Annotated in this window: 96 protein-coding genes and 1 tRNA gene (2 of these 97 only partly in view); 50 read left to right on the plus strand and 47 right to left on the minus strand. The window is 51.5% G+C overall.

What is annotated here, in order from left to right:
- From ACJJI1_RS09765 to ACJJI1_RS09795, 7 genes are all read left to right on the plus strand, one after another.
- Positions 1–420, plus strand: the 3' end of a protein-coding gene (locus ACJJI1_RS09765) for an amino acid--tRNA ligase-related protein (RefSeq protein WP_413664195.1). The gene continues 612 nt to the left of window position 1, outside the view; only the last 420 of its 1,032 coding nucleotides appear in the window; its start codon lies beyond the left edge, outside the window; its stop codon occupies positions 418–420.
- Positions 417–1,307, plus strand: a complete 891-nt coding sequence (locus ACJJI1_RS09770) for a hypothetical protein (protein WP_413664196.1) — start codon at positions 417–419, stop codon at positions 1,305–1,307. The genes ACJJI1_RS09765 and ACJJI1_RS09770 overlap by 4 nt, the downstream gene beginning before the upstream one ends.
- An 83-nt stretch (positions 1,308–1,390) precedes the next feature.
- Positions 1,391–2,398 (plus strand): S66 family peptidase, encoded by a 1,008-nt coding sequence (locus ACJJI1_RS09775; protein WP_413664197.1) that lies wholly within the window; start codon positions 1,391–1,393, stop codon positions 2,396–2,398.
- 142 nt (positions 2,399–2,540) lie between these two features.
- Positions 2,541–2,855, plus strand: coding sequence for an HIT family protein (locus ACJJI1_RS09780; protein ID WP_444959214.1), 315 nt, complete (start codon positions 2,541–2,543; stop codon positions 2,853–2,855).
- A gap of 118 nt (positions 2,856–2,973) precedes the next feature.
- The gene (locus ACJJI1_RS09785) at positions 2,974–3,339 is read left to right on the plus strand and encodes an HIT family protein (protein ID WP_444934754.1); all 366 of its coding nucleotides are present in this window, start codon (positions 2,974–2,976) and stop codon (positions 3,337–3,339) included.
- A 175-nt stretch (positions 3,340–3,514) separates the two neighbouring features.
- Positions 3,515–5,296, plus strand: coding sequence for an acyl-CoA dehydrogenase C-terminal domain-containing protein (locus ACJJI1_RS09790; RefSeq protein WP_444959215.1), 1,782 nt, complete (start codon positions 3,515–3,517; stop codon positions 5,294–5,296).
- A 109-nt stretch (positions 5,297–5,405) separates the two neighbouring features.
- A complete protein-coding gene (locus tag ACJJI1_RS09795; protein WP_444959216.1) occupies positions 5,406–5,597 on the plus strand; it encodes a DUF3094 family protein in 192 nt (63 codons plus the stop codon).
- Here ACJJI1_RS09795 and ACJJI1_RS09800 read toward each other — a convergent pair.
- Positions 5,594–6,064 (minus strand): EVE domain-containing protein, encoded by a 471-nt coding sequence (locus tag ACJJI1_RS09800; protein ID WP_444959217.1) that lies wholly within the window; start codon positions 6,062–6,064, stop codon positions 5,594–5,596. The two genes, ACJJI1_RS09795 and ACJJI1_RS09800, sit on opposite strands and share 4 nt — an antisense overlap.
- A 121-nt stretch (positions 6,065–6,185) precedes the next feature.
- Here ACJJI1_RS09800 and ACJJI1_RS09805 point away from each other — a divergent pair, with 121 nt between their 5' ends.
- The 11 genes from ACJJI1_RS09805 to ACJJI1_RS09855 all read left to right on the plus strand — a co-directional run bounded on the left by ACJJI1_RS09805 (position 6,186) and on the right by ACJJI1_RS09855 (position 21,620).
- Positions 6,186–7,274, plus strand: coding sequence for a sensor histidine kinase (locus ACJJI1_RS09805; protein ID WP_444959218.1), 1,089 nt, complete (start codon positions 6,186–6,188; stop codon positions 7,272–7,274).
- Between the two features lie 4 nt (positions 7,275–7,278).
- Positions 7,279–8,094 carry a LytR/AlgR family response regulator transcription factor gene (locus tag ACJJI1_RS09810; RefSeq protein ID WP_444940147.1) on the plus strand — a complete coding sequence of 272 codons (816 nt, stop codon included), beginning with the start codon at positions 7,279–7,281 and terminating at the stop codon, positions 8,092–8,094.
- Between the two features lie 231 nt (positions 8,095–8,325).
- Positions 8,326–11,421 (plus strand): efflux RND transporter permease subunit, encoded by a 3,096-nt coding sequence (locus tag ACJJI1_RS09815; RefSeq protein ID WP_444959219.1) that lies wholly within the window; start codon positions 8,326–8,328, stop codon positions 11,419–11,421.
- Positions 11,418–12,536, plus strand: a complete 1,119-nt coding sequence (locus ACJJI1_RS09820; protein WP_444959220.1) for an efflux RND transporter periplasmic adaptor subunit — start codon at positions 11,418–11,420, stop codon at positions 12,534–12,536. Before ACJJI1_RS09815 ends, ACJJI1_RS09820 begins: the two co-directional genes overlap by 4 nt.
- A gap of 238 nt (positions 12,537–12,774) precedes the next feature.
- Positions 12,775–14,859 (plus strand): TonB-dependent siderophore receptor, encoded by a 2,085-nt coding sequence (locus ACJJI1_RS09825; protein WP_444959221.1) that lies wholly within the window; start codon positions 12,775–12,777, stop codon positions 14,857–14,859.
- Between the two features lie 77 nt (positions 14,860–14,936).
- Complete coding sequence (locus ACJJI1_RS09830) at positions 14,937–16,193, plus strand: PepSY-associated TM helix domain-containing protein (protein WP_444918882.1); 1,257 nt, start codon at positions 14,937–14,939, stop codon at positions 16,191–16,193.
- 116 nt (positions 16,194–16,309) lie between these two features.
- Positions 16,310–16,894 (plus strand): DUF6515 family protein, encoded by a 585-nt coding sequence (locus tag ACJJI1_RS09835; RefSeq protein ID WP_444959376.1) that lies wholly within the window; start codon positions 16,310–16,312, stop codon positions 16,892–16,894.
- A gap of 99 nt (positions 16,895–16,993) precedes the next feature.
- Complete coding sequence (locus tag ACJJI1_RS09840; protein ID WP_444959222.1) at positions 16,994–19,156, plus strand: mechanosensitive ion channel family protein; 2,163 nt, start codon at positions 16,994–16,996, stop codon at positions 19,154–19,156.
- 138 nt (positions 19,157–19,294) lie between these two features.
- On the plus strand, positions 19,295–20,698 hold the full coding sequence (locus tag ACJJI1_RS09845; RefSeq protein ID WP_444959223.1) for a rhomboid family intramembrane serine protease: 1,404 nt from the start codon (positions 19,295–19,297) through the stop codon (positions 20,696–20,698).
- A gap of 53 nt (positions 20,699–20,751) precedes the next feature.
- A complete protein-coding gene (locus tag ACJJI1_RS09850; protein ID WP_444959224.1) occupies positions 20,752–21,219 on the plus strand; it encodes a cupin domain-containing protein in 468 nt (155 codons plus the stop codon).
- Between the two features lie 35 nt (positions 21,220–21,254).
- A complete protein-coding gene (locus tag ACJJI1_RS09855) occupies positions 21,255–21,620 on the plus strand; it encodes a thiol-disulfide oxidoreductase DCC family protein (RefSeq protein WP_444892668.1) in 366 nt (121 codons plus the stop codon).
- Between the two features lie 57 nt (positions 21,621–21,677).
- On the opposite strand, the gene ACJJI1_RS09860 is transcribed toward ACJJI1_RS09855, so the two are convergent.
- Positions 21,678–23,096: a hypothetical protein gene (locus tag ACJJI1_RS09860; protein WP_444918885.1), complete on the minus strand. Its 1,419-nt coding sequence runs from the start codon at positions 23,094–23,096 to the stop codon at positions 21,678–21,680.
- Between the two features lie 165 nt (positions 23,097–23,261).
- Between ACJJI1_RS09860 and pepB the strand changes: the two genes are divergently transcribed.
- From pepB to ACJJI1_RS09875, 3 genes are all read left to right on the plus strand, one after another.
- Positions 23,262–24,551, plus strand: coding sequence for an aminopeptidase PepB (gene pepB / locus ACJJI1_RS09865; RefSeq protein ID WP_444912019.1), 1,290 nt, complete (start codon positions 23,262–23,264; stop codon positions 24,549–24,551).
- Between the two features lie 232 nt (positions 24,552–24,783).
- A complete protein-coding gene (locus tag ACJJI1_RS09870; protein WP_444959225.1) occupies positions 24,784–25,938 on the plus strand; it encodes a DUF3667 domain-containing protein in 1,155 nt (384 codons plus the stop codon).
- A gap of 672 nt (positions 25,939–26,610) precedes the next feature.
- A complete protein-coding gene (locus ACJJI1_RS09875) occupies positions 26,611–27,345 on the plus strand; it encodes a CARDB domain-containing protein (protein WP_444959226.1) in 735 nt (244 codons plus the stop codon).
- 51 nt (positions 27,346–27,396) lie between these two features.
- Here ACJJI1_RS09875 and ACJJI1_RS09880 read toward each other — a convergent pair whose 3' ends face one another.
- Both ACJJI1_RS09880 and ACJJI1_RS09885 read right to left on the minus strand, forming a co-directional pair.
- Entirely contained in the window at positions 27,397–27,672 is a 276-nt protein-coding gene (locus tag ACJJI1_RS09880) for a hypothetical protein (protein ID WP_444959227.1), read from the minus strand.
- Positions 27,673–27,800: 128 nt separating this feature from the next.
- Positions 27,801–28,889, minus strand: a complete 1,089-nt coding sequence (locus ACJJI1_RS09885; protein WP_444959228.1) for a hypothetical protein — start codon at positions 28,887–28,889, stop codon at positions 27,801–27,803.
- A 510-nt stretch (positions 28,890–29,399) separates the two neighbouring features.
- Between ACJJI1_RS09885 and ACJJI1_RS09890 the strand changes: the two genes are divergently transcribed.
- Positions 29,400–30,344: a GlxA family transcriptional regulator gene (locus ACJJI1_RS09890; protein ID WP_444959229.1), complete on the plus strand. Its 945-nt coding sequence runs from the start codon at positions 29,400–29,402 to the stop codon at positions 30,342–30,344.
- A gap of 80 nt (positions 30,345–30,424) precedes the next feature.
- On the plus strand, positions 30,425–31,606 hold the full coding sequence (locus ACJJI1_RS09895; RefSeq protein ID WP_444959230.1) for a hypothetical protein: 1,182 nt from the start codon (positions 30,425–30,427) through the stop codon (positions 31,604–31,606).
- A 66-nt stretch (positions 31,607–31,672) separates the two neighbouring features.
- On the opposite strand, the gene ACJJI1_RS09900 is transcribed toward ACJJI1_RS09895, so the two are convergent.
- Entirely contained in the window at positions 31,673–32,686 is a 1,014-nt protein-coding gene (locus tag ACJJI1_RS09900; protein ID WP_444959231.1) for a zinc-dependent alcohol dehydrogenase family protein, read from the minus strand.
- A gap of 259 nt (positions 32,687–32,945) precedes the next feature.
- Between ACJJI1_RS09900 and ACJJI1_RS09905 the strand changes: the two genes are divergently transcribed.
- A complete protein-coding gene (locus tag ACJJI1_RS09905; protein WP_444959232.1) occupies positions 32,946–34,112 on the plus strand; it encodes a DUF4268 domain-containing protein in 1,167 nt (388 codons plus the stop codon).
- Between the two features lie 370 nt (positions 34,113–34,482).
- Here the strand turns inward: ACJJI1_RS09905 and ACJJI1_RS09910 are convergent.
- The 6 genes from ACJJI1_RS09910 to rpsU form a co-directional block, all read right to left on the minus strand.
- Positions 34,483–34,559, minus strand: a tRNA-Ile gene (locus tag ACJJI1_RS09910).
- A 284-nt stretch (positions 34,560–34,843) separates the two neighbouring features.
- On the minus strand, positions 34,844–35,263 hold the full coding sequence (locus ACJJI1_RS09915; protein ID WP_444959233.1) for a diacylglycerol kinase: 420 nt from the start codon (positions 35,261–35,263) through the stop codon (positions 34,844–34,846).
- 89 nt (positions 35,264–35,352) lie between these two features.
- Positions 35,353–37,218, minus strand: a complete 1,866-nt coding sequence (rpoD, locus tag ACJJI1_RS09920; protein ID WP_444959234.1) for an RNA polymerase sigma factor RpoD — start codon at positions 37,216–37,218, stop codon at positions 35,353–35,355.
- A 196-nt stretch (positions 37,219–37,414) separates the two neighbouring features.
- Complete coding sequence (dnaG, locus tag ACJJI1_RS09925; RefSeq protein WP_444959235.1) at positions 37,415–39,379, minus strand: DNA primase; 1,965 nt, start codon at positions 39,377–39,379, stop codon at positions 37,415–37,417.
- A gap of 15 nt (positions 39,380–39,394) precedes the next feature.
- The gene (locus ACJJI1_RS09930; RefSeq protein ID WP_108731584.1) at positions 39,395–39,841 is read right to left on the minus strand and encodes a GatB/YqeY domain-containing protein; all 447 of its coding nucleotides are present in this window, start codon (positions 39,839–39,841) and stop codon (positions 39,395–39,397) included.
- A 197-nt stretch (positions 39,842–40,038) separates the two neighbouring features.
- On the minus strand, positions 40,039–40,254 hold the full coding sequence (rpsU, locus tag ACJJI1_RS09935; RefSeq protein WP_020411530.1) for a 30S ribosomal protein S21: 216 nt from the start codon (positions 40,252–40,254) through the stop codon (positions 40,039–40,041).
- A 173-nt stretch (positions 40,255–40,427) separates the two neighbouring features.
- On the opposite strand from rpsU, the gene tsaD reads away from it, so the two are divergent.
- The 3 genes from tsaD to folK are packed head-to-tail and all read left to right on the plus strand — an operon-like array spanning position 40,428 to position 42,390.
- Positions 40,428–41,462 (plus strand): tRNA (adenosine(37)-N6)-threonylcarbamoyltransferase complex transferase subunit TsaD, encoded by a 1,035-nt coding sequence (tsaD, locus tag ACJJI1_RS09940; RefSeq protein ID WP_444959236.1) that lies wholly within the window; start codon positions 40,428–40,430, stop codon positions 41,460–41,462.
- Positions 41,463–41,506: 44 nt separating this feature from the next.
- Positions 41,507–41,896, plus strand: a complete 390-nt coding sequence (gene folB / locus ACJJI1_RS09945; protein ID WP_282934467.1) for a dihydroneopterin aldolase — start codon at positions 41,507–41,509, stop codon at positions 41,894–41,896.
- A 2-nt stretch (positions 41,897–41,898) separates the two neighbouring features.
- The gene (folK, locus tag ACJJI1_RS09950; RefSeq protein ID WP_444959237.1) at positions 41,899–42,390 is read left to right on the plus strand and encodes a 2-amino-4-hydroxy-6-hydroxymethyldihydropteridine diphosphokinase; all 492 of its coding nucleotides are present in this window, start codon (positions 41,899–41,901) and stop codon (positions 42,388–42,390) included.
- Between the two features lie 69 nt (positions 42,391–42,459).
- On the opposite strand, the gene ACJJI1_RS09955 is transcribed toward folK, so the two are convergent.
- Positions 42,460–43,572: an NADH:flavin oxidoreductase gene (locus ACJJI1_RS09955; protein WP_444959238.1), complete on the minus strand. Its 1,113-nt coding sequence runs from the start codon at positions 43,570–43,572 to the stop codon at positions 42,460–42,462.
- A gap of 148 nt (positions 43,573–43,720) precedes the next feature.
- On the opposite strand from ACJJI1_RS09955, the gene ACJJI1_RS09960 reads away from it, so the two are divergent.
- Positions 43,721–44,182, plus strand: coding sequence for a winged helix-turn-helix transcriptional regulator (locus tag ACJJI1_RS09960; protein WP_444912036.1), 462 nt, complete (start codon positions 43,721–43,723; stop codon positions 44,180–44,182).
- 20 nt (positions 44,183–44,202) lie between these two features.
- Here the strand turns inward: ACJJI1_RS09960 and ACJJI1_RS09965 are convergent, their stop codons facing one another.
- The 5 genes from ACJJI1_RS09965 to ACJJI1_RS09985 form a co-directional block, all read right to left on the minus strand.
- Positions 44,203–45,261: a type 1 glutamine amidotransferase domain-containing protein gene (locus ACJJI1_RS09965; RefSeq protein ID WP_444959239.1), complete on the minus strand. Its 1,059-nt coding sequence runs from the start codon at positions 45,259–45,261 to the stop codon at positions 44,203–44,205.
- A 202-nt stretch (positions 45,262–45,463) separates the two neighbouring features.
- Positions 45,464–46,711, minus strand: coding sequence for a sensor histidine kinase (locus ACJJI1_RS09970; protein ID WP_444959240.1), 1,248 nt, complete (start codon positions 46,709–46,711; stop codon positions 45,464–45,466).
- The gene (locus ACJJI1_RS09975) at positions 46,695–47,390 is read right to left on the minus strand and encodes a response regulator transcription factor (RefSeq protein ID WP_282934461.1); all 696 of its coding nucleotides are present in this window, start codon (positions 47,388–47,390) and stop codon (positions 46,695–46,697) included. The genes ACJJI1_RS09970 and ACJJI1_RS09975 overlap by 17 nt, the downstream gene beginning before the upstream one ends.
- A gap of 103 nt (positions 47,391–47,493) precedes the next feature.
- The gene (locus ACJJI1_RS09980) at positions 47,494–48,231 is read right to left on the minus strand and encodes a pteridine reductase (protein WP_444959241.1); all 738 of its coding nucleotides are present in this window, start codon (positions 48,229–48,231) and stop codon (positions 47,494–47,496) included.
- Positions 48,215–49,435 (minus strand): multifunctional CCA addition/repair protein, encoded by a 1,221-nt coding sequence (locus ACJJI1_RS09985; RefSeq protein WP_444959242.1) that lies wholly within the window; start codon positions 49,433–49,435, stop codon positions 48,215–48,217. Before ACJJI1_RS09985 ends, ACJJI1_RS09980 begins: the two co-directional genes overlap by 17 nt.
- A gap of 532 nt (positions 49,436–49,967) precedes the next feature.
- On the opposite strand from ACJJI1_RS09985, the gene ACJJI1_RS09990 reads away from it, so the two are divergent.
- Positions 49,968–50,540: a helix-turn-helix domain-containing protein gene (locus ACJJI1_RS09990; protein ID WP_413664235.1), complete on the plus strand. Its 573-nt coding sequence runs from the start codon at positions 49,968–49,970 to the stop codon at positions 50,538–50,540.
- A 76-nt stretch (positions 50,541–50,616) separates the two neighbouring features.
- Here ACJJI1_RS09990 and ACJJI1_RS09995 read toward each other — a convergent pair whose 3' ends face one another.
- The 3 genes from ACJJI1_RS09995 to ACJJI1_RS10005 all read right to left on the minus strand — a co-directional run bounded on the left by ACJJI1_RS09995 (position 50,617) and on the right by ACJJI1_RS10005 (position 55,644).
- Complete coding sequence (locus tag ACJJI1_RS09995) at positions 50,617–52,206, minus strand: SpoVR family protein (protein WP_444912041.1); 1,590 nt, start codon at positions 52,204–52,206, stop codon at positions 50,617–50,619.
- Complete coding sequence (locus ACJJI1_RS10000) at positions 52,206–53,483, minus strand: YeaH/YhbH family protein (RefSeq protein WP_444959243.1); 1,278 nt, start codon at positions 53,481–53,483, stop codon at positions 52,206–52,208. The genes ACJJI1_RS09995 and ACJJI1_RS10000 overlap by 1 nt, the downstream gene beginning before the upstream one ends.
- 238 nt (positions 53,484–53,721) lie before the next feature.
- Positions 53,722–55,644 (minus strand): PrkA family serine protein kinase, encoded by a 1,923-nt coding sequence (locus ACJJI1_RS10005; RefSeq protein WP_413664238.1) that lies wholly within the window; start codon positions 55,642–55,644, stop codon positions 53,722–53,724.
- Between the two features lie 339 nt (positions 55,645–55,983).
- Here ACJJI1_RS10005 and galE point away from each other — a divergent pair, with 339 nt between their 5' ends.
- Together galE and ACJJI1_RS10015 are read left to right on the plus strand one after the other, a co-directional pair.
- Positions 55,984–57,012 carry a UDP-glucose 4-epimerase GalE gene (gene galE / locus ACJJI1_RS10010; protein ID WP_444959244.1) on the plus strand — a complete coding sequence of 343 codons (1,029 nt, stop codon included), beginning with the start codon at positions 55,984–55,986 and terminating at the stop codon, positions 57,010–57,012.
- A 350-nt stretch (positions 57,013–57,362) separates the two neighbouring features.
- Positions 57,363–58,688, plus strand: coding sequence for a M1 aminopeptidase family protein (locus ACJJI1_RS10015; RefSeq protein ID WP_444959245.1), 1,326 nt, complete (start codon positions 57,363–57,365; stop codon positions 58,686–58,688).
- A gap of 114 nt (positions 58,689–58,802) precedes the next feature.
- Here ACJJI1_RS10015 and ACJJI1_RS10020 read toward each other — a convergent pair whose 3' ends face one another.
- From ACJJI1_RS10020 to ACJJI1_RS10040, 5 genes are all read right to left on the minus strand, one after another.
- On the minus strand, positions 58,803–59,615 hold the full coding sequence (locus ACJJI1_RS10020; protein WP_444959246.1) for a symmetrical bis(5'-nucleosyl)-tetraphosphatase: 813 nt from the start codon (positions 59,613–59,615) through the stop codon (positions 58,803–58,805).
- 27 nt (positions 59,616–59,642) lie between these two features.
- Positions 59,643–60,443: a 16S rRNA (adenine(1518)-N(6)/adenine(1519)-N(6))-dimethyltransferase RsmA gene (gene rsmA, locus ACJJI1_RS10025; RefSeq protein WP_444914861.1), complete on the minus strand. Its 801-nt coding sequence runs from the start codon at positions 60,441–60,443 to the stop codon at positions 59,643–59,645.
- 149 nt (positions 60,444–60,592) lie between these two features.
- Complete coding sequence (gene pdxA / locus ACJJI1_RS10030) at positions 60,593–61,576, minus strand: 4-hydroxythreonine-4-phosphate dehydrogenase PdxA (RefSeq protein WP_444959247.1); 984 nt, start codon at positions 61,574–61,576, stop codon at positions 60,593–60,595.
- A 76-nt stretch (positions 61,577–61,652) separates the two neighbouring features.
- The gene (locus tag ACJJI1_RS10035; RefSeq protein WP_444959377.1) at positions 61,653–62,993 is read right to left on the minus strand and encodes a peptidylprolyl isomerase; all 1,341 of its coding nucleotides are present in this window, start codon (positions 62,991–62,993) and stop codon (positions 61,653–61,655) included.
- The gene (locus tag ACJJI1_RS10040) at positions 62,993–65,584 is read right to left on the minus strand and encodes an LPS-assembly protein LptD (protein WP_444959248.1); all 2,592 of its coding nucleotides are present in this window, start codon (positions 65,582–65,584) and stop codon (positions 62,993–62,995) included. The genes ACJJI1_RS10035 and ACJJI1_RS10040 overlap by 1 nt, the downstream gene beginning before the upstream one ends.
- A gap of 296 nt (positions 65,585–65,880) precedes the next feature.
- On the opposite strand from ACJJI1_RS10040, the gene ACJJI1_RS10045 reads away from it, so the two are divergent.
- The 8 genes from ACJJI1_RS10045 to trpC all read left to right on the plus strand — a co-directional run bounded on the left by ACJJI1_RS10045 (position 65,881) and on the right by trpC (position 73,473).
- Positions 65,881–66,963 carry an aminoglycoside phosphotransferase family protein gene (locus ACJJI1_RS10045; protein WP_444959249.1) on the plus strand — a complete coding sequence of 361 codons (1,083 nt, stop codon included), beginning with the start codon at positions 65,881–65,883 and terminating at the stop codon, positions 66,961–66,963.
- A 29-nt stretch (positions 66,964–66,992) separates the two neighbouring features.
- A complete protein-coding gene (locus ACJJI1_RS10050) occupies positions 66,993–67,700 on the plus strand; it encodes a nucleotidyltransferase family protein (RefSeq protein ID WP_444959250.1) in 708 nt (235 codons plus the stop codon).
- A gap of 19 nt (positions 67,701–67,719) precedes the next feature.
- Positions 67,720–68,382: a ribulose-phosphate 3-epimerase gene (gene rpe / locus ACJJI1_RS10055; protein ID WP_444959251.1), complete on the plus strand. Its 663-nt coding sequence runs from the start codon at positions 67,720–67,722 to the stop codon at positions 68,380–68,382.
- A gap of 231 nt (positions 68,383–68,613) precedes the next feature.
- A complete protein-coding gene (trpE, locus tag ACJJI1_RS10060; protein ID WP_444959252.1) occupies positions 68,614–70,134 on the plus strand; it encodes an anthranilate synthase component I in 1,521 nt (506 codons plus the stop codon).
- Positions 70,121–70,984: an ion transporter gene (locus tag ACJJI1_RS10065; RefSeq protein ID WP_444895314.1), complete on the plus strand. Its 864-nt coding sequence runs from the start codon at positions 70,121–70,123 to the stop codon at positions 70,982–70,984. The genes trpE and ACJJI1_RS10065 overlap by 14 nt, the downstream gene beginning before the upstream one ends.
- A complete protein-coding gene (locus ACJJI1_RS10070; protein WP_444912048.1) occupies positions 70,981–71,559 on the plus strand; it encodes an anthranilate synthase component II in 579 nt (192 codons plus the stop codon). The genes ACJJI1_RS10065 and ACJJI1_RS10070 overlap by 4 nt, the downstream gene beginning before the upstream one ends.
- Before the next feature lie 73 nt (positions 71,560–71,632).
- The gene (gene trpD / locus ACJJI1_RS10075; RefSeq protein ID WP_444959253.1) at positions 71,633–72,682 is read left to right on the plus strand and encodes an anthranilate phosphoribosyltransferase; all 1,050 of its coding nucleotides are present in this window, start codon (positions 71,633–71,635) and stop codon (positions 72,680–72,682) included.
- Complete coding sequence (gene trpC / locus ACJJI1_RS10080; RefSeq protein WP_444959378.1) at positions 72,676–73,473, plus strand: indole-3-glycerol phosphate synthase TrpC; 798 nt, start codon at positions 72,676–72,678, stop codon at positions 73,471–73,473. The genes trpD and trpC overlap by 7 nt, the downstream gene beginning before the upstream one ends.
- A 78-nt stretch (positions 73,474–73,551) precedes the next feature.
- On the opposite strand, the gene crp is transcribed toward trpC, so the two are convergent.
- Positions 73,552–74,202 carry a cAMP-activated global transcriptional regulator CRP gene (crp, locus tag ACJJI1_RS10085; protein WP_051089460.1) on the minus strand — a complete coding sequence of 217 codons (651 nt, stop codon included), beginning with the start codon at positions 74,200–74,202 and terminating at the stop codon, positions 73,552–73,554.
- Between the two features lie 301 nt (positions 74,203–74,503).
- Here crp and ACJJI1_RS10090 point away from each other — a divergent pair, with 301 nt between their 5' ends.
- Positions 74,504–74,911 (plus strand): OsmC family protein, encoded by a 408-nt coding sequence (locus ACJJI1_RS10090; RefSeq protein WP_282934442.1) that lies wholly within the window; start codon positions 74,504–74,506, stop codon positions 74,909–74,911.
- An 84-nt stretch (positions 74,912–74,995) separates the two neighbouring features.
- Here the strand turns inward: ACJJI1_RS10090 and coq7 are convergent, their stop codons facing one another.
- The 11 genes from coq7 to ACJJI1_RS10145 form a co-directional block, all read right to left on the minus strand.
- Positions 74,996–75,640, minus strand: a complete 645-nt coding sequence (gene coq7 / locus ACJJI1_RS10095) for a 2-polyprenyl-3-methyl-6-methoxy-1,4-benzoquinone monooxygenase (RefSeq protein ID WP_444959254.1) — start codon at positions 75,638–75,640, stop codon at positions 74,996–74,998.
- 56 nt (positions 75,641–75,696) lie between these two features.
- Positions 75,697–77,001 (minus strand): phosphoribosylamine--glycine ligase, encoded by a 1,305-nt coding sequence (gene purD, locus ACJJI1_RS10100; RefSeq protein WP_444959255.1) that lies wholly within the window; start codon positions 76,999–77,001, stop codon positions 75,697–75,699.
- 191 nt (positions 77,002–77,192) lie between these two features.
- Entirely contained in the window at positions 77,193–78,764 is a 1,572-nt protein-coding gene (gene purH / locus ACJJI1_RS10105; RefSeq protein ID WP_444959256.1) for a bifunctional phosphoribosylaminoimidazolecarboxamide formyltransferase/IMP cyclohydrolase, read from the minus strand.
- Between the two features lie 143 nt (positions 78,765–78,907).
- The gene (gene fis / locus ACJJI1_RS10110; RefSeq protein WP_020411495.1) at positions 78,908–79,216 is read right to left on the minus strand and encodes a DNA-binding transcriptional regulator Fis; all 309 of its coding nucleotides are present in this window, start codon (positions 79,214–79,216) and stop codon (positions 78,908–78,910) included.
- Complete coding sequence (dusB, locus tag ACJJI1_RS10115) at positions 79,213–80,151, minus strand: tRNA dihydrouridine synthase DusB (protein ID WP_444959379.1); 939 nt, start codon at positions 80,149–80,151, stop codon at positions 79,213–79,215. The genes fis and dusB overlap by 4 nt, the downstream gene beginning before the upstream one ends.
- 259 nt (positions 80,152–80,410) lie before the next feature.
- Positions 80,411–81,646 (minus strand): DUF3426 domain-containing protein, encoded by a 1,236-nt coding sequence (locus ACJJI1_RS10120; protein ID WP_444959257.1) that lies wholly within the window; start codon positions 81,644–81,646, stop codon positions 80,411–80,413.
- A gap of 75 nt (positions 81,647–81,721) precedes the next feature.
- Positions 81,722–82,603, minus strand: a complete 882-nt coding sequence (gene prmA / locus ACJJI1_RS10125) for a 50S ribosomal protein L11 methyltransferase (RefSeq protein WP_444959258.1) — start codon at positions 82,601–82,603, stop codon at positions 81,722–81,724.
- A 150-nt stretch (positions 82,604–82,753) separates the two neighbouring features.
- Positions 82,754–84,094 carry an acetyl-CoA carboxylase biotin carboxylase subunit gene (accC, locus tag ACJJI1_RS10130; protein WP_413664257.1) on the minus strand — a complete coding sequence of 447 codons (1,341 nt, stop codon included), beginning with the start codon at positions 84,092–84,094 and terminating at the stop codon, positions 82,754–82,756.
- 15 nt (positions 84,095–84,109) lie between these two features.
- Entirely contained in the window at positions 84,110–84,580 is a 471-nt protein-coding gene (gene accB, locus ACJJI1_RS10135) for an acetyl-CoA carboxylase biotin carboxyl carrier protein (protein WP_444959259.1), read from the minus strand.
- 22 nt (positions 84,581–84,602) lie between these two features.
- Entirely contained in the window at positions 84,603–85,058 is a 456-nt protein-coding gene (aroQ, locus tag ACJJI1_RS10140; RefSeq protein ID WP_444959260.1) for a type II 3-dehydroquinate dehydratase, read from the minus strand.
- Positions 85,059–85,317: 259 nt separating this feature from the next.
- Entirely contained in the window at positions 85,318–87,111 is a 1,794-nt protein-coding gene (locus ACJJI1_RS10145; protein ID WP_444959261.1) for a protein-disulfide reductase DsbD family protein, read from the minus strand.
- Positions 87,112–87,240: 129 nt separating this feature from the next.
- Here ACJJI1_RS10145 and ACJJI1_RS10150 point away from each other — a divergent pair, with 129 nt between their 5' ends.
- The 4 genes from ACJJI1_RS10150 to ACJJI1_RS10165 all read left to right on the plus strand — a co-directional run bounded on the left by ACJJI1_RS10150 (position 87,241) and on the right by ACJJI1_RS10165 (position 91,005).
- The gene (locus ACJJI1_RS10150; protein ID WP_413664260.1) at positions 87,241–87,969 is read left to right on the plus strand and encodes an N-acetylglucosaminyltransferase; all 729 of its coding nucleotides are present in this window, start codon (positions 87,241–87,243) and stop codon (positions 87,967–87,969) included.
- Complete coding sequence (locus ACJJI1_RS10155; protein ID WP_444959262.1) at positions 87,966–88,427, plus strand: copper chaperone PCu(A)C; 462 nt, start codon at positions 87,966–87,968, stop codon at positions 88,425–88,427. The genes ACJJI1_RS10150 and ACJJI1_RS10155 overlap by 4 nt, the downstream gene beginning before the upstream one ends.
- A gap of 35 nt (positions 88,428–88,462) precedes the next feature.
- Positions 88,463–89,032 (plus strand): YajG family lipoprotein, encoded by a 570-nt coding sequence (locus ACJJI1_RS10160; RefSeq protein WP_444914843.1) that lies wholly within the window; start codon positions 88,463–88,465, stop codon positions 89,030–89,032.
- A 179-nt stretch (positions 89,033–89,211) separates the two neighbouring features.
- Entirely contained in the window at positions 89,212–91,005 is a 1,794-nt protein-coding gene (locus tag ACJJI1_RS10165) for a putative bifunctional diguanylate cyclase/phosphodiesterase (protein ID WP_444959263.1), read from the plus strand.
- 51 nt (positions 91,006–91,056) lie between these two features.
- Here ACJJI1_RS10165 and ACJJI1_RS10170 read toward each other — a convergent pair whose 3' ends face one another.
- Positions 91,057–92,055, minus strand: a complete 999-nt coding sequence (locus ACJJI1_RS10170; RefSeq protein WP_413664263.1) for an adenosine kinase — start codon at positions 92,053–92,055, stop codon at positions 91,057–91,059.
- A 385-nt stretch (positions 92,056–92,440) separates the two neighbouring features.
- Here ACJJI1_RS10170 and mrcB point away from each other — a divergent pair, with 385 nt between their 5' ends.
- On the plus strand, positions 92,441–95,023 hold the full coding sequence (mrcB, locus tag ACJJI1_RS10175; protein ID WP_444895300.1) for a penicillin-binding protein 1B: 2,583 nt from the start codon (positions 92,441–92,443) through the stop codon (positions 95,021–95,023).
- A gap of 43 nt (positions 95,024–95,066) precedes the next feature.
- Here mrcB and hemB read toward each other — a convergent pair whose 3' ends face one another.
- From hemB to ACJJI1_RS10210, 7 genes are all read right to left on the minus strand, one after another.
- Entirely contained in the window at positions 95,067–96,077 is a 1,011-nt protein-coding gene (gene hemB / locus ACJJI1_RS10180) for a porphobilinogen synthase (protein WP_444892703.1), read from the minus strand.
- A 112-nt stretch (positions 96,078–96,189) separates the two neighbouring features.
- Positions 96,190–96,816, minus strand: coding sequence for a GntR family transcriptional regulator (locus ACJJI1_RS10185; RefSeq protein WP_444959264.1), 627 nt, complete (start codon positions 96,814–96,816; stop codon positions 96,190–96,192).
- A gap of 9 nt (positions 96,817–96,825) precedes the next feature.
- Positions 96,826–97,998: a benzoate/H(+) symporter BenE family transporter gene (locus ACJJI1_RS10190; RefSeq protein WP_444959265.1), complete on the minus strand. Its 1,173-nt coding sequence runs from the start codon at positions 97,996–97,998 to the stop codon at positions 96,826–96,828.
- 159 nt (positions 97,999–98,157) lie between these two features.
- Entirely contained in the window at positions 98,158–99,441 is a 1,284-nt protein-coding gene (gene hemL / locus ACJJI1_RS10195; protein WP_444959266.1) for a glutamate-1-semialdehyde 2,1-aminomutase, read from the minus strand.
- Between the two features lie 180 nt (positions 99,442–99,621).
- The gene (thiD, locus tag ACJJI1_RS10200; protein ID WP_413664269.1) at positions 99,622–100,407 is read right to left on the minus strand and encodes a bifunctional hydroxymethylpyrimidine kinase/phosphomethylpyrimidine kinase; all 786 of its coding nucleotides are present in this window, start codon (positions 100,405–100,407) and stop codon (positions 99,622–99,624) included.
- Positions 100,408–100,489: 82 nt separating this feature from the next.
- Positions 100,490–100,912 carry a protoporphyrinogen oxidase HemJ gene (gene hemJ / locus ACJJI1_RS10205; protein ID WP_444906494.1) on the minus strand — a complete coding sequence of 141 codons (423 nt, stop codon included), beginning with the start codon at positions 100,910–100,912 and terminating at the stop codon, positions 100,490–100,492.
- Positions 100,913–100,945: 33 nt separating this feature from the next.
- Positions 100,946–102,772, minus strand: coding sequence for a chloride channel protein (locus ACJJI1_RS10210; protein ID WP_444912059.1), 1,827 nt, complete (start codon positions 102,770–102,772; stop codon positions 100,946–100,948).
- A 95-nt stretch (positions 102,773–102,867) separates the two neighbouring features.
- On the opposite strand from ACJJI1_RS10210, the gene argC reads away from it, so the two are divergent.
- From argC to erpA, 4 genes are all read left to right on the plus strand, one after another.
- Positions 102,868–103,914, plus strand: a complete 1,047-nt coding sequence (gene argC / locus ACJJI1_RS10215) for an N-acetyl-gamma-glutamyl-phosphate reductase (protein WP_444959380.1) — start codon at positions 102,868–102,870, stop codon at positions 103,912–103,914.
- A gap of 53 nt (positions 103,915–103,967) precedes the next feature.
- Complete coding sequence (locus tag ACJJI1_RS10220) at positions 103,968–104,711, plus strand: DUF6776 family protein (RefSeq protein ID WP_413664271.1); 744 nt, start codon at positions 103,968–103,970, stop codon at positions 104,709–104,711.
- 33 nt (positions 104,712–104,744) lie between these two features.
- A complete protein-coding gene (locus ACJJI1_RS10225; RefSeq protein ID WP_282934417.1) occupies positions 104,745–105,188 on the plus strand; it encodes a bactofilin family protein in 444 nt (147 codons plus the stop codon).
- 162 nt (positions 105,189–105,350) lie between these two features.
- On the plus strand, positions 105,351–105,704 hold the full coding sequence (gene erpA, locus ACJJI1_RS10230; protein ID WP_108731633.1) for an iron-sulfur cluster insertion protein ErpA: 354 nt from the start codon (positions 105,351–105,353) through the stop codon (positions 105,702–105,704).
- Positions 105,705–105,727: 23 nt separating this feature from the next.
- Here erpA and ACJJI1_RS10235 read toward each other — a convergent pair whose 3' ends face one another.
- On the minus strand, positions 105,728–106,837 hold the full coding sequence (locus tag ACJJI1_RS10235) for an anhydro-N-acetylmuramic acid kinase (RefSeq protein WP_444892707.1): 1,110 nt from the start codon (positions 106,835–106,837) through the stop codon (positions 105,728–105,730).
- 15 nt (positions 106,838–106,852) lie between these two features.
- Positions 106,853–108,232 (minus strand): OapA family protein, encoded by a 1,380-nt coding sequence (locus ACJJI1_RS10240; RefSeq protein ID WP_444892708.1) that lies wholly within the window; start codon positions 108,230–108,232, stop codon positions 106,853–106,855.
- Between the two features lie 276 nt (positions 108,233–108,508).
- Here ACJJI1_RS10240 and tyrS point away from each other — a divergent pair, with 276 nt between their 5' ends.
- Positions 108,509–108,738: the start of a tyrosine--tRNA ligase gene (gene tyrS / locus ACJJI1_RS10245; RefSeq protein ID WP_444912061.1), read on the plus strand. It continues 1,075 nt past the right edge of the window; the window shows 230 of its 1,305 coding nt (coding positions 1–230); its start codon is at positions 108,509–108,511; its stop codon lies beyond the right edge, outside the window.

The raw sequence follows: 108,738 nt of genomic DNA on the forward strand, positions 1-108,738 counted from the left end.
TTTATCGATAAAACTGATTACGGGCGAAATCTTACTAGAGCGGGAGAACGAGAGCTTATCAGAACTATTGGCCCCTTTGTTTGGGTTACCAAGTGGGATCATGGGGTTGTTCCCTTTTATCAAGCCATGGATAAAAATGGCTATAGCGCATTAAATAGTGATCTCTTATTTGGGTGTGGCGAAGTGGTCGGTTGTGGCGAAAGACATGTTGACGATTTGGCTGTTCTCACAGCTATGAAGGTGCATGGGGTAAATCCAGAATCCTATAAGTGGTATACGAATATGAAGCGGGTTTATCCATTGAGAACTGCTGGGTTTGGCATGGGTGTTGAACGATTTTTAATGTGGGTGCTCCAACACGATGACATTCGGGATCTCCAGATATTGCCTCGCAGAAACGGATTTGAATTGTCACCATGAGCTCTTCCGATAGGGACCCTTCAAGTTACAATATTTCTAAGCAGGTAAGAATAAGCTCATTGGGATTACCTGAAGATAAATTGCCTCAGCACTTACGCCCCATATTTTCATTTATCAACTCATGGGCAAATGGACAAGATGCACCAGTGACTATAACTATTGGTGGAAGCATCGCATCTGGCGAAGCCGATGCTTTTAGTGATTTGGATGTCACGGCAGTCTATATGTCGACTAATCCACTCAATAGGGCCAGAGCTGAATTTGAGCAGATGTTCACACAGCATTTTAATATTTGCGTGACATTCTCTGCTGTGCATGCGGGAATTCCAAGTTTACTTGTTTTCTACACTCGAAAAGATGACTGGATTGTAAAGTTAGATATAAGCTTTTTGTATTGTGCAGATCCACCTTGCTGTATCCCAGAACCATTCATCGTCTTGCGTAAAGATATTCCTATCAGCCAAAACACCATGTCTGGTGCGAAATCAATGTCAGTGCAGGAGATTATCCCGCGCTACTGTGGCTGGCTTTGGTATACATTTGCAAAAATTAAAAGAGGTGAAAATTTGGCGGCTTGTGACTCTCTCGCCTTTACACGTAAACATGCCATTATTCCACTTATTCAACAGGCTACAGGTGTTAAATTACAAGGGGATCGGCGATTAGAGCAGCGATTGCCGACCGACTGGGTAGAACAACTTCATAACACTCACCCTCGTACTTTGAAGTCTGAGGATCTTTATTTGAGTCAAGCTAGCCTTCATCAAATTTTCCTGCGAGCGGTTAATGAAATAGGAAAGTCTGATTTGTTACTAGAGGGGCAAAAATATAATCAGCTTATTGATGTGTTACGACGGCAGGGGCTAACCATTGACTGGCCTGAATAATGATGCAGTGTCGGTAAACTTTGGACGCTCTGGGCATAAGCCCAGAGAAACAATGTTTGAAATGAAAAGTTCACGCTATCAACATGAATAACAGGTTTTATCCTAAGCTAATACCGGGAAAGGCGATAGCAATATATTCACCCTCTTCAAATGTAGCAAGTAAATATCCTGACCGATTAATTCGGAGCGTTAAAGCCTTGGAGCGAACCTTGAATACAAAGGTTGTACTGCCGGAGCAGGTGTGCTTTTCAAGAGGGTTTACGGCAGGGACTGCATTGGAGCGGGCTCAGGCGCTTGAGAGTTTATTACTCGATCACTCGATTGCGGGAATCATGTGCTCAATTGGAGGATTTAACTCAGCTGAAATATTAGAACACTTGAATCGAGATATTGTTTGCCGACACCCCAAAGTGTTAATTGGCAACAGCGATGCGACAGCCTTGATTTTAGGTATTTATAGTTTGAGTGGATGGACTACTTATTTTGGCCCCACACTGTTACCTCAGTTTGGCGAATACCCACAGCCTTTTGCTTTTACGGACGAGAACCTTTTTTCTGCCATCGGTAATAATGAGACCTTGACAGAGCTAAGAGATCCTGCTGCATGGACTCGTGAATTTACGGACTGGGGTGAAAGTCCGCAACGTCGTCGTTTGATGGAAAAAGACAGTCACCGAATAGTTTATCGAGAAGGGCTGGGTGAGGGGATATTGTTTGGAGGGAATATAGAGACGCTAAATATGCTTGTGGGTACGCCATATCTTAATATCCCCTCAGATATTATTTTTTTCTGGGAGGCCCATGCTGAAGAAGCGCGACTAGAGAGGGTTCGTCGTGCCCTTACCCATTTGCGTCAATCAGGGATACTCTCTCACGTTAGAGGTATGCTTATTGGACGCTCGCCATATTGCACTGATATAGCCGGCGTCACGCTAAAAGATACGGTTCTTGAGGCTTGTGCGGATTTCGACTTTCCAATAGTGGCGAATCTAAGCTTTGGGCACACAGATCCCATGTTGACTTTGCCAATCGGTGTTTTGGCTAATGTTTGTGTAATGAAAGGTAGTGAGGCCCGTATCACAATTGTCTAACTTACTTTTATCAAAACAGGGATGCCCATGCGGTTATTGCTTGAGTACCCCGGGGGAGAGGTCGCAATTTATTGTCTGCCAAAATGATGTTGCGACCGCACTAATACCGATACGGCCGAGAATTAGGGGGAATGTGGTGGTGGTGCCTCACGTCTATCATACGGATTTTTCCACATTCAATCAGAGTGAGTTCCGCGATCTATTTAAGTGTGTCAGGGAGTCTACTTTTGCAGTAGAAAACCTCTATGATCCGGATGGCACCAATGTCTGGTGTGATTGGGGGGAAATTACGGGGCGATCCTATCTTCACTTAGTTTGGGAGATTGTCCCCAGGAGTGACAGGAAAGCGGGTAGAAAATATCGCTATACGGATATTTTTTCGTGTCCGCAATGGAGTTCGCCGGAGAGGGCGAAGGAAGCTGCACGTCTACGCGGTGCTCTCAATTGCTCGAAATAGCCCCTATTATAAAACGATCATAACTTGTATTGAGTTTGCTGTGCCTTATACGTTTCGAGTTCGAAGGCCGTGCCCGCTATGTACACTGATTCATTCGAATGTTCCGCTGGTAAAGGAGATGAAGCACGCTTGCCTGGCGGTAAATCCGAGGCAGCGCAGTAAAGGCGCATTGTTAGTAATCCCTTCTTTGCACACGAATCATTTTACCGCTTGTGACTCGGTAGTTTTATCAGATGTCAGCAATTTGATCCTAACGGGTGTTGATATTCTGCGAGAGGCATTTCAGCCAGATGGTATTCATACATTCTGCAATTCCGGAGTGTCCGCAGGCCAGTCTGAAGATCACATGCATGTGCAAATCATCCCGCGATATGCAGATGAGCCCTATTCATTTGTACCCAGTGATGAGATTCCACTATTAGCTGAGGATAAGTTAGCCGAACTCGTCAGCGTTCTACTGCGAAGGAGCGCCAATGTAGACTAGCAGCAGTTTTTTCAGCCGGCTCTAGTGAGCGGTACAGCACCCATTCAACAGATTGTTCCCACTCTTTAGAACTGAGTGCTTGTCAGGTTCCTCAAAGCCCGAGACTGTTGACATTAGGGCGCTTCGGCCCTAGATTCAAACGAGCGTTTGAAACACTTGAATGAGGACCGGGAGCATGGCCGACTATAAGGCGCCACTAAGGGAGATGAACTTCCTACTTCACGAGGTATTTGCTGCGGAAAAACTCTGGGCGGAATTGCCCGGGTTGGCTGGAGCGGTAGATCGTGAGACCGCAGATGCGATTCTCGAAGAGATGGCCAAGCTGGCTGCCAACACCCTGGATCCGATCAATCGCACTGGCGACGAAGAGGGTTGCCAGTGGAATGACGGTGTGGTGACCACGCCGAAAGGCTTTAAAGAAGCCTATGCCACCTTCTGTGAAGGTGGTTGGGGTGGACTGCTGGGCAACCCGGAATACGGCGGCATGGGTATGCCGAAAATGCTGGGCGCTCAGGTTGAGGAGATGATCAATGCTTCAAATATCTCTTTTGCACTCTACCCGGTTCTGACTAACGGCGCCTGCCTGGCAATTGATGCCCACGCCAGTGGTGCGCTGAAAGAAAAATACCTGCCCAAGATGTATGAGGGAACCTGGGCTGGTGCCATGGGCCTTACCGAGCCTCACGCCGGTACAGACCTGGGTATTATCCGCACCAAGGCCGAGCCCCGTGGCGATGGCAGCTTTAGCATCAGCGGCAGCAAGATCTTTATCACCGGCGGTGACCAGGATCTGTCCGAAAATATTATCCACCTGGTATTAGCAAAATTGCCGGACGCACCCAAGGGGCCGAGAGGCATTTCGCTGTTCTTGGTGCCCAAATACAAGGTGAACGAAGACAACAGCATCGGCGAACACAACGATGTGAACTGTGGCTCAATCGAGCACAAAATGGGTATCAAGGCCTCCGCTACCTGTGCGATGAACTTCGACGGCGCGCAGGGCTGGCTGGTCGGCGAGGAGAACAAAGGACTCGCGGCCATGTTTACCATGATGAACTACGAGCGTCTGGGTGTCGGTATCCAGGGCCTCGGCGCCTCAGATCGCTCCTATCAAAATGCTGTTGAATACGCTCGCGACCGTATCCAAAGCCGTTCTCCAGCGGGCGCCAAGCAGCCGGAGAAAGCCGCAGACCCCATCATTGTGCACCCGGATGTGCGCCGTATGCTGCTCACCCAAAAAGCCTTGGTGAACGGCGGCCGCGCTCTGTCCACTTACGTGGCCAAGTGGTTGGATATTTCCAAGTTCGGCGAGGGTGAAGAGAAAAAGAACGCGGAGAATATGGTTGCCTTGCTGACCCCGGTAGCCAAAGCCTTTACTACCGATATGGGATTGGATTGCACCATCCTCGGTCAGCAGGTCTTCGGTGGCCACGGTTATATCCGCGAATGGGGCCAGGAACAGTTGGTGCGCGATGTGCGTATTACCCAGATCTATGAAGGAACCAATGGTATCCAGGCTCTGGATCTGGTGGGCCGCAAGACTGTAGCCACTGGCGGTGCTCTGTTCGAATTGTTTGCTGCAGATGTACAGGGCTTTATCGATGCCCAGATTGATCGCGAGGAAATGGCGGAGTTTATCCAGCCGCTCATCGCTGAGATGCAACGCCTGCGTGAAGCAACAGAGAATATGGTTGCCGCCACTCAGCAAGACCCCCACGCACCGGGTGCTGCCTCTGTAGAGTACCTGCACCTGTTCGGCTACGTCGCTTACGCCTTTATGTGGGCGAAAATTGTGTCTGCGGCGCTGCCGAAAGCGGAAGCGGATAGCTTCTACAACGGCCAGATAAAGACAGCGCGCTTCTACTTTGCTCGCCTGTTGCCACGCACCCAGGCATTGGCCGGCAGTGTCAATGCAGGTAGCGCTAGCTTGATGGACTTGGAGGAAGAGCTGTTCTAACCGCTCCCTGCGAAAGTGTTAAAAAGCCCCGCTATGCGGGGCTTTTTTGTGGAGCTGTAGAAAGCTTTCTCCTAAACTCAGGGCACAAAAATAACGAGCGAAAGTGCCCATGTTAGATCCCTCCGATAAGAAACTCTCCGACGAAGACCAAGCAAAGGTCGATAAATACCTGCAGTCCGGCATCAACAGTGTCGAGCGCAAGCCTTTCCGTCCCTGGGTATTGTTACTCGGCTTGTTAGCGTTATTGACGCTGCTATCGTTGCTGAGCCTGTACATCGCCCAGACAAAAGGTATCGTCTAGCGCGGCGTGGAGCTTCCCAAGTGCTGGAGTAGCTGCCATTCGTCACCGGTAACTGGCTGGATAGACAGGCGCCCCTGTTTTACCAGCACCATCTCTGCTAACTGGGGGATGTCCTTGATTTCTGCGAGGGGCACCGGCCGCTGGAACTCACTTCGCCAGCGAATATCGACGCAGTACCAGCGCGGTTTATCCTCGCTGGCCTTGGGGTCAAAGTACTTGCTTTCCGGGTCGAACTGGGCCGGATCGGGGTAGGCAGAGCGAACCACTTCAGCGGTGCCCACAACTGCCGGCACCTTACAGGCACTGTGATAAAACAGCACGCCATCTCCTTCCTTCACCTTATCGCGCAAAAAATTGCGTGCCTGGTAATTGCGGATACCATCCCAGCGACCGCAACCGCTGGATTCGGCAGCGAGGTCCTGAAGGCTGTATTCATCGGGCTCAGATTTAAATAACCAGTACGTCATGCGGCAGTTTGTCTCTTTGCTGCGCCGGGTGGTGTTTCGCCGGCTTTCGGCGCCATTTAGTATGAAGCTGCCGATTAGTGTCAAATCGGCGCATAGATTTTTACCCAATAAGTGGGAGATTATGGGAAGCAAAACACTTCAGTGGCTTTCACAGAAGCTGGCCAGTCGTCGTTCACAATACTGGGCCCTGCAGCTCTCTGGTTGGGGGGGCTATACGCTGTTGACCTTTGTAGGTAGTTTTTTTTGGGTGAATGACCACTGGATTCACTCTGGCTACATCATAGTTGCCACTACAGCGGGGGTTGTTCTCAGCGAGAGCATGCGCTTGGGTTTTCACCGCCTGTGGAGTAAGCCTCCAGCGCTGCGATTAATAGGTTCTTTATTGCTGGTAGTGATGGCGGCGGTGATTTGGGCGGCAATAAAATTTAGCGGCTCTCTGTGGCTGTATGGTCACGATGGTGATGAGCACCCGGCACTTCTGGCCATCTATTGGTTCACCTATTCATTTCTGATTCTGATGACCTGGGCGGCGCTCTATTACGGCATCAAGTATTACCGCTCCTCTCAGGCGCAGCAGGAGAAGGCGTTGCGGGCGGAATCAATGGCGCATCAGGCTCAATTAAAAATGCTGCGTTACCAGTTGAATCCTCACTTCCTGTTTAACACACTCAACGCAATCTCCACCTTGATCCTCGATAATGACGGGCGCACGGCCAACAATATGGTGACACGCCTGTCTCAATTCCTGCGCCATTCCCTGGATAATGACCCCATGCAGAAGGTCACTCTGGCGAAGGAAGTTGAGGCGCTGATGTTGTACCTGGACATTGAAAAGGTGCGCTTCGCCGATCGCTTGGGGGTGAATCTGGATTTACAGGGGGAGTCCCCCCAGGCCCTGGTGCCGAGCCTGTTGTTGCAACCGTTGGTTGAAAACGCGATCAAATACGGGATTGCACAGCTGGAGTGGGGCGGTGAGATTGGCATCAAGTCGCGGGTTTTCGCCGGCGAACTGTTACTGGAGGTCAGTGATAACGGCCCCGGTATGTCGGAAGAGGAGCTGCGCCTGATTGGCAAAGGCTACGGAGTGGGTATTCGCAATACCTGTGAGCGCCTTAAGGCCCTTTATGGCGATGACCAGAGAGTGCGTTTCCGCAACCGTCCGGAAGGGGGCTTGTCGGTAAATATTCGTATTCCCTTTGAACAGGAATAAAGAAATGAGTGGAGTAGAGATCCTGAGGGCGATCGTTGTCGATGATGAACCCCTGGCTCGTCGCGGCTTGCGACTGCGCCTGGAGCGGATGGCTGATATCGAGGTGGTTGCAGAGAGCGGCAATGGTCGCGATGCATTGGAGAAAATACTGGAGCTGAGGCCCGATGTAGCATTTGTGGATATCCAGATGCCCGGCGTAAACGGTTTGCAACTGGTCCAGTTGATTCCGTTGGACTCTCTGCCTCATGTGGTATTTGTCACGGCCTACGACCAGTATGCGGTAGAGGCTTTTGAAATCAATGCGGTGGACTACGTATTAAAACCCATCGAAGAAGAGCGCTTGGAGTTGGCTCTTACCCGAGTCAGGGAACAGAGAGCCAACGCTGATATCGCTAACCAACGAGAGCAATTACTCGAAGCTGTTGCCGATTTGACCAAGGAATCCCCTGAGGTGTTGGAGCAGAAGCTGGTTAGCGGGCAATTTGCCGGTAGTGCCTATCCGGACAAAATTGCAGTGAAAGATGCGGGCAAAATAACTTTGGTGCCCTCCAGTGAAATCGACTGGATCGATGCTGCCGGTGATTATATGTGTGTGCACGCTCGGGGTGAGACCCATGTGATGCGTATCACCATGAAAGAACTGGAGCAGCAGTTGGACCCGAAACTTTTCCAGCGCATACATCGGTCAACAATCGTCAATTTAAGTCGGGTAAGGGAAATACGTGCCCATATTAATGGCGAATACCATCTGGTATTAGATAGCGGCGAGTGTTTAAAAATGAGCCGCAGCTATAAAAATAAAGTCCAGCACTTCCTCTGATCCATAAATTTTTTATGGCTCTCAGGTGAGGCAGCAAAGCAGGTGGGTTTTCCACTGTAACGCTGCCTCTTAAGGCATGGATTTCATTTTGTGAATTTTTATTTTCTTTCCGGTGAATAAACGGGCTCTTCATGGCCTGATCGAATTTTCCTGGCAACTAGTCGCAACTGCCTTGTAAGGAATTCATATTCCGCTAGCCTTCAGTCCCAATAAAAAACTGGGGCTGAAGTAATGGCATTAACACGCGCCGCTTTAAAAAATCCCGCTGCTGCGGGGGTCGCAGTGGTTATGGCTGTTCTGCTTGGAGCTTTCCTCGCCAGCCAGCTGCCGGTTCAACTTTTCCCCGATATCGACAATCCTCGTATCGCTATCCAGGCGGGCTGGAGAGCGGCCGCACCGAAAGAGGTGGAGGCGGAAATTGTCGAGCCGATCGAATCCGTATTACAGGGCCTCACCGGTCTGGAAATGATGCAAGTCAACGCCGGTCGCGGTGGCGCCTGGGCAAATCTGGAATTTGCCATGGGCACCGATATGAACAAGGTGCTGATTGATGTTATCAGTCGTATGAGCAGCCTGCCGCCATTGCCCCGGGATGCGGAGCCACCGCGAGTAATGCTGGGTGGCTGGGGTGGCGATGCCACAGCACTGACCTATTTCTTTCTGCAAAAATTACCTGATAACCAGAATAACCTGGATGACTACGCTGGCCTGATCGAAGATGTACTGCGCCCGGAGTTGGAGTCGGTGCCCGGGGTTGCCAGTGTCCAGGCCCAGTCTGGGAGTGCGGCACAGGAAGAGTTACAGATTATTTTTGATCCCTGGAAAGCAGCTGAACTGGGAGTAGAGCTGCCTACAGTGAGTCGGCAGCTGGCGTCGGCCAGGGATGTCTCCGGCGGATTTACCGACGTGGGGCGTCGTCGCTATACCCTGCGCTTTGTCGGCGAGTATGAACCGAAAGACTTATCCGAATTAGTGTTGGAATGGCGCATTGGGCAGCCGGTGCGCCTGGGCGATATTGCTGAGGTCAAGGTGGGGCCTTCTGAATCCCGCGGTGTCACCACGCAGAATGGCAACCCGGCAGTTTCTCTCCGTATTAACCGTACCAACAATGCCAATATGCTGGCTACTTTGGAGCGGGTTAAGCAAAAAGTCGCTGAGCTGAATGAAACTAAATTGAAAGCTGAGCAGCTTGTGCTGGTGCAATCATTTGATGCATCGGTATTTGTTTATCGGGCTTTAAACTTGCTCGGCGGTAATATGATTTTGGGTATCGTATTAGCTGTCGGAGTGCTCTGGTGGTTTATGCGACGCATGCGTGCGACCTTGATCGTTGCCGCAGCGATTCCAATTTCATTACTTTCGACCTTTGTGGTGCTGTCGGCCGCAGGCCGCAGCGTGAATGTAATTTCTCTGGCGGGACTGGCCTTTGCTACCGGTATGGTGCTCGATGCTGCGATAGTAGTGTTGGAAAATATTGTGCGCCTGAGAGAAAAAGGTCGGGGGGCAGAGGAGGCTGCGGAGCAGGGTGCAGGCCAGGTATGGGGTGCACTGTTGGCCAGTACTGCGACAACCGTTGCGATATTCCTTCCTGTATTTTTTCTTAACAGTGTCGAAGGGCAGGTCTTCGGTGACCTGGCCCTGACTATTGCTGTGGCTGTGGTGTTTTCCCTGTTGGTTGCGGTGGCTGTGGTTCCCCTGGCTGCGCGTCTGTGGCTACCCTCTATCTCTACTGAAGACCGTCTCTCCCGAGTGTGGGAAAAAATAACTGCGCGGGTAATGGCTTTGACGAGTACCAGGACCCGCCGTTGGCAGGTGATCGGGGGGCTTTTATTAATGCCCATGGTTGCGACTTATTTATTCTTACCAAACCTGGATTATTTACCGCCGGTAAAAAGAGATGCAGTTGATGTGTGGATGAACTTCCCCGCATCCACTAATACCAAAACTTTAGAAACAGAAATCGTCAACGAGTTGGATAAGCGCATGGCACCCTACATGAGTGGTGAGCGCGAACCAGCCCTGAAGAACTACTATGTGATCACCTGGCCCAATGGCGGCACTATGGGAGTGCGGGTTAAGGATATGGATCAAGCCAAGGAGATGGAGAGAATCCTGCGGGAAGAAATCCTGGTGGATATTCCTGATTTCCAGGGATTCGCTGCGCGGGGTAATCTGTTTGGCCAATTCGGTGGTGACCGCAACATTGCTTTACATCTGCAATCCCGTGATGCCGAAGCATTGATGCGTGCGGCTGCCCTTGGGGTTGAGGTTGTTGAAGAGGTGATGCCGGGAACGCCGGTGCAGACCAACCCAGGCTTATCTTTATCAGAACCTGAATTGACAGTGCGCCCCAATGATCGCGCAATGCTGGAGCAGGGTTGGAATCGCCAGGATATGGGCGGACTGGTTCGAACGCTGGGCAATGGTCTCTATGTCGGCGAGTATTTTGACGGTGAAAAGCGCCTGGATATTATTTTTAAAGCGCAGCCCTGGAGTACTCCCGAACAACTGCAAAATACGCCGTTGGTAACGCCCCGTGGAGAAGTAGTGCCGCTCAGTCAGTTGGCCAGTGTGGAGCGGACTGTGGGGCCGGGCAGTTTGCGCCGGGTTGATGGTCGGCGCACTATTACACTGAATATAGTACCGCCGGAAGATGTGTCCCTAGAAGAGGTGCGCGCACAGCTGGAAACGGATGTATTGCCGAAGATTCGCGAAGCTCTGCCCGCTGACGGGAGTATTTTGGTGGGAGGAAATGCCAGTGACCTGGATAAGGCGTTGGCTTCGCTTTCCAAGAATTTCCTGTTAGCGCTGCTAATTTTATTCCTGCTGATGAGTGCACTGTTCCGCTCCTTGCGGGATGCCTCTCTGGTACTGCTCACCGTGCCCCTGGCGACAGTGGGCGGCGTGTTGGCGCTACAAATTTTAAACTTGATCGATTTCCAACCACTGGATCTGCTCACCATGATTGGCTTTGTGATATTGCTAGGCCTGGTGGTGAATAATGCTATTTTGCTGGTACACCAGACGCGAGCGGCAGAAATGGCGGGTAGCACTCGGGTGGACGCGGTAGAGCAGGCTTTACGCCTGCGTTTGCGCCCTATTTTTATGAGTACCCTGACCAGCGTGTTTGGCATGTTGCCACTGTTGGTTGCTCCCGGTGAGGGCAGTGTTATTTACCGCGGCCTGGCCGCAGTGATTGTGGGCGGCATGGCAGTGAGCACGCTCTTTACCCTGGTTTTATTGCCGGCATTACTGCAAACCGGCAGCCTGCCGCTACCCAAATTTACGGCTATGCGCGAAAGGTTTGCCCTGAGGAGTTCACAATGAAGAAATTGCTCGCAGGTATCGTTTTATCTCTGGGCGCTAATAGCGTTTGGGCGCAGGGCGATCCAATTGCGGTATTGGTGGATCGGGCCCAAGTTCGGGAAATTGCTCCGAGCCAGTGGTCTGCAGGTGAGGTGGTGAGCCGACGAGATATCCTGGTTTCTTCTGAACTGGATGGTGTGTTGGAATTTGTCGCTGAACCCGGCAGCTTTATTAAAAAGGGTGAGCGCCTGGCCGAGCTGGATAGTACTCATTGGCGATTACAGCTGCGCAACAGTGACAGCCGCATTGCACAATTGCGCGCACGGTTGACCTATATGGATGCTCAGTTAAATCGACTGAGTAAGTTGGCGGAAACCAATAGTACCTCCCGAGCCGCATTGGAAGAGCAGCAGGCTGAGCGCGAGGCAATGGCTCAGGACCTGATTGCGGCTCAAATTGAGCGCGACCGACGGGCCTATGAATTATCTAAAACAGCCATTGATGCACCCTTTGATACTTTAGTGGTGAGCCGCGAATTACAGGCGGGAGAATATGTGCGCACCGGTTCGGAATTACTGCGAGCCCTGGATATGTCACAGATGGAAGTGGAGGCGGATATTCCCCTGACGGCTCTGCCGCTGATTCGCATTGGTGACACAGTGGCGCTGCGCAGTGATTCTGTCTCTCGGCCGGGAGAGGCTCGGGTGGATGATCAATTATTTAGCGGCCGGGTACGTCAATTTGTGCCTGTGGCCAGCGATCGCTCCCGGCGAGTTAAGCTGATGGTAACTTTGCCACAGAGTGCGCCGGAGCAGTGGGACTGGATTGTCGGTATGCCGGTACAGGTCTCTGTGCCCATTGCGCAGGCGCAGGCCACCATGTCTGTGCCAAGGGATGCCTTGGTTTTAAGAAATGGCGATACCTTCGTATATCGAGTGGGCGAGGAGGATAAGGCTGAGCGATTATCTGTGCGTATCGGCAGTGGCGATGGTGAATGGGTGTCGGTAAGCGGTGATCTCACCAAGGGCGATCGTGTGATAGTGCGTGGTGCTGAGCGCTTGCAGCCTGGACAGGAAGTTAAAGTGCTGTCGGAAGTGGTGCGAGATAAAGAGCCATTACAGGCGGGCAGTGGCTAATTCCTGATTTTCCCTGAAGGCCTTCTGATCAAATACAGGGTGACTCGCTGCTTGTGATCGCCCTGGCCCTCCTAATCTTCCGCCAAGCAATGATGTCCTCTCCCCATCTAAACTATTTGTGGGTACACCAATTAAATAATAATCATTCGCATTGACTGGCAAGTATTTCTTCAAATATCATCCGCTCCGATTATGGTGCCCCTGCACCGTTCGCTGATTTGGAATGAGGTTTTAGCCGATGAAAAGTAACGGCTTAATGAAGAAAAAAGCGCTGTCAGCCTGGATTGCTGCCGCCGTGCTCGCCCCGCTGGGAAGTTCTGCTTGGTCTGCTGAAACCATGGAAGAAGTCAGTGTCTACGGAGAGCAGGAGGAGACCAGTACCGCCTCTCGCCTAAGTCTATCTGTTTACGATACTCCGCAAACGGTAACAACTATATCCCAAGCTCAAATCCAGGACTTTGCCCTACAGGATATTAATGAGCTGCTGAAATATACTCCTGGGGTAACCGTAGAGAACGTAGAGACGGATCGTACTTATTACACTGCTCGCGGCTTTGATATTGTGAACTTCCAATACGATGGTATCGGTGTTCCCTTTTCCTCTGGTTTATCCCATGGGCATCAAGATACAGCGATATTTGATCAGGTTGAAGTGGTGAAGGGCGCAGCAGCTCTGACCACAGGTCTGGCTAACCCCTCAGCGACGGTTAACTTTATCCGCAAGCGCCCAACAGAAGAGTTCAAGGCGGGTGTAGACCTGGTTGCCGGTGAAGAGGGACGTTTGCGCACCCAGGGAGATATCTCAGGTTCTATCAGCGATAACGTCCGAGGACGGTTGGTGGTTGCAGAGGATCAGGCCGATTCTTATCTTGACCGCTACGAAACTGACGGCAGTGTCTACTACGGTATTGTGGAAGCAGATTTGACTGATTCCACCACCCTGACCTTAGGCCACAGCCAAAATCGCAGTGAAGCCGATGGCAGTATGTCCGGTGCCCTGCCACTTTTCTATACCAATGGCAGCGCTACCGATTACGATGTTTCCACAAGTACGGCACCAGACTGGGCTTTCCGCAATGTAGACAGAACCCAGACTTTTGTTGAACTGAAGCAGGATCTTTCCGCAAACTGGTCCGTCACTGCATTACTGACCCAGAATGAAATCGATATGGATGTCGAGGAGATGTATGTCTACGGTACTCCAGACAGAGAGACCGAACTGGGTTTATATGGATATGCATTTGGCTACAAGTTGGATGAAAAGCAGAAGATTGCGGATGTATTCCTGTCAGGAACCTACAATTTGTTCGGCCGCGATCACGAATTGGTGGTGGGTGCCAACTATGCAGATATCGAACTAACCGGCCAGTCTTTCTACAGCTACTCCGACGGTTATCCGGTTCTTGGCAGTGACTGGGCTAATGGCACAACGGCGCGGCCTGACTTTGTTGATTTTGATCCTTATGAAGATGGCCACGAAGACGATCAAGAACACAAGTCCCTGTACTTTGCCACTCGTTTGAATATTACCGACAGCCTGTCTTTATTGGCCGGCGCACGCAAAATGGAAGTGGAACAATCCGGCTACAATTATGGTGTTGATGCTGACACTTCGGCGGATGAAACTGTTCCCTATGTAGGGGCCACTTTTGATTTGAACGATAGTTTCTCATTCTACGGTAGCTATACTGAAGTCTTTACCCCGCAGTCTTGGGTTAACCCTGAATTTAAACCACTGGGGGCCGCAGAGGGAGACAGTTCCGAGGTGGGGTTTAAGTACTCCCTTGCGGGTGGACAAGCAACGGCTAGTGTTGGGCTATTTGAATCCAACCTGAATAATCTCGGTGAATACCTAGATAAGGTTGATGGAAAGAATGTTTACGAGAGTGGTGATTTCACTACAAAGGGCGTTGAGCTGGAGCTAATCGGTTCAATTACCGAGAATTTCAATATCAGCTTTGGCTTTACCCACTTAAGTGAAGTAGTCAATAAAGACGGTGAGGAAGATCGCACTTATATTCCGCGCAACACCCTGAAGGTGGCCGTGGCTTACGATTTACCTCAAGTTCAAGGCTTGAAGTTCGGCGGCGGTATCAATTGGCAGGATGATATTTACACTGAGCCTGCCGAGGGTGTTCGTGTAGAGCAGGATAGCTATGCGTTGCTCAGCGCCTTTGCCAAGTACGATATTTCTGATGCTTTAACGGTTGGCCTCAATATTGATAACCTGACCAACGAGAAATATATCAACAGCCTCTATTGGACCCAGGGCTATTACGGCGCTCCGCGTCAGGCACAGTTGAGTGTGAGCTGGCGCTACTAAGGCGCCTAGTTAACTCCGTTGCAGTTTAACCCGGTACTTGTGCCGGGTTTTCTGTTTTTTAGTTTTAGGTAAATGTTATGCGTCAAACCCTGGTTCTTTTACATCGTTACCTGGGGCTTGCTACTGCGGTCTTCCTGATAGTCACCGGGCTAACCGGCGCTATTATCTCCTGGGATCACGAACTGGATGAGTGGCTCAATCCCCACTTATATAAAACTACTTCCAGCGGCGAACCCTTAGCCTCTATCGAGTTGGCAGAACGGCTTGAAGAGTCCTTGCCGCAAGTCCAAATATCCTATTTTGAATTAGTACAGGAGCCTGGGCATACCCAGTATTTCTGGGTAGAGCCTCGAATTGACCCCGCTACCGGTCAATTCTTTGCGGTGGATTACAACCAGGTATTTGTCGATCCGACCAGTGGGGAAATTGTTGGTAAGCGCGAATGGGGACGTGTCTGGCCGATAACAACTGAAACACTGATGTCGTTTTTGTACAAGCTGCATTACAGTTTTCATATTCCTGAATTTTGGGGCACTGACCACTGGGGAATTTGGCTGCTGGGCGTTATTGCACTGGTATGGACAGTCGATTGCTTTGTGGGGCTAGCGGTGACTTTACCTCGCCGCAAGAAATCCACTCGAAAGCCATCTCGGACTTGGTGGCAGCGCTGGAAGCCCGCATGGATGATTAAGGCCGGCGCTGGGCGTGCCAGGCTCACATTTGATTTACATCGTGCGTTCAGTCTGTGGACCTGGGCGCTGCTGCTGACAATTGCATTTACGGCCTTCTCACTGAATCTCTATCGAGAAGTGTTTTTTCCCCTGATGTCGCTGGTATCAGATGTGACTCCGTCGCCCTTGGAAGAGCGCACACCTAACGATCACAGCAATCCAATTACCCCGGCGTTGTCTTTTCGGGGTATAGCCGCGATTGGAGAAAACCAAGCTGCGCAGATTGGCTGGCAGCAACCGTTGAATTCCCTGTGGTATGCCCGGGAGTGGGGGATATATCGAGCTGAATTTTTTGATGCCAGCGCAGGGCATGGTGCCGGGGGGGTTGGTCACAAGGCTCTATTTTTTGATGGCCACAGCGGCGAATATCTCGGAGACTTTATCCCCTGGGAAGGGACGGCAGCAGACTTATTTGTACAGGCGCAATTCCCAGTGCATTCCGGTAGGATCCTCGGTCTCCCTGGTCGCATACTGATTTCAATTATGGGGGTGGTGATTGCGATGTTGAGTGTGACTGGAGTTTTAATCTGGTTACGTAAACGTCGTGTGGCAGTCAGTAGTCGGGTGGATAGCAGGTCTCCCTTGCAGAGTACAGCTGTATAATTCTATTGGTTAGACTAGTGGTAATTGGAGCAATTTAATGGCGCTCTAGTTACCGCTTGGGATAGCCTTGGAGATGACTTGTTCGCACCATACCCTTAGCGGATTGCAATTTGCTGATGATATTAGCCATGCGATCCCTGCTTACCCTATTTCTTGTATTCTTCTGTTCTGTTTCGGAGTCTCAGGTTCGATCGGACCACCTGCCTCCCGGAGCTGAGCCTATCGAAGTGAATAACCAGACAGTTTTTTATAAAAATGGTTATTTCTACCGCAAAGGCCCCGACGCCTATACCCGGATTGAGCCGCCTCTGGGAGCTCGGGTCTCCCGAGTACCTTTTGGAACCCCCATTAACTTGGGTAACAAGCATTATATGCTTGCGGGTAATGGTACCTTTTTCTTATTAGACCCCAGGGACAATCAATATGTGGTGGTCACGCCCCCTCCCAATTGGCAGCATGTTAATCGCAATCCCCTAGCTCCGAAAAAGAAAATATATCCCCGAGCGTATCCGCCCCGCCATTTGCGGCACCGCTCAGAGGGTAAACGAGTCGATCGTAAGGATTGGGATATTTACTGTGAAGCCCGGGCGGCAAATTTGCTGCGCAGTACGGGTGAGCCTGGTAAAACAACCAGGCGGGCTATGCGTGAATATCGCAAGGTATACAGAAAATGTTTGCGTCAAAGTCGGCGCTTCAGGTAAATGCATGGGGCAGGGAAGTCCCTGGGCTACACTGAACAATATGGCCCAGTAGGCCCCTATTTTATTAGTGCCGGATTTTTTCACGGATAGAAGTATTTTATGCCGGGTGCCAGCCTTTTTATCCCTCGTTGTAGTGCCGGCAAAGAATTTTCTTTTCTTCACCTCGCCCTTTCATTTCTCCTTTTCTTTAGTGTCGCCTGTCTCTCTGTTTCCAGTGTCGCCCAGCTTCCCGGTAGTAAACCCAAGGAGTTTAAGCCGGAGGTTCCAGATTTTGCTGACCCCTCTGCAGATTGGTGGACTGGATGGACCAGTGCTTCTCCCGAAGAGCGACGAGAATGGCTTAGCTTGGTCACAAAGAGCTGGGAGGAGTGGGAAAAGGATTTGCCGGAGGATGAGGCCTTACAGGAAGGCGCAGAAAAGATTAGCCAAAGTTTACAAGGGATCGCAATTACCTGGAAAAAACGAGAGGAGTACCTGAAAGTCCCTTTAATGCCGGATGTGGATTTTCCAGAAAACCCAACGGTATTGAACTGGGCCAAGGCTGATTCTGCCATCAGCCGTGGCCGACGTAGGTTGAAAGGCGTAGAACTGGAGGCTCGCCAACTTAAATCAACCCAGTCCCAGTCTCTATCTTTACTGCGTAAACAAGTGATTGTGCTGCGGGATTCCAGTGGACGAGAGGAGGATGAGGCGGCGCAGGCCCTACTTTTAGCTCAAATAAATCACCTAAATATTATTGAGCAGCTGAGTACCGTTAATACTTTCCTGGGAACCTGGCGGGAAAAGATTAACAGCGCAGAAATTAAATTGCGGAGACTTCTGGATACCCTCGTCTACTCCAGTAAAGATGCAGAGGAAATAGATAAGGATATTGCCGCGAACGAAAAGAAAATCGAACGTATTTCTGCGACCCGCACCAGTATTCAAAGCACTACAGAACCCTCCACTGACCCCACCATCAATATGCAGAAAGACCTCACCCTGATGCAGCTTGAAGTGGACTTGTTGGAGGAGCAGTTGGAAAAACGCAAAAAGGAATTGCTGCAATCCATCAATGAGGTCCTGAATGAAGAGGGCGAAGAGCGCCCCCTGATTATCAGTCGGGATTTATTGGAAAATGCCAACTCTGTGATTGAAAGTGCGTCGCGGGAGCTGGCGGTGCGCCAGCGCCAGGTGGTGGCCTGGCGCGAAGATGAAGAGAACGAAGACCTGAGTCGCTGGTGGTCTTACTTTGAGCGTATTGGCAGTGGCCTGGCCCGCGCCAATGACCTCGAGCAGGATATTCAGCGCTATGAAAAGGCCCAGCTGGAGGTTTACAAGGAGCGCCAGGGTTGGTGGGCAACAGTGCGCGAACGAGTCGCACTGGGCGCAAGACAAGCTTATAACCGCTGGCGTAAGTTGGCGGATTATCAGCTATTTACTGTTGCCCAGAACCCGATAACCCTGCGGTTGATCGCCAAGATGATTGTGGTCTTGGTGGGGGCCTGGCTATTGTCTGGACTCACCCAGGCCTTCCTGCGCCGGCTTGTGCGCAGGGAGCATGCCAGTGAATCCTCCATGTACAATCTTGGGCGGGTGTTGCATTACATCTTTATTTCCGCGGCCCTGATTGTGGTGCTCAGCATGTTGGGCCTGGATACCTCCAAGTTGGCCCTGGTCGCTGGAGCCCTGTCGGTAGGTATTGGCTTTGGGCTTCAGGCGATCTTCTCGAATTTTATCTCCGGTTTGATTTTGCTGTTTGAGCGCCCTCTCAAAGTGGGTGATCTGGTGGAGCTGGAGTCGGGCGTTTTTGGCCGCATCCGCGATATCAGCGTGCGCTCAACCCGTATTACCACGCGGGACAATGTGGATATCTTGGTGCCCAACACTGAGTTTGTTGCGGGCCGGGTTATTAACCACACACTGGATGATCCTGTGCGCCGTATTCATGTACCCTTTGGTGTGTCTTATGCCTCGGACCCAGATTTGGTGCGGGAAGCTGCCCTGGAAGCTGCTGCTCGAGTCAATATCACCCATACCGACTGGAAGCGAAAAACCGAGGTGTGGCTGATGGGGTTCGGAGATAATGCCCTTGACTTCAAGTTGGTGGTGTGGGTCAACAGCAATATGGTGACTTCCCTGGGAGACTCCTATGCCCTGTACAACTTGGAGTTGTTGCGGGAATTTCGCGATAAGGGTATTGAGGTACCTTTCCCTCAGAGAGATCTGCATCTGCGCAGTTGGGATGTTCCGGCGATCATTGGCCGTACTGCCAGGAAGTAACTGGGGTCCGGCTGGCATGACACCTCCGGGATTTCATAGTATTTTCAGCCCACTGGCCTTTGTGTCGGTGCAAGTTCATTTACCGGTGTTACTGCGTTTTCTCACAGGGCGCTGATGAAATCACAATAAGGGAAGCCCGTGCTGATCATCCCCATCCAAAACAAACCCGACTGGCGCCGGCCGCCATTAATGTGTTTTGCGTTGATTGCCCTTAACTTGCTGATGTTTGTTTTCTATCAAGGGGGGGATGAAGCACGCTGGCAGGAAGCTGAAGATTACTATTTTGAGAGTGACTTACCGGACCTCGAAGAGCAACGCTTTCTTGTGTATGTCAATGAAATGCACCCAGAGTGGAGAGCGCAGATGGGTGTGGAAGGGGAAGAGTTTTTTTACCGGGAATCCCTCGGTAACCCTGAATTCCACCACTGGCTGTTGCCGAAGCTCGAAGCAGAGGGTGAAACCGAGTGGTTACGACAGAGGCAGGAGTTTGCCCAACTGCGGGATAAGGTTAGTAGCAATGCACTGGGACTGATACCGGCAGATCCGAGTATTGCTGGGGCCTTTGGCCATATGTTTTTACACGGAAGCTGGGATCACCTTATTGGCAATATGGTGTTTTTGCTGTTGTTTGGCTTGTCTGTTGAACTAGCCCTGGGAGGGTTGTGGTTTATAGGGCTCTACCTGGTGGGAGGATTGGCGGCAGCAGGTCTGCATGTGCTGGTGGAATCCGGCAGCCATGTACCGATGGTGGGTGCCTCCGGTGCGGTCTCGGCAATTATGGGCATGTTCGTCGCGGTTTACGGTGTGCGCCGGTTGCGTTTCTTTTACACCATTGGTTTTATGTTTGGCGAATTCAGTGCACCGGCGCTGCTGGTGTTACCACTGTGGTTGGGTAAAGAGATTTTCGGTTACTTGTATGGAGATGCCAGCATTGCCTACTGGGCCCATACTGGTGGTTTACTTGCGGGTTTTGCCCTGACTTTGGCGGTGTTGTATTGGCGCCCGATGGTGGAACCTATGCCGGAGGAAGAGGAGGCCCCGTGTCCCCAAAGGGTAGCCCTGGCGCGGATTGATCGTTTTTTGGAAGAGGGAAAAATCCTGGAAGCCACTGAAGCGGCAGCCTCAGCGGTGCGGCAATATCCACAGGCTTTAACACTGATTGAGCGCTATATAGAACTGACTTCAGTGGCGCCAGAGAGTGAAGGTTACCACCGGGCCAATCTCGCGTTATTTGCCCAGGCAGGAAATCTGGAGATCGATGGCCATACCCTGGCAAGTGGCTATCGCCGCTACTTGGCGGCAACAAAAAGTCCAAAGGCGCTCACCGGAAAGGCAAACTTATTGATGGCACGGCGTGCAGCGGAGGAAAAGGACTGGCCGTGGCTAGAGGAATTACTGCGCCACTTGAAACAGCAGCGAGTGAATCACCCCTTGATTCCCAAGCTGGGAATGGTGCTGGTCAATTACTATCGTCGCCTGGGTGAGGAAGGCCGCGCGCGCGAGGTGAAAGAGATGACCCAAGATATGGCTGCCTCAGGTTGAAGAACATAATTCGGTATGTCTTATAAATAATTAAGTAATGTATTGGGGGCAGAGTGAGTCGCTATATTTTGACTAGGACCGAAATTGCAGGGATGGAGGGGGAGCGCAAGATACATTTCCTCAATGCCAATGCGGTGCGTAAAAACAAGTCCCTGGGTGATCTTACCGGCATATCCGGCTTTGGTTTCCATATGATCGAAATCGAGCCAGGTTATGAATCCACAGAATTCCATTGTCACTATTTTGAAGACGAATGTGTTTATATCCTGGAGGGTAGGGCCGAGGTGCGTATTGGTGACGATCACCACCAGGTTTCTGCAGGGGATTTTATTGGCTACCCCGCTGGCGGCCCAGCTCATGTGATGCGCAATGTGGGAGAAGCGACCTTGCGCTGCATAGTTGTAGGCCAGCGATTGCAACATGATGTTGCCGACTACCCAGAAAAAAATCAGCGGATCTACCGAAATAGTGGATTACCTTGGGAATTGGTGAACCGCGATGATATTGATCACCCGAAGTAGTTTTCGCCGGTAGAAAAAGAATGGATTTTTAGCATATGCCTGAAAAGATTCGGGTCTTTTATAATTCCGCTTGTCCAGTTTGTAACGCAGGAATTTCAGCACAAAAGAAAAAGTCCGTCACCTGCCAAGTGGATTGGGAGGATGTTCATATTGATGAAGATAAAGCCAAGGAACTGAATACAGATTTAGAGTTCGTCCGTGAGCGACTGCATGTATTGGATGCGGATGGAAATCTGAAAGTGGGCTACGAAGCTTTTATTACAATTTGGGAGAACTCTCCCAAGGAGCAATGGAAGGCTAGGGTGTCGAAGCTAGCCGGCCTTAGGTGGTTTTTGAATAAAGGTTACAACGTTTTTGCGCGAGGTTTGTATCTATGGAATCGGGCGCTAAAGCATTGGTAGCGAATATCGGGCTAGGTTTAGGGAAGCCACCATAGATGGCTACCCATATTTTGCTATTTAGTGAATTTCGGCAGTGCTGTTAAGTACTTTCCACAGGGTATCGATTTCAGAACGCAAAGCACTCTCTGGAAATTTCTGTCGGACAAAGTGCAGTAGTTTTTTTGCCAAGTCCTCTCTACCCAATCCATCCATATACACTTGTGCCAATAACAGATAGGCAGCATCGAGTTGTGGATAGGCCTCTTTATGTAAATTATTGAGTAGCTGTGCTGCCAATTGGTACTTATGCTGTTGGTATAGCACCTTGGCTAGTGCATGGCGTATCTCGGGCTTAGCCACAGGCGGGCTGGGCTCTGTGGCCATATACAGTTCAGCTGCCTTATGTGGGCGATTTATCTGTACAAATTTTTCTAATAGATGTGGCCCCAGCTCCTGAAGGGCTTTTTTATCGTCGGTAGCAAGTAAAAGGCGGTAGTAGCGCTCATTAAGAGTTTCGTCGTTAGGGAAGCGGCGCAACCCTTCAACCAAAGCCTGGCGAGCGCCCTTGAAGTCCCCTTCGCGTAAAAATATTTGCGCTTCAGCCCGAGCGCGCTTACACAGGAATTCATTTTCCTCTAAGTAATTTTCATCATCTTCTTGTATTGAGGCTATTCCCAGTTTTTGCTGTCGAGTTAAGCAGATATATCCCATCACAGCACTTGAGACGATGGAAAAGTAAGAGACAATGGCTGCCGTGGTCGGGAAAATTGCCCAGGCCGGCAGTTTATCGCTGACCACGGCCATTAGTATATTGGGTGCGAAAGAAATGATATTGGTAATAATTAACAGCAACCAATAGGGCCAGCCAATGATTAAGGTAAATTCCAATAATTTGAGTGGGTTGATTGCGGACCTCAAACTATGGGTAAGCGCTAAGGCAATCATTGCAGCCGGCGCTAAAAATGACAGGGCGGCTGCATAAATCATTATGACATTGAGGCTTCCAGTAAATTGTACAAGTTTGTAGCCAACAAAACCGGCGATCAATGTCATTCCAATGACTTTCAGAAATAACATTGCACCATTGCCATCAAGTGCATCTGCCAGTGGAGGGGCTTCCAGTTGGCCTCCTGCGAGTCTTTCGATGACCAAGAGATTGTAGCGGGATACAACAGCTACAATGGCCACCAAAGCGACAAGGGTCAGAAGACCCATTGACGTTATTACCATACTGCCCGCTGCTGCAACAGCCATGATTGTTAGAGGGCCAGGCTTAAAAGCATAGAGAAAGTAAAATAGCCCCATTTGCCAAAAAGGCTTGGCGTTGTTACTGGCTCCGATATATTCCAGGCTATCGCGGCAGAGTGGGCATTCGGGACCCTGCCCATGGTAATTGGTACTCGAACCCGGAATACACTCGCCACAGAACTGACGGTTGCAGGGCTGGCACTGCCAGGATGCAGTCTTGCTAGTGTGATAGTGGCAGGAATCAGCCATTTATTCTTCCCTAACGAATTTCTCTACTTAATAGTTATTTTGTCTTGGTTCACAGTTTATCTGTCGACTCGGTGGCGGTGCAATCATCAAGTATTTTTAATGTCCTGTTAGAATGCAGGAGAAATACCGATAAAATTGGTACACAAGTTTCAAAATAGGTGTTGTATGACAAAGGCTATGCATATTCATTTGGTTGAGGGCTTTGCGCCGGAACCCTGGGGAGAATCAGCACTGCTGAGCTTTGATGGTAGCGCTGCCAATATTCATATTAGCGCTGCGAAAGGCGCTGTGTTGGTTGCAGCGCAGCGAGCTGCCCGAAAGCTCGATGGTATGGGGGTCAACGATGTTGTCCTCAAAGGAGAAGGGTGGAGCATTGAAAGCCGCTGGGCATTTTGGGCAGGTTTTTTTAACCCGCGTAAATCCAACAAAATTGACTGGGGGACTGATGACAGCGCCGAGTTAAAAGAACTCGCCGCCCGTGAAAATGCCAGTCGCTGGGTTCGTGAAATTACTAATGGTACTCCTGATGATGTGTCTCCGCGTGTATTGGCGGAGAGCGCTGCAGAAATGCTGCAAAAGCTGGCTCCCAGTGCGGTAACTTACCGTATAGTTGCCGGGGATGACCTGCTGCGTGAAGGGTTTGTCGGTATCCACAACGTTGGGCGTGGTAGTGTACGTGAGCCCGTGATGTTACAAGTGGACTTCAACCCGACGGGTGATGACCAGGCGCCGGTTGATATGTGTTTGGTGGGTAAAGGAATTACTTTTGACTCCGGCGGCTACAGCATTAAGCCGTCCAACAACATGGCCACAATGAAATCCGATATGGGTGGCGCGGCCATGGTAACTGGAGGCTTGGCTCTTGCAATAGCCAGAGGTCTCAACAAGCGGGTTAAACTCTATCTCTGCTGCGCAGAAAACCTGATCTCCGGTCATGCCTTTAAATTGGGCGATATTATTAAATATAAAAACGGAGTGAGTGTAGAAATACTGAATACCGATGCTGAAGGGCGCCTGGTGCTGGCCGATGGTTTAATTGCAGCTTCGGAAGAAGATCCTCGCTGGTTATTGGATGCCGCTACTCTGACCGGTGCAGCAAAGATGGCTGTAGGTCGGGATTTCAACTCTGTCTTTAGTTTTGAAGATGAAGCAGCCCAAAAGGTATTGTCTGCAGCTTCTGAGGAAAATGAAAAGGCGTGGAGACTGCCTTTAGAGCGTTTCCACCTTGAGCAAACCCCGTCCAACTTTGCCGATATCGCCAATGTTGGTATTGAGGGAAGTCCTGGTGCATCTACGGCAGCCTCCTTCCTGGCGCGCTTTGTACGGGATGAAGGGCGCAATTGGGTGCATATGGACCTTTCCGGCTCTTACCAGCCCAGTGGCAATGATCAGTGGGCGCCAGGTGCTAAAGGGCACGGCCTGCGTACAATTGCACGCTTCCTTTTGGATAATTAGCAACCGGCAATTTATGCCAAATTCCCTTCGAAACGCGCCTAATAGTCGGCGCGTTTCTTTTACTTCTCCCTTAATACCTATAAGTCATTAAAAAAATTGTACTCCAGCTGATATCCGGGATATTAGTAGAGTTCTGCTAATTGAGGTATTTCGGTTCTGGTTCGTTAGCAGATACTTGGGCCTGGAAGCTTTTGCCAGGTAAATAAGATAATCAGTGATTCGGTGAGCGGTAATGAGCACTGCAACCTCTACAAATAATTCGGATTATAATCCAAACCATTGTGCCAATTGTCATGCAGAGCTATTGGGGCCCCATTGCTATGCCTGTGGTCAACCGGTTAAAGGCATGGTTCGTCATTTCTCCTCAGTAATTGGAGACTTTTTTGATACCCTGCTTGCATTTGATTCCCGCACATGGAAAACAATACCCCCTCTGTTTTTTAGACCTGGATTTTTAACCGCTGAGTATTTCTCTGGTCGACGGGTCCGTTATGTCAGCCCTGTACGCTTGTTTATCTTTCTATGTATCACCAGCTTCTTTGTAACCCAGATAAATAGTGATTGGGCTATTAATTTTGGAAATGTTGACGTTGAGTCAGTCGATGTTGAAAAAGCGAGCCAAGGTTATAACGACGCCATCGAAGATATTCGAAAAGGCAAAGAAAAGCACGTTAACAATATTTATGCTGTCGCTGTTTTGGAAGATGTTGAGAAAAATCTGATTAGCGAACAAGAGAAGCTTACCGGTGGTTTGCATAAACTCAATGAAGATTTAAGTGAGATTGATGGAGGCCAGAATGGATCGGAAAACCTTTCTAAAGAGGAACTGGCCTCAGGATTGAATGAGACTATTAGTGAGTTAGATAGAGAGTTTCTTCAAGTTGATTGGCTTCCCAAACCATTAGAAGATTGGGTTAACCGTAAAGTAGAGAACGCCCATAAAAATGTAGAAAGGGTGACCGATGATCCAAATCGTTTCAAAAAAGCATTCTTGGGAGCTCTTCCGTCAACTCTTATAGTCATACTGCCAATATTTGCCATGATGCTGTGGGTGCTTTACGTCTTTAAACGCAGACTTTATATGGAGCACCTGATTGTAGCGTTACACAGCCAGGCTTTTATCTGCTTGAGTATTCTGATTGGCAACCTGTTTTATAGTATTAGTAGTCAACTGGAAGGATACGCATTTATATCCTCATCTCTTAATAGCCTGATGGCAATATTAGTTCTTTGGGTTCCTATTTATCTTTTTTGGATGCAAAAGCGTGTATATCAGCAGGGTTGGATCATGACCCTGTTTAAGTATTCTTTTTTGGGTTTAGCCTATCTAGTTTTATTATCTGTTGGTGCGGCTCTTACTGTATTTTGGAGTTTGGCAGAGTTATAAGGATATATCCTAATAGGATTCCAACCATTAAACGCATAAGCGTTTAATGGTTGGTGTTGGGAAAGTTGTATTGTTTGGGCTCTAAGCTATCCAAGCTAAAGAATTTATTTTCAGCACTACCGACATTTAGAATATTGTATTGCAAACCTTTGTGTCCGTTACTCAATTCAGAATCGATTTTATTAGCTCCAGAGGTTCTCATTTTAGGGTGTCTATCTGGAAAGTGAATTCGGTTTGTAAACCTGGCGAAGTTGTTTGTTGCGATGGCAGGCTATTAGCCAGTGTTAAATACGCTTTGTTATGCTTGTTTTATCTGCTGCTAATTCTATTCGGTCAGCTGGTAATAGTATTTTATAGCCTGATCTAATTATAGGTGATTAGATATTCCATTTGAGAATTCTTTAAGTTGCCTTCAATCTTTCGGTATTAATAACCTTTCTAAGGTTGTGTTGGCGGTTCTAATTGAGTTTAGAAATTTATAGGGTGGTAATATTTTGTTTGTTATTAAATTGATCAAATCGCAATAAAATTCCCGCCATAATTTTATCCATCTTGGTAGACCTGCAGTAAAGTCTGCATACAATCTCCCTGCCCAAAAGTTCTATTTTTAGTGTGCATATACATTATCTTGGGTAAATCAAATATGTATTTTTTAATTCAAAGGAGGGCGTTATGTTTAAATTTGTTTTTCGTATGCTCACAGCAGTTGCTACTTGTTTTATTACGGTTATCAGTTATGCAGATCCAATTCAAGATTTAAGTATGCAAAACTATGAAGCGGGTTGGTTTCCAAATTATTGGCAGGGGCAGGGTCCACTGACGTGTCGTCGGACTTGCGCAATTTGGGTTGGAGGAGTCCCTGAGTCAGAGGCTGCTACCGACTTGATAGATGATTTTGAATCTACCAGTGTTTGTAAGGTAACTCGCGACCCTGAAATAATCGAGAAGCCTGTCAATGACCCATCATCTCACTGGCTATACGGTAATCAGTTTGACGATAAACCGGTTTGCTATGTCGGAACTCCTTATGGTGTCAAAGAAGGTGATCACTATATGTGCCTGTGTGTATGTAATAAACCTGACCTGATAGTGAGCCAAATCTATGATCCGATCTGGAATCCTGGAACCGGGCAATCCATCATCGTAGTCGATATCACTAATATAGGTGCTCTGGCTGCGCCAATCAGCCAGGCTCGCCTTTTAGATATTGATACACTAGCCAATGATGTACAGGCGACGCCTGCAATTCCAGCAGGTGGCACTGTAAGTATTGTATTTACTTTGGGTTACTGGGTTTTTGATCCGGATGCGGTTTTAGAGGTAACTGCTGACTTTACCAATCTCGTCGATGAGTGTAACGAAAATAACAATACACTGACTTATGCCGAGCAGGGTAGTAGTAGATAGGGGAGAGCTCCCGGAACTAAGCCGTAGGGAGCTTTGAGATATTAAATAAGATTAGCTCGAAAGAAATACATTAATAACCTGGCAGCTTTCTTTATCCACAGCAGCATTAGGCTGTTCACTACCGACTGTTTGCTCCCCGGGTATTTTAGGTAGAACGAGATACATTCGTGGGTAGTCTCGGACTATATAATCTTTTTTATCTGCACTCAGCCAAGGGTATTCAGCGGCAATGGCTGTTACTCCACGGAGTAAAGCGATACCATCTGTGCAACTATTAGGAGTAGTAGCTGTGGTGAGCATGGCAAAAGCTAATGAAGAGAAGTTCATAATCTCCGCTATCCCAATGGGTCTTCAGACTGACGTTATGTTTATTCTGGGGACAGTATAGCTGAGCTTGATTATGAGCAACAGATAGCTCTATTGAAGCGGCCAGCCGAAGCTGGCCATCTTCTGCACTATGCGTGCTCTACAGAGGTTTCTTCGACTTTCTCCCAGAGGCGTGTCTCTGTCGGACTAATTAATTTGGACAAAAGGTTCGGGGCCACAGAGGTTAGCCCAATAAAACCAACTATCGCACGGAAAATAAATGAGTCAAGCCAGTAGATAAGGCCTATTAACAGTATTGCTATCACAAGTAACGGTAGAGTGGCTTGCAAACGAGACCGCTGAATATGCTGATAATCCATTGTCTCAGGTAGTTGTTTCTCGATACGTTCTAATGCGTGCGCTTTTACTGTTTGATTTAAGAACTCAACAGAATGGGTCTTATCCCCGTGCTTGATAGTTATTACATCCGAATTGTGGTCACTGCTAAGTGAACTTATTTCATTGAGAGGGATTCGGGCTGCGGTCTCAGGTTTACACAAGTGATATATTTCTTCAGGGGATTTCCCCGCTTGATAGGCTGATTGAGCAGTTAAAGCCTGCTTTTTCGGGATATCAAAATAGACGAGTTCATGCCCTTCTAAGGCGACGAGGTAGTTATCATCGATATCAAGCCAGGACGTCTCAGTATAAAAGCCCTCGGGTAGTGCTTTTTTTGATTCCCTTACAAACAAGAAGCTTAAAATCCAATATAAGACGAGGCAGATACCTAAAGTGATAGGTGCTGCTTGAATCAGGTTTCCTACAGGTGTGTTATTTTCGGCATCCCTTTGAGCATTTTGCGCTAATACATGCCCGTAGATGTCGCCCTCCGGAAACCATACTTCGATAGGTTGACCTTGTTCATATTGACTATAAATCCCTTTTGAAACCTCTGCGGAGGATTCAAAGTCCTCATCTTCATAGTTAAACTGGTAGTCAATATAGTAATTTGTACGATAGCGCTTTTTACCTTTGCGGCCCCGGTACTCTTCTTCCTCCTCTCTTAACGCTACTACTGCAGCATCTAGAGTTTGGTGATTTTCAATCCAACTTAATGATTCATTGTTGATACGGGAGTAATAATTTGACAGAAAGTAAGTCAGAATAAGGAAAACTAAAATACATACTGTACGTACCATTGATTTTCTTTTTTGTCCAGGAGACTTCTGTAACGCCATTTAATACATCCTTACTGTATTTCTTGTGCTTTAGGTATTGGTACTTTTGGAGTAATAAGTTGTTTTTTTATAGAGTGGAAACTTGGTGTGGGTGCAACATACAACTGCAGTTTGTTTGGTGAATAAAACAGAAGGTTAACTCTAAATTAATTTTTATTACTTGACCGGAATCATGGTTGGTTCAGTTGCATCATGAGTATTTCATTAATGATTATTTGTTATTGAGTAAAATTTCCTACTTAGGATAAGAGGTGAACAATTTGGTACGAAAGATTTGAATAATAATAGCCTTACAAATGTTGAGCGGTTGAATGGTAGAGCTTTTAACTGCTGTGGGATTTGGACTGACTAACTAATTTTCTGCAGCCTTATGAGATTGGGTGGTTCAGCTTCATGGAGGTAATTCTATGTTGAATTAGTTCAGGTGAAGCATCAATGTCGTTTTGTGTCGTAAATGTGTCATAGCAGACGTGCCCATTGGAGTACAATTCCCTGTGTGGAGGAGATGCTATGACCAAGAAGATAGGTTTTTTTGTTGCTGATGGATTCCAGGCGTTAGACCTCTTTGGGCCCTTGGATGCCTTTATGGAGACCAATAGTTTTGTAAGTGAGGCCTATACAAGTCGTTTGATAGGTTTAACCAACGCACCAGTTAAAACCGCGCACGGCCAAGCCTTATCCGTGGACTTTGATATCTACCAGGGTACGGAAATTGATTACCTGGTTATTGCTGGCGGTACTGGAATGCGGCAGCTGCTCTTAAGTCCTAAGCAGGTAAATGCGCTGCGTGCAATCGCAGACAGAGCTGAGCGTGTCTTGAGTATCTGTACAGGTGCATTCGTGCTAATAGACATATTTCCAGAACAAAAGCATCGCATTACTACTCACTGGCGGCATTGTCGGCAGCTTGCCGAGCAGGCAGTCAATTATGAGGTTGAGCAGGACCCCCTGTTTATTGAAAGTGGAAAACTGTGGTCTTCAGCGGGAATTCTATCTGGAGTCGACTTGGCCTTGGAAGTGATTCGCCAGGACTATGGCAATACTATTGCGGCCAGCGTGGCTAAAGACCTGGTGGTTTATCTGCAGCGCAGGGGAGGGCAGTCCCAGTACTCTGATCTGCTTAAAGTGCAATCCAGTGACAGTATGAGGCTCAATCCTCTATTGGAGTGGCTGTCGGAGAATTACCAGAAATCAATCAGCGTTTCCGATATGGCGGAACGTATTTCTGTCAGCGATCGCCAGTTAACTCGCTTGTTCAAACAACATCTTAATAGCACCCCCGGACATTATCTAAACCAACTCCGTTTAAACCGGGCGCGGGATTTAATCACCTGTGAATCAGCAAGCCTTGTTCAGGTAGCTCGACAGGTGGGGTTTGCGAGCTATGATAGCTTTCGTCGGGCTTTTTATGGCCAATTTGGAGTGTCCCCCTCCTATTTCAGCAGGAATCAATAATGAAACACCAATTATTACTTTGGGTATTTTTACTATTCTGCGTGGGTAACATCTACGCGCTGGATCTGAAGGAAAGTGATTTGTGGGCAGAGGATATTGCCCGGCTACAAACATTAATAAAAGAGCATCATATCGATCCCTTTTTGAACATTAAGGAAGACAACTTTGACTCTGAAGTAAATCGCCTAATTAAAAGTTTACCAGATTTGAATGAATCACAGGTTGAAGTTGAAATAATGCGATTATTTCGAAGTATCGGAGATGCACATACTTCTTACGATATTATGTCCGGACCACATAGACACTATCCGTTTCGATTTAAATTTTTTGGTAAGAAGTTGAAAGTAGTGGATGCAGTGGAGGAATATACTTATTTGCTGGGGGCAGAGCTGATAGGTATCAATAAATATTCTTTGGCTCAGCTGCAAGACAAACTAATTTCTTATGTTAACTTTGTCGAAAATCCCTATAGTTTTAGCTATTCTCTTAGCTTTCATATCACAGTAAATAAATTTCTTTATGGTGCTGGTATCAGTGAAGAGCTCGACGTAGCAACATTTAAATTTATAGTAGACGAAAAGCCTATCTCTATTGAAATAAACTCTGTGTCAATGCAAAATTTTGCGAAGCTCGGCACTCATTATGTAATGTTAGAGCCGGATATCCAATACTTTGATTTTGACATGCCTGGTATCAATCTGGCATATCTAGATGAATACAAAACCGCTTATATCAATTTTGATAGCTATCCTGAGCTCGTACAGCTACAGAATCACTGTGAAAGTATTAGGAATAAAATCCAGGATAGTGGCGCAAGGAATCTGGTAATAGATTTTAGAGATAATCAGGGTGGCGACTTCTATGTCGGATTGGCGCTCTCTGCCTGTATCCAGAACTTGGATCAACTAGATTGGCGCGAGGGTATCTTTGTAATAGTGGATTCGGGCACCCAGTCGGCGGCAATGAGTAATGCGGCACAGTATCAACAAATTTTAAATGCCACTTTGGTAGGAAGTCCCACTGGCGCAGATCCCAATATTGCCGCTGAAACAAACCGTTTCAGGCTAAAAAACTTCAACCGGGGTGTCAGTATCTCCAAACGTTACTATGACTTTACCCAAGCTCCCAGTGACGCCCTTTACCCTGATTTACCTATGACGACTAGCTGGGAAGACTATAGGGAGGGTAAGGATGGGACACTATTGGAGTTGCTAAGTTTTATCCAGGGAAGAGATCGCAAGACAGAGCTAAATCCTCACTAAATCGGTCAGCCGCGCTCTCACAAGTGTTTTAGCTTTAAGAGTGCGGCGAGATTGAGAGCTACTCTACTACCATTCAACGCAGACCTTGCCAAAGTGCGACCCGCTAGCCTGGTATTCAAATGCCTTAGCCAGTTCCTCCATAGGATAAGTCTTATCAATCACTGGCTGTATCTGGTTGACTTCCAATGCGGTGACATATTCCTGTTGATCCCTACGGCTTCCAACGATCAAGCCCTGTAACCGGGCCTGCTTGGCCATCAACAGTGCTGTGGGTACTTCGCCCGAGCGGCCCGTTAAAACACCAATCAATGAAATATGGCCGCCAACTCTGACTGAATGGATCGATTGCTCTAATGTACCGGGGCCACCGAGTTCAATAATATGGTCCGCACCTTTGCCTTCCGTCAGCTCCATAACCTTTTTTGACCACTGTGTATGGGTGCGATAGTTGACGCCATGATCGGCGCCTAATTTTTTAGCGCGCTCCAGTTTCTCGTCGGAAGAAGAAGTAACAATAACTTTGGCCCCCAGTATTTTGGCAATCTGAATTACCGTAATAGATACTCCGCCAGTGCCTAGAGTCAATATTGTGTCGCCAGGCTTTACCTTGCCGTCTACTACCAATGCCCGCCAAGCAGTAAGGCCTGCGGTAGTAATGGTTGCCGCCTGAGCGTGGCTCCAGCCTTTTGGGGTAAGGGTAAAAGCGCTCTGATCGCGCACAACAAACTCAGCGGCCATCCCATCGATACCGTCACCAGGCGTATTGGCAAAGTTACCCACGGAAGCCATAGGCGTACCTGCTGGCCACTGTGGGAAAAAGCACGACACAACAGAGTCGCCGACCTGAAAATCGGTAACATCCTCACCAACTGCATCCACGATACCGCCGCCATCAGACATCAGAATACGGCCGTCTTCTGTGGGAATACCGCCATTGGCGACCAAAAGATCGTGGAAGTTGAGGGAAGAGGCTTTAATTGCAACACGGATTTGGCCTGGGCCGGGCGCTCCCGGGTCAGCGATGCTGCTAACCGAAATGTTTTCTAGTCCGCCTGGTGATTTTAGCGCTATTACTTTCATTATTTCTTCCCTATGTATTGAGTGATAGTTCCCTATACCCAAGTGTATGGAAGTTAATCATCGAGTTTAACAGACCTAAATTGATGTCTATGAATGAGGTCATTAACCTGCGATGGCAATTATCTATGTCAATCTCTTCCGCGATTCATGAGTCTTAGATAGACTGGGGTTAATTGTAGTGGCATATACGTAGGTAACCAGCTACCAGGCGTAATAAGCACATTTATAGCTCTTAAATACCCAAAACCGAGGTCTATCAATGTATCAAATTGACAGGAATACTAATCGACTCGAGCCACTTAAGTTGAAAAAGTTTTCTGATTTAGGCTTCCGTGAACGCGAACATCTGCAAGAGTGGTTAGCAGCTAATCCCGAAGTACTGGGTGAGGAATTGCTTATTATTCAAAAAGAATTTGATGGTTTTAATGAGACTCGTGAACGCTTAGACCTGCTTGCCCTGGATAAACATGGTCATTTAGTAATTATTGAAAATAAACTCGATGATTCTGGACGTGATGTAGTGTGGCAAGCACTAAAGTACGCGTCCTACTGCGCCAGCCTAACAAAAAGTCAGATCATAGAAATCTATCAGCGTTTTCTTGATAAAAGAGGTTGCGAGCAGAATCAAAGTGCGCGGGAACGATTAGTGGAATTCTTTGCTGATAGGGATTTCGATGAGCTGATTTTGAACCCTGATGCTGAGCAGCGCATCATTCTTGTTGCTGCACATTTTCGTCGTGAAGTAACTTCTACCGCACACTGGTTGATGCGTCATAACCTGCGTCTTCAGTGTATTAAGGCTGTGCCCTACGCGAAAGGAGATCAATTATTCCTAAGTCTAGAGCAGATATTACCAATGAAAGAGGTCGAGGAATATGTGATCGGCCTGGCAGAAAAGAAGCAGGAAGAGCAGACCAATGCTCGTGAGCTAGCTCAGCGCCACCATACACGGCGAGAGTTCTGGAAGCAGTTCATTGAAATTATGCGTGAAAGTGACTGTAGGTTATTTGATAATGCAAATGCCGTGACTCAGAACAGTCTCCGAGGGCGATCTGGTTTGACTAAGGTGACTTATCAAGTTGTATTGAATCAAGACTCTATCCGGGCTGAATTTGTCATAGGACGTTCAGAGCGTGATGAAAATAAATATTTGTTTGATTCTTTGTTTTCTAAAAAGAATAAAATTGAGTCGCGCTTTGGTGATACTTTGGTGTGGGACCGTCTGGATAGTTATATCGGATCCAGGGTATTTACAGAAATTTCAGCAAATGGCCACAATAAAGAAGAATGGCCGACGCTGAACAGTTGGTTATGCCAGAAAATTACAAGTTTGGAAGAAGCATTTTCTCCGGAGATTGGGCATTGCAGAGAGCTTCTGACTACAATGCAAAATAATCTGTCACAATTTAATGAAGTATTAGAGTGAAACATGGCGGACTTATACTCCTTAAGACGTGCATAAAATTTTAAGCTTATTTCCTCCTTTAAACTTGGTTTATGAGTTCAAAAGTCAGTTTCATTTGAGATAAATATATTAAGACCTCACTGTAACTTTGGGGTGCAAAAAGTGAGCACTCATTTCCAAGATTAGGAGTGGATGTTACTACACCAGAAAAGAAGCTGATCTTTCGCAGCTTATCGGCAAAACTTTAAATATATATATTTTTTAACGAGTAAAGTTGCTCGAGCAACGATAAATCACGTATTTTTGATGCGAAATGGGATTGGTACCCAGTGGTTTGATTTTTTCACTAGGTCTTAAGCAAAAATCACAACGTATTGTGAACATAAGAAGGTGGTGGGCCCTCCGGGACTCGAACCCAGGACCTGCCGATTATGAGTCGGATGCTCTAACCAACTGAGCTAAGGGCCCACACATTGCTTGCGAGGATCGTTGCAAGCGGTTGAGAAAAGTACAAGATTTTCCCTTGTAAATCAATGCCTTTGTTAGCACTCAAAGCCGATATGGGCAAATTCTAGAAATCTTCTTTCCCTGTTGCTCAAGCTTTCGCCAACAACCGATCTTTATGGAATAGATGCCCACCTTGAGAGAGCTGCCAAACAGCTTAATTGGTTCGGTCGTCTTAACTAGAAGCTTCAATTGGTACGAATGTCTTGTTTATGAGAAATGGAGGCCAAAATCTCATACTAAAGTATTTAAATCGGCAGTTTGGGGATAAGGATACAGCACCAAACTAGGAATGCAGCGAAGAGGGCGACGGCAACGGCGGCGGAGCCTGTGTCTTTGGCAATCTTGGCCAGCGGGTGTTTCTCGGGGCCGATACGGTCCACGGTTGCCTCAATAGCGCTGTTGATAAGTTCGATTGGGAGAACAAACATCAGGGCTGCAATCAATATGGCGCGCTCTGTAGGTGTCTCCCCTGCCCAGAGTGCGAATGGGACTAGCAGGCATATACCAATGACTTCCTGGCGAAAAGCCTCCTCATTGCGCCATGCAGCGGCGAGCCCCTGGCTGGAGTAGCTAGTGGCAGCCAGGAGGCGAGCAAATCCTTTCTTGCCGGGCTTGTTGGCAAGCTCTTCAGGTTTTTCCTGCTTATTCGCTATTTCTTCTTGCATGCCTATCTCCTGCTTCCCTAAGCCTGCGCGGGGAGGTCATCTTTATGTCACAAAAAAAAGCCCGGTTGAACCGGGCTTTAGTCTAGCGCTTACTCGTCGAGGAAGCTGCGTAAATGCTCCGACCTGGAGGGGTGTCGCAGTTTGCGCAATGCTTTCGCTTCGATCTGACGGATACGCTCGCGGGTTACGTCAAACTGTTTGCCCACCTCTTCCAGAGTGTGGTCGGTATTCATATCAATACCGAAACGCATACGCAGTACCTTGGCTTCACGGGCGGTGAGGCCGGAGAGTACGGAGCGGGTAGCGTCGTGCAGGCCAGTTTGAGTGGCGGTATCCACCGGCGAGGATTGATTTTGGTCCTCGATAAAGTCACCCAGATGGGAGTCTTCGTCGTCGCCGATAGGCGTCTCCATGGAGATCGGCTCTTTGGCGATCTTGAGGACTTTGCGCACCTTGTCTTCCGGCATTTCCATGCGCTCGCCCAGTTCTTCCGGAGTGGGCTCGCGACCCATTTCCTGCAGCATCTGGCGGCTGATACGGTTGAGCTTATTAATAGTCTCAATCATATGTACTGGGATACGGATGGTGCGGGCCTGGTCCGCAATAGAGCGGGTAATGGCCTGGCGAATCCACCAGGTGGCATAAGTGGAGAACTTGTAACCGCGGCGGTATTCGAACTTATCCACAGCCTTCATCAAGCCGATGTTGCCCTCCTGGATCAGGTCCAGGAATTGCAGGCCGCGGTTGGTGTACTTCTTGGCGATAGAGATAACCAGACGCAGGTTGGCTTCGACCATCTCTTTCTTGGCGCGGCGTGAACGGGCCTCACCAATGGACATGCGGCGGTTGATCTCTTTGATCTGACCTACGTCCAGCTTAGCGCGCTCCTGGAACTGAGCCAGTTTGCGTTGGGCGCGAACAACTTCGTCTACGACGTGGCGCAGAGCATCGGAGTAATCGCGCTTTTTCTTGATGATTGCGGGAATCCAATCATCATTGGTCTCGTTGCCGGGGAATTCCTTGATAAAGGTCTTGCGCGGCATGCGGGCGCGTTTGATACACATGGCCATAACCACGCGCTCTTGCTCGCGCACGCTGTCGAGTACGTAGCGAACTTCGCCGTACAGCGGGTCAAACTGGCGGGGAGCCAGTTTAAAGAAGCGGAATACATCGCCAACGGCTTCGAGGGCCTGGCCAGCTTCTTTGGAATCGCGGCCGTGGGCGGCGATGGCTTCGTCGGCAGCTTTTTGTGCGGCGATCAGCGCGTTCATGCGCTCGGCGAGCTCTTCGGGGTCGATACCGCCGGTAGCTTCCTCTTCCTCGTCGCTGCTGTCGTCATCGCTGTCGTCGTCTTCGGCGTCGTCATCGGACTCTGATGACTCCGGGGTGCTGGCTGCGGCGGCTTGGCCGGCCTGGGCTCCGGGCGGAACCTCGTCGGCGGGGTCGAGCCAACCGGAGATAATATCGGGGATGCGGCGCTCTTCTTTCTCGATCAGAGCGTACTCATCGATGATCTGCTGCACTGCACCCGGCCAGTAGGCCAGGGCGGCCATTAGTTCGCGCAGGCCCTCTTCGATACGCTTGGCAATGGCGATCTCGCCTTCGCGCGTGAGCAGCTCTACGGTGCCCATTTCGCGCATATACATGCGTACTGGATCGGTGGTTCGGCCTACGTCGGACTCTACGGCTGCCAGGGCAGCGGCAGCTTCGGCTGCGGCGATTTCATCAGCGGAGCTGTCGCCTTCAGCCATCAACAACTCTTCGGCATCCGGTGCGGTTTCAAACACCTTGATGCCCATGTCGTTGATCATGCCAATAATGTCTTCCACCTGATCGGGATCGGAAATATCTTCCGGTAGGTGGTCATTTACCTCGGCATAGGTCAGATAGCCCTGCTCTTTACCGCGGGCGATCAGTTCCTTAATGCGGGACTGTTGCTGGGTTTTGTCGGTCATGCACAACCCTGAATTCTGGGAATGAAAATACGGGACAAAGACGCGGGATTATAGCGTATTTGCACTAGCAATAACCACTCTAGCTGTCAAGTAACGGCGTAGGTGCGATGTTTAGGGTGCTGGGGTTCCCGATCCCGCCCGGCGGGGGTGAGTGAATATAGTGCTGAGCCCGCAGTTTTCAAGGGGTTGGCCCTTATTAATTCTGCTTTTTTCGCCAATTGGCTAATAGAGCCAGTTGTTCTTCGGGGCTCAACTGGGCGCTGTTCTTGAGTTGATCGAGTAAATCGCGGTTGCGCTGTTTGTCTGCAGCTTGTTTCAGGCGCAGCAGACAGTCGTTAAATTCGGTGTGCGGATCGTATTCCAGGTTGCTGTCATCCTGGGCGAGTTGCCGCGCGACCGATACCAGTGGAGAAATAGCGAGCTTGGCCAGGGTATCGCAAGATTCTGCGCTGTGGTGTGCACGCCAGTGGCCGATCAATTGATAGAAATTTAATTGGGGGCGGCTTTTGTACAGCTCTACCAGCTGGATAAACAATGCCAGGTCTGCATTGCCCTTGATGGGGAACTGCTGTGGATTTTCGATTTGTGCCGCCAGCTCCGGATGGTGCAATAGCAGGGCGATCAGCATGCGCTCCGGCGGCAGGAGATATTGGCTCTGGCGGCGCGGACTGTCGTAACTCGGTGCTGCACTTTCACTGAAGTTGTTGTCGCGCTGCCAGGGTTCCGGCGGTGTGCGGTGCTCCAGCTCCTCGTGAGGGGAGGGTGCTTGGCTTGGATCTCCCTGTGCAGCTGTAGGTTGCGGGTGAGGCTGTTGTGGCGCGCGAGCTTTTTCTGTGCGGATAACCTCTTGCAGGGTTTCCTTGTCGAGCCCGGTGCGCGAGGCCAGTTGTTGGAACATCAGCTGGCGGTACACGCCATCGGGCAGCAGGTCCAGCAGGGGAGCGGCAAGTTTGGACAGGCGCGCGCGGCCGTCCATGGTCTGCAGGTTGATATCTTCGCTCAGTAGGTCGAAGAGAAAATCTTCCAGCGGTAGGGATTGCTCCTTAATTAACTGCTGGAAACGTTCACCGCCCAGTTGGCGTACCAGGGTGTCCGGGTCCTCGCCTTCCGGCAGCAGCAGGAAGCGCAGGCTGCGCCCGTCCTGCATCTGCGGCAGGGCCGACTCCAGAGCACGGCGGGCGGCAGCGCGGCCGGCGCGGTCGCCGTCAAAGCAAAACAGCAGTTCCGAGGTGTGGCGGAAGGCGAGTTGAATATGGTCTTCGCCACAAGCGGTGCCCAGGGTGGCGACGGCGCAGCGGATATCGAACTGGGCCAGGGCCACCACATCCATATAGCCTTCAACCACAATCAGGCGCTCTAAATTGCGGTTGGCCTGGCGCGCTTCCCACAGGCCGTAGAGTTCGCGGCTCTTGTGGAAAATCGGGGTTTCCGGGGAGTTCAGGTACTTGGGTTTGTCGTCGCCCAGTACCCGCCCGCCAAAGGCGATGGCGCGCCCGCGCTGGTCGCGGATCGGGAAAATAATACGGTTGCGGAAGCGGTCGTAGTGGTGGCGCGCGTTGGGCTTGGTATTGCCATCACTGTCCTGGCGGCGAATGGCCAGGCCTGCCAGTTCCAATTGATCCGCTTTCTCGGGGGTATCGGCTAACGCATTGAGCAGGTTGTCCCAGCCCGGGGGCGCTAGGCCGATACCAAAGTCCCGGGCAATCTCACCGGAGAGGCCGCGATTGCGCAAGTAGGCCACCGCATTGCCTGCGGCGGGGTGGTTGCGCAGTTGTTCACGGTAGTAGTCGGCGGCTTTCTCTGTGAGCTGGTAGAGAGATTGACTCTCCCGCTGGCGCTTTTCTTGCCCCGGTGCCAGTTGTTCCCTGGGAACTTCCAGTCCACGGGTGGCTGCGAGTTTTTCCACCGCTTCTGGGAACGGCAGGCGGTCGTACTCCATCAGGAAGCCGATGGCATTGCCATTGGCGCCGCAGCCGAAGCAGTAATAAAACTGCTTGTCCGCACTCACGGTAAACGATGGGGTTTTCTCGTCGTGGAAGGGGCAGCAGGCAGAATAGTTTTTGCCGGTTTTACGCAGCTTGACCCGGCTGTCCACCAGCTCGACGATATCTGCCCTTGCGAGCAGGTCGTCGATAAAGTGCTGGGGTATCTTGCCGGCCATGGGGATTCGCTCAGCTTAGGCCAGTTGGGCCTTCACCAGTTTGCTCACCGCGCCCATATCTGCACGGCCCTGCACCTGGGGTTTAACCTGGGCGATGACTTTGCCCATATCCGCCATGCTGTTGGCACCGGTGTCTTTGACGGCGGAGGCAACGATATCGGTGATCTCAGCTTCGCTCAGCTGCTTCGGCAGGAATTCCTGGATAACTTCAATTTCAGCCTGCTCTACTGCTGCCAGTTCAGCCCGGCCAGCTTTCTCGTACTGGGTAATGGAGTCGCGACGCTGCTTGGTCATTTTGTCCAGCAGGGCGAGGATGCGGGCGTCATCCAGGTCGATGCGCTCGTCGACTTCAACGCGTTTGATCTCGGCGTTGATCAGGCGCAGGGTGGCCAGGCGCTCTTTGTCTCGCGCTTTCATTGCGTCTTTAGTGGCTTGGGTCAGGGTTTCCTTGAGAGTGCTCATAATGAGTGTTCCGGGATTGTTGGCAATGAATTTTGGATCAGGGGCTTAGGATAGCTTGTCTGCTGGGCGGGGGAAATGCGTTAGCCCAAACGAAAAACGGCGCGCGAGTATGGCTCGCACGCCGTTCTTTATAGCTCCGCTACGGGCTAAGCCCGTCCGGCCGCCTCGCTGCGACAGGCTTATGCAGCCTGCGGCTCTTAGTAGAGACGCTGGAACTTGCGGTTTTCGCGCTGAAGCTTTTTAGCGTGACGCTTAACAGCGGCAGCAGCTTTGCGCTTACGAACAGCGGTGGGCTTCTCGTAGAACTCGCGACGACGTACTTCAGACAGTACGCCTGCTTTTTCACAGGAGCGCTTGAAACGGCGCAGGGCGATATCGAAAGGTTCGTTGTCTTTGATTCGTACAGAGGGCATTAGGATACCTGTTAAAATTCGTTTCTCTCGGCCATTCCGGCAATGCTCTCGCAGTTGCATCCGGTGGCCGGTTCACAGCGAGGGCGCAAATTCTAAACACTCCTATACGGGATCGCAACCCCATTTTCCAGTATGATAACCGCCCCTCGAAGAAGTCACGAGAATGAAATCAAGTGCGCGTCCTTGGTATAGAAACTTCCTGCGATGAAACTGGCGTCGCTATTTACGATTCTGAGTCCGGTTTGCTCAGCCATGCCCTGTTCAGTCAAGTGGACCTGCATGCCGATTATGGCGGTGTAGTCCCCGAGTTGGCGAGCCGCGATCATGTGCGCAAACTCTTGCCGCTGATTCGACAGGTAATGAAGAAGGCCGATACCAGCCCTTCAGACCTCAATGGTATCGCCTATACCGCGGGCCCCGGTCTGGTGGGGGCGCTGATGGTCGGGGCCTGCGCGGCCCGTGCACTGGCCTATGGCTGGGATATCCCGGCGGTGGCGGTGCACCATATGGAAGGCCACCTGCTGGCTCCAATGCTGGAGGATAATCCGCCCGCCTTTCCTTTTGTAGCCCTGCTGGTTTCCGGCGGACACACCCAGCTGGTGGAGGTGCGGGGGCTCGGCGATTACGAATTGATGGGGGAATCCCTGGATGACGCCGCCGGCGAGGCCTTTGATAAGGCCGCCAAAATGCTCGACCTGGATTATCCCGGTGGCCCGCGTTTGGCTGCCCTGGCGGAGAAAGGAGACCCCAAACGTTTTACTTTCCCACGTCCTATGACTGATCGACCGGGCTTGGATTTCAGTTTTTCCGGTCTTAAAACCTTCACCCTGACGACGGTGCGCAAGCACGCCCTGGAGGATGGTTTACCGGACGAGCAGACTTGCGCAGATATTGCTGCGGCTTTCCAGGAGGCGGTAGTGGATACCCTGGTGATTAAATGTCGTCGTGCTATTAAGGCTTCCGGCTATAAAACCCTGGTGATTGCCGGTGGAGTTTCCGCAAATAAATTATTGCGTGAGCGTTTGGAAACGAGCCTGCGAAAGGATAAGGCCAGCGTCTACTATCCCCGCCATGAATTCTGTACTGATAACGGCGCCATGATCGCCTATGCCGGTAGTTTGCGTTTAAAGGCCGGAGAGCAGACGAGCCTTGCGGTGGATGTGCGCCCGCGCTGGCCTATGACAGAATTGCCCAAGACCGAACTTTAAAAATCCCAGGGCTAGCCTGGCAGTAAAAAGAAAAGAGCCGATAGATGGATATTGTTTATATACGGGATTTAAAGGTGAATACCATTATTGGTATTTACGACTGGGAGCGGGAAGTGCGCCAGACGGTGAGCCTCGATCTGGAGATGGCTTTCGATATCAGTGAGGCGGCGCGTACAGACAATATCGAGCACACACTTAACTATAAAGCGGTAGCCAAGCGCTTGATCGCTTTTATTGAAAGCAGTGAGTTCCTGCTGGTGGAAACCATGGCAGAGCAGGCTGCGGCAATTGTCAGGGAAGAGTTTTCTGTAAGCTGGCTGCGACTGCGGTTGTCCAAGCCGGGTGCGGTCAGAGGGTCCAGGGATGTGGGTGTCATTATTGAGCGCGGCGAGAGGCCGGCAAAAGGTGCAGCAGCGATGTCTGCGGGAGTGTAAACGTGGCTCAGGTGTATCTCAGCCTCGGCAGTAATATCAATCGTGCGCAATATATCCGCGCAGCGCTGGATGCCCTGGCAGGGCGGTTTGGCGAGTTACAGGTGTCCCGGGTCTTCGAAAGTGAAGCGGTGGGTTTCCAAGGCGATAATTTTTACAACCTGGTGGTGGGGCTGCAAACTGACTTGCCGGTAGGTCAACTGGCCCTGTGTCTGCGCGGCATTGAAGATGCCAATGGCCGCTTGCGCTCCGGGCCCAAGTTCAGTGCACGAACCCTGGATATTGATATTCTCACCTATGATCACCTGACCGGAACTGTCGACGGGGTAAAATTGCCTAGAGGTGAGATTGTAAAAAATGCCTTTGTTTTACAGCCTCTGGCAGAGATTGCTCCAGAAGTATTGCATCCGGTGGAGCAGAAAACTTACCGTCAACTGTGGAACGAGTACGACCACGATTCGCAAAAATTGTGGCCGGTGGAATTTATTTGGCCGTGATTCCAATAATTTTTTAAAAAATGCAGATAAAAAAGCAGCCCTTTGAGGCTGCTTTTTTGTTGGGAATAATTAACTTAGGCTCATTAGCGCCTCTTTGGTGAACGGAGTGATTTCCTCCGCGCGATCTTCACGCACCTTGGCGAACCAGTGTGGGTCTTGTAATAGCGCGCGTCCAACGGCAATCAGGTCGAACTCCTGGTTGTCCATACGGCGGGTCAGTTCGCCTAAATCGGTAGGATTGGCAGTACCGCCCATGCCCTGGTTATTGCCGCCGATAAAATCATCGTCAAGGCCGACACTGCCGACAGAAATTACCGGTTTTCCCGTCAATTCCTTGGTCCAGCCTGCCAGGTTGAGATCAGAACCTTCAAATTCTGGCACCCAGAAGCGTCTTGTCGAGGCGTGGAAAATATCAACACCGGCTTCAACCAGCGGTGTCAGGAAGCATTTCAGTTCTTCCGGGTTTTGTGCCAACTTGGCTTCGTAATCCTGCTGCTTCCATTGGGAGTAGCGCAGCACTATGGCGAAACCTTCGCCTACGGCTTCACGTACCGCTTTGATAATTTCCACTGCAAAGCGGGTGCGATTTTCGATGGAGCCACCGTACTCGTCATCGCGCTGGTTGGTACCTTCCCAGAAAAACTGGTCGATCAGGTAGCCGTGGGCGCCGTGAATCTCTACACCGTCAAACCCAATTTCCTTGGCTGCTTTCGCCGCGTCTGCAAAAGCTTGTACAACTTTCTGGATGTCCTCTTTGCTCATCGCCTGGCCATTGGGCTTGCCGGGTTTGAATAAGCCTGAGGGGGAATAGCCGGGCACTGATTTATCCGGGCCTATGCCCTCTTTGCGCACGGAGCCTACGTGCCATAACTGCGGGATAATCTGGCCACCGGCAGCGTGTACTTCGTCTACCACCTTTTTCCAGCCGGCGAGAGCGGCTTCACCGTAGATTGCCGGTACATTCTCGTAGCCGTTTGCGGCTTTATGATTAACGAAGGTGCCTTCGGTAATAATTAGTCCCACTTCACCTTCAGCGCGGCGGCGGTAATAGCCGGCCACTTGGTCATTGGCTGAATAACCCGGTGACATAGTGCGGGTCATGGGGGCCATTGCGACCCGGTTGCGCAGCTTTAGGGATTTATGCTCGAAAGGACGCAGTAGGTTGTCCAGGGAACCACTCATATTTCTCTCCTGAATGTCTCGATTCAACACTGGGACTTATTGGTCCCACTAGGTCACAACTAAAATGGTTGCGTTATAAGACCTTATTTTGAAGTTGAGTTCAACATTTGGTTTCGTATTGCAACCTTTTTACCGGTATACTGGGGGTATGTCACGTAAACGTTTTGATGATCTCAATTGCTCCCTGGCTTGCGCTCTGAATGAGGTGGGGGACTGGTGGTCCCTGCTGATAATTAAGCAGGCGATGCTGGGTACCCGCCGTTTTGTGGATTTCCAGAGAAACCTTGGAATCGCCAAGAATATCCTTGTGGATCGGTTATCCCGTTTGGTGGAAAACGAGGTGTTAGTGCGCTTTGATGCGGGCGAACACGGCACTCGCTACGAGTATCGCTTAACAGAAAAAGGCCGTGACCTGTTTACGGTGGTAATCGCCCTGCGTCAGTGGAACCTGCGTTGGAATGGCAATAAAGATGGGATGCATCTGGTCGATAAAATCAGTGGCGAACCAATCTCCGAAGTGGCTGTGCAGAATGTCCAGGGACAGAAACTCAGTATCCGCGATGTATTATTTGTGGATGAAAATGGCCAGCCCCTGGATCAGGCTGGCTAGCTGGCTTTTGAGGGGCTCTATCAATCCTGGCTCTTGGACAGCAGTCTGATTATGTCCAATGCCCTACCCGGCTCCCAACGCATTGCAGAGACAACGCTATGCATGGCCAGTAGGCGCTTGTCTATTTCCCCTTCCTCCTGAAGCTTATGCAATTTCTCCGTGGCCTCGGTAAAGCCGTGTTGCTCATAAGTGAGTAGTAATTTGACGGTCTGCTCCGCTGGAGTGACTTGGCGTGGAACAGGGGTATAGCCCATCGCGCTTACCATACTCTCAGCCGCCAGCCAGGTGGACCAGGGGTTTTGCCCGGTAATAAGCTGGCCATCCACGCTGACTTGTTCCAGGTAAGTGGGCCCAGCCTGAAAAAACGCGCCTTGCTCACGTAAGCGATCCTCAAGCAGGAATGGAAATCGTTGCTCGGCGTCAGGGATAAGAAAAAGCTCCTCTTCGTTAGTAAAAGCACTGATCTGCCGATCGGCGATTAAGGGCTTGCCATTATCGAGGATGACATTGGCAAGGGCTGCTGGCCCGTGGCATACCGCTCCGATAATTTTGCCGCTGTTATAGATTTCCCGCACCAGGGACTGGATATGGGGATTGTCGGGGAAATCGAACATGGTGCCTTTACCGCCGACAAAAAATACGGCCTGGTAATCCTCTGCTGATACCTGATCGATAGAAATACTGTGATTGACCTTTTGTTGTGCCTCCGGGTCATTGAGAAAGGCATAGTCGAAAGGCCCCAGATCATCTTTATCGATCACCGCAGGCGGTTTGCCGCCTTTGGGACTAGCAATATCGACAATAAATCCGTTGGCTGAAAAGATGTAATAGGGGCGTGCCAGTTCAGTTAATTCATAACCAGTTGCCTTGCCACTATCTCTCATCGTTTCAGTACTGGTGACAACAGCTAAGATTTTTCCTCGGCTTACCCTGGGTAATTGTTGTAAATACGGCAGGTCACTTACTGTCGTAGTGGAAAAGTCCTGTTCTTGAGGTGGAATTAGGCCCTTAATCCAAATAATAAAACCAAAAAAGACGGACAAAGTCAGTGCCAGGGAAATAACAATTTTCTTCAACATATTAATCTCCAAAATTGCAGTAGCAGACGGAAAGTCTTCTAGTGAGTTCGTAGGAGAATAAGGGATGGAAGGTGAAATCTAGGTGAGATTGCAATTGCTATTTAGGAAGAAAGAAAAAGCTGCACTCGAGATCGTATAAGGTATGGATGCTGATTCACTGTGCATCTCGAGCGCATACGGTAAAAATTTGAATCTTAGAACGCTACTGTGTAAAAGATAGAGAGCACTGATAAATATTTTTTTTACACTGGATAGAGATGGTCCAATTTAAGGCTTCACAGATTCTCTTGGCCAGGAAAAGGCCTTGACCAATACCGTCACTGCCTTCCCTTTTTTGGCCGGGTAAGAGGGAGGTTTCTAGATCTAATTGGTTGTCTGTGGTGTTCTCAAAAAAGAGTGTGTCCCCCTTATAGGTAATAACCAACTCAGGGCTGGTAGCGTGCTGTAATGCATTGCTGATCAAGTTGTCGAATAGCAGACTTACCAGGTGTCGATTGGCCAGGACTCTGACTTTGTGCCCTAACTTTAAATCAATATTAAAATGCTTTTGTACAATTAACTGGTGTTGAGCTAAAAGACATTCCTCTAGTAAAGCGCGCAATGGGATATCTTCCGACTGTAGAGACTCAGAGCGGGCGAGGGCTAATAGTGTCTTAACGGTTTTTTCCATACCGGTAACAGTTTCTAATAGCTCATTTTTCTCAGCTAAAGTCATTTCCCGATTTTGACTGAGAGCCAGTGTGCTTTTCAGAATGGTTAGCCCGGTGCGCAACTCATGGCTTGTATCCCGGGTAAACTCAGTTTCCCTGCGCAATGTTAGCTTGAGCTGGTTAAGTGTATCTTGCAATGTACTTGCGAGATAACCGATTTCATCTTGTTCATTGTTATAGGGCAGGGAAATTTGAGAATCGCAGTTTCTCTGCTGCTGAACTGCTTTAGCGAGGGTTACTACAGGCGCGATGGTTTTACGGGAAATACGATAAGCACAATAGAGAGCTAAGAGTAGGGTTAAGATACAGGCGCTGGCAAAGAGCCAGAGAAGCTTTGAAGATTGTCGCGTAACAGTGAGCAATTCACTGACTTCAGCTACGAGAACGGCGGATTTATTATCTGCAAAATGTACTCTGCGTAGATGGAAGTGATGTTCCGTATCAGTAAACAACTCAGCCTTTTCTGCATAGCTTGGTAGGGCAGTGCGCAGTTCGGCCGGTATTATTTTGCTTTCAGTGTATAGCGTTAAATAGGGTAGGCGTGGCTCTGGGGTCGCATTAGTCAGTCTTGCCTGCTGTTCGAGGTAGCGGACTTCTCCGGCCAATAAGTTATCGAGTAAATGGTCTTCAACTACATAGGCCACCATCATACAAATGGCAAAAAACACCAAGCATAGCAGCAGGGTAAAACTGCCAAAAATAGCGAAGACCTTCCTCTGTAAATTACTGGTTTCGCGCATTGGGAGTTTCCAACTGATAACCGAGATTGGTGATGGTTTTCAACATAGGGGCCTGGAAAGGCTTATCCAGTGTTTGGCGAAGACTATAAATGTGGGATTTTAAGGCGTCTGTTTCTGGGGGTTCATCACCCCAAATATGGTGGATTATTGCCGAGCGGCTTACTGGTGCTGGCGACGCCTGGGCGAGCATAGTGAGAATGCGAAAACCGATAGTTGTCAGGGGCAGAGGTTGTTTATCCCGGTAGGCCGTTTGCTGGCGCTGGTTTATCTGTAAATCACCGACCTTAATTTCTTCACTGGTATGCAGCTGGTGTCTACGTGCCAGGGCGCGGCATCTCAATATCAGTTCCCTTGGTTCGAAGGGCTTACATAAGTAGTCATCGGCACCGATACCAAATCCGCGTTCTTTATCTGCGAGAGCATCTCGGGCAGTTAACATCAGAATTGGCATATTAACTGGCGCTTGTGCCTTGATCTTTTCGCAGACCTCTAAGCCGTCCATATCCGGCAGGCCCAGGTCGAGAATAATCAGGTCGAAGATTTGTTCCAGGGCCAGCTGTAAGCCCTGGCGACCCCGGTGGGCATAATCTATCTGCCAGCCCTCAGCATGTAGGAATTCGGCAAGCTGGCGGGCGATAGTGGGGTTATCTTCAATCAACAATATCTTCAGTGAGCGCACCGGCAAATCTCTTTTGGCAGAGGAAGTTACAAAACATTCTGACAGAGTGCCGGTGAAATTGAAGTGAAGCCCCGTTGTTGGACTGTTTATTGGTTGGACTGCTCTAGATATTGAGGTTGCGGCCGCCGTCAACGGCAATAACCTGACCGTTGATATAGGGGGCGTCACAGACCAGGAAGCGCACGGTTTTGGCGATATCGCTGGGGTCACCGGTTCGGGCCAAAGGAATACGCTGGGTGATTTGTGCTTTCTTGGCTTCGTTAGTTGCCTCTTGCTCCGGCCAAAGAATGGCACCGGGGGCGACTGCATTGACCCGTACCTGGGGCGATAACTCCAGAGCGAGGCTTTTTGTCAGCATTACCAGTCCAGCCTTGGCGGCGCAGTAAATAGTATGCTTGGGCATCGGGCGCTCGGCGTGAATATCCGCCATATTAACAACGCAACCCTGTTGTTGGCTGAGTGTTTCTTTCAGGGCCTGAGTGAGAAAGAAAGGGGCTTTGAGGTTGCTGCCTACCAGCCGATCCCAGTCCTCCTCGGTCGCCTTTCCCACAGGTGTAGGGTGAAATGCTGAGGCATTGTTGACCAGAACATCAATACCGCCCCAGACCTCTTGTGCGCGCTGGGCCAGATTGGAACCGGCTTCGGCGCTATTCAATTCACTGTGCAACGCTATGGCAGAGTTGGGGCGAAGTTGGTTCAGCTCGTTTGCCAGGGCCTTGGCAGCATCAGCCGAGTTGCGATAGTGAATAACAACTCTGTGATCTCTATGCAGCTCTTCAGCAATAGCACGGCCCAGGCGTGCGGCGGCACCGGTAATCAACACATTACGCAATGTAGTCATCCTTTACTTTGGCGATTGCCTTGATGCGCTTCCGGTCCAGTGCTTGCCCGAGTTTCGCACCCTGGTAGCCCTGTTTAATCAACTCCTCGGCAGTTACTGCTGCTGCTCCATCTCGAGCGGCACGTAAAAAGTCCACCTGTGGATAATCTCTATTCTCCAGCCCCTCACGACCTCGGGCATCTGCCTCACAGGCGCGAAGAAAGTTTTCAAATCGCTCGGGACGTCGCAAGGCATCCAGACTGCGGATCATTTTCATAATGGTCTGTGGGCGCAATTCGAAGGCTCTGTGGCAATGCAGATGATATTCGCAGACCCCGATAGCTAGTGCAGTCAGGTCTTTTGGGGTACGCCAGCGCTCACAGACGGCCTTTACAAGAGGTACGCCTGCGGCCTCGTGGCCGTGGTGGCTGGGAAGAATTTCCTCGGGAGTCAGTCCTTTGCCCAGGTCGTGTAGCAGTACTGCAAAACGCAAGGGGAGCTCTGCCGGTGCGGCGCGCAGGGCTAGTAGTACGTGTTCTCCAGTGTCCACTTCGGGGTGGTGTTTGGGCGGTTGGGGAACACCAAACAAATTCTCTAATTCTGGTAACAGTACCGAGAGGGCACCGCAGTCTCGCAGTACTCGAATAAATATATCGGGGTCTGGCTCGGTAAGCGCCCGGCTTACCTCTTTCCAGACCCTCTCGGCCACCAGATATTCCACTTCACCCGCTTCTACCATCTGGCGCATGAGTATCATGGTCTCAGGGGCAACGCTAAAGCCAAGGTGATGGTAGCGGGCGGCAAAGCGGGCTACTCGCAGTATTCTTAGGGGGTCTTCGGCAAATGCAGGAGAAACATGGCGCAAAAGCCGTGCCTCCAGATCTTTCTGCCCGCCGTAGGGGTCTATTAGCTTGCCGTCGATGTCTTCTGCAATGGCATTAATAGTGAGGTCTCGCCGCAGGAGATCCTCTTCCAGAGTGATATTGGCATCGGCGTTAACGGTAAAACCGCCATAGCCGTGGCCGCTCTTTCTTTCGGTGCGAGCGAGCGCGTATTCTTCATCGGTCTCAGGGTGTAGGAATACTGGAAAATCTTTGCCGACTGGGCTGTATCCGAGGTCCTGCATTCTATCTGCATCTGCTCCAACCACTACCCAGTCACGCTCGGTGACTGGGCGATTCAAAAGTCTGTCGCGCACTGCGCCGCCAACAAGGTAGATCTTCAAAGCATTTGCTCCAGAGCTGGAGGGACCAGTGATCTGATAGGTGATTGTACTGCCATAAGTCCATTTGTTCCGGCGTTGTTCCAGGTTTGTCTGCTGGACGGAGGATGAGCGGTAGGAGTGTAAGAAGCTTCGGCAAGATAAAAAAAAGGCCCCGAAAAAACAAGGGGGCCCAGGGTCTTAGGGTATTCGCTTAGCAAACATTTCTTTGCCAACTGTGGGGGCTCTGACTTAACGGCCACACCACTGGAAAGGATCCCGTGACAAGTCCCAAGTCACGAATCTAGTGTCATTCTAAGAAACCTGTCTTACCTGTCAACTATATCTATTAGTATTTTTTGAGGGGGTTGTTCCGCTGTTCGTTAATAAATTACATGGACCGAATTTCGGGCTGGGTTTGCAGCATTAAACAGCATAATTTATAGGGGCGGTTCAGCTGGGCAGGATAATTTCACGTGTAACTCTGTGGGGCAGAGGATACTTTCGGGAAGTTGACTGTTCTTCTTTTTAATCGCAGTTGTTGGGGAGAATAAAGATGAGCGAATTACATGTGCTAACCACCGGGGAAGCAGCCAGGTACTGCGGTGTTAACTTCCGAACGGTGATTCGCTGGATTGAGCGTGGCCAGCTCAAGGCATACAAACTTCCAGGGCGTGGTGACCACCGTATCTGTGTTGAGGATTTCGTGGGCTTCCTGCGGGACAACTCAATGCCAGTTCCGAACGACCTGGCAGTTCCCAGTCGAAAAGTGCTTTTGTTAACGACTGATCCTGAGCTGACTTCAGGTGGACGCCAGGCACTTCAGCAGATGGGGTGTGAAGTTGAAGTAGCTAGTGATAGTTTTTCCGCCGGTATCTTGATGGCGAGTGCCAAGCCGGCGTTGTTAGTGGTTGACACTGGGTTGCTTGGGGAGAGTGGGTTTCAGGTGCTGGACTACCTCAGATCCCGCAGTGAGTATTCAAATTTGAGCATTCTGGTTGTGCCTTCTGATGACGATGGCGAGAAAGCCCGTTGGCTGGATGCTGGAGCTGATGCTCTTTTAACTCACCGTTCTGAGCACGGTGAACTTTCTGCAAAGGCCAAGCTTTTGTTGGAAGCTGATGCCTAAGTAGCGCGATTCGCTAGTGGGTATTATTTCCCCATTCTGTGCGGGGCTGGTATTTCAACAGTTCCCGCGCTGAAACCTAAATGGGTTTTGGTATTAACATAGACTCTTCTTCACCCTCCGGTCGGTCCCGACCTTGCTCCGGGCAGTGACAACTGGCCGTTATTTGATCCCCGTTCAAACTGTTCAGGTGAACATCGAAGCCCCATAGCCGGTGAAGATGCCTTAATACCTCTGCTGTATCTTTACCAAGAGGGCGACGGCGGTGCTGTGTGTGGTGCAGGGTCAGTGAACGGTCACCACGGGTATCTACTGAATATACCTGGATGTTCGGTTCCCGATTGCCCAGGTTGTACTGTCCCGCAAGGTTCTCTCTCAACTGGCGATAACCGCTCTCATCGTGAATTGCGCTGACAATGATATCGTTCTCTTTATCGTTGTCGCTGATACAAAATAGTTTCATGTCTCGCATAACCTTGGGAGACAGGAATTGTAAAATAAAACTTTCATCTTTGAAGTCGCGCATGGCGAATTGAAGGGTTTCACGCCAATTACTTCCAGCAATGTCTGGGAACCAGCGGCGATCCTCTTCAGTGGGGCTTTCACAGATACGCCGTAAGTCAGTAAAAATACTGAAGCCTAGGGTATAGGGATTGATACCGCTGTAGTGAGGGCTGTCAAAAGAGGGTTGGTAGATAACATTGGTGTGGCTTTGAAGAAACTCCATCATAAAGCCTTCAGTCACCCGCCCGCGCTTGTACAGCTCGGTTAAGAGAGTGTAATGCCAGAAGGTAGCCCAGCCCTCATTCATTACTTGGGTTTGCCGCTGTGGATAAAAATATTGGGCCAGCTTACGTACAATACGCACTAACTCCCGTTGCCAGTTTTCCAGGAGAGGGGCATTTTTCTCAACAAAGTATAGGATATTCTCCTGAGGCTCTTCGGGGAAACGTTTCTCCTTTGTCTCCTCTATACCGTCACCGAGTTTTGGGATGGTCCTCCATAAATCATTGAGCTGCCTCTGGCGGTACTCTTCTCGCTCTTGCTGTTGGCGTTCTTCTTCAATAGCCGAGATTGGGTAAGGGCGTTTATAGCGATCTACACCGTAGTTCATTAGGGCATGACAGGAGTCGAGAATGGCCTCGACTTCATCAAGCCCGTAGCGCTCTTCACAGCGGGAAATATAATTTTTGGCAAAGATCAGATAGTCAATAATACTGCTGGCATCTGTCCAGGAGCGAAACAGGTAATTCCCTTTAAAGAAAGAATTGTGCCCATAGGAGGCGTGAGCAATCACCAAAGCCTGCATTGTCATGGTATTTTCTTCCATGAGGTAAGCGATGCAGGGATTAGAATTAATGACTATTTCATAAGCCAGCCCCATCAATCCGCGCTGGTAATTATTTTCCACGCTGATAAATTGCTTGCCAAAAGACCAGTGGTGGTAACCCACTGGCATTCCTACCGAGGAGTAGGCATCCATCATCTGCTCTGAGCAGATAACTTCAATCTGATTTGGGTAGGTATCTAACCCAAACTCTTCTGCCAGTGCGCCGATGGCGCGATCATATTCCTGAATTAATTCAAAAGTCCATTCTGAGCTTGTTGATATGGGCTGACGCGACTCAGATTCAGATGCTTCAGCGCCACTGGCAAATTTGTCGAGCATCAGGCAGTCACCTTTTGGCGGAATAGTTGTCGGAACACCGGATAAATATCCTGTACATCGACAATCTGCTCCATAGCAAAGTGATCGGGGAATAAAGTGCGGACACTTTCATACTCTTCCCACAGGGCCTGGTGATCTCTGGGAGTAATTTCCACATAAGAGTAATACTGCACATGGGGCATAATATCGTCAATAAGGATTCGGTGGCAGGTACTGGAGTCGTCGTTCCAGTTATCACCATCTGAGGCCTGGGCTCCATAGATATTCCATTCGCTGGCGGGGTAGCGATCTCTTATAATACGTCGCATTAATTTGAGCGCGCTTGAGACAATGGTGCCGCCAGTTTCCCGTGAATAGAAAAACTCCTCTTCATCAACTTCTTTGGCGCTAGTGTGGTGTCGAATAAAAACAACTTCTGTATATTCATAACTGCGCTGTAGGAACAAATATAAAAGTAAGAAGAAGCGTTTTGCCATATCCTTTGTGGCTTGATTCATCGAGCCTGATACATCCATCAGGCAAAACATCACCGCCCTAGATCGAGGTTTTGGTTGTCGAATCAGCAGGTTATATTTAAGGTCGAAATCATCAAGGAAAGGGACTCGATTGATACGGCTGCGAAGTTCGGCAATTTGGTTTTTAAGAGCCTCAATTTTGCGCTGGTCTCGCAGAGCAGTATCTTTGTTTTCTTCTTGGGATAGGTTTTCCTCTAAATTGCGCAGGTTTCTTCGCTTATTACTGGTCAAGGCGATGCGTCTTGCATGGGCAGCCCTGAGTGAGCGGATCACATTGAGACGACCTGGAGTTCCTTCATTACTAATTCCGGCACGTACTATTTGAAAAGACTCGTTGCCGGCCAGGCGTTGCTTGATCATATTGGGCAGCTGGAGCCCCTCAAACATAAAGTCCAGAAACTCTTCTTGTGATATCTGGAAGACAAATTCATCAACCCCTTCCCCGCTATCACTGGCACCACCACCATTTCCATCACCACCTCGCTGACCTTGACGAGGGATACGATCACCAGCAGTAAATTGCTTGTTTCCGGGTAAAACTCGCTCTACGTGCCCACCGCTACCGTGAGAAAATAAGGGTTCGCTGATATCCCGAGTAGGGATACTGATTTGCTCTCCCTTATCCATGTCCATAATAGAGCGGCTATTCATGGCGTCGCCGACAGCTTTCTTAATGTGAGCCTTATAGCGCCTTAAGAATCGCTGCCGATTAACGGTACTCTTTTTCTTTCCATTCAAGCGGCGGTCGATGATATAGCTCATATTTCTGCCTTTGTTCTGAATAAAGCTCACAGGCATCCATCGCCATAAATCTATTCAGAATATTTCCTGCTGAACCCACCAAACACAATTATTGGTATCTTCACTATAGCGAGCTATTGAGGGTCCCGATGAGATGCTGTGAAATCACTCAAGTGCTCACTAAAAGTTAATGATCTAATCAGTATCCGGGTTTGGCTTCCTCGTGTTTTTCCTGTGACCTTACTTGAGGAAAGCCTTATTACTGAGATTTTCTCACACGTAGATACCATTCGGATAACAGTCTAACCTGCTTCTCGGTATAGCCGCGTTCAACCATACGTGCAACGAAGTCTGCATGTTTGCGTTTATCATCTGCTGACGCCTTGGTATTAAAGGATATAACTGGCAGAAGATCTTCCGTATTGGAGAACATTTTTTTCTCGATAACGGCACGTAATTTTTCGTAAGATCTCCAGTCGGGATTTTTTCCTTGATTGTTAGCCCTGGCGCGGAGCACAAAATTGACTATTTCATTGCGGAAATCTTTCGGATTGGAAATTCCTGCAGGTTTTTCTGTCTTTTCAAGCTCTTCATTAAGGGCGCCGCGATCAAGTATTTCACCGGTTTCTGGGTCGCGATACTCCTGGTCCTGTATCCAAAAATCGGCGTAAGTGACATAGCGATCAAACAAGTTTTGGCCATATTCAGCGTAGGATTCCAGGTAAGCTGTTTGGATTTCCTTGCCGATAAATTCTACGTACCTTGGAGCTAAATATTCCTTGATAAACCCAAGGTAAGTCTCTTGCACTTCTGGTGGAAATTGCTCCTGCTCTATTTGCTGTTCCAGAACATAGAGTAGGTGGACTGGATTTGCCGCCACCTCAGTAGCATCGAAATTAAAAACTTTTGAGAGGATCTTAAAGGAGAAACGGGTGGATAGTCCGTTCATGCCTTCATCTACCCCTGCATTATCTCTGTATTCCTGAATGGTTTTTGCTTTGGGGTCGGTATCCTTTAGGTTTTCACCGTCATAGATACGCATCTTTGAATAAAGGCTGGAGTTCTCAGGGTTTTTAACTCTCGATAATACAGAAAATTGCGCCAACATCCGCAGGGTGTCTGGTGCACAGGGCGCTTTTGACAAGGAGCTATTTTCTAGCAGTTTCTGATAGATTCGTATTTCTTCCTGCACTCTTACGCAGTAGGGCACCTTGACGATATAAATACGATCCAGGAAAGCCTCATTGTTGCGATTATTGCGGAAGGATTGCCATTCTGATTCATTGGAATGAGCGAGGATTGTACCGTTGAACGGAATTGACCCCAATCCCTCTGTACTGTTGTAATTTCCTTCTTGTGTTGCAGTTAGTAGAGGGTGAAGCACCTTGATAGGGGCTTTGAACATCTCGACAAACTCCATCAGTCCCTGGTTGGCCCTACATAAACTACCAGAAAAGCTATAGGCATCAGGGTCATTCTGGGGGAAATCCTCAAGCTTACGAATGTCGATCTTGCCAACTAGTGATGAAATATCCTGGTTATTTTCATCACCGGGCTCTGTTTTTGAGATGGCAACTTGATCGAGAATAGAAGGACGAATTTTTACGACACGGAATTTACTGATGTCCCCTTTAAATTCATGCAATCGCTTAACGGACCAGGGAGACATAATAGTGTTAACGTATCGACGTGCAATTCCGTAGTCCTCTTCAAGGATGCGGCCGTCCTCAGTAGGAGAGAAAAGGCTCAAGGGAGATTCAAATACTGGAGATCCCTTAATTGCATAGATGGGCACCTGCTCCATCAAGGCTTTTAGCCGCTCTGCAAGGGATGACTTTCCGCCACCAACAGGACCTAGCAAGTACAGGATTTGCTTCTTCTCTTCCAGACCCTGTGCGGCATGTCGGAAGAAAGAGACAATTTGTTCTATGGCTTCCTCCATACCATAGAATTCACTGAAGGCCTTGTATCGCTTAATAACCTTATTACAGAAAATACGTGACAGGCGCGGGTCCCGTGAGGTGTCTACCAGTTCGGCCTCGCCAATGGCCATCAGCATCCTCTCAGCTGGTGACGCATAGGCACTGCGGTCTGTCTTACACAGCTCCAGGTATTCCTGAATACTGAGTTCCTCGTCCTGGATAGATTCGTATCTTTCCAAGTAGTGATTGAAAATTGTCATGGTGTCTACCTCCCTGTAGCCTACTGGAATTAGCTCAGTTCCCTGCTTTGGTTAGGATGTCGTACGCCCTTGGCTTCTCTTGCCCAAATGGGACGAGCGATGTATGAGCTGTAAAGTCCAGATCGTGTTTGGGATACGCTTGGCGTGAAGCACTATCGTTATTGCCGTTGTGAACCTTGTTCTTTGCTGGAGTAAGTGTTGAATGCTCTCCAGCTTTTCCAGCATAGCTTTCCCTTTGAATGAGACAGTGGAATGTCACTTATATAGGTTGAATTGAGCGGCTGTTTTACGCTTTACTACAGCCCATATTGGGTATTAGAGAAATATTGAGGAACATAAATGGCGATTTTGGTGACTGGAGGTGCCGGATATATTGGCAGTCATACCTGTATCGAGTTGCTTGCTGCCGGCTTAGAGCCTGTAGTTGCGGATAACCTATCGAATAGCAGTGAGGAAGCCCTACGGAGGGTCGAGTTAATTGCTGGCAAAGATATCCCTTTTCACCATCTGGATATTAGTGATAAGGAAGGTTTACGCAAAGTATTCTCTGATCATAAGATTGACGCCGTAATTCACTTCGCGGGGTTGAAAGCAGTTGGTGAATCTGTTGCGCAGCCTCTGCGCTATTACCAGAATAATGTAGCTGGGACCTTAACTTTATGTGAGGTGATGGAGGAGTTTGGAGTTCACCGCCTGATCTTCAGTTCGTCGGCAACGGTCTATGGTGATCCTGAAACAGTACCAATTAAAGAAGATTTTCCTACTGGCGCAACCAACCCCTATGGCTCAAGTAAGTTGATTGTGGAAAACATGTTGCGAGATCTTTGTGCTGCGCCGAACAGCCAGTGGAAAGTGAGCTTGTTGCGTTACTTCAATCCGATTGGGGCCCATGAAAGTGGGACTATTGGTGAAGATCCCAGTGGTATCCCCAATAACTTACTACCCTATGTTTCCCAAGTGGCAGTAGGTAGATTGGAGCAGCTACAGGTTTTTGGCGGTGATTATGATACCGTCGATGGTACTGGAGTTCGAGATTATATACATGTAGTTGATTTGGCTCGCGGACACTTGGCGGCGCTAAACTTAATATGTAAAGAAGAAATTTCTGAGGGTTGTTATACCCATAATCTGGGGACGGGACAGGGCAGTTCTGTTTTACAAGTCGTTCGTGCTTTCGAGAGTGTCAGCGGGAAGGAAATTCCCTATAACATTGCTCCTCGGAGACCCGGAGATATTGCAGAGTGTTACGCAGATCCAGAGCTGGCTGAAACAGAGCTGGGGTGGAAAGCTGAGTATGATTTAGTGCGTATGGTGAAAGATACCTGGCGTTGGCAGTATAAAAATCCTAAAGGGTACAGTGCAGATTAGGCAAAATTAAGTTAAGGAAATTTGATCCTATTTTTTGCCTCACAGAGGATTAGGTTTTTCTATCAACCTGATAATGCTCATTGCTTGCGCAGCTCCATGCGGATATTGCAGGTAATGAGTTTCTTTCATGTTCTAAATAAAATTATATCATCAGTACCTGCGTTAAGGGGCCATTAAGCTACCGATAGATACAATCCTGTTGATTGACTTGAATGTTTATGATTAGCGAAGAATAAGAACTATTTGTCTGTCTGGTTGTATGTATAACTCTGTATTGATAGTTATCAATATATGGAAGCATTTATTACTTCAATTTTTATTTATTTTTCTCAATCTAAAAGGAGTTAAGATTGAAATATATTCAGTTTTTACTGTTAGTTTTAACTAGTTTTTCAGCTTTAGCTGAAGATATATCTGGGGTGGATATCACGATTGAGAAGCAGGGCGATAAGCTCTGGAAGCTTACCTATCAAGTGGATAGGCCGGCAAGCCGGATTAGCTTTGTGCGTAACCCGGATGCCTCTCGTATAAAACGCTGGAAGCCTGTGTCACCAGAATTTGAATTAGTTTCTATGGAAGGTGAAGAGTTTCTGGTTAGAAAAGATAGAAGTTCATTCGAACACATTGAAATTTTTTTGACGTCTAGCTATATATCTCTTCCCAAAGACTATGCACCTTTCTCCCCCTATTCAGATGGTGGAAGCCTGATATATACGGGCCGCTTTTTTGCTTGTATTGACAACTGTGATTATAAAGCAAAAGCCTGGCGAGTAACTATGCAGGTTCCCCCAGGTGAGCATATGATTATTAACGGGAAGATAAATGATCGGACAGCCAGCTGGATTGATCGTGATAATGGAATGATGGTCTATGTTGGAACTCAAGAACCTATAAATACAGTTAGTGTTGTAGCTGTTATTGATAAAGGTTTGCCGGAAAAATTGAGATTGTCTTTAGAATCAGATATTCCCAGGTTAATGAGTTATTTTGAGCAAAGGCTTGGGGCACTAAGTGGAGCAAAGCCTGCTTTGTATGCATCATATGCGAATGTCGATGATAACTCTTGGCAGGGGGGGACCTTGTCACATCAGATTTTTATGCATTGGAATATGAATGAACTTGATGGGAAATTTTCCGGCCCTAACTTTATTAATGAAACCATTTGGTTTTTTGCTCATGAGGTCGCACATTTATACCAGCAGGGTAGTGAAACAGGGTTGTATGGTGATGTAAATGAATCGTGGTTACATGAAGGGAATGCGGATTGGTTGGCAGCGCTGGCTTTATTAGATTTGTATCCCGAGTCATCAAAATATGTCTCTAATAAAATTAAGGCTTTTAAGGAAAGTTGCACAAAAGGTGTAAAAGAGATTCCTTTGGTTGAGGCTGCTAACCGGGGCAGGTTTGATCTGTATTATAGCTGTGGTCTGCTCATACATCGAGCAATTGACCTGTTTCTGCAAAGTGAAAATGCTGATCCGTCAAATATTTTTTCAATGTGGAGCAGTTTTCGTCAAGAGGTCGAGGGCGGCGGAGAAAAAGGCGCTGATACTTTCTTGGTGCTTCTCAGCCAGAGGGAAGGAGCAGCGGAACTTGTTAACTCTATTGAGCTTTTACTTGATGGGAAACCGTCGAGTGTAGGAGTTGCTTTGGATCAATTAACTTATGGCTTATAAGGTTATTCAAGCTAGGTAAACTGACAGTTACACTCCCAGGTGATAACTGTCAGTTTATTTTTTTAGATTCGGTCGGTTTAAATTCTTCTTTTAGGCTTCAGGGCGAAGTGATTTTTATAAGCTGCAGTCTGTACAAAAAAATTCTTCATCACTTAATCGCATTGCAGTCAGGTACCCTCCCCAAACGCAACCTGTGTCTAGGGCATAGATATTCTCAGTATCTGCGCGGCCTTCCAGGGCAGCCCAATGCCCAAAAATAACCTTGTCATTTCTGGTTTTTCGATTGGGAAAGCTAAACCATGGCTGGTATTCACCGTGAGAGGCCTGGACCCCCTTTTTATTGATTAGATCCAGAGTGCCATCAGCCTTACAAAATCGCATTCTTGTGAAGTAATTGGTAATGGACCGCAGGCGTTCGATGCCGATCAAATGATCATCCCAACAGTGTGGCTCATTACCGTACATGCCATAAAAAAATGCCTTTGCCATAGCTTCGTCGGCGAGGGCCTCATGCACTTCAGTGGCGAGCTTTTGCGCTTTAGTAACGCTCCAAATGGGAGGGATACCCGCATGCACCATGGTGTACCCCTTCTTATGTACTAGAAGGGGTAGGCTTTGTAGCCACTCCAGTAACTTATCAGAATCTTTTGCTTTTAAAACCTTGGCAAGGTCGTGCTCTTTTTCAGACAGAGATTTAGCGCCATGGGCGATCGCCAGTAAATGGAGATCATGGTTGCCCAACACTGCTGTAACCTGCTGGCGGTGCTCATAGAGATAGCGAAGGGTGCTCAGGCTATCCTCACCCCGGTGAACCAAGTCTCCGGCAAGCCAGAGTTTGTCACGGTCAGCACTAAAATTGATTTTCTTGAGAAGGCTTTGAAAAGCTGCAAAGCATCCTTGAATATCTCCGATGGCGTAAGTTGCCAAGATTTCCCCCAAAAATATGAAAAATAATTATTGTTGTTGCAAGTTTGTACAGTAGTCGGCTAGCTTAACAAAGTCCTCGACGCTTAAGGTTTCTGGTCGGCGGCCGGCATCAATGGGTAGCAGCTCGGGGTCGAGATCCGGGAATAGGGGTTTTAAAGCATTGCGCAGGGTCTTACGGCGCTGCTGGAAGGCTATATTGACGATTCTTTCCAATAATCCTTCATCTTTTGCGGTAAATGGCAGAGTGCTGTAGGGAACCAATCTCACGATGGCAGAATCCACCTTAGGGGCGGGCCGGAAAGACTGCGGAGGGACAGGGAACAGGCCCTGTACGCGACAGTAATATTGAACCATCACGCTAAGTCGCCCATAAGATTTAGTCGAAGGCGTTGCGCTGAGCCGGTCTACCACCTCTTTCTGCAGCATAAAATGCATATCCTGGACTTGCCCGCGAAAACTGAGCAGATGGAACAGTAGCGGTGTGGATATGTTATATGGAAGGTTACCGACGATGCGTAGCTGCTTATCTCCAGCAAAGGTGCCAAAGTCAAATTTTAATGCGTCCTTTTCAATGATGCTGAATTCCGGGTATTCCCTGAATTTAAATTCCAGCATCGGAATCAGGTCGCGATCCAGTTCGACAGCGGTTAGAGATGGGCACCGTTTTAGTAGTAATTCTGTAATTGCCCCTTGACCCGGGCCAATTTCCACTAGCGTATCTGATTCTTTAGGGCCTACTGCACGAACAATGCGCTCGATAATATTTTCATCGACGAGAAAGTTTTGTCCAAAGCGTTTGCGGGCTTTGTGTTGAAAGAAGTTATCCATTGATATATCTGTAACCTGGATGATTAATTTTGCGGTTAAGCCTTGGGGTGCTAGTGAGCATTTCAGTTGGATACCCTTTAGGGCCTTTCACTGCGCTCACGTGGTGAGGGCATGGTTCACTCTTGCTCCAAACAAGTTTTAGGCACTGGTTAGGAACTGCGCATTTTAGCTATCGCCACAGCCTGAGACAGTGCGGCTTTGAGGCTGCCGCAGTCTGCAATGCCTGTGCCCGCGATATTGAGAGCTGTGCCGTGGTCTACTGAAGTGCGGATAAAAGGTAGCCCCAAAGTGATATTGACGGCGTGGCCAAAACCCTTGAATTTTAACACTGGAAGCCCCTGATCGTGATACATAGCTAAAACGGCGTCACATTCCGACAAATGCGGCGGGGTAAAAAGAGTGTCTGCGGGAAGTGGACCTTTCAGTGATATACCTTGGTGGCGCAAGTGTTCAAGTGTGGGTTCAATTATTTCTATTTCCTCATGGCCTAAGTGTCCCCCTTCTCCAGCATGGGGGTTGAGGCCGCAAACGCTAATACGAGGATTGGAGATGCAGAAATGTTCCCGCAAACTGGCGTCGAGGATGGTAATAATCTGCTCTAGAAGCGGGGGGGTGATAGCAGCGCTCACATCTTTGAGGGGCAGGTGAGTTGTCACTAGAGCAACTCGAAGGTCCTCTGCTGCTAGCATCATAACGACACGCTCAACTCCGGCTTTTTCAGCAAAGAACTCTGTATGGCCACTAAATGGAGTGCCGGCATCATTGATAATGCCCTTGTGCACGGGCCCTGTAACCACGGCATCAAACTGGCCGGCCAGGCAACCCTCTGCCGCAACTGTAAGAGTTTCCAATACATAGGGTGCATTGACTGCATTCAGTAAGCCGGGTTTAGCAGGCTCGGGTATGGAGACCGGTAGTATGTAGAGAGCACCGGCAGGTGTCCCCTCTGTGCCTGCTGTGGACAGAGGAAGGAGCTGAAGAGGCAACCCCAATGCCGCAGCGGTCTCTGTCAGTAGCAGGGGATCAGCAATTGCGACAATCTGTGCTGGAGAACTCTCTTGTGCGATCTTCACAGCGAGCTCAGGGCCAATACCTGCAGGTTCTCCGGGGGTGAAGGCAATTTTAGGAGCCATTGCTATATAACTTTCCTGTAGCTACAAAAAAAAACCGGGCACTGGGCCCGGTCTTTCCCGCTGAAAAAGCGGCTTACTATTGGTTTCCTGAGTCCTCGGTGGTCTCAGAGTCCGGCAATTTAATCTCAACGTATGCCTGGTCGCGAATCTCACGTCGCCAGTTTTGCAGTTCTTCTTCATAGCGGCGGTTGCGCAGCAAATTGGCTGCCTGATTGCGGATATATTTGTCGGTCATATCCTGTTTGCGCCGATCTTCAACCTGCAGGATATGCCAGCCGAACTGGCTGCGGAAAGGCAGGCTAATGCTGCCAATCTCAGTTGCATCCATAGCCTGGGTAAACTCCGGTACAAACTGCCCGGGCATAGACCAGCCAAGATCGCCACCGGATAGCATAGAACCTATATCCTCTGAGTTTTCGCGCGCGAGCTCGCTAAAGTTATCGCTGGCCATGGCCTCTTCACGTAGCTCAATCAGCTTATTGTAAGCTTGGTCGTCGGTAAGAATAGCGGATGGTTTAAGCAGGATATGGCGAACTTTTGTCTGTTCTACCAACTGCTCACTAGCACCTTTCTGTGCGTGAATCTTTAACAGGTGAAAGCCTGCATCACTGCGGAAAGGCTCGGTAACATCGCCGGCTTTTAAGTCGGTGAGGGCATCAGCAAAAAGAGTTGGAAGCTCGACGGTCTTGCGCCAACCCAGGTCACCACCGGAGAGGGCATTCTGGCCGGCAGAGTTAGCGATTGCCAGGCGGCGGAAGTCAGCGCCTTCTTTGGCCTGTTTAGCTAGGTCTTCAGCCTTCTCCCGTGCCTGGCTAACTTCGCTGCTGGGAGCGCTGGAACTTACGGGTATCAGGATATGGCCCAGCTCAAATTGAGGGGACTTCCAAAACTCCCCCTCTTTGGAGCGCAGGAAGTTATCGATATCCTGGTCGGTAATCTGGATCCGGCGGTTAACGCTGCCTTGCTCGACCCGGCGAATCATCAGTTCCTGGCGAATTTGCTGACGAAAGCTCTTCATGCTCATACCGTCAGCGAGCAGACGCTGGCGGAAAGTTTCGGGGCTGACTCCGGCATTTTGCTGGACGCGGGCGATAGCTTGGTCTAGTTCAGATTCGGAGACGGTGACACCTGCGCGAGAGGCCATTTGCAGTTGCAAACGCTCGATAATCAGTTGTTCGAGGACCTGACGGCGCAAAACATCTATAGGGGGAGCCTGTACCTGTTGTGCTTGGATTTGGCTGGCGATGGTGTTCATGCGCTGGGTCAATTCACTGGCCATTACAACATCGTCGTCAACAACGGCGACTACTCGGTCAAGGTTTCTGACTTGTGCGGTGGCAGTAGCGGCGATCAGAGCGCCAGCCGCCAGTACGGGTGCCAGGCCTAGTTTTGGTACGAACTTCTTAATTATTCTCATCACTGTTTCAGCTCTTCTCTCTGATCAAAGTTGGCAATCCCCTGGGTCAGCATTTCTGTCACGGTTGAACCAAAGCCTGCTAATCCTTTGAGTTCGACTTCAAGATAGATACCCTCGTCGTACTCAAGGTCCTCAGCAGATACAACCCCTGCGAGATCATTGTCCAGTGTGCGTCGCCACACCAGTCGGGTACGGTAGCAGCAGTCGTCATATTCGATACCTGCCAGGTATTCCAGTTCCCGATTCAAAGTAAGATCATAGCTGGCACCAGCCATGAGTGAGGTATGAGTACCAAGTGGGAGGACAGTTGAGGCATTTAGTTGACTCACGGTTTCATCTTCATCTTCGTCCTCATCATCGTCATCCGTCGAGTCTGGGCGCTCGTAGTAATAGCTTAAATTAAAGATTCGGTAGTCGTCGTCAAGATAGCGCAGGCTGAAATTACCGCGATTAATATTGTGCTCACTATCTTCATAGACCAACTCAGTCCCCAGGCGCAGGGATTCGAAAGGGCGACTCTCGATTCGTGCAGCTAGCTCTGACCGTTGGGTATCCTCAATGTAAGAGGTGCGGCCGATTTGCCTGTCACTGGAGTAGTAGATCTGCCCGACACTGGCTGAGAAAAGGTCGCGGCCACTTACAGGGTCAATAAAGCGGGTTGTCAGGCCAAGGGCAAGTCTGTCCGCATCGTCGATTCGGTCATTACCAGTAAACCGGCTATCGCGGAACAATTGGTCGTAACTGAAAGTGTAAAGTGACGTGTCGTATAGCAGGTTGTTACTATTTGGGTCTATATCATCGGCATCATCACTGATATCAAAGAAATCACTCTGATCAGCATTGCTGCTAACCAGGGTAAACAGTCGTGGTTCCAGTGTCTGGATAAAGTCGCGGTTAAATAGGTGGCTATCGCGCTCAAAGTAGAGCCCTGTATCCAAAATGAACTGGGCGGCAGCCGCATCCGGGGTATCGTCTGCATCCTCAGGTAAATACAGATCGCTCACACTGTAAGCGAGATAGCGACCAGCTATTCCCGGTTTAAAATATCCCCAGAGCCACTCTTTATCCCAGTAGAATTCATAGTCGAGGCGCAGCCGATCTGCGGTAATAAAGTCCCGTGTTCGAGTAGTGACACTATCGGGGTCATCGGTGTCTTCGATAAACCTTATGGTTTGTGTGTCACTGTGCTCCCAGCTGGTGACTTCGTTCTGCATGGTTAGCAGCCAGTCATCCCAGCGGTAATCCCCGTCTATATCCAAACGAGGGTATTGGGCAAATGTATCGAAGGCGTCATTTTCCAGTACCTGATAGTCCTGGGTACGCAGCGTTGCCTGCCAGTGCTCGCTGCGCAGTAGCCCCTGTACTTTCTGGCTAACTCGGGTTTCAGCATTGATATCGAGGTTGGCCGTGCTTAAATCACGGAAATAGTCTGGGTCGCTGACCTTGGTGTAGTCGATATCGGTACGCCAGACACTTCCGCTGTAGCCGCCTTGCTGCTCCAAACTGATCAGCCAGCGGTCCTCACCTTTGTAGGGGAGAACCAGGTCCTCAGGGAAGCCTTCATCAATCAGGTCCTGTGCAAGGTCATTATTGCCGCCATTGTCGTCGGGCAGATCGGCAAGACGGATTTCCGTACTAAACATTTCTGCCAGGTGCCTGAACTCTACCTCCAGCCCGGCTCCGCGGTATTGGATGTAACGCGGGGAAATGGTGGCGTCCATCTGCGGGGCAATATTCCAGTAGTAGGGAATGGCGAGGTCCCAGCCATTCTTGTCGCTGTTGCTGAGTGTGGGAAACAGGAAGCCGGACATGCGTGCATCGCCCACAGGAAAGCGGAAATACGGCAGGTATAAGACAGGTACGTCCAGAATCTTCAGGCGCACATCTCGTGCAGTACCCTGGCTTTCTACTTCATCAATATTGATCTCGCGGCCCGTGAGTTGCCAGAACTCACGACCGGGTTCACAGCGGGTATATGTCCCTTCGGTCAGGGTCAATTCACCACTGGTTTGACGCGCAACCAGCTCGGCCCCGCCGTGGATAAAAGCATCGTGCACCACATAGGTGGCATCCTCAACAGAAGCCGCTTCGCTTTCGGTGTGAACTTCGGCGGAGGAACCACGGATCAGCAAACCGGGCTCCCGAAGCTCAATCGCACCATCTAAAGTGGCGATATTTTCCGGGCGATTCAGTTTGACCTGGTCGGCGAAGAGCTGTCGGTAACCCTGGGTAATATGTACATTCCCGCTCAGCTCGGCTGAACCATCTTCCAGCCACTGGGATTTCTCAGCAGTTGCTCTGAGCGGGGCTTCCCCAGGGGGCAGGTCAGAACCGGGATAGTTGCGCGGAGGCGCCACAAAGGCGCCAGAGCACACCGCCGGTAAATTGGCTAGCTCCTCCGGGGTTAGCTCAGAGCGGGGCAACCAGTCCAAGTACAAATAGGGGTTGTAGTCGGGATCAGGATACGGTTCGCCCTGATTGGCTTGCGCCCACAAGGGCTGAGCAGCGATCAGACCGAGAGCGATGGAGCGGGCTTGGGAGTTATTAGCAATCGCCAGAGCGAGGCGACGCCACCGGGAGACTTCAAGCATCAAACGATATGTTCCAGCTATCTTTTAGTGTTTCTTTATCGATGGATACGTGCGACAGCTTTCGAGCCGGGGCGCGCAAAATCATCGCCCGATTCTACTTGAATGTAGATGTGGTTAATAGCCGTACTGAAGTCGTAATGTTACAGCTAGAGGCTCAGCTTCGAAACGCAAATTACCTGGAACTCGTGTTCTGTTTTTAGCTGAGGCAAAGTAGGGGCTCCAATAAATAGTGATGGCGTCTCTGGACGCAGAGAGGCTCGGGGTTAAAATGCAGCTAGTAACAGTTGGAATATAAGATGAGCCTAAGATCGAGCAGTGAAGTTGAGCAAGGGTGCGAGATCGACTCCGATCCCAGACGCAATGCCTTGAGTGAGTGGGTTGGCGTTGCCCTGGGTATGGAGGCTACGGCTGATTTATCGAGCCTGGCGGGAGATGCTGGATTTCGCCGTTATTTTCGCACTCTAACCGAGCCGTCACTGATAGCGGTAGATACTCCCCCCCAATTGACTAACCCCGCCCGCTTTGTGGCTTTGGCCGATTACTTACGCCGCAACGGTATCCATACGCCGATGGTGGTTGCTGCAGACACCGCAGAGGGGTACCTGCTGCTGGAAGATTTGGGGGATACCCAATTGTATAGCGTGCTCAACAGCGACAGTGTTGAGGGACTCTACGCAGAGGTAATGAGTGAACTTTTATGCCTGCAGCAAATCCCTTTTGAGGAACAATTATTCCCAGCTTATAGTCGGGAACTACTTCTTAAGGAAATGCAGGTTATGCCTGAGTGGCTGGTGCGAGAGCTACTTGGCTACCAGCTTTCAGAGCGGGAAGAAAAGCTGCTGGAGCAAACCTTTGAATTGCTGCTTAACAGTGCGGAGGAACAGCCTCACACTATTGTTCACCGGGATTACCACAGTCGCAACCTGATGATCCGCGACGGGGAAAGGCCGGGGATTGTCGATTTTCAAGACGCAGTGTGGGGGCCCGCCACCTACGATCTGGTGTCTCTGCTCAAAGATTGCTATATCCGTTGGCCCCGCGAGCGGGTAGAGCGCTGGGTGCTGGCTTACGTCGCGACCGCTGAAGCGGCGGGTGTTATGCAGCCTGTGGACCCACAACTTTATCTTCGTTGGTTCGACTGGATGGGGTTACAGCGTCATATTAAAGTGCTGGGTCTGTTCCCACGCCTCAGTCTGCGTGATGGGAAACAGGGATACTTACAGCACCTGCCGTTGGTGATTCGCTATGTTTTGGAAACCGCTGAGCGCTACCCAGAGCTGAAGCCGTTTACCGATTGGTTCAGTGGCACCTTGCTGCCGCAGATAGAGCCTTTGCCCTGGTACACCGATTACCGCTGTGCCGGTGACCAGCCGAAGTAGGCCGTACGAAAACTGTACAGATTAAATTAATGAGCAAACCCAAAGAGAATTCCCCTTTGACCGCCATGGTATTGGCAGCAGGTTTTGGGCGCCGTATGCGCCCACTGACGGACCAAACTCCAAAGCCTCTGTTGCCGATTGCCGGTAAGCCCCTGATTGAATATGCAATTGAGCGCTTGGCAGCTATTGGTGTGCAAAAGGTCGTGATTAACCTGGGCTACTTGGGACCCAAAATTCGTCAGCAGCTCGGTTCTGGTTCCCGCTGGGGGTTAGATATTCACTACTCCGTTGAGCATGAGGAGGAGCCACTGGAAACTGCCGGTGGGATTCTCAAGGCGCTGCCACTGATCGGCGACTCATCATTTCTAGTGGTTAATGGTGATGTCTGGTGTGACTATGACCTGTCGCAATGGATCGAGAGGCCGCTGCCGGAGTCTTGCCCTGGACGCCTTTTGATGGTCCCTAATCCTCCCCATAACCCCGATGGAGATTTTGGCATAGAGGGCGGCTTGCTGTCGGGTACAGCCAAGCCCCGCTATACCTTTGCGGGTATTAGCTGGCTGAGAGCTGAAACTCTCACCGAATACCCTAAGCGCCGCGAGTGCTTCGGGCTTGGGGAAGTGTTCATCTTTAATGAGGATAAGCTACAAGCTGAACTCTATGAGGGGGACTGGTGCGATGTGGGAACCCCCGAGCGCCTGGAAAATTTAGATCGCCGACTGACTGGCGAAAGTTGAGTTACCAAAGGATATTTTGATGTCAGATTACAAGATCGCCCCCTCTATTCTCTCCGCAGATTTCGCACGTTTGGGTGAGGAAGTGGACAATGTTTTGGCAGCCGGAGCGGACTGGGTGCATTTTGATGTGATGGACAATCACTATGTGCCAAATCTCACGATTGGCCCTATGGTATGCCAGGCCCTGCGCAAACACGGTGTTGGGGCTCCGATTGATGTGCACCTGATGGTGGAGCCGGTGGATGAAATGATTCGCATGTTCGCCGATGCCGGAGCTACCTATATTACGTTCCACCCAGAAGCCTCTCGTCACCCGGACCGCTCCCTACAATTGATCCGCAGTCTCGGCTGTAAAGCCGGGCTGGTGTTCAATCCAGCCAGTGGCCTCGATGCGGCCAAGTATGTAATGGATAAGCTGGATATGATCCTGCTGATGTCGGTGAACCCGGGCTTTGGTGGGCAGAAGTTTATCCCCAATACCCTGACCAAGTTAAAAGAAGCCCGCAAGTTGATTGATGAGTCTGGGTTTGATATTCGCCTTGAGATCGACGGCGGTGTGAATCGCGACAATATTGCCGAAATTGCTGCAGCTGGAGCAGATACCTTTGTCGCTGGGTCTGCCATATTCAATACTCCGGACTACGCTGAAGTGATTGCAGCTATGCGTAAGAGTTTGGCTTAATTTACAAAACTGGCGGGCAATCTCTTGCCCGCCATAGACGGGATTTGTTAACTTGTGCGCCTGCACTGAGGGAATTTCCGTGAACCACTCTTTCTCCCTGACAAACAGTTGGCGATGGCGCCACTGACCTGCTGAGGCCCAATCGAGTTTGGCGATTGAGGCACCTTTCCCGTGGGCGCTGCTTATACTCTGGCGCCAATCATAAAGAATGAAAAATTGATCGGAGTCTCCATGACCCCTACTGAATACGCTCAACTTGCGTCTGAGGGTTATAACCGTATCCCCCTGGTAAGGCGCGTACTGGCGGATATTGAAACGCCACTGTCCACCTATTTGAAACTGGCCGGAGGCCGTTACAGCTATTTGCTGGAATCGGTTCAGGGCGGGGAGAAATGGGGGCGCTATTCCATTATTGGTTTACCTGCGCGGACTTTGCTCAGGGTTAAGGGCACTGACATCACCGTGGAAACTGATGGTGAGGTTGTAGAGAGCCACAGCGCCGCCGACCCTCTGGAGTTTGTTGAACAGTTTCAGCAGCGCTATCAGGTGCCTGAATTAGCGGATCTGCCCCGTTTTAACGGCGGGCTGGTGGGCTATTTTGGCTATGACTGCGTGCGCTATATCGAACCGCGTCTGGCCGCCAGTACTCCGCCGGATACCCTGGGTAACCCGGATATCCTGTTGATGGTCAGCGATGAATTGGTGGTTTTTGACAATCTTGCCGGTGCGGTAATTCTGATTGTCCACGCAAATACCGCTGAAGAAGCAGCCTATGAAAAAGCCCAGCAGCGCCTGGACCAATTGGTTGGCCAGTTAGCGCAACCGCTGCCGGATACTGTGCCCCTCGATTTGCATGGGCGCGGCATTGATGAGAGCGAATTCCAATCCCACTTTGGCGAGGACAACTTTAAGCGCGCAGTAGACCGGGTTAAAGAGTATGTGCTTGCCGGTGATGTGATGCAGGTGGTGCCCTCCCAGCGCCTGTCTGCGCCTTTCGATGCGCCGCCACTCAATTTTTACCGTGCTTTACGCAGTTTGAACCCTTCGCCGTATATGTATTTCCTCGATCTGGGTGACCACCATGTAGTGGGCTCCAGCCCAGAAATTTTGGTGCATTTAGAAGAGGGAGAAATGACTGTGCGACCTCTGGCGGGAACCCGCCATCGGGGAGCCACTGAGGAGGAGGATCTTGCCCTGGAGGAAGAGCTGTTGGCAGATCCCAAAGAACTCGCCGAACATCTGATGCTGATTGACCTGGGGCGCAATGATATCGGCAGGGTGGCTGATACTGGCAGTGTTAAAGTCACCGACCAAATGTTTGTCGAGCGCTATTCCCACGTGATGCATATCACCTCCAATGTTGTCGGCCGGTTAAAGCCGGGCCTCACCGCCATGGACGCTCTGCGCGCGGCACTGCCGGCTGGTACCCTGTCGGGCGCCCCCAAGATTCGCGCTATGGAAATTATCGATGAGCTGGAGCCAGAAAAGCGTGGCATTTACGGTGGGGCGGTTGGCTACCTGGCTTGGAATGGCAATATGGATACCGCTATCGCCATTCGTACAGCAGTTATCAAGGATGGCCGACTATATGTGCAGGCGGGAGCTGGCCTGGTGGCGGACTCCGATCCGCAGTCAGAGTGGAATGAAACAATGAATAAGGCCCGAGCGCTTTTCCGCGCTGCCGGTATGGCGCTGGCCAAGAGTAGTAAGAGTAGTGACCCTTTAAAGATCGAGCAAGATGAGCGAAGTTAGTATTTCTCAAAAGTTGACCCTGGCTGAACGCTGCGAGCGAGTTGTCGCAGCGCCGTTATTTAACCAAATCATTATCGGAATGATTCTGCTCAATGCCGTCGCTGTTGGGTTAGAGACTTCCACTTGGGTGACGGAGCGCTTTGGTACGCTGCTGGGCGCTATTAATCAACTGATTCTCGCCTCATTTGTTATTGAGGCGCTGGTTAAAATTTTTGCCCATGGGGCCCGTCCCTGGCGTTACTTTGCCAGTGGTTGGAATTGCTTTGATTTTACTATTATTGCACTGAGTTTGATTCCTGCTACAGGGCCGCTAGCTACCCTGGCGCGCTTGGTGCGGGTATTAAGGGTTTTGCGGCTGGTGTCTGCATTCCCGGAACTCCGCACACTGGTGGACACGCTTTTGCGCAGTTTGCCAAGCATGATGCACATTGCTTTGTTGATGAGCATCATTTTCTATATCTATGGTGTAGCGGGTTATTTCCTATTTCACGATATTGATCCAACTCACTGGCGCACTTTACCCATCGCATTTTTGAGTTTATTCCGCATTGTCACCTTCGAGGACTGGACGGATATTATGTATACCGCGATGGATTCGATGCCTTGGGCCTGGCTTTACTTCGTCAGCTTTGTGGTCATGGGGGCGTTCGTAATGATTAACCTCTTTATCGGTGTAGTCTTGAATAACCTGGAAGAGGCCAAATTGCGACGTATGGATGAAATGTGTCTGCCTCCAAGCCAGACCGAAATCCTGCGCGAACTCCGCGCGACCCAGGCCTCTCTCGCACGCCTGCAAAAAAGAATGGAAGAATCCACTTATCAACCAGAGGCTAAGGGGGCCGCGCAATGATTTTAATGATCGATAACTACGACTCCTTTACCTGGAATGTAGTGCAGTACCTGGAAGAGCTGGGTGCAAAAGTGGTGGTGAAACGCAACGACGAAATTACCCTAGATGAAGTCGAGGCAATGGCGCCAGAGAAAATCGTGATTTCGCCGGGTCCCTGTACTCCCAATGAGGCGGGTATTTCTCTCGATACCATTCGCCGTTTTGCCGGCAGTATCCCTATTTTGGGTATTTGTTTGGGGCACCAGAGTATTGGCCAGGTCTTCGGTGGCAGGGTAGTTCGTGCCCGGCAGGTTATGCACGGCAAAACATCCCCTATAGTGCACAACAACTTGGGGGTGTTCCACGGTTTGTCCAACCCATTTGAGGCGACTCGCTATCACTCACTGGTAGTGGAGAAAAGCAGTTTACCGGAATGCCTGGAGATCACTGCCTGGACTGAGACAGAGGATGGTGAAATTGACGAGATCATGGGCGTGAAGCACCGGGAATTAGCAGTAGAAGGGGTGCAATTTCATCCTGAGTCAATTCTCACCATGCACGGTCACGATATGTTGAGAAACTTTATCGAGTCTTGAGGGCCGGAAGAACAAGTGCGCGGCGGGCAGGTCCCGCCAGAATCAATAACCAGAGTGGGGCAAAGGGGGAAAAATGAATATTCAACAGGCCATTGCCAAACTGGTGGATGGCGAACACCTTACTCGTGAAGAAATGCGCGAAACCGTGGGCCAGATTATGCATGGCGAAGCGCTGGAGTCACAGATAGGCGCACTCCTTATAGCACTGCGTATACGCGGTGAGACAGTCGATGAAATTGTCGGCGCAGTGGAAACCATGCGTGAGCTGGCGGTAAAGGTTGAGCTCGACCTGGAAAACACAGTTGATATTGTCGGCACCGGCGGCGATGGCGCCAATCTGTTTAACGTGTCCAGTGCGAGCAGCTTTGTGGCCGCTGCTGCCGGAGCTAAGGTAGCCAAGCATGGCAATCGCTCCGTGTCGTCCAGTAGTGGTTCTGCGGACCTGCTTGAGCACGCCGGCGTATTTTTGGAATTGAGTCCCTCGCAGATGGCGCGTTGCGTAGAGACTATCGGTATTGGCTTTATGTTTGCGCCCAGCTTTCACAATGCGATGCGCCACGTTGGCCCATCGCGCAAGGCGCTGGGACTGCGTACCATCTTCAATTTACTCGGGCCGATGACAAATCCGGCGGGAGTAAAGCGCAAAGTAATCGGTGTGTATGACAAGCGCTACTGCCGCCTGTTGGCTGAAGTTTTGCAAAAGCTCGGTTCAGAGCATGTGCTGATTTTACATAGTGAAGACGGGCTCGATGAAGCCAGTATTGCTGCGGATACCTTTGCTGTGGAATTAAAGGATGGTGCCTTGCAGGAATATACCCTCAAGCCTGAAGACTTTGGCTTGCAGCGCCGTGACCTCTCTGATCTTAGTGTTTCTGGTTCCGAGGATTCCCTGGCCCTGATTCGCGATGCGCTGGGTAAGCGCAATACTGAGGCGGGGCAAAAAGCCGCGGATATTATTGCGCTTAACGCAGGCCTGGCAATTTATGTCAGCGGCGTTGCGCACTCTGCAGAGCAAGGTGTCGCTATGGCACAAGATGCTATCGACAGCGGTCTCGCCGGAGAGAAAATTAACGATCTTGCCGCGTTTACCAGTGCGTTTCGCCCAGAGGAAATTCAATCGTGAGTACACCGACCATTTTAAAAACAATTGTCGAGCGCAAGTGGCAAGAGGTTGCTGAGCGCAAGGCTGAGTGCTCCACCAACGAAGTTCGCCTTCGCGCCAGGGATCAGGAACCGGCGAGAGGCTTTGTCGATGCAGTGGATCGCAAGATTTCCACTGGTGAGGCTGCAGTAATTGCCGAAATTAAAAAAGCCTCTCCCAGTAAAGGCGTGATTCGCGAGGATTTCCTTCCTGCAGAAATTGCTACCAGCTATGAAAAAGGTGGCGCGGCTTGTCTGTCAGTACTAACCGATGTCGACTTTTTTCAGGGCGCAGATAATTACTTGCAGCAGGCCCGAGATGCCGTACGCCTACCGGTGCTGCGCAAGGACTTTACCGTTGATCCCTACCAAATCTATGAAGCTCGCGCGATTGGGGCCGACTGTATTTTGCTGATTGCAGCCTGCCTGGAAGATCCACAGATGGCGGATCTCAACGGGCTCGCTTTGGAGTTGGGTTTGGATGTCTTGGTGGAAGTGCATAACCACAAGGAGTTGGAGAGGGCCCTGGCATTACCTAACCGCTTAATCGGCATCAATAATCGCAATCTGCACACTTTCGATGTGCAGCTGGAAAATACCTTTAAGTTACTGGACTTGATCCCCGAAGACCGTCTTGTGGTCACGGAAAGTGGTATTCATACCACAGATGATGTTGCGGCGATGCGCGGTCATAACGTCAATGCTTTCCTGGTGGGAGAGGCCTTTATGCGGGAGGAGGAGCCGGGCAGGAAACTGATGGAAATGTTTAACTGACCGCTTACTCCAGTAGCAGAAATAAAAAAGGGCGATGTAAAAATCGCCCTTTTTTTATGCGGTGTATTTATTCGGTTACTAGCGGGTACCGTACACCACCATGGTTTTACCTTTAACGGAAACCAGGCCCTGTTCTTCCAGGGTTTTTAATACGCGGCCCACCATTTCCCGGGAGCAGCCGACGATACGGCCAATTTCCTGGCGGGTGATTTTTATTTGCATGCCCTCGGGGTGAGTCATTGCATCCGGCTCATTGCAGAGATCGAGCAGGGTGCGAGCGACACGTCCGGTCACATCGAGGAAGGCGAGATCGCCAACTTTGCGCGTGGTGTTGCGCAGGCGGCCTGCCATTTGGGTGGCCAGGGCAAAAAGAAACTCTGGGTGCTGGCGAGTGAGTTCCTGGAACTTGGTGTAGGAGATTTCTGCCACCTCACACTCGGTTTTGGTGCGGACCCAGGCACTGCGGGTGTCCTGATCGAACAGGCCCATCTCACCGAAAAAGTCTCCGTCGTTGAGGTAGGCAACGATCATTTCGCGGCCTTCATCGTCCTCAATCAGAACTGTAACGGAACCGCGCATAATGAAATAAAGGGATTCACAGCGGTCGCCAGCATAGATAATTGTGCTCTTGGCCGGGTAGCGACGCCGGTGGCAGTGGGCCAGAAAGTCTTCAATATTGCCGATAGTCATGGGGTCTTCGATAGCAACCGTCACGGATTTATTCCTCATTTTTTGTCTTGTGCTCTATCCCGGCTTTAGCAGCTGAGCACTATTGAATTATCGCGCGAAAACAAAATCCCCAACAGGGGCTGACCGCGGCAAAGTTCCGCAGTGTGACCTGTGACACTATGGCACTGGGTCGCTTGGACTTCATAAACCACGATGCGTTCATAGAAAAAGCATTTGATCGTGCGTCATTCGGCTTTCGCGCGGAGGCGTACCAGACACTATACCGGAAACATACAGGTGCCGGGATAGACTTCGCCAATATGCTAAGCTTCGCCGCTGAAGTTTTAATGGGAGTGGAGTGATGCAGGGTAAAGTAACCTGGGTAAATGATTTAACCTTCGTCGGTGAAGCTGGCAGCGGTAATTCGGTAGTGATGGAAGGCGGCCGCACAAATAATGGTGTGCGCCCGATGGAAATGATTTTGCTGGGCGTCGGTGGCTGCGCGGCTTACGATGTGGTGAGTATTTTACAGAAGGCGAGACAAGACATTATTTCCTGTCATTGTGAACTGGAAGGTGTGCGCCCGGATACAACCCCATCGCCGTTTGAGCGAATTGAAATGAAGTTTGTAGTGCGCGGTCGCGGATTGAAGGAATCCCATGTTGCCCGTGCAGTGGAACTCTCCGCAGAGAAATACTGCTCAGGCTCCATCATGTTGCGCAATGCGGGCGTCGAGATTGTGCACAGCTACAGCGTTGAAGAAGCTTGAAAGGAAATTAGCTGGGAGGAAAGGGAGGATACTGGGCGTAACCTCCCTAAAATCCAAGTCGTTTTAGTGAGTGAAGAGTAACGGTCAGATTTTATAACTGGCTGAAGTCATTACTTTGGATACCAGAGACATCACTCCTTTTACCGGAGCGGGGAAGCGGGCACCACCGGCGGCCAGTGCGGCGTGGGCGTGCTCGTCTTCGTCAATTAACATCTGTTCCACTACCGCACGGCTTCTCTTGTCGTCGGCGGGAAGCTTTTCGAGGTGGCTCTCAAGATGTTTACACACCTGGTCTTCCGTAGCGGCCACAAAACCGAGGCTGATTCGGTCGCTGATTTTCCCGGCGGCGGCGCCGAGCCCAAAGGACATGCCATACCACAGCGGGTTGAGTAGGCTGGGGCGGCTGTCCAATTCCTTCAAGCGTTGTTCACACCAGGCCAGATGGTCGATCTCCTCATCGGCAGCGCGCTCCATTTCTCCCCGCACCTCGGGCAGCTTGGCGGTCAGGGCCTGGCCCTGGTAGAGCGCCTGAGCGCAGACTTCACCGCTATGGTTGACCCGCATAAGGCCAGCGGCGTGTTTGCGTTCGCTGTCGGTGAGGTCTGTCTCGGCTTCACCCTTCGCCGGGGATGCCCGGCCGTGGCAGGGTTCACCGGGACTCAGGGTGCGCAGAGCCCGATCCGCTTGAATTAACAGGCGGTCGAGTCCGTTGAGGCTGCGTTTACTCATAGTATTCTGCTCCCTGTGGAAGGCGACCGCTGATGAGCGGCCGCCGATGCCAGCTGTTAGTCCTGCTGCTCTGCAGAAACCTTTTCTCTTTCGACAGCGCGGTAGCCGATATCTTTCCGGAAGAATACACCGTCCCAGTAGATAGCCCGAGCTGATTCATAGGCATTATCCTGAGCTTCAGCGACGGTATCCCCTAATGCTGTGGCGCACAACACCCGGCCACCATTGGTGACTACGCGCTCACCATCCAGTGCGGTACCGGCGTGGAAGACCTTGGCGTTGTCACCGTCTGCTTTGTCCAGGCCGCTGATGGCGTCGCCCTTGCGGTAGCTGCCGGGATAGCCGTGCGCGGCAAGTACCACACCCAGGGCTGGGCGGGGATCCCACTCAGCAGTGACAGTGTCCAGTTTCTTGTCCAGAGCAGCCATGCACAGGTCGACCAGGTCTGATTTCAGGCGAATCATAATTGGCTGGGTTTCCGGATCGCCAAAGCGGCAGTTGTACTCGATAACCTTCGGAGTACCGTCGCTGTCGATCATCAGGCCGGCGTAAAGGAAACCGGTGTAGGGCGTACCCTCAGAGGTCAGGCCTTTAACGGTGGGTTCGATTACTTCTTGCATAATGCGCTGGTAAATGGTGTCAGTCACTACTGGTGCAGGGGAGTAGGCACCCATACCGCCTGTATTGGGGCCGGTATCGCCATCGCCAACGCGCTTGTGATCCTGGCTGGTGGCCATCGGCAGGATGTTTTCACCATCCACCATCACGATAAAGCTCGCTTCCTCACCCTGGAGGAACTCCTCGATAACCACGCGGCAGCCGGCTTCACCAAAGGCGTTTCCAGACAGCATATCGCGTACAGCGAGCTCAGCCTGCTCTTCGGTTTCGGCAACGATTACACCCTTGCCCGCAGCCAAGCCGTCGGCTTTAACCACGATGGGCGCGCCGCGCTCGCGAATGTAGGCAACCGCCGGCTCCACTTCGGTGAAATTGCGGTAGGCAGCGGTGGGGATTTTGTGGCGCTCGAGAAAGTCCTTGGTAAAGGCTTTGGAGCCCTCCAGTTGGGAGGCGCCTTTGCTGGGGCCAAAAATGGCGAGGCCACGGGCATTAAAGAAATCGACAACACCCTCTACCAGCGGTGCTTCCGGGCCGACAATAGTTAGTTCTACGCCGTTTTCCTCAGCGAAATCTGCCAGGGCGGCGAAGTTATCCACACCGATTGCGATATTTTCCAGCTTGGGTTCGCGGGCAGTGCCGGCGTTGCCCGGGGCAACGTAGACGGTGCCGACATTTGGGTTTTGCGCTGCTTTCCACGCCAGGGCGTGCTCGCGGCCACCTGATCCGATAACCAATACGTTCATTCTTAAATCCCCCTAAGTCGACCGATCCGGTCCATTGCACAGGTTATAGGTGTGCTAGTTTAACGTGGAATTGATTCTGGGGCCTGAGTCTCGCCCCTGGATTCAAATGATTTGTGCGGGCTGGGAAGTATCGATACTTCCCAGCCCGTTGATCATAGCCCGCAGCAATAAGCATTTGCGGGCGTACAATCTTAGTGGCGGAAGTGGCGCATACCGGTAAATACCATGGCCATATTGTGCTCGTCCGCTGCGGCGATCACTTCTTCATCGCGCATGGAGCCGCCGGGCTGGATGACCGCCTGGATTCCCACAGCGGCAGCATTATCGATGCCGTCGCGAAAGGGGAAGAAGGCATCGGAAGCCATAACGGATCCTGCAACGGCGAGGCCGGCGTGCTCAGCCTTGATCGCGGCGATACGCGCGGAGTTTACGCGGCTCATCTGGCCTGCGCCTACGCCCACAGTGCGACCGTCTTTGCCGTATACGATGGCATTGGATTTTACGAACTTGGCCACTTTCCAGGTAAACAGCAGATCGCGGATTTCCTCTTCAGTGGGCTGGCGCTTGGAGACCACTTTCAGGTCGGCAGCGGTGATCAGGCCGTCGTCGCGGTCCTGAACCAGCAGGCCGCCATTAACGCGCTTGTAGTCCAGCGCCGGGGTACGCTCGCTGTTCCACTGGCCGCATACCAGCAGGCGCAGGTTCTTCTTCTCGGCAACGGCTTGTTTGGCCTCTTCGGAGACTGACGGTGCGATGATGACTTCAACAAACTGTCGCTCGACGATAGCGCGGGCAGTGGCGCCATCGAGTTCCCGGTTGAAAGCGATGATACCGCCAAAGGCGGATTCGCTGTCGGTAGCGAAAGCCAGGTCGTAGGCCGTGCGAATATCTTCAGCGATCGCCACACCACAGGGGTTGGCGTGTTTAACGATCACACAGGCGGGTTGCTCGAAGGACTTAACGCACTCCAGTGCGGCATCGGTATCGGCGATATTGTTGTAGGACAGCTCTTTGCCCTGCAGCTGGGTGGCAGTGGAAATACTGGCCTCAGCTGGGTTGGCTTCGGTATAGAAAGCGGATTTCTGGTGCGGGTTCTCACCGTAGCGCAGATCCAGTTTCTTGATAAATTGGCTGTTGTAGGTGCGCGGGAACAGCTGCTTTTCTTCGCCTTTAATGGCGCCCAGGTAATTGGCAATAGCGCCGTCGTAGCCCGCAGTGTGTTCGAAGGCTTTTACCGCCAGATCAAAGCGGCTGGCGTGGCTCAGGGCACCATCGTTAGCTTTCATCTCCTCGATGATATTGCCGTAATCGCTGGCATTGACCACGATAGTGACATCTTTGTAGTTCTTGGCGGCAGCGCGAACCATGGTAGGGCCGCCGATATCGATGTTCTCGATAGCGTCTTCGAGGGAACAGTCGGGCTTGGCAACGGTTTGAGCGAAGGGGTAGAGGTTAACCACCACCATATCGATCGGGGTGATACCGTGCTCGCCCATGATGGCATCATCGGTACCACGGCGCCCCAGAATGCCACCGTGTACTTTCGGGTGCAGAGTTTTGACACGGCCGTCCATCATTTCGGGGAAGCCGGTGTAGTCGGAAACTTCTACCACGGGAATACCCGCTTCCTTGAGCTGGCGGTGGGTTCCGCCGGTGGAAAGAATCTCAACCCCCATTGCGGAGAGCTGTTGAGCGAACTCTACAATGCCACTCTTGTCAGAGACACTAATTAGAGCGCGGCGGATGGAAACCTTGTCTGTCATTGCACTTGATCCAACTGGTTTTCGAAAAGGATGTTTAAAGGGTTTTAGCGGTTGTCCACTGTGGCAACAAAAACGCTGCCGGGAAAATAGCGAAGGGGGATGAGTTACCTCATCCCCCTTCAAAATTTCGCTCGGTGGGAAGCTTACAGAAGGCCGTAGCGCTTCAGCTTCTTGCGCAAGGTGCCACGGTTGAGACCCAGTAATTGCGCGGCGCGGGTCTGGTTGTGGCGGGTGTACTTCATCACCACTTCGAGCATGGGCGCTTCGATCTCCGACAGCACCATGTCGTAGACATCGGTTACCATCTGGCCATCCAGGTGGCGGAAGTAGTTCTCCATTGCGTGCTCGACGGCATCGCGCAGGGACTGCTGCTGTGGCTGTGCCAGTTGAGTCTGTCCCCTGGAGGATACTTCTTCATTGCCAGTATCCGGAATTAATACTTCGTTGTTCATGCCGCTTGTGCCCCTCTCGTTATTCGGCGTTCAAACCACTCGTGAACGCTGGCATGTTGTACTTCTGCACTCTCTATTTGGAAAAAGGTCTTGCGGAAGGACTCGCTATCCGCGAGCGTCTTCAAGTACCAGCTCACATGTTTGCGAGCGATACGGACCCCCATCACTTCACCGTAGAATCGGTGTAGCTCGCCCAAATGGGCGAGCAAAATATTCCTGACTTCATCCAATGTCGGTTCGGGTAGCCGCTCGCCAGTGGCGAGATAGTGGGCTATTTCCCGAAAAATCCATGGTCGTCCCTGTGCTGCACGGCCAATCATGACCGCCGATGCGCCAGTGTAATCGAGCACCTCTCGGGCTCTCTCAGCACTGCAGATGTCGCCATTGGCAAAAACCGGGATTTTTACCCTGGATACAATTTCGGCAATGGTATCGAATTCAGCCTGTCCGTGGTAGCCACAGGCGCGAGTGCGACCGTGAACCGCCAGTGCAGCGATCCCGGAATCCTCGGCCATTTTGGCTACAGTGACGCCATTGCGGGAATCCGGGCACCAGCCGGTGCGGATCTTCAGCGTCACCGGGACGGAAACAGACTGGACCACGGCTTGAAGAATATCCGCTACCAGCTTTTCATCCCGCAGCAGGGCGGAGCCCGCTGCTTTCTTACACACCTTTTTTGCCGGGCAACCCATATTAATATCGATGATTTGCGCGCCGCGACGAGCATTCTCCCGAGCGGCTTCCGCCATCATCTCAGGATCACCGCCGGCGATCTGCACCGATATGGGCGCCGCTTCGCCACCGTGATCCAGGCGCAAGCGGGACTTGCGGCTGTTCCACAGGCGAGTGTCCGAGGTCACCATCTCCGAAACCACCAAACCGGCGCCGAGTTCTCGGCACAGCTGGCGGAAGGGGCGGTCGGTGACACCGGCCATGGGCGCCAGAATTACCGGGTTGTCGATAATATAGGGGCCAATGGCAGTAGACACGGTAGCTCCATTTGGGCTGTAGGAAGGGCAATCTGTGCCCCGGCAAAACAGCCGCCTATGATAGCGGCTGGCCCGTTAATGGCAAAGCGAAAAAGCGGGCAATTTGATCGAACACTGTTCATTTAGCCTGCTGAATGCGCAGCTTTGGTTGTTTATGGCGCCAAAACCCCTTTGCTAAAAACTTGGCCGGGGTACTTGTGTGCGCTTAGTGAGTGATGTTCAGTTCGTAGTTTACCGCTTCTGCACCGGGGTCAACCACCTCAATCGCGATATGAATGGGGCTGTCCTGGGGCATTAGTTTGCGTCCGGCCAACTCCCCCTGTAGGTACTCGTTCGGGGTAAACCGGCGACTGGCCACAGCCTTGTCCTTCAGGTCGCTGAAGTTCAGCAACAGGTTGGGGAAGGGTTGTGCGTAGGGGGCGGTATTTAGCAGCACTGCATCCACTACCAGGGCGCCCTGCAGCTGCGGGTGGGTACGCACCATTAAGTTTGTGGCCTGGATCGCCCGGGTATCTTTTAGTTGGGGTAAAGTGCAGCCGAATAGTGGGCAGGCGGCAGCATAGAAGTCGCGCCAGGGCTGTTTGCGGCTGAGGCTATCGAACTGGAAGTATGCAACCTGAATCACTATGCCGAGGATCGATAGGGGAATCAATGCACGCCACAGCCAGGGAGAGGCTGTGCGTTTCTTTTTGGGGACTCCCCACGACATCTCCACAGGCGCGGGCTGGATGGCTGAGATCAATTGCTCCCGCTGGGGCTCTTCAGCAGTGGTAGATTCGCCACCGAAGTAAGGCTCCTGGCGGCTTTCCTCAGTGGGGGGAGGTGTATCTACAGACTCGGTTGATACTGCAGGCTCATTGTTGTCCCAGGGCGGTTCTTCAGCGAGGGAGCTAGAGGTTTCAAACTCCGGTACTTCAGGTTGGCCGTTGTACTCAGGCGAAGGGTCAGAATCAAAATCAGGAAGTTCTTCCCAGTCCGGCTTGAGGATTTTATCCAGGTCCTCTTCGGGTTCTGCTTCCTCTTCGGTGTGAGATGCTTCCAGCTCCTGCCACTCATGGTCGCCAAAGGCGTCACCAATTAATTCCTGCGCTGCTGCACTATATTCTTTTGGTTCAGATTTGGGCGCGCTGTCAGGTGCACTCTCACTGGTTGCACTCTCCTGACTGGTAGTTTGATCCACAGCTGGTGGAGATGGCGGGGTGGCGGGTTCGTCCTCGTCGAACTCGATATCGTCGTGGATCAGGAAGTCATCATCTTCCAGCAAGGCCTCCAAATCATTGCGGCTCTCGCTATCACTTTCTGAGAAAACGATATTTTCGTCTGCGCGAAACACCTGCAGGCAAGACCCACAGCGAACGGCGCCGCGGGCAGCGCGCAGTTGCTGGTCATTAATATGAAATGATGTGCTGCAATGAGGGCAGCGGGTTACCAGTTGAGACATTCGACTAGAGCGCAGTTTATTTAGCAGCCAAGTTTATCAGCCCAAAAGGGTCCCGCGTAGTGCTCGGGAGCGCATTTAGCGCACCCGCTTGCCTGTCAGTCTGACCCATCCCTCGTGTTCGCCGTCAGAATCGAACTCAATCCATTCGCTGTAAGCATTTTTCACCTGCTCTGCCTGGGAACTTAGGATGCCGGACAGGCAGATTTTTCCGCCCAATTGAGTGAGTTGTATCAATTGAGGGGCGAGTTCTACCAGGGGGCCGGCGAGGATATTGGCCAACATAACATCGGCGGCTTCGCTCGGCATTTGTTCTGGCAGGTAGACCGGGAAGCGCTCGGGGTCTATGCCGTTGCGCTGGGCATTGTCGCGACTGGCGATCAATGCCTGGGGATCGATATCGGTGCCGAGAACTCGCTCTGCTCCCAGTAGTAGTGCGCTAATCCCCAGAATGCCCGAGCCGCAACCGAAGTCGATGGCACTCTTACCTGCGAGCTCCTGCTGCGCCAACCATTGCAGGCATAGGAAAGTAGTTGGGTGCGTGCCAGTGCCGAAGGCTAGGCCCGGATCGAGCAGCAGGTTCACGGCGTCCGGTTGTGGTGGCTCACACCAGCTGGGGCAGATCCACAAATTGGGGCCGCACTGGATGGGTTTGTAGTGGGTCATCCACTCCCGCTCCCAATCCTTGTCCTCAAGTTGCTCCCAGCGGGCATTGGGCAGTATTTCGCATAGGAAGGAAGCTGCTTTTGCCTCGGTAACTGAGGTGTCGACTTCCGCATCGAACAACCCGGTAACCCGTGTTTGCTCCCATAGGGGCACTTCTCCGAGCCCGGGTTCAAGGATCGGTTGGTCAGCGTTGTCTTGCAGGGTGACAGATACGGCACCGGCAAAAAGCAGTGCGTCTTCGATTTTTTCCGCGTGATCACGGTCGGTGTCCACGCGGAGTTGTAGCCAGGGCATAATTATTCCGGAAATGTTGTAGCGATGTTTACGGCATTGTTGCGGCCGGGCCGCACTCAGATAACGACGGTTGCCACGCCATCCTTGGCAAGGTTCAGTGTCGTTATGTTTGCCGCAATTCTCGCTAACTTTGCCCCGGCTGGCGAGCGCTTAAAGACCTAACTTCTTCTCCAGGTAGTGGATATTGACCCCACCCTTGGCAAAGTTTTCATCTCGTACCAACTCTTCCTGTAGGGGAATATTGGTTTTAATACCGTCCACTACCAGTTCCGACAGGGCCACACGCATACGCGCCAACGCGGTTTCACGATCTTCCGCATGGGTGATCAGCTTGGCGATCATGGAATCGTAGTTGGGGGGTACCGAGTATCCGGAGTAGAGATGGGAGTCGACCCGCACACCCAAGCCGCCAGGCATATGAAAGTTGTTTACCTTGCCGGGGCTGGGGAAGAAGGTCTGTGGGTCTTCGGCATTGATACGGCACTCAAAGGCGTGACCTTTGATTACGATATCTTCCTGCTTCAGGGATAGCTTCTCACCGGCACAAACCCGAATCTGCTCCTTGATCAGGTCGACACCGGTTACCATTTCGGTAACGGGGTGCTCCACCTGGATACGGGTGTTCATTTCGATAAAGTAGAAGCGCTCATTTTCATACAGGAATTCAAAAGTACCCGCGCCGCGATAGCCGATATCGATACAGGCTTGTACACAGGACTCATGTACCTGCTCGCGCACCTCATCGGGAATACCCGGAGCTGGGGCTTCTTCCAAAACCTTTTGATGGCGGCGCTGCAGGGAGCAGTCGCGATCGCCCAGATGGATGGCGTTGCCCTGGCCATCGGCCATTACCTGGATCTCAACATGGCGGGGATTCTGCAGGAATTTTTCCATGTAGACGGTGCCGTCACCGAAGGCCGCCTGGGCTTCGGACTTGGTCACGGCAATCGCGTTCACCAGCTCCTCTTCCTTTTCCACCACGCGCATGCCGCGACCACCGCCACCGGCGGCAGCTTTAATGATGACCGGATAACCGATGCTGCGGCCGATCTCCATGCAGCGCTCGCTATTATCGGGCAGCGGGCCGTCAGAGCCTGGAACGGTGGGAACGCCAGCCTTTTTCATGGCGGCAATTGCAGACACCTTGTCACCCATCAGGCGGATTACATCCGGATCAGGGCCAATAAAGGTAAAGCCGCTCTTTTGCACCTGTTCGGCGAAGTCCGCGTTCTCTGCGAGAAAGCCATAGCCGGGGTGCACGGCTACTGCGTCGGTGATTTCCATGGCGGAGATCAGGGCCGGCACATTTAGGTAGCTCTGCGGGGATGGGTTGGGGCCGATACATACAGATTCGTCGGCCAGGCGTACATGCTTGAGATTGCGGTCTACCAAAGAGTGCACCGCCACAGTGGCGATGCCCATTTCTTTACAGGCACGCAAAATCCGCAAGGCGATTTCGCCGCGGTTGGCGATTAGGATTTTGTCGAACATTGTGACTTACCCCACTCAGACGATGGTCACGAGGGGCTGGTCAAACTCAACCGGTTGGCCGTCCTCCAGCAGGATCGACTCAATGGTACCGGCCTTGTCGGCTTCGATCTGGTTCATCATTTTCATCGCTTCGACGATGCACACAACATCGCCAACTTTGACCTGCTGACCCACCTTCACGAAGGCCTCGGCGCCGGGGCTGGGGGCAGCGTAATAGGTGCCTACCATCGGGGATTTAACAGCGTGTCCAGAAAAAGCCGGCTTGGAATCTTTTTCCGGACTTACCGCCGCTGGAGCAGTAGCGGCGGGAATGGCCGGTGCTGCAACCGGTGCAACGGGCGCGCCGTAGACCGGGGCAACAGGCTGAGCAGCATTACTGACACCGCGACTAATGCGCACGGACTCTTCACCTTCTTTGATTTCCAGCTCGCCGATATCCGATTCTTCGAGCAGCTCAATCAATTTTTTAATTTTGCGGATATCCATAGTTATTTACTCGCAGTTTGATTCATTGTTGTGCAGGCGTGGCATCCAGTTGGTGGATGGCTGCCTGTAGGGCCAGGGTGTAGCTGTTGGCGCCAAAGCCACAGATTACGCCGCAGGCCAGATCTGAAAGATAGGAATGGTGTCGGAAAGCTTCCCTGGCATGGGGATTGGACAGGTGAAGCTCAATAAACGGGATAGCAACGGCTGCCAGGGCATCTCGCAAGGCGATACTGGTATGAGTGAACGCAGCGGGATTGATCACGATAAATTCGACTCCGCTGGTTGCCGCCAAGTGGATTCGTTCCAGCAGGACTGATTCGCTGTTGCTCTGCAGGGCTTCCAGTTCGTGGCCGGCGGCGTCACACTGGCGCTCGGCGGCTTCATTGATATCCGCCAGGGTGGTAGACCCGTAGATGTGCGGTTCGCGACTGCCTAAAAGATTTAGGTTGGGGCCGTGAAGGAGAAGAAGTTTAGCCATAATTCGCCCTGAAGAAAGTTGCCGAAAACCCATATAAAGTGGGTTAAAATTGGCTATCTTGCGGGCAAACTCGAAATTTCGGCCTAGCTGCCCGAACTCATTAACCGAGTCTGCCGCAAAAGTGACTCCCTGTCCATGCCAGACTCGGAGTTTATCGAAGTTAGCAGCAGTTCGGCGATATTGGGCAAAAAATTAGTTCAAAATATCCGGGCTGTGGCCTGTTTACCTTGGGTTTTTGGCTACAAAGGCGCCAAAAACTTTACTGAGTCACCCCAGTGCTCAATGGGGAGTCCACAGCGTTCTCCAATTCCTGTAGTAAATCATCTTGAGAAAGTATTTGCGGCAGTATTTTTGCGTCGCCCCCATCGGCGGGATAGAGAAGATACAGTGGCACACTGGTACGCCCGTATTTGGCCAATAATTCGCTGATTCGCGGATCCTGGTTGGTCCAATCTCCTTTCAGCGCGACCACGTTGAGCCGCTCCAAAGCATCACTGACCTCGGTGCTCGACAGCACAGCTTTCTCATTCATCAGGCAGGTGATGCACCAGGCCGCTGTCATATTGGCCAGAACTGCACGCCCCTCACTGCGTGCAGTCTCCAGTCTCTCTGCCGAATAGGGCTCCCAGTAATCGCTGCTGGACAATTGTTCAGACTGATTGATGGTTTTCAGTTGCGGAAGTAGAAAAACCGCCAAGGCCAGGGAGGCCAGGGCCAGGGAACCGCGCAGCCAGTGCCATTGCGGACGCGGCCAAAGCCACAGGGCAAATGCAATGGCTACAGCACCAGCCAGTACCAGGGCAACTCCATCCCCCCCGGCTTGTCGGCCCAGAACCCACAGTAGCCATACCGCAGTGAGATACATCGGGAATGCCAACAACTGCTTTAGGCGATCCATCCAGGGGCCGGGTTTGGGCAGCTTTTCCGCCAGAGCGGGGATATAGGTCAACAACAGGAAGGGGGCCGCCATACCGGCGCCAAGGGCGGCAAAAACACTTAGCGCAATTAGCGCGGGCTGCGTAACAGCAAACCCCAGTGCGGAGCCCATCAGCGGTGCAGTACAGGGACTGGCCACCAGGGTTGCCAGCGCGCCGGATGCCACAGAGCCCGACAATCCCTGACGTTTATTCAAGTTGCCGCCAATACCCATTAGGTTACTGCCGAGTTCGGTCATTCCAGACAGGCTCAACCCCATGATAAAAAACAGGTAGGCGAGTGCTGCCACCAACCAGGGGGATTGAAGCTGGAAGCCCCAGCCGACAGCCTCTCCGCCGGCGCGAAGGGCGAGCATCACTGCGGCGATAGCCACAAAGCTCAGAACTACGCCCAGTGTATAAGCCCAGCCGTGGTGGTGCCTTTGGCTTGCATTTTGTGCAGCCTGGCTCACTGCCAGTAATTTAATCGACAGTACTGGAAAGACACAGGGCATCAGGTTCAGGATCAGGCCACCGGCAAATGCGAGAAGCAGCGCCAGTGACAAGGTGACATTGCTACTGCCTGCGGCACCGCCAGCACTCGCCGGCGGAGTGGGCGCGCCTGTAATTAAGGCGCTGTCCTGCGATTCTATGTCCTGACTGGCAAAATCCACACTGTAGTATCGGGTCTGAGGCGGATAGCAAAGGCCGGCATCTGCGCAGCCTTGATAGTGGAGCTCCAGTTGGGTAGAACCATTGGTTTCAGGGATATCCAGGGCAAATTCTAGCTGGCCTCGGTAGACCTCAGTCTCTTTCTCGAAATAGTCGTCCCAAATGACTTCACCGGTTGGCAGGTTCAGGGGGATGGGAGTTTTTTCACCATTATCGACCCTGTACAGCGCCAGTTTTTCGCGATAGAGGTAGTACTCTGGGGCAATCTGGAAGAGTGCACTGAGGCCGTTGGCATCAAAGAGCAGATCCTGCTGATAAGCTTCATCGACCGGCAGGAAAGTGTTTTCCTGGGCGCTGCTCAGCGAGGCAAAAGGGTTATCGGAATTCTGCGCTGTAGCTCCAATGCTGGTTGTGGCCAGCAGGATTGTCAGCAGAACGAGGAAATTTTTTCGGAAACTTTTGGTCATCACAGCCATAGATGAAAAAATTCATTATAGTCGGGCGCATAGTTCAGACTGCTGCACCAGACGGGGGTTCAGTCGCCGCAGCAGTATAGCGACGCCAGTGGTACAAAAAAACAACAATAGGGGATTGTTTTGCCGTCATTTGAACGCCTTCACAGCCTTGGGGTTTTACTGCTACTGGCATTTTGCCTAGGGGCCTGCTCATCCAATAAGCCCGCACCTAAAACGGTTGTCCCTCCTCCCGCCCCTAAAAAGACGCCATCCCAGGACCAGGTTCGGCGCAACAATATTTCCTTTTTTTTGAGTCGTGCGGAACAGGCGCTACGCAAAGGGCATCTAACCCAACCTGCGGGCGCCAGTGCCTACGACTATTACCTGCGTGTGTTGCAACTGCAACCGGATAACAGCAAGGCAGAAACCGGTATTCAAACCATTGTGGTCACCTATGTTGAGCGGGCGCGGGACGCCCTGCGTCGCAGGGATTTTGGGGAGGTGAACACCCTGTTGAAACGGGCCGAGATGCTGGCTCCGGCCAATCCGTTGGTGGCTGAAGTGCGTACACAGTTGGTCCGCGAGCGGGGGAGAGCGCAGCTCGATTTACCGCAAGGGGAGGTGATAGGTCTGCCAGCCGGTGAACTCGCAGCAAGGTCTGCCGGGCTGGTGGAGCAGTTGCAGCGAGTAGCGGGCAGGATTCGCAGCGAGCAGCTGCGCGTCATTATCGTAGCGCGCAGTGATGCTGAGGGCCGTTGGGTTTATCAGCAACTGCGCGAGGCTGTGCCCGGGTATCGGGTGCGTGGAGATATTAAAGTCGGGAATCCGGCGAAACTGATTCTGATTAAGCCCAGCGGAGGGGCACCATGAAAAAAGTATTGGCATTTGCCTTTTTAATCACCGCACTCCTTGTGTCTAAAGGCGCCTATTCCATAGGAATTACGGCGGAGGGGTATGCCCGGGAAACTCCTCCGGGACCTTCGATGAGCGCTGCCTTTGTGTCGCTGCACAACACTGGTGATTCGAGTCAGGTACTCACGGGTGTGGAGTTGCCGGGTGTTGAACAGGCTTCGGCAGACCTGCATACCACAATATCGGAGAATGGAATAAACCGGATGCGCCCGCTGGATCAGCTGACGATTGCCGCCAGGGCAAGTGTAGATATGGCTCCCGGTGGAGTTCACTTAATGATTAAAGGTCTGCGCTTGCAGGCGGGGGAAGAGTTGCCGTTGCGACTGCTTTTTGCCGATGGCAGCAGTGTAGATATTCTTGTACCAATAGTCCGGATGAGTGATGAGGGGGAGCACCACCACCATCACCATGGCTGAATTGGCAGTTTTTTTGAAGTGAGGGGGAATTAAACATGAAGAAGTTATTGGTTTTTGCCGGTGCGCTGCTACTCAGCGCTTGTGCTCATAGCCCGCTGCAAATTTGGCTGCAGCCTCAGGTTCAGGTTGCTCCTGAAGCGATAGGTGAAGGCTTTAGTATGAGTGTGATGGGAGTTAATGAACTGCCCTCTGGCGGCTTGGGATCATTGGGTGGTGTTTATGCGGATACTGCTCAGGTAAGTATTGGCAATGACGCTGGTGAGGCTATTGCGGCGGGATTGCGTGAGGGTTTTTCAAATTGGTCATTCCGAATTACCGATAGCGCGCCGGAAGTTCAGGTGATCGCAAAATTGGTAAAACTCACCTACAACAGTCCAAATACGGTTTATACCACCGAGATTGACACCTCTGCTGAAATTCACCTGGAAGTGAAAATTGGTCCTCGCACTTATTTCGGCACTTACAGCGCTTCCGGCAAAGATCGGAACCTGGTTAAGCCCAGCCGTGAAGAAGTCCAAAGCCGTGTGAATGGACTGCTCAGCACAACTCTACAACGAGTATTTGAAGACGAGAAATTAAAAAATTTCTTGCGCAGCAATCTGTGAATGTGCAATTTATACATTTGTAGAAAAAACTCGGCTGGGAGGCTGGATAATTGAATAAAATCGGCGATCGTGGGCGATGATGTCGGTAACCTTTTTCGGTTATGGCCTGTCGCAAGGCACCTCCCCGCTACTGGGAAAGGTTTGCGCTTTGCTCTGTTGTGTTTTGAGTGAGTTTTCCCGTGACGCTGTTTAATCCAGAGGCGGCAAGTTACCTCGGCCCCCTCGCCCAGTTGGAAGAGGGGCTGCGCCCCTGTGAGCAGATCAGTTTACAGGCGGCGGAGGCGGCTCTCGGTGAAGTTGCCGATGGTGTCATTGTCACCGATGCTGCCGGCACGGTGGTTTACACCAACCCCCTGGTCAACGAAATGACTGGGGACCTGGTTGGACTGCTGCCCGGCCAGCCACTCAGCGAAGGTTTGCGCCTGTGCAATAACCGGGGCGATGCGATAGAGCCGATACTGCCGGCATCCAGTGACCTGGGTGAAGTACCTAGAACCAGAGAGTTTAATGCCTGTATTGAGCGCCCAGGGGAAGAGCATGTCCCGCTTGAAGTGACCGTGCAGGTAATGGCTCTTTGGGATATGGGGGTGCTAAAAAATTATGTTTTGGTGCTGCGGGATACCTCTGCCGCGCGCCGGGTTTCCACCCGCCTTATGTGGCAGAGCAGCCACGACGCCTTAACCCGACTGCCCAACCGACAATTCTTTGAGAGTGAGCTGCAAAGCCAACTCAGCCTCTGTATCGATAAACGCCAGCACCATGTATTGCTCTACCTGGATGTTTATCAATTCAAAGTTATTAACGACACCCTGGGCTTTGTTGCCGGGGACCAGTTGTTGGTTCAGTTGGTGGAGTTAATCAAGCGCTGCCTCTCCAGCGATGATCTATTTGCCCGAGTGGGCAGTGATGAGTTTGCGATACTACTGCGCGACTGCACCCTGGAAGAGGGTGGTCGTGTGGTGGCTCGGCTGCGCGACTCTGTACAGAACTTCAGTTTTTTCTGGGAGGGGAATGACAACCGGGTCGCGGTGTCGATTGGTGTTGTTGGTGTCGATCACTTTACCCCCAGTGCCAGTCAGTTACTGGCGTCGGCCAATGATGCCTGTTGCAGTGCCCGGGAGCAGGGCAGAAATCGCGTTAAGCTATTTGGCGACTCCCGCAAGGTATTAGAGAAGCGTCGCGAGACCACCTGGGTTGCGGAAATTCACGCGGCTTTGCGGGAAGACCGCCTGATGTTGTACCGGCAGCCAGTGGTTTCACTAAAGGGGGACCGCAATGTCCACCACTATGAAATCCTGGTGCGGATGCGCGGCCGTGATGGTGGAGTGATTTCACCGGGGCTGTTTTTGCCAGCCGCAGAGCGCTACGGCTTGATCGAGGAAGTGGACCGTTGGGTAATTCGCCGGGTCTTTGACTATATGGCCCAGGAGCAGCGCCTGGGGATGGGCGGAATTAATTATGCGGTCAATATTTCCGGCATCAGCCTGGGGGATGAGACCTTTGCTGATTTTGTGTTGCAGTCTCTGTCCGATGCCGGTGTAACGCCCTCGCGGGTTCAATTTGAAATTACAGAAACCAGCGCCATCAATAATCTTGAACGAGCCCTGATATTTATCCACAAGCTGAGAGCCGCCGGTTGCAGCTTTGCCCTGGATGACTTTGGTCGCGGTGTTTCCTCCCTGGCTTATCTGCGTCAGCTGCCGGTAGATTTTCTTAAAATCGACGGAAGCTTTGTGCGGAATATGCTTGAGGATGAAATTGATAGCGCAATGGTGAGCACTATTGATCACTTGGCGAAGAGAATGGGTATCAGCACTATCGCCGAGTATGTAGAGAGCCCGGAGTTAATGGAAAAGTTGAGCCAGATGGGAGTGGACTATGCCCAGGGGTTCGGTATTTCCGCAGCGACGGGGCTGCCGGAGCTAGATAGCTACCCGGGGATGCTCCACCATTCCAGAGGGCCCAAGCCTTAGGGCCCCCTGGAAATCATGTGTCTATAGATAACTGCTATTAGGCAATTGCTATTAAACAACCGGTGCGAGTAATTCGGAGTGCTGCTCGGCCTCTAGTCGCGGGCCGTATTGGCTCACTACCTGGGCGGCAGCGCGGCAAGCGAGTTCGCCGGCTTCGGTAAAACTCATTTCGCGGTTGATACCGTAGAGGAAAGCACCGGCAAACATATCGCCTGCGCCGTTGGTATCGATGGCGCGGACTTCGGGACTCTCTATGCGGTGAACGTCGTTGCCGTCCCATAGCAATGCGCCATCGGCGCCCAGGGTAATCGCGAAACTGCGGCAGTAATCGCGCAGCGCTTCAACGGCGCCCTCCACAGAGTCGGTACCGGTAAAGCCCAGAGCCTCATCCCGGTTGCAGAACAGCATATCCACACCGCCGCCAATCATTTCCCGCAGCCCTTCGCCGAAGAACTGAACCATAGCCGGGTCAGACAGGCTGAGAGCGGTTTTAACTCCGTGGGCTTCGGCTTCTTCGCGAAGCTTGATCGCTGCGGCACGGCCCGTTTCAGAGGAAACTAGGTAGCCTTCGATATAGGCCCACTTGGAGGCGGACAGTGCATCGCTATCCAGCTCAGCGACTGAGAGCTGTTCACTCATTCCCAGATAGGTGTTCATACTGCGTTCGGCATCCGGGGTGATAAGCACCAGGCATTTGCCGGTAGTGCCCTCATCAGCTTGCTTCAGTGTTTCGGGGTAGTCGACCCCGGCGCTGTTAAGGTTGTTTCTGTAGAAATCACCATTCTCGTCAGCGGCAACTTTGCACGAATAGAAGGTGCGGAGACCGAAATAGCTGGCAGCAATGACCGTATTGGCACCGGAGCCGCCGCAGGCCAATTTGGCAGTGACCATATGGTTTTGAAGGTCGTCTACCAGCTGTTGCTGACGGGCGTCATCTACCAGGGTCATGATTCCCTTTTCCACGCCAAGGCTGCTCAAATCCTGGTCCGACACTTCGATTTCTGTATCGAGTAGGGCGGCACCTATGCCGTAGAGATCGTATTGCTGCATATCATTCCTATTCGGGCTTATTGTCTACATTTCCGCCGCATTATGGACGTCATTTTGCCAAGTGCAAGGCATTGGGGAGGGCTGGCGACAGCAAACCCTCACATAGGCGCTTGTTACATCTTGGTGAACTTATAGGCGGTTGCTGCGGTCAATCCTCGCACAGGTGTAAATAGCACCTTCACGTAAACCGCCAGGTAATAGATACTGCCAAGCCTGGATTTTAGCCCGCTAATTGAGTGGGCCCGCCAGTGCTGAAAGGCACTGGCAGCAAGATACCAGCGGAGCTGCCACCTGCTGGTACCCTGCCTTCGACTCTTCGATTGGGGCTGGTTAGGTCTTATGAGTCGCTTGATGTACTGAGTTGGCAGCGGGACTGAATCCTCATATGGCATCAACGAAACGCCGGCGCGTCAGAGCGTCAAAGCCCAAACGACGATATCGCTGGCTCAAGCTGCTAGTGCTTTTAGCCCTGGTGGGCTCCCTGGCGCTGGCAGCGTATATGGCTTACCTGGATGTGCAGCTGCGCGAGCGACTGGATAGCCGTCAATACCAACTCCCCGCCCGAGTCTACGCTCGTCCGCTGGTGCTGCGCGAGGGTATGGCAATGCATCCGGATGAGTTGGAGTCCGAATTTGCTGCCTTGAATTACCGCAAGCAGGGCACTCTGAGTGAGCCTGGTTCCTGGGTTCAGGACGGAATGAATTACAAGGTCTGGCGCCGGGACTTTATCCATGCCAATGGCCGCCAGCCTGCTGCAGTGGTCTCCTTCCGTCTGCGCAATGATCAAATTAGCGGCCTGCGTGATGACAATGGCCGAAGCCTGGCAGAATTCCGCCTGGACGCAGCTAATATCGGCTCTCTACTAGGGGGAGGCGATGACCGCAATCCAGTGCGTTTCGATGATATTCCTCCCTTGGTAGCCAATACCCTGATTGCTGTTGAGGATCAGGACTTCCTCAATCACTTTGGTGTTTCCCCTCGCGGTATTGCCCGGGCCATGGTGGCCAACGCAAAAGCCGGACGATTGGTACAGGGTGGCTCCACAATTACCCAGCAGTTGGTCAAAAATATCTTTTTTGACCATAAGCCCAGCCTGAGACGTAAATTCAACGAGGCCCTGATGGCCATCCTGATGGAGGTGCACTACGACAAGCGCTATATCCTGCAGGAATACATCAACGAAGTGTGGTTGGGTCAGCAGGGTGCCAGAGGTATTTATGGCTTTGGATTGGCCTCTGAATTCTATTTCCAGCAGCCCCTGGATACCTTGGAACCCCATCAGGTAGCACTGTTGGTGGGGCTGGCGAAAGGTGCGTCTTACTACAACCCCTGGCGCAATCCCGAGAGAGCACTGCAAAGGCGCAATACCGTGCTGGAATTGATGCTGGAGCAGGGGCTGATTACTCAGGAGGAGTTCCAGAAGTATTCCGCCAAGCCTCTGGGGGTGGTCAAGGGTGGTGTCGGTGCGCAGAATCCTTACCCGGCCTTTACTGAGCGGCTGTTGATTGAATTGCGTCCCTACTACTCATACGAGGAATTGCGCACTTCGGGTTTACGGGTTTACACCACCTTGGCCCCTTCGGTGCAGAAGTTGGCGGAGGAGTCCATCAGTCAGGGCGTTAGCCAGCTGGAGAAAGACCGAGGGATCAAAGCCAATTCACTCCAGGCCGCGACAGTATTGTTGGATAATCGCAACGGCAATGTGCTGGCCATGGTGGGAGATCGGAACCCGGACTACCCTGGCTTCAACCGGGCGCTGGAAGCCCGCCGCCAGGTGGGCTCCCTGATTAAGCCGGCTGTGTTTCTCACTGCTCTAGAGCGACCGGAAGAGTACAACCTGGCCACCCTGATCGATGACGCCCCGGTGAGAATTGAAGAGGCGGATGGCGATGTATGGATGCCGCAGAACTTCGATAAGCGCGCTCACGGACAGATACCGCTATATATCGCCCTGGCCAAGTCCTATAACCTGGCGACGGCCCATTTGGGACTGGATCTCGGCCTGCAGAATGTGCGCCAGACGATTCGCCGCCTGGGTGTTGAATCCAGGCTCCCCCGAGTGCCGGCGATGTTGCTTGGTGCAGTGGAGATGACCCCGTTCGAAGTTGCCGGTATGTATCAGACCATTGCGAACAATGGTGAGACGGTACAGCCGCGCACACTGCTGGCGGTTTCCGATGCCCAGGGCGGCCGTGTACAGCACTTCCGCCGCAAGGCTAATCGCGGTGTCGACCCCGTTCCAGCTTACCTGTTGCGTTGGGGGCTGGAGCAGGCCATGCGTGAGGGTACCGGACGCCGCTCCGCCAAGCGCTTGCCAAGTAGCATCGCCTTTGCCGGGAAAACCGGAACCACTAACAATAACCGCGATAGTTGGTTTGCGGGCTTCTCCCCGGAAGTAACCGCCGTAGTCTGGCTCGGGCGCGACGACAATGAGCGCACGCGCCTAACTGGCTCTACCGGCGCACTGCCGATCTGGACGGAGATTATGCGCAAGCTGCCCCATCAACACGGACCGGCAGAGATGCCCCGAGGAGTGGAGCTTAAGTCAGTGAACTCCCGGGGGCAGTTAATGGACCCGGATTACTGTCGCGGTGGTTATGAGATTCCTTTCTCCTACGAAAGCCAGCTGCAACCGGCGCCGGAATGTCGGGGGCAGAATCGCTGGCGCTGGTTCCGCAATCTATTTGGCAATGGTCGCGACGAAGCGGCTCCCAGAGAGGAGATGAGTCCCGGTTGGGGGGTGGATACCAGTGAGCAGCAGATGCGCGATCAGCGCCGCCAACAATTGCAGGAGCAACTTCGAGGTGACGATGCGGAAGAGTTTGGTGTAGATCCCGAGTATGGCTCCGGTTATGAAGAGGAGCCTCTGGAGCTGCCAAGAGATAATACTTTTGGCGGGAGGGCTCACAGCGTACCGGTAGAGGAAGCCCAGCCGGTGGGGCCTGACCTGGAAGATCAGTGGCCCTAGGGAAGGTAGCGCGCGATTGAATCGCGCGCTTTATCGCCGGCTATCAGTCTTGCAGCAACTGTGCGGCTTCTTCGGCGAAATAGGTGAGGATGCCGTCGGCACCGGCGCGCTTAAAGGCTAGTAAGGACTCCAGAATAACCGCCTCTCGCTTCAGCCAGCCATTTTCAAAGGCGGCGCAATGCATCGCATACTCCCCACTTACCTGATAGGCGAAAGTGGGAACCCGCAATTCTTCTTTTACCCGACGCACTATATCCAGGTAGGGCATACCGGGTTTCACCATCACCATATCCGCGCCCTCTTGCAGATCCAGGGCGCACTCGTGCAATGCCTCATCGGTATTGGCGGGGTCCATTTGGTAGCTCGCTTTATTGCCACCTTTCAAGTTCCCGGCAGAGCCCACTGCATCGCGGAAGGGGCCGTAGTAAGCGGAGGCATATTTAGCGGCGTAGGACATAATCAGGGTATTGCTGTGGCCCGCGCCTTCGAGAGCATCGCGAATGGCTCCGATACGGCCATCCATCATATCCGAGGGGGCCACCATATCGGCACCGGCTGCAGCGTGTGACAGGGCCTGCTGTACCAATACCTCAACGGTTTCGTCGTTGACGATATAACCGCTGTGGTCCATCAGCCCGTCCTGGCCGTGGCTGGTAAAGGGGTCCAGGGCTACGTCGGTGATAACTCCCAATTCCGGTACCGCATTTTTCAGCTCGCGAACAGCCCTTTGTGCCAAGCCATCGGCGTCGTGGGCGGCACTGGCGCAATCGGACTTTGCCGACGGGTCGACTACCGGAAACAGGGCTATTGCGGGGATTCCCAACTCTCGAACTGTCTTCGCTTTCTTGGCCAACAGGTCCACGCTCAGGCGTTCAACACCCGGCATTGAGGCGACTTTTTGGGTTTCGTTACGCCCCTCAATAACAAACAGTGGCAGGATCAAGTCGTCACTGCTCAACTGGGTTTCCCGCACCAGTCGACGGGAAAAATCCTTTGCACGCAGGCGACGCAGGCGAGTGTTGGGGTAGGCACCACGGCCGAAACTTTGGCTCATCGGGAAATTACTCCGGCTATCCATAGGGCCGCAGAAACCCCGCAGCCGCAATTGGCAGCCATCATATCAAATTGCCGCAGTGGGTGATTTTCGATTGCTGAGGGAAAGCGGTTTAAAAATGGGGCTGATATAAGTGCCTTACCAATAGTTTGCCGGCGGCTTCTATATGTTTTGCCAGCAGTGCGGCGGCTTGGTCCCCGTTTCCCTCTTGGAGTGCATTGAGTATTGCAAAGTGCTCGTCCTGACTGGTGTCCTGGTAATTCAGACCGTGGGATTGGTAACCGATATAGCGTTCACATTGCCGGTGCAGTTGCTCGACGGTACTAAATAGCGTGGGTCTTGCAGCTGCCCGGTAAATACAGGCATGGAACTCCCAATTCATTTTTCCGATCTGTTCGGCGGAGAGTTCAGGTTTGGCTTGCATGGATTCCAGAATATCTCTGGCCCGCCCCAGGATCTCTCCATTAAGGCTTTCCAGTGCCAGGGATTGCAGCAGCGGTTCCAAGCGCATGCGCATCAGGTAGAGGTCTTCCACTTCAATAGGGTCAAACTGCGGCACTGCGACGCCGCGTTTTCCGTGTCCGGTTAACCAGCCCTCATTTTTCAATCTTTGTAGAGCGTCCCTAACCGGAATACGGCTTACGGCGTAAAGCTCTGCCAGTTCGGCTTGCTTTAGCACCTGGCCGGCGGCGAAGCGCCCATGCTGCAAGTCCGACTTAATTTTTTCGTAGAGGCCCATCGATGTTTATTAATTCCTGCGCTTGAAAAACCAGTAACACACCAGCCCCCCCAGCAGCCCCCAAAAGGCAGAGCTAATGCCAAAGAGGCTGATACCGGAAGCACTGATCAGAAAAGTGATAATTCCGGCTTCGCGACTGTCGGCCTCGGCTGTTGCTCCAGCCAGGCTGCTACCAATGACGCCAATCAGTGCCAAGCCGGCGAGGCCAGCAATCAGTGCCTGGGGAAAGGCACTGAATAATGCCACAACGCTAGCGCCGCAGAGGCCCACCAGCAGATAAAAAATACCGGCGGCAATGCCGGCGGTATAGCGTTTGTCGGGGTTGGGATGGGCTTCCGGGCCGGTGCAAATAGCAGCGGTAATAGCCGCCAGATTAAATGCAAAGCCACCAAACGGTGTCAGCAATAAAGAGGTGAGGCCGGTGCCACTAATAACAGGAGATATAGGCACTCTACTGTAGCCACTGGCGGCCAGGGTTGCCGCTCCGGGCAGGTTCTGAGAGGTCATAGTGACGATAAAAAGAGGAAGGCCAATGCCAATTAAAGTGGAGAGGCGGAATTCTGGCGTTACCCAAACAGGGTGTGCCGCTTGCCAGCCGATCTGGGCCGATGCAATGAGTTGCAACTTCCAGCAAGTCACCACTCCAGCCACTAGTACCAAAATAATGGCATAGCGAGGCGCCCAACGGCGCCCGACTAGATAGGTCAGTAACATGATGCCGACCAATAGCGGTTGTGCCTGCAGAGAAGTAAATACTGAGAGACCAAATTGCAGCAGTATGCCTGCGAGCATAGCGCTGGCAATCGGTGCCGGCACCATTCGCGCTACCCGCTCAAAGGCTCCGGACAAGCCCACGAGGAGTGTTAACAGGGCGCTAAACGCAAAAGCACCAATCGCCTCTGCAATGGGGATGCCACTTAAACTGGTGGCCAAAAGTGCAGCACCTGGAGTCGACCAGGCAGTGATTACCGGGGCGCGGTAATACCAAGAGAAGGCAATACAGGTAATGCCCATTCCCAGGCCCAGGGCGCCAATCCAGGAGGTGATCATTGCTTCACTTGCGCCAGCTGCACGCGCGGCTTCAAAGACTATGGCGGCGGAACTGGCTACTCCCACCAGCACGGCGACAAAGCCTGCGCTGATGGCGGACAAGCTGGTATCTGAAAACGTTGAGCTTTTCAAAATGTATACCTTTTATATTTTGTATACATTTTTAGCTGTTAGCTTTTTTCAGCGCAATAACTTTGCGGTGAAGCGACTGGGGCTTTATTGGAGGGGGTAAAGTAAAACGTGTATAGAAGCAGCACCCGCAGGCTGCGGGTGCTGGAGAGAGGCGGGCAATTAGCCGAGGCGGGCGAAGACGCGTTCAGCGGCAGTGATTGTGGCCTCAATATCCTCATCGGTATGAGCTGCGGACATAAACCCTGCCTCATAGGAGGCCGGTGCCAGGTAGACACCTTCTTCCAGCATGCCGTGGAAGAAACGGTTAAAGCGCTCGTTATCGCAGGCCATTACCTGTTGATAGTTAGTTACTTTAGGTTCTTCGGTGAAGAAGAATCCGAACATGGTGCCGGCCTTATTGGCGGTGATTGGGATACCTGCGGCTTTACCAGCCGCCAGGATGCCCTCCACCAAACGGTCAGTTTTGGCAATTAAAGGCTCGTAGAAGGCGGGTTCTTCCACCAAACGCAGGGTTTCCAAGCCCGCGACCATAGCTACAGGGTTACCGGACAGGGTGCCCGCCTGGTAAACGGGACCCAGGGGTGCAATTTGTTCCATGATCTCGCGTTTACCGCCAAAGGCGCCAACGGGCATACCGCCGCCGATGACTTTGCCGAGGGTGGTGATATCCGCTTCGATACCGTAGAAGCCCTGGGCCCCGGTCAAGCTCACCCGGAAGCCGGTCATCACCTCATCGAGAATCAACAGGCCACCGTGCTGGTCGCAAACTTCGCGCAGGGTTTCCAGGAAGCCGGGTACCGGCGGAATGCAGTTCATATTGCCGGCAACAGGCTCGACGATGATACAGGCGATTTGATCGCCCAGCTCATCGAAGCAGCTGCGCACACTATCAGCATCGTTGTAGCTCAAGGTGATGGTGTGATCTGCCAGGGCGGCGGGAACGCCGGGAGAGGAGGGTACACCCATGGTCAGGGCCCCGGAGCCGGCCTTAACCAGCAGGGAGTCGGAGTGGCCGTGGTAGCAGCCCTCGAACTTCACAATCTTGTCGCGCCCGGTAAATCCACGGGCCAGGCGAATCGCGCTCATGGTGGCTTCGGTACCGGAATTGACGAAGCGCACCAGGTCCATATTCGGCCACAGGCGGCAGAGTTCTTCGGCCAGTTCGGTTTCCAATTCAGTTGGCGCACCGAAGCTCAGTCCCGATTGGGCCTGTTCCACCACGGCTTCAATAACTTCCGGGTGTGCGTGGCCCAGCACCATGGGGCCCCAGGACTGTACGTAGTCGATGTAGCGTTTCTCGTCTGCATCGTAGAGGTAGGCGCCCTCGGCACGGCGGATAAACACCGGGGTACCGCCGACTGCGCGAAAAGCCCGTACCGGAGAGTTAACGCCGCCGGGAATGTACTGCTGTGCTTCTGCGAAGAGCTGCTCGGATTTACTCATAAACTTATATTCAGGTTCTGCATAAAGGGCCTGGGGAGCATTATCGCGGGGGTGGCGCCTGAGGACAATGTGTAGATTGGCGACGACCGGTCACAGACTGTGTAGACAGAAGATCTCACCGTCATGGGGACGGTGAGACTGATCGGGGCAGGGGCGAAATTTGTGTCAGCAGCTCCAGGTTTAGCGTTCGCACCAGAACAGCCGGTTGGGAATCGGCCTTCCCATGCCCAGGCGCCGGCTGTCTTTGATCGCACTCCAGGCGTATTGCTGACTGCGGGTAACCGCTTCGATAATGGTCAGCCCGTGGGCGATATGGCAGGCAATGGCAGTAGCGAGGGTGCCGCAGACGCCATAGGCCGCTGGCTGCAAGCGCTCCCACTTGAACTCTCGCATGAGGCCGCGCTCATCGTAGAGCCGGTTCTGTAATTGTTGCTCGTGGGGCACGCCAGTCAGCAACAGGTAGCGACAGCCGGATTCGAGGATTTCCTGGGCCATGGCGTCGAGGACATCGGCCTCCACAGCCATGGCGCGAGCTTCCCTGCGGTTGGGGCACACCATGGTTGCCTTGGGCAACAACAGCGACACCATAGCCTCCCACAGAGGCGGGGCGAGTACGCTATCTTTGTCAGCCAGTGTGGCATCGGGGTCGATAACGACGGGAATATCCGGGTAGTCGTGGAGTACGCTGTGAAGCGCGCGCACATTCTCCACAGAGCCCAGGTAGCCGACCTTGATCGCGGCGATCGGCATGTCTTCCAAAACGGCTCGGGTTTGTTCAATTAGCAGGCTGTCGTCGACTGGGGCGACACCCAGCAATTCACCGGTATTACACACGCTGATGGCGGTAACTGCCGAGGCCGCATGGCAGCCGAGACTGACCGCTGTCTCAGTATCTGCGGCAATTCCGGCGCTGCCGCTGGGGTCGTGGTGAGTAACGGTCAGAATAACGGGCTGAGGTGTATCCATAAGTGCTCTACATGACGGCCATTAGCTGTGCGCCTAATTCTAGTTGCTGAGCGCCTTTGACAAGGAATGAATACGCGCCAAATTAAAATGGCTTTACGACAACCAAAATGACGATGGCGACAAGTGCAACTGCTGGGAACTCATTAAATATTAGGAAGTAGCGGCGGCTGCGGGTAACGGTTCCCCGGGCAAACTTGCGAACATAGGCGCCACAGATATGGTGATAGCCCAGGAGGAGAACAACAAAAGTCAGTTTTGCGTGCATCCAGCCGGCGGAGGTGTAGTAGGCCGGGTTCAAACTGTAGAGCCAAATGCCCAAGGCAACGGTGGCCAGCATGGAAGGAATGGCAATACCGCGATAAAGGCGGCGTTCCATAATACAGAAGCGGTCGCGACTAATGGCATCAGTGGCATCGACATGGTAGACAAACAGTCGTGGCAGATAAAAAAGTGCGGCAAACCAGCACACCATCGCAATAATGTGAAAAGCCTTGATCCACAGCATTGAAAGTCCCCTTAAAAGAAACGGGAAGAAAAATTACTTCCGGTAAAAGTTGTTAATTTGTAGCGGCAGAATAATGCCCGCCGTGCGATTGTCCAGCGAACCGCTTTTATGACGGCAGACATATAGGCCATCCGCGCCACTTCTCTCCAGCTTTTGCGAGGCCTCCAGCATTGTCGCTCGCCAGCTTAGGGACGCCAGCTGTTTGCGTTCGCCGGGTAGTCTCAATAAATCGATCATTTCTCCCGGGTCTAGTAATTTATCTGATGCGGAGGAAACTTGTTTTTCGCTCTCGGCCGCCTCTTTCGCACCACCGCGAAGAAAAGTTGCCAAGTCCGCTGCACGCAGTAGTTGCGGTGCCGGCTCCTTGGGTAAATCGATAAGAATCCACTCGGGGTGTTGATTAATTAATTCTGTTGCCGCAGCGCGGGTAATTTCCCTAGGAGTCACAACAAAGCTCTGATTCATTTCGCTGGCAACTCCGACACTGCTCAGCATTTGCTGTCGCCAACTTGGCATTCCCGCTTTATTCAGGGCGCGCAGCGTTTCGTGATAGAGACCGATAGTGGAAAAGAGTTGGCGGCTCACTAATGTGGCCACCACGATCATCATCATTCCAGGGAATAAAATATGTGGGTTATAGGTAAGTTCCAAGATAGCGAGTAGCGCAGCTAGAGGCGCATTGAGCATGGCAGCCATCATTGCCGCCATACCCACCATGGCATAAAAGCCTGGGCTCGCGGTGTGCTCACCCAGCCACAAGTTAGCCAGGCCACCGGCAATACCACCGATACAGGCACCGATAATCAGGCTGGGGCCTATTACCCCACCGGGAATTCCGAGCCCTGCCCCCAAAGCGGTTGCGACTAATTTCGCGGCGACAATAGCAATGAGTGTCGCGACCCCCAACTCCCCCAGCATTGCCATCTGCAAAGTGTCATACCCACCGCCGAGGATTTCCGGTACCCAGATACCCAAGGTGCCAGTAACAAGGCCAACCAAGAGAAACCGAAGAAGTGGGGAGTAACGCTGCTGGGGAATCAAAATACGCTGGGAGCGGATAAATAATCCGGCGAGAACCCCAATAACCAGTGCGCACACAAAAAGTAGCGGCAGCTCGGCAAGGGAGTTGAGTTGAATCGCGGGTACATTAAAGTCCGGTTGGCTACCGAAAGTCAGCTGGGTGATGGCGCTACCGGCAACAGCCGCGAGAATTATCGGTAAAAAACCTGCCACAGTATATTCCAGCATCACGACTTCCATCGCGAATACCACGCCCGCCAGCGGGGTATTAAAGGAGGCCGCAATTGCTGCGGCTACACCACACCCCAGTAGGTTGCGACCGGAATTATTGGGGAGCTTCAGCGCCCTAGCTAACCAGCTGCCACTGGCGGCTCCCAAGTGTACAGCTGGGCCTTCCCGCCCCACCGAGTGGCCGCTAATTAAAATTATTGCGCCGGCAAAAAACTGTAGCAGGGCATTTTGCATTGGCATTTGCCCCTGGTGATTGTAGAGCCGGTCCAGGACATGGACCACTCCCACCTGGCGGCGTCTGGGATTTAGAAATAAATAGATACATCCCACTACCAGAGAGCCGATGACTGGCAATGCGAAGCGCCAGAAAGGGGGTAGGGATTCGTAATTTTGTGGGATTGATAAAAACAGCGTGGTCGGCCACTCCATCGCCAGCCGAAAAAGTACAGTTACCCCTCCGGCCAGGATGCCGGTGATCAGGGCCATCCCCAGCAAAGGCGCCAGCGCGTCTTTGGAGGAAAGCTGTAAGCGTATATTTTCGAGGCTGCCAGGCCTAACTAAATAACGCGAAAATGACTTTTTTAGCGAGTTCCTTGGGGGCTGTGACACCGCACATCCTTAAAATGCTGGGGCTTGTGGTAGAGTGCCTGTCTGGTTTTACGATTATCGTCTCAGTTGGCGGATATACCGGAGATTTTAGCAAGGTGATAAAAGTAGCGATTGTCGGGGGCACCGGCTATACAGGGGTGGAATTACTTCGGCTTCTCTCAACACATCCACAAGCGGAAGTTACCGCAATCACCTCCCGTTCGCTGAATGGTACCCCGGTTGCCGAGCTTTTCCCTAGCCTGAGAGGGCACTCGCAGCTGTCTTTCTGTAGCCCCGATCTCGAACAGCTGGCGGATTGTGACGTTGTATTCTTCGCTACACCTCATGGCGTTGCCCAGGCCCAGGTACCGGCACTTATTGAACGCGGAGTTCGAGTGATCGATTTGTCCGCCGATTTCCGTTTGAAAGATATACCTACCTGGGAGCAGTGGTACGGTCAGGCCCATGCCGCTCCGGAATTAGCTCAAAGCGCTGTTTATGGTTTGCCAGAAGTTAATCGGGAACAGATTGCCAATGCGCAGTTGATAGCCTGCCCGGGCTGTTATCCCACCGCGATTCAATTGGGATGGATACCGCTTTTGGAAAAGGGCCTGGTAGAACCTGGTGAGCTGATCGCCAGTGCGGCCAGTGGTATCAGTGGTGCGGGGCGACAGGGTAAGACCGACTTGATTATGGCTGAGAATAGCGACAACTTCCGCGCATATTCTGCCGCCGGGCACCGTCATTTACCCGAGATTGAACAGGGGCTTCGTCGAGTGCAGGCCACTGAATCCTCTCCCGCGCAGGTGACTTTTGTACCGCATTTACTTCCCATGATTCGCGGTATCCACGCTACTTTATTTGCCCGGTCAGTGGGGAAGGTTGATGCCGATGAGCTTCAACAGATCTTTGAAAACCGCTATAAAAATGAGCCTTTTGTAGATGTGATGCCGGCGGGCAGCCACCCTCAGACTCGTACGGTTAGAGGGACCAATATGTGCCGCATCTCGGTATTGCAACCCCAGGAGCGGGATACGGTACTGGTATTATCGGCCATTGATAACCTGGCCAAAGGCGCGTCCGCTCAGGCAATCCAGAATATGAATATTATGTATGGCTTAACTGAGACGTTGGGCCTGGATAGCCCGGCACTGCTGCCTTAGAATCGGGTGTTTCCCGACAATCGATAAATCCCGGATAAGACTTAGCAGATTTCATGGTGCTCAAAGTTAAAGGCAGCAAGCAGTACCGCATGAAAGTGGTGCCTCATAAACCCTTCTCTGGTGTCATTGCCGTAGTGGGGGTCGTTTTTTTGGTATTAGTGACCTCGGCCGGGTCCTATTTCGCTGGGCAGTATCAGCTGCGCCAGAGCCTCGATCGCAAGACACTGGAGCATACTCAAGTACTCGATCGTGTTACCGCGCTTCAGAGTGAGAATGAATCCCTGCGAATGAGGGTTGCCACTGCAGAGCAGTCGCTGACTATCGGTGAGCAGGCGAGTGAGTCGGTGCGTGCGGAACTGGTGCAGAAAGAGAGCCAGATCGCAGAGCTAAAGCAGGAAATTTCTTTCTATCGCGGCGTCATGGCCCCTGAAGATGGGGGTGAGGGGGTGTCCATTGGACGCTTTATCCTCTCGCAGACCGGCGATCCAAAAAGTTACCAGTACAAGTTACAGATCAAACAGTCCGCAGCGCGTCGGGATGTTGTAAAAGGCACGGCCACATTTACCGTAGTGGGCCGTCAGGATGGGGAACCGAAGAGTTACCCTCTGAAGGAACTGTCGGAGCAGGTGGATAGTGAGTCGATTCAGCTGCGTTTTAAATATTTTCAGAATATCGAGGGAGAGCTGCGCTTGCCGGAGGGATTTGTGCCCGAAGGTGTGGAGCTGTCACTTAAATCTTCTGGGCGCAAGGGCTTCAATATTGAGCAGCGCTACGGTTGGTTAGTACAGGAAAGTTAGCATAGGTGCCAAAGGCACGAGGTTTTGGGGATTATGTTAAGAAAAAAAGAGAAACAGATAACTATGGCCAATACCGGTAGTAACCACACGACTTTGATCGCTCGTCAGACTGAGATCAGCGGTGATATCCACTTCCGTGGCAACCTGGTCATCGAAGGTAAGGTGCGTGGCAATGTTACCGCTCACAGTGATAGTGATGCGCGCCTGCAAATTGTGGATGGCGGCATCATTGAGGGTGAAATTCGTGTGCCTCAGGTAGTGATCAATGGCAATGTGAAAGGGGATGTGTTTGCTGCGCGCCACCTGGAGCTGGCTTCCAAGGCAATGGTAGAAGGCAATGTACACTATAAGCTGATCGAGATGCTGAAAGGTGCCCAGGTAAACGGTGCCCTGGTATCCAGTGCCGACTTGAGTAGCGCGGGTGAGCCCCATATGCTCGGCTATTCCGAAGATGAAACTGTCATTGAAGCCTCTTAAGTCCGGGTAGTATTGGCTGGCGCTGGTACTTTGTTGTACCGGCCCACCTGCCGGTTAATACTTGACTGAATTGCTGGGTTTAAGCAAGATGACGCCCCCGGGGCTGCACTCGTTATAACTTTTATACGAGCGGTGAATGTCCCGATGAGTTGAGAGAGACTTATGTCAGAAGCTGTATCCTTTTCTCCCGCGCCACTCGTGGTCACAGACAAGGCTGTGGCCAAGGTAAAAAGCCTGCTGGAAGAGGAGGGCAACCCGGAGTTGAAACTCAGGGTGTTCGTGACCGGAGGCGGCTGTTCCGGTTTCCAATACGGTTTTACCTTTGATGAATTGGTTGCCGAAGATGATGCCATCATAGAAAAGGATGGCATTCAGGTCTTGGTGGATGCGATGAGCTACCCCTACCTGGTTGGCGCCAATGTTGATTACGAAGAAGGCCTTTCGGGGTCGCGCTTCGTAGTACAAAATCCCAATGCGTCCGCTACCTGTGGCTGCGGCTCCTCTTTCTCTATTTGAGAAATCTTAACCCGCCCTATTGATCAGGGCGGGTAAATAGCCCCTAGCACCGCCTCTTTCTGCGCGCCAGTCACTCCCGGACAATTACCGGGCAGCCCTCTCAATGTCTGGCGGGCCAACCAAGCAAATCCAACGGCTTCGAGCCAGTCTGCGTCAATACCGTAACTGCCCGTGTCAGTAATAGACCAGGTGGGCAAGCGACGCTGTAATCGTGTAACCAAGTCCTTATTTTTTGCCCCGCCCCCGCAAGTGAGCAGCTCGCCGCCTTCGGCAAAATTATGCACGGCATCGGCGATACTGGCTGCGGTCACTTCAGACAGGGTCGCCTGCACATCTACCGGCGCCACTTCCAAACCGGCGCAGGCCTGTTCGAGCCAGCTGGGGTTAAAAGTTTCACGGCCAGTGCTCTTGGGTGGTTCGGCGGAGAAATAGGGATCTGAAAGCAGGCGGTTGAGAAGTTCAGCATTGGCGCGACCACTCGCGGCCCAGTCTCCATTTCTATCGTAGGGCTGGTTTTTGTGTAGGTTCACCCAGTAGTCGAGCAATGCATTACCTGGACCTGTGTCATAGCCGTAAACCTGGCCATCTGCCGTCAGCTCAGTGATATTGGCCATCCCCCCAATATTGACCACAGCACGGCTTCCATCAGTTTTGAAGGCGGCCTGGTGAAACGCCGGCATTAAAGGCGCTCCTTGACCACCGAGAGCGATATCCCGGCGACGGAAATCCGCAACGGTGCAGATGCCCGTCAGTGCTGAGATGGTGTTGGGGTCACCGAGTTGCAAAGTAAAGGGAGAGGTCACTGTGCCTGGGGGGCGGTGGCGTACGGTTTGGCCGTGACTGCCAATGGCGGTAACAGACTGACCCTCAACACCGGCTCGGGCTAGCAGGGTGTTAGTGGCCTCGGCAAAAACCTGTCCCAGTTGCCGGTCTAACTGTCCGGCGCGATCCAACTCTGAAGGGCCGGGGGCGCAGAGGCTAAGGATAGCTTCGCGCAGGCCGCTGTGAATCGGGTGGGCTAGCGCAGCCAGGATACGGGTGTTAATTTTTTCTTCATCGCCAAAATCGACCAGCACCGCGTCAATGGAGTCAACGCTGGTGCCGGACATCAGGCCGATAAACAGATCGGGCATATTCGTTGGCGCTTGTTAGGGGCTTTCTTCATCCAGTTGAGCCAGAGCCGGCCCCTGGAAGTTCTCTAGTTTCGCCAGAAGTGGCTGGGTCTGGTTTTTAAAACGGATCATCTCAGAAGTCGGTACCGACTTTGCCTTGGGCAATTTGCGCACAATGGTGGCGGGGTTGCGATGTCTGCCATCCACCAGGAATTCGTAGTGCAAGTGCGGGCCGGTGGCATAACCGGTAGACCCCACAGTGCCAATAACCTGGCGCTGCTTAACGCGCTGGCCCTTTTTGACTTTGCGCTTGGTCAGGTGGAGATAGCGGGTTACATACCGTTCGCCGTGCTGGATAAATACGTAGTTGCCGTTGGGTTTGCTATAGCCGGACGCGATAACCCGACCATCGCCAGTAGAGTAAACGGGGGTGCCTCTTGGAGCGGCATAGTCGGTGCCATTATGAGGTCGGCGTGACTTGAATACTGGGTGCAGGCGGCTCGGGTTGAAGTGAGAGCTGATGCGGACTATGTCCAGAGGTGTGCGGATAAATGCCTTGCGCATACTTTTGCCCTCAGGCGTGTAGTAATTGGCATCACCACTGTTATCCACATAGCGTACAGCGCTAAAAGTTCTTCCCTGGTTGGTAAAACTGACCGCCAGGATAGGACCGTTGCCAATTTTCTCCCCATCCAGGAACAACTCTTCGAACATCACGCTAAAGTTGTCGCCCTTGCGAATATCTAGGGCAAAGTCGATATCGGAGCTGAATACATCCGCCATCTCCATTATCAGGCTGTCACTCAGCCCAGCATCGCTACCGGCCAGGAATAGGGAACTATCGATCTGGGCCTGTCGGTAAGCCGGGTGGCTGTCGGGCTCACGAGTTATCAGTGCGTGTTCAAACTTATCTGCATTTGTGCGGGTAAACTCAATTTGATTGAGTCGGTCCCGCTGTAATTTCAGGGACTGGAGCTGGCCATCATTATTTGTTTGAAAGGTCAGCTCTTCACCCGGAGTTAGACGTGCCAGCTGTTTTGCCTCTTTGCCGCTACCCAGAAGCTGGTACATCTCTTTGGCGCTGATTTTTGCACGTTGAAATAGGTCTGACAGGGTATCCCCGTTACGTACTTCAAGGCTCAACGACTTGACCGCCTCGACACTGACGTTAAGCAGTGGCGTTTCCGCCGGCGTATAAGTGAGAGCAGGTTTGGCTTCAGTGCTGTCGCCGCTTGTGACCTCTGAAAGTTTGACGGGTAGGGATGTGCGCTTAGAGGAAATCTCCGGTGAAGGAATCAGAACGGCCAGCATAAGGACAAAGGCTGCGATGCCAGCGGTCAGCGCATGAACGCGGGGAAAATGCTTGGGTAAGCCGCCAATACGGAGGCCTGTACTCGATTTACGATGGTTTTGCATGGCGTTAGCGGATGGTACTGGCGGTCGTTGTTATTTGCGCTTGAAAAACTGAGTGTCTAAAAAACAGGCATTGGAGGGGCTTTATAGCAAAAAAGCCGCCTTGGTTCACGAGATAATTGACACGTCTTTGCACGGTTTGGTTCCTCATGAATTTTGTTTTTAGTGCGGATGCTGGGCTGCTGCACGCTTGTATTTGCCGCAAACTTCGGTAATGTTGCAGCGCATTTTGCCGCCGCTTGGTGGCGCTAATTTCAAGCCTATATATGAGGGGAAAGCATGGCTGGGGTCGACATGACACTGCTTGAAGACTTGGACCGTCGCGGATTAATTAATCAAGCGACTGGTGACGGCGAACTGACGCAGCATTTGTCGGAGAGTCGAACCCTGTATTGCGGTTTTGATCCCACTGCAGACTCCCTTCATATAGGCAGTCTAGTACCGTTGCTGACCTTGAAGAGGTTTCAGGCGGCAGGGCATAAACCAATTGCACTGGTTGGCGGTGCCAC

Source organism: Microbulbifer maximicatervae (SeqCode), from assembly GCF_052467065.1.

Bases quoted from the DNA above. Each gene is read 5' to 3' on its own strand.
- ACJJI1_RS09770 (WP_413664196.1), top strand. From the start codon at position 417: ATGAGCTCTTCCGATAGGGACCCTTCAAGTTACAATATTTCTAAGCAG.
- ACJJI1_RS09775 (WP_413664197.1), top strand. From the start codon at position 1,391: ATGAATAACAGGTTTTATCCTAAGCTAATACCGGGAAAGGCGATAGCA.
- ACJJI1_RS09785 (WP_444934754.1), top strand. From the start codon at position 2,974: ATGAAGCACGCTTGCCTGGCGGTAAATCCGAGGCAGCGCAGTAAAGGC.
- ACJJI1_RS09790 (WP_444959215.1), top strand. From the start codon at position 3,515: ATGGCCGACTATAAGGCGCCACTAAGGGAGATGAACTTCCTACTTCAC.
- ACJJI1_RS09795 (WP_444959216.1), top strand. From the start codon at position 5,406: ATGTTAGATCCCTCCGATAAGAAACTCTCCGACGAAGACCAAGCAAAG.
- ACJJI1_RS09800 (WP_444959217.1), bottom strand. From the start codon at position 6,064: ATGACGTACTGGTTATTTAAATCTGAGCCCGATGAATACAGCCTTCAG.
- ACJJI1_RS09805 (WP_444959218.1), top strand. From the start codon at position 6,186: ATGGGAAGCAAAACACTTCAGTGGCTTTCACAGAAGCTGGCCAGTCGT.
- ACJJI1_RS09810 (WP_444940147.1), top strand. From the start codon at position 7,279: ATGAGTGGAGTAGAGATCCTGAGGGCGATCGTTGTCGATGATGAACCC.
- ACJJI1_RS09815 (WP_444959219.1), top strand. From the start codon at position 8,326: ATGGCATTAACACGCGCCGCTTTAAAAAATCCCGCTGCTGCGGGGGTC.
- ACJJI1_RS09820 (WP_444959220.1), top strand. From the start codon at position 11,418: ATGAAGAAATTGCTCGCAGGTATCGTTTTATCTCTGGGCGCTAATAGC.
- ACJJI1_RS09825 (WP_444959221.1), top strand. From the start codon at position 12,775: ATGAAAAGTAACGGCTTAATGAAGAAAAAAGCGCTGTCAGCCTGGATT.
- ACJJI1_RS09830 (WP_444918882.1), top strand. From the start codon at position 14,937: ATGCGTCAAACCCTGGTTCTTTTACATCGTTACCTGGGGCTTGCTACT.
- ACJJI1_RS09835 (WP_444959376.1), top strand. From the start codon at position 16,310: ATGATATTAGCCATGCGATCCCTGCTTACCCTATTTCTTGTATTCTTC.
- ACJJI1_RS09840 (WP_444959222.1), top strand. From the start codon at position 16,994: ATGCCGGGTGCCAGCCTTTTTATCCCTCGTTGTAGTGCCGGCAAAGAA.
- ACJJI1_RS09855 (WP_444892668.1), top strand. From the start codon at position 21,255: ATGCCTGAAAAGATTCGGGTCTTTTATAATTCCGCTTGTCCAGTTTGT.
- ACJJI1_RS09860 (WP_444918885.1), bottom strand. From the start codon at position 23,096: ATGGCTGATTCCTGCCACTATCACACTAGCAAGACTGCATCCTGGCAG.
- pepB (WP_444912019.1), top strand. From the start codon at position 23,262: ATGACAAAGGCTATGCATATTCATTTGGTTGAGGGCTTTGCGCCGGAA.
- ACJJI1_RS09870 (WP_444959225.1), top strand. From the start codon at position 24,784: ATGAGCACTGCAACCTCTACAAATAATTCGGATTATAATCCAAACCAT.
- ACJJI1_RS09875 (WP_444959226.1), top strand. From the start codon at position 26,611: ATGTTTAAATTTGTTTTTCGTATGCTCACAGCAGTTGCTACTTGTTTT.
- ACJJI1_RS09880 (WP_444959227.1), bottom strand. From the start codon at position 27,672: ATGAACTTCTCTTCATTAGCTTTTGCCATGCTCACCACAGCTACTACT.
- ACJJI1_RS09885 (WP_444959228.1), bottom strand. From the start codon at position 28,889: ATGGCGTTACAGAAGTCTCCTGGACAAAAAAGAAAATCAATGGTACGT.
- ACJJI1_RS09890 (WP_444959229.1), top strand. From the start codon at position 29,400: ATGACCAAGAAGATAGGTTTTTTTGTTGCTGATGGATTCCAGGCGTTA.
- ACJJI1_RS09900 (WP_444959231.1), bottom strand. From the start codon at position 32,686: ATGAAAGTAATAGCGCTAAAATCACCAGGCGGACTAGAAAACATTTCG.
- ACJJI1_RS09905 (WP_444959232.1), top strand. From the start codon at position 32,946: ATGTATCAAATTGACAGGAATACTAATCGACTCGAGCCACTTAAGTTG.
- ACJJI1_RS09915 (WP_444959233.1), bottom strand. From the start codon at position 35,263: ATGCAAGAAGAAATAGCGAATAAGCAGGAAAAACCTGAAGAGCTTGCC.
- rpoD (WP_444959234.1), bottom strand. From the start codon at position 37,218: ATGACCGACAAAACCCAGCAACAGTCCCGCATTAAGGAACTGATCGCC.
- dnaG (WP_444959235.1), bottom strand. From the start codon at position 39,379: ATGGCCGGCAAGATACCCCAGCACTTTATCGACGACCTGCTCGCAAGG.
- ACJJI1_RS09930 (WP_108731584.1), bottom strand. From the start codon at position 39,841: ATGAGCACTCTCAAGGAAACCCTGACCCAAGCCACTAAAGACGCAATG.
- rpsU (WP_020411530.1), bottom strand. From the start codon at position 40,254: ATGCCCTCTGTACGAATCAAAGACAACGAACCTTTCGATATCGCCCTG.
- folB (WP_282934467.1), top strand. From the start codon at position 41,507: ATGGATATTGTTTATATACGGGATTTAAAGGTGAATACCATTATTGGT.
- ACJJI1_RS09955 (WP_444959238.1), bottom strand. From the start codon at position 43,572: ATGAGTGGTTCCCTGGACAACCTACTGCGTCCTTTCGAGCATAAATCC.
- ACJJI1_RS09960 (WP_444912036.1), top strand. From the start codon at position 43,721: ATGTCACGTAAACGTTTTGATGATCTCAATTGCTCCCTGGCTTGCGCT.
- ACJJI1_RS09965 (WP_444959239.1), bottom strand. From the start codon at position 45,261: ATGTTGAAGAAAATTGTTATTTCCCTGGCACTGACTTTGTCCGTCTTT.
- ACJJI1_RS09970 (WP_444959240.1), bottom strand. From the start codon at position 46,711: ATGCGCGAAACCAGTAATTTACAGAGGAAGGTCTTCGCTATTTTTGGC.
- ACJJI1_RS09980 (WP_444959241.1), bottom strand. From the start codon at position 48,231: ATGACTACATTGCGTAATGTGTTGATTACCGGTGCCGCCGCACGCCTG.
- ACJJI1_RS09990 (WP_413664235.1), top strand. From the start codon at position 49,968: ATGAGCGAATTACATGTGCTAACCACCGGGGAAGCAGCCAGGTACTGC.
- ACJJI1_RS09995 (WP_444912041.1), bottom strand. From the start codon at position 52,206: ATGCTCGACAAATTTGCCAGTGGCGCTGAAGCATCTGAATCTGAGTCG.
- ACJJI1_RS10000 (WP_444959243.1), bottom strand. From the start codon at position 53,483: ATGAGCTATATCATCGACCGCCGCTTGAATGGAAAGAAAAAGAGTACC.
- ACJJI1_RS10005 (WP_413664238.1), bottom strand. From the start codon at position 55,644: ATGACAATTTTCAATCACTACTTGGAAAGATACGAATCTATCCAGGAC.
- galE (WP_444959244.1), top strand. From the start codon at position 55,984: ATGGCGATTTTGGTGACTGGAGGTGCCGGATATATTGGCAGTCATACC.
- rsmA (WP_444914861.1), bottom strand. From the start codon at position 60,443: ATGGATAACTTCTTTCAACACAAAGCCCGCAAACGCTTTGGACAAAAC.
- pdxA (WP_444959247.1), bottom strand. From the start codon at position 61,576: ATGGCTCCTAAAATTGCCTTCACCCCCGGAGAACCTGCAGGTATTGGC.
- ACJJI1_RS10035 (WP_444959377.1), bottom strand. From the start codon at position 62,993: ATGAGAATAATTAAGAAGTTCGTACCAAAACTAGGCCTGGCACCCGTA.
- ACJJI1_RS10040 (WP_444959248.1), bottom strand. From the start codon at position 65,584: ATGCTTGAAGTCTCCCGGTGGCGTCGCCTCGCTCTGGCGATTGCTAAT.
- ACJJI1_RS10045 (WP_444959249.1), top strand. From the start codon at position 65,881: ATGAGCCTAAGATCGAGCAGTGAAGTTGAGCAAGGGTGCGAGATCGAC.
- ACJJI1_RS10050 (WP_444959250.1), top strand. From the start codon at position 66,993: ATGAGCAAACCCAAAGAGAATTCCCCTTTGACCGCCATGGTATTGGCA.
- rpe (WP_444959251.1), top strand. From the start codon at position 67,720: ATGTCAGATTACAAGATCGCCCCCTCTATTCTCTCCGCAGATTTCGCA.
- trpE (WP_444959252.1), top strand. From the start codon at position 68,614: ATGACCCCTACTGAATACGCTCAACTTGCGTCTGAGGGTTATAACCGT.
- ACJJI1_RS10065 (WP_444895314.1), top strand. From the start codon at position 70,121: ATGAGCGAAGTTAGTATTTCTCAAAAGTTGACCCTGGCTGAACGCTGC.
- ACJJI1_RS10070 (WP_444912048.1), top strand. From the start codon at position 70,981: ATGATTTTAATGATCGATAACTACGACTCCTTTACCTGGAATGTAGTG.
- trpD (WP_444959253.1), top strand. From the start codon at position 71,633: ATGAATATTCAACAGGCCATTGCCAAACTGGTGGATGGCGAACACCTT.
- crp (WP_051089460.1), bottom strand. From the start codon at position 74,202: ATGAGGAATAAATCCGTGACGGTTGCTATCGAAGACCCCATGACTATC.
- ACJJI1_RS10090 (WP_282934442.1), top strand. From the start codon at position 74,504: ATGCAGGGTAAAGTAACCTGGGTAAATGATTTAACCTTCGTCGGTGAA.
- coq7 (WP_444959254.1), bottom strand. From the start codon at position 75,640: ATGAGTAAACGCAGCCTCAACGGACTCGACCGCCTGTTAATTCAAGCG.
- purD (WP_444959255.1), bottom strand. From the start codon at position 77,001: ATGAACGTATTGGTTATCGGATCAGGTGGCCGCGAGCACGCCCTGGCG.
- purH (WP_444959256.1), bottom strand. From the start codon at position 78,764: ATGACAGACAAGGTTTCCATCCGCCGCGCTCTAATTAGTGTCTCTGAC.
- fis (WP_020411495.1), bottom strand. From the start codon at position 79,216: ATGAACAACGAAGTATTAATTCCGGATACTGGCAATGAAGAAGTATCC.
- dusB (WP_444959379.1), bottom strand. From the start codon at position 80,151: ATGGCCGGTGTCACCGACCGCCCCTTCCGCCAGCTGTGCCGAGAACTC.
- ACJJI1_RS10120 (WP_444959257.1), bottom strand. From the start codon at position 81,646: ATGTCTCAACTGGTAACCCGCTGCCCTCATTGCAGCACATCATTTCAT.
- prmA (WP_444959258.1), bottom strand. From the start codon at position 82,603: ATGCCCTGGCTACAACTCCGCGTGGACACCGACCGTGATCACGCGGAA.
- accC (WP_413664257.1), bottom strand. From the start codon at position 84,094: ATGTTCGACAAAATCCTAATCGCCAACCGCGGCGAAATCGCCTTGCGG.
- accB (WP_444959259.1), bottom strand. From the start codon at position 84,580: ATGGATATCCGCAAAATTAAAAAATTGATTGAGCTGCTCGAAGAATCG.
- aroQ (WP_444959260.1), bottom strand. From the start codon at position 85,058: ATGGCTAAACTTCTTCTCCTTCACGGCCCCAACCTAAATCTTTTAGGC.
- ACJJI1_RS10145 (WP_444959261.1), bottom strand. From the start codon at position 87,111: ATGACCAAAAGTTTCCGAAAAAATTTCCTCGTTCTGCTGACAATCCTG.
- ACJJI1_RS10155 (WP_444959262.1), top strand. From the start codon at position 87,966: ATGAAAAAAGTATTGGCATTTGCCTTTTTAATCACCGCACTCCTTGTG.
- ACJJI1_RS10160 (WP_444914843.1), top strand. From the start codon at position 88,463: ATGAAGAAGTTATTGGTTTTTGCCGGTGCGCTGCTACTCAGCGCTTGT.
- ACJJI1_RS10170 (WP_413664263.1), bottom strand. From the start codon at position 92,055: ATGCAGCAATACGATCTCTACGGCATAGGTGCCGCCCTACTCGATACA.
- mrcB (WP_444895300.1), top strand. From the start codon at position 92,441: ATGGCATCAACGAAACGCCGGCGCGTCAGAGCGTCAAAGCCCAAACGA.
- hemB (WP_444892703.1), bottom strand. From the start codon at position 96,077: ATGAGCCAAAGTTTCGGCCGTGGTGCCTACCCCAACACTCGCCTGCGT.
- ACJJI1_RS10185 (WP_444959264.1), bottom strand. From the start codon at position 96,816: ATGGGCCTCTACGAAAAAATTAAGTCGGACTTGCAGCATGGGCGCTTC.
- hemL (WP_444959266.1), bottom strand. From the start codon at position 99,441: ATGAGTAAATCCGAGCAGCTCTTCGCAGAAGCACAGCAGTACATTCCC.
- thiD (WP_413664269.1), bottom strand. From the start codon at position 100,407: ATGGATACACCTCAGCCCGTTATTCTGACCGTTACTCACCACGACCCC.
- hemJ (WP_444906494.1), bottom strand. From the start codon at position 100,912: ATGCTGTGGATCAAGGCTTTTCACATTATTGCGATGGTGTGCTGGTTT.
- ACJJI1_RS10220 (WP_413664271.1), top strand. From the start codon at position 103,968: ATGGTGCTCAAAGTTAAAGGCAGCAAGCAGTACCGCATGAAAGTGGTG.
- ACJJI1_RS10225 (WP_282934417.1), top strand. From the start codon at position 104,745: ATGTTAAGAAAAAAAGAGAAACAGATAACTATGGCCAATACCGGTAGT.
- erpA (WP_108731633.1), top strand. From the start codon at position 105,351: ATGTCAGAAGCTGTATCCTTTTCTCCCGCGCCACTCGTGGTCACAGAC.
- ACJJI1_RS10235 (WP_444892707.1), bottom strand. From the start codon at position 106,837: ATGCCCGATCTGTTTATCGGCCTGATGTCCGGCACCAGCGTTGACTCC.
- ACJJI1_RS10240 (WP_444892708.1), bottom strand. From the start codon at position 108,232: ATGCAAAACCATCGTAAATCGAGTACAGGCCTCCGTATTGGCGGCTTA.